The following is a 114,931-nucleotide window of genomic DNA, read 5'->3' on the forward strand; positions in this document are numbered from 1 at the left end:
ATAAACGTTAATTTAAAAAAGAAATAATACGATTAAAAATAGTATACAATTCGAACATGTAAGAAATAACGCTTGCTTTCTTACGTGTAATACAAAATATGCTATTACATAGGCTAAATACAGGAACACGAAAAAAAGAATAACTTTATAATGAAACTTATCACCATTCGATAATGTTAATACAGTGGAAAAGCCACTCCATAGTAGTAAATGATAAAATATAACATGTAATATTTTCATGGAACCTTCTCCTTTGACATGCCCTATTTTATTAATATATGGGGTTAAGTTTGAATCAATTACATATTATAGGATGATATATATTACCTTTGAAGTAAGTTACGCCTAAATCATTTGTTAAAGTATTATATATTCATTCGACAAGTACGTTTAAAGACCTTGCAAGTCATTTGATGAAAATAAAAATAGCCCATCTCTTACAATAAGAGATGGGCTATTTACATTACTTAAATTATTTTACAATGTGAATTGGCATTCCAAGAGCAACTTCAGCTGCTTCCATTGTGATTTCACCTAATGTTGGGTGAGCATGGATTGTTTGAGCGATATCTTCAGCTGTCATTCCAGCTTCGATAGCTAAACCAATCTCAGAGATAATATCAGAAGCACCTGCACCTGCAACTTGAGCACCTACAAGAAGACCATCTTCTTTACGTGTTACAAGTTGTAGGAAACCGTCAGTGCTGTTTAATGATAATGCACGACCGTTAGCAGCGAATGGGAACTTAGATACAGTTACAGTCATTCCAGCTTCTTCAGCTTGTTTCTTAGTGTAACCAACAGATGCTAATTCTGGATCAGTGAAGCATACTGCAGGAATTCCGATGTAATCGATAGCTGATGCATGGCCACTAATTGCTTCTACAGCTACTTTACCTTCGTAAGAAGCTTTGTGAGCTAATGGTGGTCCAGGAACGATATCACCGATTGCATAGATGTTTGGTACATTTGTACGACATTGCTCATCGATTTCGATGATGCCGCGGTCAGTCATTTTAACTCCAACTTGCTCAAGACCGATTTCTTGAGTGTTTGGACGACGACCTACAGTTACTAATACGTAATCTGCTTCTACAGTTTGGATTTCACCTTTAACTTCAAAGCTAACTTTTACGCCAGTTTCTGTTTCTTCAACGCCTTTAGCCATAGCTTTTGTATGGATATTTACGTTACCTTTTTTCTGTAGAGCACGTTTAACAACAGAGCTCATAGCTTTTTCGAAACCAGCTAAGATTTCGTCGCCAGCTTCTACTACAGTAACTTCTGTACCGAAGTTAGCATATGCAGTACCTAATTCCATACCGATGTAACCGCCGCCGATTACAACAAGTTTTTTAGGAATTTCAGGTAAGCTTAAAGCACCTGTAGAGTTGATAACACGTTTAGAGTATTTGAATCCTGGAATTTCGATTGGTGTAGAACCAGTTGCAAGAACAGCATTTTTAAACGTATAAGTTTGAGCTGCATCTTCAGTCATAACGCGTAATGTATTAGCATCTACAAAGTAAGCTTCACCGCGAATGATTTCAACTTTGTTACCTTTAAGAAGGCCTTCAACACCGCCAGTTAATTTCTTAACTACGCCGTTTTTCCATTCTTGAACTTTTGTAAAGTCAACTTTTACGTTCTCTGCAGTGATACCCATGTCATCAGAATGCATTGCATTCTCATAACGATGACCTGCATTGATTAACGCTTTTGAAGGAATACATCCAACGTTTAAGCATACGCCACCAAGGTTAGCTTTTTCAATGATTGCTACCTTTTGACCTAATTGTGCTGCACGAATTGCCGCAACGTATCCACCAGGACCTGCACCAACAACGACTGTATCTAATTCAATTGGGAAATCTCCTACTACCATTGTTATTACGCCTCCATTACTAATAATTGTGGGTCATTCAATAGACGTTTAATTTGGTTTAACGCTTTTTGAGCAGTTGCGCCGTCAATTAAACGATGGTCAAAGCTTAGAGATAATGCTAATACTGGAGCTGCAACGATCTCACCATTTTTCACAACTGGTTTTTCAGCGATACGGCCGATACCAAGGATTGCTACTTCTGGGTGATTGATAACTGGAGTGAACCATTGTCCACCTGCAGAACCAATGTTTGTAATTGTGCAAGAAGCACCTTTCATTTCAGTTGGAGCTAGACGACCTTCACGTGCTTTACCAGCAAGATCATTAATCTCGTTAGAAATAGTGAAGATAGACTTACGATCTGTATCTTTAACAACTGGTACTAATAGACCTTTGTCTGTATCAGCTGCGATACCGATGTTGAAGTAATGTTTATGAACTACTTCTTGAGATGCATCGTCTAAAGAAGTGTTTAACATTGGGTATTCACGTAATGCAGATGTTAAAGCTTTAACAACGTATGGAAGGTAAGTTAATTTAATACCTTTGTCAGCTGCTACTGCTTTGAACTTCTTACGGTGAGCAACAAGCTCAGTTACATCAACTTCATCCATTAATGTTACGTGAGGAGCTGTATGCTTAGAGTTAACCATTGCTTTCGCAATCGCTTTACGGATACCACTCATTTTCTCACGAGTTTCTGGATATTCACCAGCTGGAATTGGTTGTGCTTTTGGTGCTTCTTCTTTCGCTGCTGCTGGAGTAGCTTCTACTGCTGCTGGAGCCTCAGTTGCTGCTACAGTTTGTCCACCATTTGCAAATGCATCGATGTCAGCTTTTACGATACGGCCGTTCTTACCAGTACCAGCCACTTTATGAATGTCTACACCTTTTTCACGAGCGTATTTACGAACAGATGGCATAGCGATTACGCGCTCATTTACTACTTCTGCAGTTGCTGCTGGAGTAGCTTCCGCTGCTGGAGCTTCTACTGCTGCTTCTTCAGCTTTTGGAGCTTCATCATGATCGTCACCTTTAAATTTAAGGTTTTCGTATCCAGGAGCATCAAATTTAATTAATGTATCTCCTACGATTGCAACTGTTCCTTCTTCTACAAGTACTTCAAGTACTTTACCTTTAACAGGAGAAGGGATTTCTACTACTGCTTTATCATTTTGCACTTCAAGAAGTACATCGTCTTCATTTACTTCATCGCCTGGTTTAATAAACCATTTTACGATTTCACCTTCGTGGATACCTTCACCGATATCTGGTAGTTTAAATTCAAATGCCACGGAATTCAGCCCCCTGATTCATTTCATTATTATGGAATATGTACAAAAGAAACCAGCATGTGCTGATTTCTTTTGCACATGAAAAACTAAAAATTAGAAGTTCATTACTTTGTTTACAGCTTCAACAATATCCTTGTGGTTTGGTAACCATACGCTCTCTGCTTGAGAGAATGGGAATACTGTATCAGCAGCTGCAACACGTACAACTGGAGCTTCTAAGTTTAAGATTGCACGGTCGTTAATTTCCGCTACAACGTTAGCTGCAATACCAGCTTGTTTTTGAGCTTCTTGAACTACAACTACGCGACCTGTTTTTTCAACAGAAGCGATGATTGTTTCGATATCTAATGGTTGAACTGTACGTAAGTCAACAACCTCTAAAGAGATACCTTCTTTTTCAAGTTCTTCAGCAGCTTTTAATGCAGCGTGAACCATAGCACCGTAAGCGATAACAGATACATCTGTACCTTCACGTTTGATATCAGCTTTACCTAAATCAATTGTGTATTCGCCTTCTGGTACATCTTGACGGAATGAACGGTACAATTTCATATGCTCTAAGTAGATAACTGGATCGTTGTCACGAATCGCAGAGATTAAAAGACCTTTAGCATCGTATGGAGTAGATGGAATAACAACTTTTAGACCAGGTTGTTGAGCCACTAATCCTTCTAAGCTATCAGCATGTAGTTCAGGAGTATGAACACCACCACCGAATGGAGAACGAACTGTTACTGGAGCAGTCCAACGTCCACCAGAACGGTAACGCATACGAGCCAATTGACCAGAAATTGAATCCATTACTTCAAAAACGAAACCGAAGAATTGGATTTCTGGAACTGGACGGAATCCTTCAAGTGCAAGACCAACTGCAAGTCCACCAATACCAGACTCTGCAAGTGGAGTATCCATTACACGATCTTCACCAAATTCAGCTTGTAAACCTTCAGTAGCACGGAATACACCACCGTTTACACCAACGTCTTCACCAAATACAAGTACGTTAGGATCATTTTTCATTTCAACGCGTAAAGCATCAGTGATTGCTTGAATCATTGTCATTTGAGCCATGGCTTACTTCGACTCCTTTTCTTTGTAAATTTCATATTGTTCAGCTAAGTTGTAAGGCATTTTTTCGTACATGATTTCCATTAAATCAGTTACTTTTTGTTTTGGAGCTTGGTCAGCCTTAGCAATTGCTTGTTTGATATCTTCTTTTGCTTCTTCGATTACTGTCTCTTCAACTTCTTGAGACCATAGGCCTTTAGCTTCTAAGAACTTACGGAAGCGTACGATTGGGTCTTTTTGTTCCCATTCGTTTTCGATATCTTTTGTACGGTAACGAGTTGGGTCATCACCAGCCATTGTATGTGGACCGTAACGGAATGTTAAAGTCTCGATTAAAGTAGGGCCTTCGCCATTTACTGCGCGCTCACGAGCGAAAGCAGTTGCTGCGTATACAGCTAATGGATCCATACCGTCTACTTGAATTCCGTAAATACCTGCTGCTACTGCTTTTTGTGCTACAGTTTTAGCTGCAGATTGCTTTTCTACTGGAGTAGAAATTGCATAACGGTTGTTTTGAACAACGAAGATTGCTGGAGCTTTGAATGCACCTGCAAAGTTCATACCTTCGTAGAAGTCACCTTGTGAAGCACCACCGTCACCAGTGTAAGTAATTGCAACAGATTTTTTACCACGTAGTTTCATACCTAACGCAACACCAGCAGTTTGGATGATTTGCGCACCGATAATGATTTGTGGAGCTAATGCATTTACATTCTCAGGCATTTGGTTACCCATGAAGTGTCCACGAGAGAATAAGAATGCTTGGTATAATGGTAATCCGTGCCATACTAATTGTGGTACATCACGGTATCCTGGTAAGATGAAGTCTTCTGCTTCAAGTGCGAAATGACTCGCTAATTGAGAAGCTTCTTGTCCAGCTGTAGGTGCGTAGAAACCTAAACGTCCTTGACGGTTTAAAGAAATAGAACGTTGATCTAATACGCGTGTATACACCATACGACGCATTAATTCTTTTAATTGATCATCAGATAATTCAGGCATAGCTGCTTCATTCACAACTTCACCGTTTTCATTTAAAATTTGTAATGTTTCAAATTGAGCTGCGATAGCTTTCATTTGCTCATCAACATTAAATAGGGTCTTTTTTGTTTTAGTACCCATTCCGTTCACCTCTTCCTCTCTTGAACCATATTCTGAAACGCTTTCACTGGCTATTTTCCAGTTTAAAAAGCGCAACGATGTAAACCAACATGTTTGTCTGTCGGTTGAGAATAATTTTGTGTACCTAACAATCTGTACTAATGTTTTTTCAGAAACATATTAATACAATCTTGATCACGTTTTTTAGTTTACAACTATTCTAATTACGATGTCAATTACTTTGAATACGTTTTTTTATAAATAATATGCAGGTTTCTACTACACAAACGTGTTTTTATTTTTTACATCTGTATTAGTAAGCATTGACCTACTGTTATATTATTCCCTTTTTCACTTATTTTTTCTCTTAGAATAATATGTAAACGATTTAATTCTCTTTAGTTTTTCTCTCTTCGTAACAAAAATATACAAACTACTCTTCCTTTTTTAGGTAAATACCTATACATTTCCACCCTCTCTTCCATACATTATAGTAACCGCAGTATTAGCGGGAAATGATAAAGGAGGTCATCTCATGTACGGATACTCATATTGTTATCCAACTTGTTCATATCCTTCCTACGGTTATGGCGGTTCTTGTGGCGGGTCTGGACGCGGCTTCGCCTTAATCGTTGTGTTGTTTATTCTTTTAATTATCGTTGGTGCTGCTTGCATTCGCTAATGTAAAACGAAACAACTATGGAAAGAAAAAGACGGCTTTGCCGTCTTTTTCTGTTTATCACATACATAACTACTCTATAATAGAACGATTTCCAAAATGCCTACCCTTTCTTGCCGATGACTTTTTCCATCTCCTTTGGTAGACTAAAGAGGAAAGGAGAGATTACATATGCTTACAATGAAAGATGTTATTCGCGAAGGAGATCCTATTTTGCGCAACGTTGCAGAAGAGGTGTCATTACCGGCAAGCGAAGAAGATACAACTACCTTAAAAGAAATGATTGAATTCGTAATAAATAGCCAAGATCCTGAAATGGCTGAAAAATATAGTTTACGCCCTGGAATCGGATTAGCGGCTCCGCAAATCGGTGTTTCAAAAAAAATGATTGCAGTTCATGTAACCGATGCGGATGGTACATTATATAGCCATGCATTATTCAATCCAAAAATCATTAGCCATTCTGTTGAACGTACATATTTACAGGGTGGTGAAGGCTGTCTATCTGTAGACCGCGAAGTACCTGGTTATGTTCCTCGTTATACAAGAATTACAGTAAAAGCAACTTCTATTAACGGCGAAGAAGTAAAATTGCGTTTAAAAGGTTTACCAGCAATCGTATTCCAACACGAGATTGACCATTTAAATGGCGTTATGTTCTATGACCATATCAATAAAGAAAATCCTTTTGCCGCTCCTGATGATTCCAAACCTCTAGAGCGATAATAATAAAGAGGCGGAAGTTAATCTTCCGCCTCTTTATTATGAAATGGGTTCCATATTCACTTATAGCAATCCAGCCCACTTTAGTCCATGATATATACCGTCTTCACTAACATCCTTTGTCACATGATTTGCAAGTTTTTTCAAGTCTTCATGGCCATTTCCCATCACAATACCTGTGCCAACGGCTTCGATCATTTCTAAATCATTTAAACCATCTCCAAATGCATACACTTGATCACGATTAAAACCTAACTTTTCAATGTATTTCTCAATTCCTTTTGCCTTAGAACCACCATTCGGAATGATATCCATTGAATATGCATGCCAACGAATAAAATGAAAATCTGGATAATGATTAATAAACTTTTCCTCTTCATTTACTTCACAAAAAAGTAGTGTTTGATAAATATTACGTTCCTCATAAAAATTAGGCTCATATGGTGGATGCTCAAAGTTTAAGCTTCCAAAGCCTTCTTTCACATAATCATGATATTCCACTGATGCTCTCATATCTTGATGGTCAAGATATACAAGTGGATATCCTTCTTGTTTTGCAAACTGAGTAAACTTATGTAAAGCATCTGGATGTAACGGATTATTAAATATTATCTCATCTTCAAAGACAACGTATTGTCCATTAAAACTAACATAATTATGTATATCAAGTTCCTTACGAATATCTTCGAACATAAATGGCGCGCGCCCTGTCGCAATTGCTACATGTACACCTTTTTCTTGTAACTGTTTTACTGCATCTCGTGTAGATTGTGGAATTTTTTTATCATGATCTAATAATGTTCCATCAATATCAAAAAAGACAATTTTATCATTCATTTGTCAAAATCCTTTCTGGCACTCTATATTCCTATTTTGAATATCACTTTTCAAATTCTAAAAAAAAGTATAACATATTAAACATCTGTGAAGAAAGCGTTCCCTTTCTGACCTTATTTGTAAACTTTGCATATATATATTAGTAAAACATGTGGATACTTGTTCGGATGAATTTTCTTTTCCATTCTTCCTCATACTATACCTATAACTAACGGCTACTAATCGTTACTATAGAATAACTTTCACTGTATGGGAAAGGACAAGACTCACCATTCACTTTTGTCCTATCTCTTATATCAGAGATAGAATTTTCACTAGTAATATGCATGTTTAAAATAAGGAAAGGAAGGAGTAATCATGCTGAAGAAGCTGAAGAAAAAGCTCAAGCGTTATTTAAACGGTCTAGTCCGTAAAAAGACAATCGCTTAAATTGTGCCCATTTCGGGCTTTTTCTTCATTCTCATTCGAAAAAACATGAAAATCGTGACTGTTTGCTTTATAATAAGTAACAGATAATGCAAAACATAGACAAGGAGAGGTTTTCCAAATGATTTTTAAAGTATTTTATCAAGAAAAATTAACTGAGGTTCCAGTACGTGAAAATACAAAAGTTTTATATTTAGAGGCTACGTCTGAAAAGGATGTTCGTACAAAATTAAATAAGTTCGCATATAATATCGAGTTTGTTCAGTCTGTTACTGGCGCTCATCTTGAATATGAAAAAGAAAACGCTGATTTAACATTAGCGGAAATCGTATAGCGATATGAAATTTCTAAAAAACGACCAAGTTGCTGTATTTGCTCTCGGTGGGCTTGGTGAAATCGGTAAAAATACATACGCTGTTCAATTTCAAGATGAAATTATTATAATTGATGCTGGAATTAAATTTCCAGAGGACGAACTTCTCGGAATCGATTATGTAATACCAGACTACACTTATTTTGTGCGAAACGAAGATAAAATTAAAGGGTTATTCATTACACATGGTCACGAAGATCATATCGGCGGAATCCCTTACCTATTACGTCAAGTGAACATCCCGATTTACGGCGGAAAATTAGCAATTGCACTCATCAAAAACAAATTAGAAGAACACGGCTTACTTCGTAAAGCAAAACTTTACGAAATTCAAGAAGATGACGTTATTAAATTCAAAAAAACGTCTGTATCCTTCTTCCGTACAACTCACAGTATTCCAGATTCGTACGGCGTTGTTGTGAAAACACCTCAAGGTCAAGTTGTTCATACAGGTGATTTCAAATTTGATTTCACACCAGTTGGTGAACCAGCTGATTTAACAAAAATGGCTGAAATCGGTAAAGATGGCGTGCTATGTCTATTATCTGATAGTACGAACAGTGAAGTTCCAAACTTTACTATGTCTGAGCGTCGCGTTGGTGATAGCATTCAAGACATTTTCCGTAAAGTAGACGGACGGATTATATTCGCAACCTTTGCATCAAATATTCACCGCTTACAACAAGTTATTGAAGCTGCTGTTGAAAACAACCGTAAAGTAGCTGTGTTTGGTCGAAGTATGGAAGCAGCGATTGAAATCGGACAAAACCTTGGTTATATTCGTTGCCCGAAAGATACATTCATAGATGCATCTCAACTAAACCGCTTACCAGCTAATAAAGTTGTTATTTTATGTACAGGTAGTCAAGGTGAACCGATGGCAGCACTTTCACGTATTGCAAACGGTACACACCGCCAAATTCAAATTATTCCTGGAGATACAGTTGTTTTCTCTTCTTCACCAATTCCAGGAAATACAATTAGCGTAAGTCGTACAATTAACATGTTGTACCGCGCTGGCGCTGATGTAATTCACGGGAAACTTTCAAATATCCATACAAGTGGACACGGTGGACAAGAAGAACAAAAGTTAATGTTACGTCTAATTAAACCGAAGTACTTCATGCCAATTCATGGTGAATATCGTATGCAGCGTATGCACATGAACATAGCAAATGATTGTGGTATCCCTGAAGAAAATTGCTTCATTATGGATAATGGCGATGTTCTTGCTTTACGTTCTGATGAAGCTAGCGTAGCTGGAAAAATCCCATCTGGTTCGGTCTACATTGATGGAAACGGTATTGGGGATATCGGCAATATCGTATTACGAGATCGTCGTATCCTTTCTGAAGAAGGACTTGTAATTGTAGTTGTAAGCATTGATATGAAAGAATTTAAAGTTGCAGCAGGACCTGATATCATCTCACGCGGTTTCGTTTACATGCGTGAAAGCAGCGATTTAATCAATGATGCACAAACATTAATTACAACTCATTTAGAAAAAGTAATGGAGCGTAAAACAACACAATGGTCTGAAATTAAAAATGAAATTACAGACACATTAGCTCCATTCCTATATGAGAAAACGAAACGCCGTCCAATGATTTTACCAATCATTATGGAAATATAAGAAAAAGGACAATGCTATGAAGGCATTGTCCTTTTCTTTTCTCTTATCTTAAAAAGTGTTTAAATCGATCCACTTCATCGTCATGACCAATGACAATTAATATATCTCCTGCTTGAATATTCTCCGTAGCCCGAGGAGATACGATAACTTCTTTACCTCGTTTAATTGCTACAATATTCAATCCAAACTTCGCACGAATATCTAATTCAATTAAAGAGTGCCCATCAATTTTTTTATTCGCAATAATCTCTACAATACTATGCTCATCTGAAAGCTCAAGGTAGTCTAAAACATTGCTTGATGCAATATTATTAGCAATCCTTTTCCCCATATCACGTTCTGGATGCACAATATGATCTGCACCTATTTTACTTAACACTTTTTCATGATAATCATTTTGAGCTTTTACAGTAATATTTTTTACACCCAATTCTTTCAAAATCAAAGTAGTTAGAATACTTGAATTTAAATTATCTCCAATAGCAACGACTACGTGATCAAAATTTCGAATACCAAGGCTTTTTAATACCATCTCATCTGTTGAATCTGCAATTACAGCATGCGAAGCTATATTTGCAAATTCATTAATTTTATCCTCATCTGAGTCGATTGCCATTACTTCCATACCTAATTGAGCTAGTTCTCGGCAAATACTTCCACCAAAGCGACCAAGTCCAATGACAGCAAATTCTTTTTCTTTCTCACCCACAGGAATTCCTCCAATAACTTCAAGTACTATTTATTTTCAGTGTAACACACTTTATATGCGTCACAAAAACTGTAATTAGCTCTTATTTTTGTTTTTGTATATAAAAATATTGTTGCAAGTAAAAAGCGATACCAACAAGTAACATAGCAAATACAAATATATTTCCAAACGAACTAAATGTTTCAAAAACGAATAATAATGTTTCTTGACCAAAAAAGGCAAATAGAAGCTGTATGAATGCAAATAACAACGCCCATATGTAATGATGTTGATGGAATAAATAATGCGTTGCACCTAAAAAAGCAATAAACGAAAAGATAAAGATCCACCAATTTTCTAAAAATAGTTGCCAACTAGAAAATTGATATCCATTTACTAATATCGCAATAAGCGCGATAACTGCCATCGTCGGCACACTCCAAAATAATGCCCGTCCTCTAAAGAAACGAGTGCCTTTAACATCACCTTTTTCATGTGCAATATATGTTAGTACTACTGTGCTTATATACAAAACAGAAAGAATTGTTAAAACGATAATAAGCCAAAAATGTAATTGATAATATTCATGTTCTATATTTGTCACGATTGCAGCTAACATGCATGGAATTAACATTCCCGTCCAACCATCTACTTTTCTTTCATTCCAAAAGACCGTATTACCAATCCTTATTCCTAACAACATAAAAATAATGATACCCAATACAAATAACGTAGTTTTATTCCCTACTAAACTCGTTGAGAAAGCAATTAATCCAATAAATAAAAAGAGCACAAACCCATTCATAATTTCTAGTACAGGTGATAAATATCTCTTCACCCATTTGTATGTTTCGTCATATTCATTATTATCTACTAAACGATAGGCATAAAAACTTATCCCAAAATAAACCGCCGCAATAATAACATACGCATATAAGACGAAACATAAAATCGCACTGCTAATTTGCACGTAATTCCCCACCCTTTTTTCTATGTTTCACATTGATTTTACACACTTTTCATACTAAAAGTAAACATATATAAGTTAGTCAAATAATTAATAATGAGCAGTGGCTAAAAACCCCCTGCTCATTATTAAAACAGTCCAATTAACTTTATTCTTTCATTTGTATGTAAATGTCTAAAATCACTCTATACGAGCGTTACTTACACCTCATAACAAAAAGTTTTTTGGAACCTTCAATAAAGCGGAAGTTTTATTTTCTATTCCCTTTCCACTTTACATATTGGCCTAAAAATGTAATTGCCTTTTCAATCACTTCTTCGTCTGGTTTTAATTTTGCATGATGTAAACCATATTCTGAATTTACTCCAAGCCAAAACATAAATCCAGGGATTTCTCGAAGCATATAACCAAAATCTTCACCTGTCATTGCCTCAGTACATGTAATAACATTCATATCTGTTTGTTTATGTACAAATTGCATAAACTCTCTTGTTAACTCTTCATGGTTATATACTTGATGATACATTGCTCCGTAATCTATAATCGCCTCACACTGGAAAGAAGCTTCGATACCTGCAACAATTGCCTCAATTCTGCTTTTCACACGCTTCATTGATTCCACTGATAATGTTCGAATCGTTCCTTCTAAACGAGATTTTTCTGCAATAATATTTTGAACCGTACCACCTGTAATTTTCCCGATTGTAATTACTGCACTATCAAGAGGATTTACATTGCGACTAACAACGGATTGAAGCTGTGTAACAAGATGACTCGCTGCAACAATCATATCATTTGCAGTATGCGGATAGGCAGCATGGCCACCTTTCCCTTTTAAATCAATATATAATTCTGAAGTATTAGCAAATAACAGTCCTTCTTTCGTTGCAATTGTCCCTACAGCGTATTCTGGTGCAATATGAAGACCAAGAATTATATTTGGTTTCCATTCTTTTAACTCTTCACTTTCTAACATAGGAAGAGCACCGCCTGGTCCTTCTTCTGCTGGCTGGAATAGAAATACAAGGTCATCATCTATTCTTTCGCTCACAGCTTTCGTTAGAAGGCCTAAACCGATTGTTGTATGTACATCGTGGCCACATGCATGCATCATTCCTTCATGAATAGAAGCAAACTCATATCCAGTTTCCTCTGTAATTGGCAGACCATCTATATCTGCACGATAACCTATTATTTTTTCTGGATTTTTTCCATTTACTTTAACGATTACACCCGTTTTCCATGTCTTCACTTCCACAAATTCAAGAGAAAGTGTTCCTATATAATCTAAAATATACTGTTGTGTTTTCCATTCCTTAAATCCAATTTCTGGAATTCTATGTAGATCTCTACGAATTTGGACAAATTTGCTTACTGTCATTTTTGCACCTCTATCTATAAAAAGCGTAAGAGCCCATTTACGCTCTTACGCTTTTTTTACTTTTTATTTCTCTGGGTTTAATTGACGAAGCTCTTGTTTAATTTCTGTTTTTGCTTTTGTCTTCTCATCAATTTCTTTAATTACACGTGCTGGAGTACCTGCAACAACTGTGTATGGAGGCACATCTTCTGTTACAACAGCTCCTGCTGCTACAACTGCACCTTTACCAACTGTAACACCCTCTAAAACAACTACGTTTGCACCGATTACTACATCATCTTCAACGATAACTGGTTTTGCAGAAGGTGGCTCAATAACACCTGCAAGTACAGCACCTGCACCTACGTGACAGTTTTTACCGACTGTTGCACGTCCACCAAGTACTGCGTTCATGTCGATCATAGAACCTTCACCAATTACAGCACCAATGTTAATTGTTGCATTCATCATAATTACAGCGTTGTCACCAATTTCAACATGGTCACGAATAATAGCACCTGGCTCGATGCGAGCTTTAATACCTTTTAAATCAAGCATTGGAATTGCAGAATTACGACGATCGTTTTCTACAACGTAGTCAACGATGTGCTTATTATTCTCATCAAGAATTGTCTTAATTTCAGACCATTCTCCGAATAATACACCTGATTTTTTATTCACAAATGCTTGTACTGTTTCAGGGAATGTTACTTCTTTTAAATCCCCTTTTATGTATACCTTTACAGGAGTTTTCTTTTCACTTTTTTGAATAAACGAAATAATTTCGTTAGCGTCCATCATTTTCATTCTTGTTGCCTCCTAAATCCATTTATAATGTTACTCTACCAAACGAAAGAGCGAGTAGCAAGATAATAATCTTATTTTTCCCTTTGAATTTCTTCTATAATTTCTAAAAATGCTTGTACTTGCTTCAACTGCCTTGCCGAGTCACTTGTTAACAACCATGTTTCTCTCGTCAGTTGAACAGGTGTTTTATACATATTTTCCTGTACTTCCTTTAAAACAGTAGAAGGTAAAAGGGCGTAACCTATACCATTTAAAACAAGTTGTTTGCATGTTTCAATTTGGTCAACTACAATCGTTCGCTTAGGCGGATTAGAAAATAAACCATACCACCAATTTTGTATTTGTCCATAATAAGTTGAGTCACTTTTAAATTGAATGAACGGTCTATTTGTTTCTTTTAGCATCGAAATATCTTTTATTTCTTTATCAACTAAATACAGTTCATCTTCAAATAATTGTTGCTTTTGACCTTTATATTCTTGTGTTCCCCTCAGTATAGCAACATGAACGTCTCCTTCATAAAACTGCTTTTGCACTTCACTACTCCATCCAGTAAACAGCGATATCTTTACAGAAGGATATTTATGCACAAACTTTTTCAAAACAGGAGGGAGCCAATATTGACCAATAACTGATGCAACAGCTATTTTTAAAGTTCCATGAGTTTCCGTTCTAAAAACAGCTAGCTCACTTTTTATATCCTCTTCCTTTTGCAACATTTCTTTGGCATAATTTGCAACTTTTTCCCCTTCAGGTGTAATTGTCAATCCTTTTTGTGAGCGAATAAAAAACTTCATTCCCCATTGTTTCTCCATAGATTGTAATCGTTGACTCAGCGCAGGTTGTGAAACAAATAAACGTTCCGCCGCTTTTCTCATATTTGATTCCTGAGCTAACACAACCATCATTTGAAAATCATCAATTTGCAACTTTCTCCCTCTTTCCTTAGCTTCCATACACCTTATTCCATTAAGCTTTCATTCAGAAAATACAATTTTTCAGCGCAAACTTCCCTTATGTTTTATGTCTTTTTTAATATAATACATACACAAGTGATATGCACGAAAAAAAAGTGACTTCTTCGTTTCTATGAAGTCACTTTTCTCACGTTATCGATTATGTTGCCTTACTTTCTTATTCAACAATTTTAAAATAGCCCGACGTGTTAAAATCCCCTCAAAATAGCCTTCTTCATTAACAGCGCAAATAAAAGGATGATCAATTGTCATTTCTAAAGCTTTTGCAAATGAATCTTCTAATTTAAGAAAAGGTATATCTTCCTTCATCACCTGCTCTACTTTCATATCATCAAGTCTTTCAAACTCAATACGCTCTAATCCTAACATACCATCTAATATCATGGCCGTACTAATCAAACCATGTAATTTATACATTGGATCTAAGACAGGTATCGCCGAATATCCAGATTTCACAAGAACGAGTAAAGCATGTTCTAAACCATTTCCAATTTGGACATGAGCTACTTTTTCCGATGAAATCATTAAATCCTTCACAAGAATTTGTTGAAATTCGTCTTTCGGAATACTAATCATATTACATCCCCCATTTTCCCTTTTTCCTGCTTATGTTCACAACTCTATTCACATTTTATGACAGCGTTTTCATATTATTATTTTGTCCTAAATTTATTTCAATAAAAATACAATCACACAGCTATTTTAGCATACAGCACAAAAAAAAGACTACCATTCCGGTAGCGCTTAATACCCTTTATTTTTTAATCTGTAAAATAACCTTGTGATTTTTTTATATTGCATCACATCTGTCTGTTTCAAACCATTCTCAATATCTGTAAGTTCCACAGCTAAAATTTCACTTGCGTAATTTTGCTGAAATAAAATATCTAGTAGTAAACTTTCTTCTTCCTTCGTTAAAACAACTTCCCTTTGCATATACCCCTCTCCTTACACTCGCATCGTTACTCTTATTATATAAAAAATTCAACCTATTTAATAGATGTAATATTCAGTTTTTACTAAAAGATATGTAGCAATCGTACACATACAAAAAAATTATTTCGTATATCGATTTGCATAACTAAACGCCGCATAAGCATCCGGCTTAATTTTTGCAGTTAATCCCATCGCTCGAATTTTTTCTGTCATATCTAAAATAAATTCTTTTGTTAAGCCATCATTCCCAATGTCTAAATGAATTTCCATTATGAATCCAGCCCCATCTTGAGCATAAGGATGCAATAACTCCCATATTGTTTGTATATGCGTAGGCGTAAATAGACATGCGATTTCTTGACTAAACTGCGTTTCTAAATATATTTTCTCACGTAAGGTCGCTGGCTTATCTTTTACTGATCTATGGTGTAAACAACCCCAGGCACCTTTTCCAACACGATGAATATGGATTGCTGTAATAAACCTCGTATCCTTTTGATGCGCTTGCGAGTCTGTCCCAATGGATAATCGATACAAATTTCGCGGATCCTTTTCAATGAAACTACAAATACGGTTAAAGACCATATCAAAATTTAAATGTCTCTCTGAAACATTGTAAAATTTATGTGCACCGTCCACAGAGTCACGTCCTTTCAATTAGACAGACTTTTCGTATTCTCATTGTATGGGACAAAAACTAAAATTATAACTTCCTATCCTTTATTCGTTTCAATATTTCGAATTACAAAGTGACAAACTTGGCACGTATAAATTACATTTTGATTAGATTGAGCCGTTAATACATGAATAATCTCAGCAGAACTTTGACAATTAGGACAAATCACAACTGGTAAACGTTCCATACGATAACCTCCTAGTTATATTTCTCCCGCTATTTGCAAAACCCAGCGATAGTGAGAAGTTTAGCTTCACATATTCACCCGGTTGACGGGACTACTTATCCACATGGATAAGCAAACTTGCACGGATTAAATTTTCATTTTAATACCATTGTAGGAAAAATAAAAAACTTCTATACATTATGCTAGAAAGTAATAGAACTAAAAAAGGTACTGCCATGTGGCAGTACCTTTTTTATATGTATCAAGAAATGATATCGTAAATCTCAATTGCAACCATGTCGATATTATCGAATTGATATACTTGAGGTTTTTCACCTTGTTGATACACTTCTAACTCATACATTTCACTTTTATCGAAAAATTTCACGCTACATTTGCGCTCACCGTTCACTTCAAAATAGCGTTGTGCTACTTCACCGCTTTCAGCTTGTTCTTGTAGACTAACAAGTCGAGTTAAAATTCCTTGGAGTAGAGACATGAAATCTCTCCTTTCTCTGATCTTCCTACCAATAGGTTTTACAGCTATACTCATTCTATCCGTCATAACAGAAAAAATGTTCCACACTCTAGGATAAAGGTTATTGGCCAGAAACTCAACTAAAAATTTGTCGAAATGCGAAGGAAAAAACAGAAAGAACATATTTCTCCTTCATTATTGCGGTTTTTATACTGGAAGAATATAATAAAAAACAGAAAAAAGGAGGAATTACAATGAAAAAAATTGAGGTTTATACACAACCCGATTGTCCGCCATGTGTTATTGTAAAAGAATTTTTGAAGCATAATAACGTTGCATATGAAGAATTTGACGTAAAAAAAGACGCTGCTGCTCGCAATCGTCTTTTATACGACTATGATTCTTATTCAACTCCAACAGTCGTAATTGATAGCGAAGTAGTTGCAGGTTTTCAAATTGAAAAGTTACAACAACTACTCAATATAGAATAGGAATAGGTAAATACCTATTCCTATTCTTATCCCGCTATTTGTAGGTAGTAAAACTCCCACCCACTAATTAAAAGTTTCACTTTATAATTGTTGCAACCTTTTTATTTCAGTTAAAAGTTCCTGACTTTCATGATATCCTGCTAACTTCCATTTATCTTGATCCCTTTTCAATGTTACAATTTGATATTGTCCACTTTTTGTCCGCTCATATACATATAAATTTTTATGCTCTTGATCATACGACATTTTCGTTTCTGAATTAAAAGAAAACGGCGCTTCTTTTGCCGGAAGTAAATATTCACCACTTTGTTTATCACTTCTGCTATTTTCATCTGTAAATACTTGAAGGAAATTATCTGTAAAATACGGTGATAACGTCTCTATCATCTTATTCATCGGCAAATGCTTCCCACGAATTGAAAACTGGGTTTCATAGCCTTTTTGTATCGTTGTAAATACTTCTTTCCGATCCACTTCCACTTCCTCTTTCCCTAAAACAGTCGTAACACTATAACCAACTAGAAAGGCAACACATACAAATAGAACAAGCCATATTCCATATTTCCTCATTTTTTCACCTTCCTTTTAAAAGAACTTGTCTTTGTAGTATTCATTGTAACAATGATTATGCAAAGAAAGGACAGATTTCGTTCGTAAAATCTTTACAACGATAGACAGCATTTTCATCACCATTTTCACTATTACCAATTTATGATAAAAACAAACAAAAAATGCACGAATCTCTTCGTGCATTAAAATAAAACATCTTCTTCATATAAATATTCATATGATAAATCTATAAATAAAAAGTTGTCATCATCTATTGGGAAAGAAAATGTTCGTACCATTTCGCCCGTTTCGATATCTGCATATAAATCTGAAAGCCTTGCCTTATTCTCAAAACGCATTTTCATGATATTCTCAAGAAAATACGGGCGCCAACTCCAGTTCTTCATATAATAATCCGGCATCACAATCCATTCTCCATCTTTTTTCATAACATTTCCTGATTGTTGGAAACCATCTTCATTACAAATAAATATGCGAAAACTATACTGTGATACACTTTGACTAAATTGTAATAACCAATCATTGATATCTTCATTCTTTTTTTGTTTTGATAAAACATCGCCAATGCGATCGCGTAACATCTCTGTTAAATTATAAATTTTTTGTAACTTCTTCTTTTCATGTTGAATAAACTGATGACATTCATTACCAAGTCGCTCTTTCAAAACATTCGTTTCAATAAAATCAGGTAAACATTCTTTCAAATAATTACCTTGATAATATCTTCCGCCGTTCTTCCAAGCATATTGCAGTTGATAAAAAGCATCTATTTCTTCATATAACAAAGTTGCACCAATTCTTCTAGCAAGTAATGATAAAGAATATAAAATATCTTGATAAGATTGTAAAAGTGCTGTTTGCCTTAAGTTCGTTAAATCTACTTTTAAAATATCAGGTGCTAACACGCTAATACGCTCTAAATTACTTGTGCCCGTTCCGACCTTATTAATCGAAATTTGAATACCATATGTACGATAATACATAAGCAAATGATTAAATTGCTCTATATCTTCTTTACATTCATGCTCTGTAATCTCTAAAACAATTTGTTTTAAATTTAAACCTTGTTCTTCATACCTCAATAAAAGTTGAAGCAAGCTTTCATCATCATCATTCATTAATACATTAGCATTCCGATGTATAAATAATAATAATTTTTGATCGCTTTCTAAATAACGATTTAAAGCTTTTTCTACTATAATATTATCCGCTTCCAGTTGAAATTCACTTGGAATCGAATCATCGTGAAAGAAAGAAGCTAAACTTTGTATGCCCTCTTCTGTTTGAATACGTCCTACTACTTCATATCCAATTACAGTATGCTCATCAGCACTAAAAATAGCTTGATAATAAGGAAGGACTTTATCCAAGTTACTCATTACATCTAATGCATCTATCAACGTGCTTCCCTCCCTTTACTTTTCAAAAATTATAACATGATATTTACGGAAAAATAATAAAAAATCCCTTCAGTTTTCCTGAAGGGATTAGAGGGGTAAAATGCTAAGGGGAATTAGCAATTCTACTATGAAGAAAAAAGAGGTCTTAAATATAACGTATATATGACCTCTTGTAAACACTTTTCTTTCATATGTCACAATTCCGTCACATTTAACCATAAAAAATGAATCAAACATTCATTTTTTATCCCTTTTAAAATGGATATTGATGTAAATGTTGTCCTCCATCCATTGTCATGCAAGTTCCATTTATGTACGCCGCTTCATCTGAGCATAAATAATAAGCTAGACCAGCGATTTCTTCTGGCGTACCCAGCCTTCCAAGCGGAACACTTTGTATCGTACGCTTAGCCATTTCTTCTGAAATCCATAATTTATCAGCACCGCCCGTACGTTCAATTGGTCCTGGCGCGATAGCGTTAACTCGTATTCCATATTTACGCCCCCACTCAACAGCGAGCGTCTTCGTCATCGCTAATACCCCTGCCTTCGCTGCAGCCGAATGAATCACTCCTGGACCTGCATCCCATGCATACGTTGCTACCATGTTAATGATATTCCCTTTTATACCTTTTTCAATCCAATATTTTCCGACAGCATGACTACAGTAAAACGTACCGTTTAACACAATATTAATGACTGAATTCCAGCCATTCACAGATAAATCTTCTGCTGGACAAATAAAGTTTCCAGCTGCATTATTTATTAAAACATCAATTCTACCAAACTTCTCATCAATCTGTTCAATCATTTTCTGAATGTCATCCGTATTTCTTACATCCATTTGTACAGGTAATACTTGCCCTGGAAATTGTTCAATTTCCAACTTTGTTTCCTCTAGTTTTTCCTTTGTACGTCCGGTAATAACAACTCGTGCCCCTTCTTTTGCAAAACGAGTCGCCATTCCTTTTCCCATTCCACTCGATCCACCTGTTATAATAACTACCTTTTCTTTCACATACATCCCCTCCAAAAAATGAATACACATTCATTTTATCACTTTATTTAATAGAAATCTTTATATTTTTAAACTTTTCTGATATTTTAACGTAAAGAACTTTCTTTTTATTCATTTTTTTTCGTAATCTATACTACTTTTTTATTATGTAAAGTATATTTTAAATAAACTGAAAGGAGATTTGAGTAGCCTATAAATGGAATAAAAACATTGAGGTATACTCATATTTTTATGAAGCACATTACAAGAAGAAATTTTTTAAAAATTGGTATGCGTACTTGTCTCTATTCATTTATAACCAGTAGCATCGGATACTACTATGCTAAATATATAGAGCCCCATTTCATTTCTTTTACACAGCACACATTAAAATCACAACTCATCCCAAAAAGTTTTCATGGTATAAAAATTCTTCAATTCAGCGATTTACATCTCGGATACTATTTCTCGCTTCAACATTTATCTAAAGTTGTTTCTAAAATTAATGCTGTAAATCCAGATATTGTCCTTTTTACCGGAGATCTCATTGATAATTATCAAACGTATACTGACACTCCTTTCGTTGCATCCATTTTAAAAAATATACAAGCGCCCTTCGGTAAATTCGCTATTTATGGTAACCATGATCACGGTGGATATGGAACTGAATACTATGAGCACATCATGCGTGAATCTGGATTTGAACTATTGCTAAATAGTGAAAAAAGAATTCGTTTAATGGATAATAGTGAAATTTCTATTTTCGGTCTCGATGATATACTACTAGGCAGACCAAAAATAGAGAAAACATTAGAGCATGCACGGCAAAGTACTTATAACATTGTTCTTGTTCACGAACCAGATATCGCGCCCAAAGTTTCTAAATATCCAATCAACTTGCAACTTTCTGGTCATAGTCACGGCGGACAAGTACAAATTCCTTTTTTAGGACCTATTATTACACCATCACTCGCCAAAGACTATATTGAAGGCTTCTATACAATTCAGGATTTAACTCTCTATGTCAATCGAGGCCTCGGAAGAACACGTGTCCCATTCCGTTTTATGTCAAAACCTGAAATTACACTTTTTATACTTCAACATTCGTAATAATTCGCCTATTTTCTTGCATATCCTTTCTTGTACGCGCTCATCCATGTTTCATTTACCATATGATGAAAGTGAGTCCAATAAAGGAGGTATGTTCATGTATCCATATTATCAACCAATCCCAGTCCGTTCAGCACCTATTGGTCCAGTAGGCGACTCACGCTTCTTTCCGTTTTTTGGCGTTCCCTTTCTAGCTGGAATTGCTGGTGGATTGCTCGGCGGAGCATTAGCTTTCGGCCCTCGACCATTTTATCCACCTTATCCACCACCTTTCCCGCCGCCAGCACCTTATCCTTGTTACGGTGGACCATGTCAGCAACCATACTATTACTAGGTTAAAATAACGATTCTTTCAAATATTATTCTCTCAACGAGCCATCTCATTACACGCTTATAATAAAACTATTGTTTCTACTCATCCTTCCATTTTTGGAGCATATGAGTAGAAAAAAGTAAAAACCTCTTATGGGACATAAGAGGTTTTTACTTTTTTTCATTATTCAGCGTCTGTATTTTGATACGCCATCTTAAACAACTTCACTTGGCTATCAATTTCTTCTGTACTACCATTAATAACATAATAGTAATCACCATCTTTATTTTGTTCACGTGTTTTCACATTATCAGCTAATGTAAGCTGTAAAATCGCCTTAATTCGTGCCTTCATTTCAATATCTAATATCGGGAAAGATATTTCCACTCGCTTCTCCATATTTCGCGTCATCAAATCAGCTGAAGATAAATATATTTTCTCCTCCCCATTATGATGGAAATAATAAATACGGCTATGTTCTAAATATCTTCCAACAACACTAACTACACGAATATTTTCACTTACATTTGGAATACCAGGTCTTAGACAACATGTTCCTCGAACAATGAGCTCTACCTTTACTCCAGCTTGTGATGCTTCGTACATTTTTTTAATTAATGGTTTATCTGTTAATGAATTCATCTTAGCGATAATGTATCCATTTCCATATTGCCTATGATAACGGATTTCTTCATCTATTAAATCCATAAATTGCTCTCTTATATCAAATGGAGCAACCGATAAATGATGAAAATGTGGCTTTGTTGTATAACCACTTAAATAATTAAAGAAATTGGTTGCATCAACCCCAAAGTCTTTTCTTGATGTAATATACCCAAAATCAGTATATAACTTCGCTGTTGCATCATTATAGTTTCCAGTTCCGAGATGTACGAACCTTTCAATTTTTCCGTTTTTTCTTCTTACAACTAACGTAATTTTACTATGTGTTTTCAAGTGACTTACACCGTAAATAACATGACAGCCCGCCTGTTCCAATTCTTTAGCCCAATGAACATTGTTTTCTTCATCAAACCTTGCCTTTAATTCAACTAATACCGTCACTTGTTTTCCCTTTTCAGCCGCTATCTTTAACGCCTGAATAATCGGTGAATCACCACTTACACGATATAACGTTTGTTTAATCGCAAGTACATTCGGATCGTCTGCCGCATCACGGACAAAATCAACTACCGGCTGAAAGGATTCAAAAGGATGATGTAATAAAATATCATGCTCAATTGCTTTTTCAAATACATCTTCTTCATCACCTAAATCTTGAGGCGGTTGCGGAATAAGAGCCGGATATACAAGATGTTCATATAAAGGAGCTAGTTTTTTATATAAAGAAAACAAACATGTTAAATCTAATGGACCATCCATTATATATACATCTTCATCTTTTACTTCCAGAACCTCATATAATAACGCTAATACTCTTTCATCAATGTGTTCTTTCCCAACTTCTAAACGAACAGCAGCCCCCCACTTACGCTTTTTTAATTCTTTTTCAATTACCTTTAATAAATCTCTCGCACCTTCTTCATGAATCGTTAAATCTGCATTGCGTGTAATACGGAAACGAGTAACAGATGATACTGTATATCCCGTAAATAATTTATGAGTAAAGCTACTAATTACGTCTTCTAATAAAATAAATTTATGCTTTTGCCCTTCGCTCGGTAAAATTATAAAGCGCTCAAGTAATGAAGGAACTTGTACAATTCCTAACTTCGTCCTGTTTTCTTCTTCCGCTTGCTTCTCATCATATAAAAGAGTAGCTAAATTCAAACTTTTGTTTAATAACATTGGAAATGGGCGATATGCATCAATAGCTACAGGAGTTAACACCGGAAAAATTTGCTCATCAAAATACTCTTCTATAAATTCTCGCTGCTCTTTCGTCAAATCATTGAATGTTAAACGTCCAATTCCCTCTAATTCAAGCGCTGGTAATATATAATTTTTAAATGTATCATATTGTACTGTCATTAGTGCATGGGCTTTTATCGCAATTTTATTTAATTGCTTTTTTGGTGTTAAGCCAGCTTTATTTTCTGGCTGATTAAATCCAGCACTCACTTGATCCTTCAATCCCGCTACACGTACCATAAAGAATTCATCTAAATTCGAACTAAAAATACTAATGAATTTCAATCTTTCCAAAAGTGGATTATTTCCATCTTGCGCTTCTTGTAGTACACGTTCATTAAATGCTAGCCAGCTTAACTCTCGATTATTGTAATAAGCTGTATCATTTAAATCTACTGCATTCCCCTTCGATAATTCCATTCTCTTCACACTTCCCCTTGAAACTTTTTTACTATAATTTAGTTAATTTCATTTTATCAAATTACAATATTACAAAGTGTAAATTTTTCGTAAAGACATCCGTACAACCTAATGTTTTAGTTTAAATAATAAATTAATATTCGTTTTTAATACTCTTTCTAACTGTTTTTTTTGTTTTTCAGCTTGCACTTTTTCTGCTAAGGCTGACTGTTCACATAAAACTTTAAACGTTAATCCCTCTTCGCTTTCTGTTATAGATATGGTATCAACAAGCGATCGTTGCCTTACATTTAAAGCAGCTGAAAATTGTAAAACAGCTCCTAATAGGCGGATTTTTTTTTGTTCACTTTTATCAAACCAACCTTCAAATGGAGATAAATATTGTTTAAATAGCATTTTTGATTTATAAGATGCAATAAGTGCTAACCTCACTCTATCTTTATGCATCATGCCATCAATTGTCTTATTCGCTAATAAATAAAACGTATGTAAACGGCTCGCTTCTTCGTCTATATATTTGCCTATATTAAATACTTTCGCTGCTTGATGGAACACTTCCCAGTCTTTTACTGACATAGAAATAAGCCCTATTTCCTCAAGTTGTTTGCAAATTAGTCTTCCATGTTTAATAAGTTGAATAACAAATTCCATATCCATTTCGTATTCATGTGATAGTAAATGCAAACTTTCTTCAACTACGTTCGGATAATATGAAATCCCCAAATCTTTTGTCAACTCTTCATAGAAAACACCTTCTCTTAATCCTTTTCTACTTAATACAAAGGCCGGTGCCTCTATAACATTAACAAGTGTATGAAATACTTCAACCGCTGGAATTATCGTATCCGCTCGATCTTTTGCCAAGCCTTCCAATTTCTGAAGTTCTATGAACGACAATTTTTCCAATTCATCTTTTACATTTTCAATATCTTCTTCTTTCATCTTGTATAAATGTAATCCTGCTATAGGATAACATATTAAATTTTGATGGATTTTTACTAAGTTCCTCGCACTACCACCAATTGCAATAAGAGGCAATTTCTTATTGATTAACCATGGTAACGTTCGAAATTGAAACTCTAAATACTGTTGCATTCCCTCTAACTCATCTGTAGTAGGAATATCGCCTTTAATAAATTGTTGCTTTAAAGAAAGTGCCCCAAAAGGAAAACTATGGTACTCTAAAATCTCTCTATTTCTAAAGTATGTAACTTCCGTACTTCCCCCACCAATATCTACCGTTATTCCTTCTGGAAACGATGTAGAATTCATAACCGCCAAGTATCCGTAACGCGCTTCCTCATATTCTGATAATACTCTAAGAGTAAAATCCGTTTGTCCTTCAACAAGCTTTTTAATTTCCTCTTGATTCTCAGACTGTCTAATTGTTGCTGTTGCAACACAAAGTACATGATGCAACTGATGGAACCTTGTACTTTCTTGAAATTGAAATAATGTCTGTAATAATACTTCTATTCCCTCTTCATTCAACACACCATCAATTAAGTAATTCCTTAACCTAGCAACCACTTTTGTATTTTCAATCTCTTTATAAAAACCTCCATTTTTCTTTTCATAAATAACTAAACGCATTGTATTAGATCCAATATCTATAATGGCATACTGTTGTTTTAATATTTCTTTCAAACTTCTCACTCTTTCATTATCAAATTTCAAAAACATATTCTATTACTATTATACAAAATAGTTGTTTTTTGTAACAATATTGCTTTAATATTGAAAATATATACAATCACTTTTTGCATATAATAAAAACCTCTTTTATTTATGGTATAATAATGAAAAATTGAAAGGAGATTCAATATGAAACCTTCACAACCACAATCTCAATTACAAAACCAACATTCTATTAATCGACTAGCTCAATCTATTTTCGTTGTGAATCGTCATGCTAAAGCAGCTACTAATCCTAAATATTTATACTGGTTAAAAAAGACAGCTTTAGAACGTTTGATTGCTGAAAAAAAAGCAATTAAAGAAGGATTACATTTTTCTAGAAACCCACGTTTTAGCCAACAACAATCTGATGTCCTTATACGTTTAGGCGATTATTTTTTCCACATCCCTCCTACGAAAGAAGATTTTCGAATTCTACCGCATCTTGGTCATCTTGAATCCTCCTATCGAAATCCGAAAACAACCTTATCTTTAACAGTAGCAAAAAAAACACTTCAAGATTATATTGGTCCTGAAGCATTGAAACAAGAAAAAAAATTAAGTGAACCTGTTCCATGGTATAGTCGTACTTATACAAAAAAATAAAACAGTTTGGCCAAGTGTAGGCCAAACTGTTTTATTTTTTCTCTTCTTTAATTTTAATATTTGCTTGTTTATAAAAAGCTACTTTTTCTGTATTATAAGACTTTGTGAATTCATTAAATTTATCTTTTTCTGACTCAATATCCTTATAAGATTGATTTACTACTTTTACTTTTTCACTAATATCTTTTAATTTAGTACCTTTATCTTGTAACATTGTGTATAACTCTTTTTCTTGTTTTAAAGATTTATTATAGCTGTCATACATTTTATTAAATGAATCGTGTCGTTTCTCATAGGTGCTTTTCACTTTATCAGCTTGATCTTTCAACTTATTATCTTCAATTTTCTTCACATACTTATCAGCTGACTTCACTTCTTCTTGCGCTTTATTTAAAGCCTCTTTTTCTTTTGTAAGTACTTTTTCTCGTTCAGTTGTATTCTTTGCTGCTTGATTCAATTTTTCTTTAACAGTTTGATTATTATCTTTTCCTTCTTGCACAATCTGGTTATATAATTCTTGTCCTTCTTTCTCTAAAGCCTCAAGTTTTTTTGCATCTTCAAACATTGTTTTTTCTTGTTTAGCAGCGTTTTCAAACGCTACATATAATTCTTCTTCTGGTTTCGGTCCAAAACAACCGGCTAATAAAGTCATTGATAATGCAGTTATAATTGCTAATTTACTATATTTCAACATCTCTTCCTCCTATTTATAAACGACCATCGTGTAATATAAAAAAGTTATAAAATATGTAATTGTTCTATACACTCGCATCTTTTTTACGAAGATCATTAATATTGTTTGTACGAATTATTACCTAATATTACATTATTCTTTTTGACGTATTTAGCAGTTCCATATCCATCTTTAAGTATAGTTTTTCGTGTTTTTTAAAACCTGTTCACACTATGTATTACCTTAATGGCCACAGAATTTCACCTCAGTCTTAATAAGACTATAATAGTTCACCTGATAAAAGGTGATCGTTCCGCTCTCACGTCTACCATTCCCTTTCCAGCTTTCTATCAAATAATCTCTTTGTTCATTTTACACAGTACAATCGATATCTCGCAACAACTTACAAATATTCTTTTCATTTCCTAAAAAGGAAAAGTGTAGAGCTTGCTTTCCTCTACACTTTTAAAATAAAACACATTGTGCAAATTGTATTGGCACTACCATCATAATTATATGCTTATTTCATATATTTTTAAAGACTTTTATTACAAACGCAACGTTTTTTGTAATAAAAGTCAAAAAAATGTTACAAATAAAACTTCTTCCTATCATATATCTTCAAATCAAAGCTTCACTCATTTTCTTGCAAATTTCTATACTGATACAATTGATTTTGCGACTTTCTCAACAGTTCTTCAAACGTTTTCCCTTCTACTGGATAGCTAGCTGCTCCAAATAAAAGAGTGACACTGAGTAAATCACCTTCTATTTCACTTTCAATATTTTTCATTAATCTGTTTGTTATTGTTGATGTCTCATGACCATTATCAATTGCTACAATAACATACTTATTTTCATCCCACTTTGTAACAACATCTCCCTTCCGAATTGTCTTTACAATGGTACTCTCTAATTTTTGTACTAACACTCCCAATTTTTTTTCTTGCAACGTGTCTTTTAATCCTTCCCATTCTTTTACAGAAAGAATGTAAACCGTAATATTACGGGAATCTCTTTCAGATAAAGCGGCTACTTTCCCAAAAAAATCAACAACAAAATCGTTGCTTGCCATTCCTCCTACTTCCACATTCATACGCTTGTTCGCTCTTTTATCGTACCAATGTCCAAAATAATAACTTAGTATCATTTGCAATATATAAATAATAAAGACGGTATAAAATGATCGTGAATCCAGTTTTGCAATTACATCCTGAAGTGCAATCCATTCTGTAACTGCCACTGTATTTCCAAGTAATAATCCACTAATTTTCCCTTTATGTTTCATACTTCTCCCCCTTTTATACCAATATATGTTTCTATATCAATAATGTTTTTCTACAAAATAAAAAATGTACATATGCAATGTACATTTCTGCTTAAGCTTGTATACCTTTCCTACTCTATTTCATATATATAATATATAACTTTTATAGAAAGGAGTAATCTATATGCTACAAAAAGAAAATCTATCAGATGCTATGCGTTTACTAGCTGGTTTTCTATTATCATTAAAATTATTATTTACCTCTTTCGGCATACACTTTATTACAAACGATCAAATCGACGCTATTGTTAATGTTGTTTCATTTTTATTTATTCTATACTTTGGCTACAAAAATAACTATGTAGGAAAAAAAGGAATAGAGCAAAAGAAAATACTCAAAAAACACAACCTTCACTAAAAAAAGGAACCTTTTGTACAGGTTCCTTTTTTTCATTGACGCACAACAACTTCATTTGTTTGCAGTGGACCATATGATATCTCTTTATCTTGAAATGTATATGTAGCCTGAAAGAATGCTTGTTTAAGAGCTTTATCTTTATTAGCTTTTATTTTGCAACGTAGTTCCACCTTTTCATTCGGTAACAAATCATCAATTCGCCACCTTACAAGCTGGAATAAAAACTCACTTATCCCCTTATCAACTTTTAAAGAATTAGGAATATAAGCAAAGTAATCTCGAATCATATGACTTATAACAACTCTCGAAATCATTTCTACCCCTTTATTTTCCACTTCAATTCGCATAATAAGTATGTCGTTTACATCGTAGGTCAATTCATACGAAAATTGTTCTGTATACATACTACCAATTTGCAATGTAACGGCTACTTGAGGAAATTCATTTTCCTTTTTCGATCCGTCAATCCACAATACTGGTTGTAGCGGTATTGAATACTTTCCTGTATCCGAAATTCGTCCCCATATTTTCATAATATATATTCACCTCATTTCAGATGTACCATACACACAATGAATTCCCCAACTTACTAAAGCTTGCTACAAGTAATGTTTAATATTTCTCTTCCTTTTATCCTATTCGACAATATGAAGAAAAAACCATTTTTCATCTATTAACAGAAGGTGTTCTTTATGAAATTTTTTTACAATTTACTTCATTTCCTTTATAGCAATATTCGTATCGCTCACTCGTTCTCTACTCATATGAAAGAATATTTTGACGGAAGAAAAAATTTGCCTTATAGTCAAATTTGACTATAATATTCTTTATGGCATATTAGTGCACTTATGGAAAAGAAATTAAAATCAACTATACATTTAAATTTTTTATCCACTGCACTCAAAACTTAATATAGTTTACTTATTTCTAAAGGAGGGTTATATTTGGAAACTCAACCATTAAAAAAAGACACCAACAAGACAAAATTTGTTGTTGCTGGTTTGCTGCTTGGTATATTAATGGCCGCAATGGATAATACAATCGTTGCAACCGCAATGGCAACAATCGTTGGAGACCTAGGAGGCTTTGATAAGTTTGTTTGGGTCACATCAGCTTATATGGTAGCAACAATGGCAGGGATGCCTATCTTTGGGAAACTTTCTGATATGTACGGGCGGAAACGTTTTTATATTGGGGGCCTCATTCTTTTCTTATTCGGTTCTGCGCTTTGCGGAACAGCTTCAAGTATTGAGCAATTAAGTATTTATAGAGCTATTCAAGGTATCGGTGGTGGTGCCCTTATGCCTATCGCCTTTACAATTATGTATGATATCTTCCCACCAGAAAAACGCGGGAAGATGACAGGGCTATTCGGTGCTGTTTTCGGGACATCTAGTGTATTCGGTCCTTTATTAGGTGCTTATATTACAGACTATATAAGTTGGCATTGGGTCTTCTATATCAATATTCCATTAGGACTTATCTCCTTTTTCTTCATTACTAAATACTACAGTGAGTCTCTAGAATTTAGAAAACAAAAAATTGATTGGGCTGGTGCTATTACACTTGTCATAAGTATCGTTTGCTTAATGTTCGCATTAGAACTTGGTGGTAAGGAATATGCCTGGAATTCCACTGTAATTATTGGCTTATTTACAACAGTAGTTATTGCGCTTATTATTTTCTTCTTTGTAGAAAGAAAAGCAACCGAGCCTATTATTTCGTTCCATCTATTTAAAAAACCTTTATTCGCAGCTAGTCAAGGAGTTGCCTTTTTCTATGGTGCTGCTTTTATTATCTGTACAGTTTATATTCCAATCTTCATTCAAGGCGTTCTTGGAGGTTCGGCCTCTAATGCTGGATTAATTTTAACACCAATGATGGTTGGTTCTGTAATTGGAAGTCAAACAGGAGGACAATTAGCTTCTCGAACAAGCTATCGTAACATTATGATGGTATCTGGTGTCTTCTTCGTTCTTGGTATTTATTCATTAAGTACTTTAACAATGGACACACCTCGTTTACTCGTAACACTATTTATGATTCTCGCTGGGCTTGGTGTTGGCTTCTCATTCTCAGTATTAAGTATGTCTTCTATTCACAAGTTAGAAATGCGAGACCGCGGTTCGGCGACATCAACAAACTCATTCTTCCGATCACTCGGTATGACTCTTGGTGTAACGATTTTCGGTACAATTCAAAATCATATTTTTACAGATAAACTAAACTCTGTGTTCCCCCCTGAACTAGCAAAATTAGCTCCAAAAGGCGGAGACACAAGTTTCTTATTATCACCAGGCGCTACCGCAAAAATTCCTGCTGAAATATTAGCGGGTATTAAAGAAGCTCTCGCTACATCTATTGCGAACACATTCTTCTGGGCACTCATCCCGGCTGTACTAAGTGTTATTTGTATTTTACTAATGGGAAATGAACGCCTCTTTACAGGCCCTAAAAAGAAAGAAAAACAAAAGCAAGTCAGTTAATATAAAAAAGAAGCGGCATATCCCTTTATGAAAAAGGATATGCCGTTTATAATATGTATAAAGTTTTTATATACAGGAGTTGAGACAGCATGAGCATGAAATTAGTCATTCTCGGCTTGCTACTCGAAGGAGATAAACATCCATATGAAGTGCAGCATATTATGAAAGAACGACAAATGGATTGTTATATTAAATATGCTAAAGGATCACTTTATTACGCTTTCGAGCAATTAGAAAAGCAAGGCGCAATTCACATTACAAATGTAATTAGAGACACAAACCGACCTGACAAAACGATTTTTCATATAACAGAAGAAGGCAAAAAACTATTCCACACTTTACTATTAAAACAATTCGAAGCAAAAAACCAAATATATAAACCTATTTATTCAGCCTTATCTTTCGCTCACTTTAGCAATGATCACGAATTAGTTCCTATTTTAGAAAAAAAGAAAAACGACACTCTTCAATATTTACATACTATGCAAACGATATATGATTGTAATAAAGGAAAGGTTCCACGTGCACAACTATATATTTTGCAAAGTGTAATTGAGCATATTACAGTTGAATTACAATGGCTAAACACCCTCCTTAAAGATGCTATAGCAGGCCGACTTTCAGAAGTTGTTATAGATGAAAATTGAGCTATGAAAGAAGACATCTCTACTTCTTTCATAGCTCAATTTCTCTTTTTATACTGTAATATTATTAGTTACTTCAGAATAAAAAGTCAGAATAATAAGAAATAAAAACTTTGGAATTTTCTTATTTTAAAACAGTAGACAAAATTCCAAAAATTGTGTTAGAATTTGTTTCAATATCATATCGCTTGTTAAATTCCTTTCAAAAGGAAAATAGGTACACGAACATTTCGTTTCGTGTTTAAAAGGGAAGCTTGGTGAAACTCCAACACGGTCCCGCCACTGTAAATGCTGAGATTTCTTTTTGGTGCCACTGTGAAAACGGGAAGGTGAAAGAAATTATATGAAGCATAAGTCAGGAGACCTGCCTGTTTTAACAACACTGATAGATTCACGGATGATGATGAGGTGTTAAAACAAAAAGGAAGGCTTATTTTCTATGTCTTTGCACTTTTTGTTATAGGTATTTCCTAGTAAACGGAAATGCTTACTTTCAATTAGGGAGGAATTTAAAATGGCAATTCAAACAAGTAACTTAGGTTATCCACGTATCGGACTACAACGAGAGTGGAAAAAAACATTGGAAGCTTTTTGGTCCAATAAAATTGATGAAGAACAATTTTTAACAACAATGAAAGAAATTCGCCTTCAACACGTAAAAGTACAGCAAGAAAAAGGGATTGAACTCATTCCAATTGGCGACTTTACATATTATGATCACGTTTTGGATACTGCCTATATGCTAGGATTTATCCCATCACGTTTTTCTGAGTTTACATCTTACCTTGATGTATATTTCGCAATGGCGCGTGGCTCTAAAAATCACGTAGCTTCCGAAATGACAAAATGGTTTAACACAAACTATCACTATATCGTTCCTGAATATGAAGAGGGATTACAAATCTCTTTAAAAGATAATCGTCCACTCCGCTTATACGAAGAGGCAAAACAAGAATTAGGAGTAGATGGAAAGCCTGTTATTTTAGGTCCATATACTTTCTTAAAATTAGCTAAAGGCTATACACAAGAACAATTCCCTTCCATTTTAAAACAGTTAGTTGCACCTTACGTACAACTGCTTTCAGAACTACATGCAGCTGGTGCACAAGCCATTCAAGTTGATGAACCAATTTTCGCTTCTTTAACGAAAGAAGAAGTTCAACAAGCAAAAGAAATTTATGAAGCTATTCGTAAAGAAGTTCCAAATGCGACTCTTCTTTTACAAACATATTTTGATAGCGTGGAAGAAAACTATGAAGAAATTATTACATTCCCGGTATCCGGTATTGGATTAGATTTCATTCATGGTAAAGAAGGTAATTTAAATGCTATTTCAAAATATGGATTCCCAGCTGATAAAACTTTAGCTGTCGGTTGTATAGATGGCCGTAACATTTGGAGAGCTGACCTTGATGAAGTTCTTGAGTTATTTACAAGGTTACAAAAACAAGTCCAAACGAAAGATTTCATCGTTCAGCCTTCTTGTAGCTTATTGCATACACCGATCGATAAAACAGAAGAAACTCACTTATCGACTGAGCTATTTGATGCATTAGCATTTGCAAATCAAAAATTAGAAGAGTTAGTTCTTATTCATTCCGCTCTCACTCAAGGTACAGAAAGCATTAGTACTGAGCTGGAAACATATCGAAACGTACATCATACAATTCGCTCATCTGCTGCACGTAACCGAGAAGATGTCAAAGCAGCACGAACAGCACTAAAAGATGAAGATTTTTCACGTCCTCTTCCATTTGAAAAACGATACGAATTACAACAAGTTGCCCTGGAGTTACCACTATTACCAACAACGACTATTGGTAGCTTCCCGCAAACAACTGAAGTTCGTCAAACGCGAAAAGAATGGCGTAACGGTGTTATTTCAAATGAACAATATGAACAATTTATTGAAAAAGAGACAGAAAAATGGATTCGTTACCAAGAAGAAATTGGTCTTGACGTCCTTGTACATGGTGAATTTGAAAGAACTGACATGGTCGAATATTTTGGTGAGCGCCTTGCTGGTTTCTCATTCACTAAAAACGGTTGGGTCCAATCATACGGTTCCCGCTGCGTAAAACCGCCTGTTATTTATGGTGATGTAGCCTTTATTAACGGAATGACTATTAAGGAAACAGTTTATGCACAAAGCTTAACGGAGAAAGTTGTAAAAGGAATGTTAACTGGACCTGTTACGATTTTAAATTGGTCCTTCGTTCGAAATGACATTCCAAGAAAAGAAGTTTCGTATCAAATTGCACTAGCTCTTCGTCACGAAATTGTACTACTTGAATCTTCCGGAATTAGAGTAATTCAAGTCGATGAGCCAGCACTTCGTGAAGGAATGCCACTAAAAGAAAAAGATTGGGATGCTTATATTACATGGGCAGTACAATCCTTCCTTTTAGCAACTTCTTCTGTAGCAAATGAAACACAAATTCATACTCATATGTGTTACAGTAACTTCGAAGATATTGTTGACGCGATTCGCGCATTAGATGCAGATGTAATTTCTATCGAAACATCAAGAAGTCACGGAGAATTTATTGATACGTTGAAACATACAACATATGAAAAAGGCATCGGCCTAGGTGTATATGATATTCATAGCCCACGTGTACCGAGTAAAGATGAAATGTATAAAATCGTAGAACAATCTTTAGAAGTATGCGATCCTAAATATTTCTGGATTAATCCTGATTGTGGTTTAAAAACGAGAAGAACAGAAGAAGTTATTCCAGCTTTAGAACATATGGTGCAAGCAGCGAAAGATGCTCGTTCCCTTTTAAAAACAAACGCATAACAAAAATGGGTTATCCTTTTCTCAGGATAACCCATTTTTATTCTTTACTTTCAAAGAAGAATTCGTATTGTATTTTATATAATTCATCATCCGTTGGCTCTTCAAGAGGAATTGCTTGTAAGACAACTGTATACTCACCATTTGGAATAGGTATTTGAAATTTGTTTGAAAGAATACTCGTTATAACGATACTTTCATTTTCAACCGTAAATGGAACCGTAATCGTTCTAACCACTTCTTCTTTTTCAATATGTTTCCCTGGGGTCACTTTCACTTCACAAGTATAATCAGAAAGTGCTTCAAAAATAACAGTTCCCTCTGCCTTAGCATAACCTCTTTCAAAATCTTCATCCGTCCAGTCTACATAAGGCTGCTCACCGTCATAGTTCATCAACATTAATTGCGAATAAGAAATTGTTAACTCCATAGTTCCCCTTCTCCTTCATCATGAAATGTACAAATACTACTTCACTTCAAACTTCACACGCGTACCATCTGGATATTTATCTAACTTATTCCCTACCCAAGAGCCTGCTCCCCGGTTATCCGCCGGACTTATATATTCAATATGTGCTCCTTTTCCGCCTTCCTTGCACATCGCCATTGGCCATTCATCACGATCATACCCTTTTTTTGATGGATACGGTGCTAACGACAATTTCCTTCTATCTGCAGCACCACCACGATCGATTGTACAAACTTCTGAATGCCCTTCTTTTATAGCATCCGTAATATGTTTTCCTGTCTCTGGATAACGTTCTTTCGGAAATCCTAACACTTGATCATACGTATTCGTTTTCTTTACACTTGTTTCCTCTGGCACAAGTACTTCATAAACTGCTACTAAAATAGACAGAATTGCGATAATTGAAATGATAATACCTTTTAATTGCTTCATGTATACCTCCATGTTTCTACCAGTTTCTTTTCCTCAGTTATTATAACAAACTTCTCCTGTATATGTTTTCAGACATTATTTTAGTTATTCCTTGCCATTCCGCCAAAAAATTTCATTTTTTCACTAATGCTGTAGAAAACTAATAGCCTTCCGACATTCTTTTTCAAAGGAAGTCCTCATAAAAGATTGAAATGATATATACGATACTTTTTGGGGAGGAAATATCATGGAAGCTACCTATAAAACGAAAGATGTCACGAATAAAACAGGCATCCCAAAACATATAGTCCGCAAATATAGTCAACTGTTAGAGGAACATGGTTATATGATTTCTAAAACAGCTGATGCTCGTATTTATAAACTTGATGATTTAAAACTATTGAAATCTATACATGAAAGAGCTGCCACATTACAAGAAGATATTTCAGAAACGATACCGATTATTTTAAAAGAAAAAGAGGCCCCACCTGTACCAGTTATACAAGATAAGCAAGAGATACAACCGAAAGAAAAAGAAGATGGGCGTAACTTTGAGGAGTTCATGTTGAAACTTGAAATGCTAGCTCAATTAAATGAAGCAATTATTCATCAAAATTCTACTCTAATTACACAAAATCGTTTAAAGGATGAGAAACTAGATGAATTGATGCAACAAGTGTATGTAAAAGAAGGCTCTCAAGAAAAAATGCTTCAAGAGTTAGTCGAGCACGCCGCTCAAACAGATGCATTGCAAAAAGAAAAAATGGACTTATTAATGAATCATATGTATAAACGAGAATCCAAACAAGAAGAAAAAATGAATAAACTTGTTAGTCAAATTTATAACAAGGACAGTAAACGTGATGCACAGCTTATGCAAGTTATTCGAGAAATTCAAGAAACAAAAAGAATGGTCGCTGCCTCAAAAGAGCAAAGCTTCTTTCAATCATTTAAAAGTTTATTTAGTCGAGCAAAACAAGAAAAAACAAATGAATAAACAATATAAAATAAAAAGTTACCTTCCATCGGTAACTTTTATTCCTTATTTTGTACAGCTGGTAATATAATAATTGCTTCAGTGCCTTTTCCACTTTCACTCTTATATTCCAATGTACCATTATGCGCTTGTAAAATACTAAATGTTACCATAAGCCCTAATCCTGTCCCTTTTTCTTTTAAAGAATAATATGGTTGCCCCAGCCTTGCTAACTGTTCTTTCGTCATACCAACACCACTATCTTTAACTCTTATTATGATTGTTTCGTCTTTTTGAATAGCTGTTACTTTTAAATATCCTTTATTTCCTTGAATTGCTTCAATACCATTTTTAACAACATTCATAATAGCTTGCTTCAATTTTGTCTTATCACCAATTGTATAAAGACTTTCTGAAATTTCAACTTGTAAATATACACCTTGCATCGCTGCAAATGACGACATAAGAGTGGTCATTTCTATTAATTGGGCTGATAAACAAATGTGTTCTTTTTTCTCAATTTGCGGCCTTGCTAAATTCAAGTAATCTGAAATAATTTGTTCCGCCCGATCCAATTCAGCTAATACGAGACGCATATAATCCTTATTCTTCACATCTTCCGTACTTTCTAGCAATTGGATAAATCCACGAACAACAGTAAGTGGATTTCGAACTTCATGTGCCACACTTGCTGCTAACTCACTTACAATATTAAGCTTTTCTGATTTTTGCATCTCTGTACGTAGTAATGCATTTTCGTTTAAATATTCAGTTAAATACACCTGAAATACCATTGTCATGACCATGATAAGCGAGGCAAATATAAATCCGCTATATATTTGCGAAATATACGGTGTAAATCCTGTTTCCAAAAGAACATTAATCATGCCTAATGCTAAAGAAACAAGCACATAAAATGATGAAATCATAAATGCTAAAATTAATTTCTTATCTCTTGAAAAAAGAGACCATTTCTTTGATAAAAATAGCGGAACTATCAATAGAAATGTTACTTCTAAAACTGGAAGAAAGCTCATTCCCTTTAGTAACCATTCATATGCAACAAAAATAACCGCTGGGATTAAACCAACAATCCCACCATATAAAAAACCACTGACAATTGGAATTGGGTGAAAGTTATACCCACACACATTGCCAAAACAAATAGAGTATGTCATGGAGAGAACGAGCGTAACGCTAGATAAAAACATAATAAAGTAACGATTTGGCTTCGGAGGCATTTCTTGATAGCGATTTAAACGAATCGCTTCATATAAAAATAGTGGTAAAATTATGATGGCAATTTGAATCAACAAATCACGGATAAGCTCCATAACCTCTCATCCCCTATATGTATTTTGATATGATTATATCATTTTATAGGTTTATTTGTTTTAAAATTTTGATTTTTCTTAACATATTTGTTAATTCTTTGTTAACAACTCATAATAATTGTTACAGATTTTCGAAATGATTGTAAACCCTGTACCAAATTTCCTTCGTGCAGTATACAATGAATACGGATTACAAAGAAAATGTAAAAATACTTTTTTAGACGGACAACTATAGCAAAATACAGCATATAATCCATACTATCTATGTTTACAAATAAGTGATCATTACTTTAGTAGGAGGAAGATAAATATGGCGGGTACTACGCTTGTTTTAAAAGAAGAAAATTTGGTTGTTCTAGAAAATGTTGAAAAATCAGTATATGAAGAGTTACAGCATAAAGCAGGAGATGAAGATTGCACATGTGCTGTGAACGAATCAGTTGTTCACCTTGGCAAGGTATCCTCTGTACTCTGGAATGAAGATGAAATAGATTGGGAATACGGATATTAAAAAGTCGCTTATAGCGGCTTTTTTTCTCTTTTCTCTCTCTTTCTAAATTACATATACAAAGCGCAATCATAGAAAATATGATAAAATGAACTTAATTTTCAAACGGAAGAAAGGGAGATACAATGGAACAATTCATTAACCCTAGAGTGAAGGATATCCAAATTTCTGGAATCCGTCAATTCTCTAACATGATTCAACACTATGATAATTTGATTTCTTTAACAATCGGACAACCCGATTTCCCTACACCTTCTCTCGTAAAAGAAGCGGCAAAACGGGCTATTACAGAAAACTATACAAGCTATACACATAACGCTGGTTTACTAGAATTACGTAAGGCAGCTTGTAACTTCGTAAAAGATAACTACGATTTACATTACTCACCTGAAAACGAAACCATCGTTACAATTGGTGCTAGCGAAGCAATTGATGTTGCATTCCGAACGATTTTAGAGCCAGGAACAGAAGTAATTTTACCTGCTCCTATTTATCCAGGTTACGAACCTATTATTCGATTATGCGGTGCAACGCCCATTTTTGTAGATGTTCGTGAAACTGGATTCCGTTTAACAGCTGACGCGCTAAAAAATGCTATTACAGAAAAAACAAGATGTATCGTACTACCATATCCTTCTAACCCAACTGGTGTAACTTTATCCACAGAAGAATTAAAAGATATTGTAGATGTTTTAAAAGATAAAAATATTTTCGTCCTTTCAGATGAAATTTATAGCGAGCTTGTGTATGAACAAAAGCATACATCTATCGCTCATTTCCCAGAAATGCGTGAAAAGACAATTGTCATTAACGGTTTATCTAAATCACATTCTATGACTGGCTGGCGTGTTGGACTTTTATTCGCACCAAGCTATTTAGCAGGACACATATTAAAAGTTCATCAATACAATGTAACGTGTGCTACTTCAATCGCTCAATACGCTGCGATTGAAGCATTAACAGCTGCTAAAGACGCACCCAAAATGATGCGCCACCAATATAAAAAACGCCGTGATTACGTATATAATAGACTCACTCAAATGGGATTAGCAGTTGAAAAGCCAACAGGTGCATTTTACTTATTCCCATATGTTGGTCATTTGACATCTTCATCATTTGATTTTGCACTTGATCTTGTCAAAGAAGCTGGACTAGCTGTAGTTCCTGGAACAGCATTCTCTGAATACGGTGAAGGCTACCTTCGCTTGTCCTATGCATATAGTATCGAAACTTTAAAAGAAGGCTGCGACCGATTAGAAGCCTTTCTAAAGAAAAAAGCTAAGAGTTAAACTCTTAGCTTTTTTCTGCATAATGATCACAAGTTTGACGTTTTAGTAATTTATGAGGAATAATGATACACTTTGCAGTGGATTCTGCATTCTCTACTTTATCAACTAAAGCTTTCGCTGCCTCATATCCTAGCTGATAAATATTCACATCAACTGTCGAAAGTGGAGGGCTCGCAATTTCTGATAATAAAGCATTATTAAAGCTTACAATAGAAACATCCTTCGGTACAACGAATCCTTTTTTAGAAAGAGCACTTAACACACCAAGTCCAATTAAGTCATCCGTTGCCATAATTGCCGTCGGCGGTTGCTGCAGTCCCATTAATTCCTCAACGGCTTGTTGACCACTTTCCCTCGAAAAATCAAAATGTAAAATATATTCTTTTGGTAATACAATGTCTGCTAATTTCAAGGCATCACTCATACCAGCTAAACGATCTCTCGTTACAAGTAAATCTGATCCACCACCAATGAACGCGATTTGCTTATGCCCTAATAAAATTAAATATTCTGCCACTTCTCTTGCAGCTGTATAATTGTCATTATCTACATATGTAATTTCATCTTTTCGATCATATGGTTTTCCTATTAAAACAAACGGGAAATTCTGTTCATGTAAATATTGAATAATCCGATCATTCTCCCTTGAATATAAAAGAATAATGCCACCAATTTGGCGTCCCTGTACCATCTTTACGACACCATTAAAAATTTCTTCTTCCGTTTCACCTGTCGACATGTAAAGCGCATAACCTTCTACGTGTGCAAATGAACTAATCCCTCTTATAACTTCTGGGAAAAATGGATTTTGAAAAGCTTTACTTGCAGAACTTGGCATAACAAGACCAAGTGTTTTCGTCGTTTGGTTCGCAAGATTTCTCGCATTTAAATTGGGATGATACCCTAATTCACTCATCACTTTCCTAACACGGCGCTTTGTCTTTTCACTTATACTTGGATTATCAGCAATTACACGAGAAACTGTTGATGGTGCAACATTCGCTTGCTTCGCCACATCTTTAATTGTAACTGTCATAAAAATCCCCCTCCTCTCATTTCTCTGTCATTTTTCATATATTTTATCTCGCATTCATTGCAAGTCATAAACTTTCATTTCTTATATCTTGCAAAACTAATCCTATTCTCCCTCTTCATGTATTGTAAGGGATATAGCTATTTTTTCCTATACTATAATATACTATTTATTTCACTTCTTTTCACATGTGATGTCAAATCTCTTTTCATCTCCCTATAAAGTTATTTATAGGGAGATGAAAAGAAAAATGGGACGTAATGTCCCATTTTTCATCCTTTTGTACCTCCAGCTGTTAAACCGGAAACAAAATATTTTTGTAGTGATAGGAATAAAATTGAAATCGGGATCGCAATTAACACTGAACCCGCTGCAAACGTTGTAAATTCATTACCGAATTTTTTCGCAACCATTTCATATAATCCAACTGCTAAAGTATAATTTTCTGGTGTTCGCAAAATAATACTCGCTAAAATGAAATCTGTAAATGGACCAATGAAAGTAAATAATGCTACAACCGCTACGATTGGCTTTGCAAGTGGCATAATGATTTGCCAGAAAATACGGAAATGCCCTGCTCCATCCATTCGAGCTGATTCATCCAACTCTTTCGGAATCGTATCAAAATACCCTTTCATAAGCCATGTATTCATCGGAATTGCTCCGCCCACATAAATTAAAATTAATGCAAGGTGTGTATCAAGTAATCCTGTTAACTGAGCTAATATATATAGTGCGATTAACGCTGCAAAATTCGGGATCATTTGCAGAATTAAAAATGTTAATAAACCATTCTTTCTTCCAACAAAACGATATCTCGAAAATGCATAAGCAGTAAAACTAATGGCTAGTACAGAGAAAATCATCGTCATTACGCTAACTTTCAAAGTATTTTTATACCAAAGTAAGTAATTACTTGAATCGAGATCAAGTAGCTTGCGATAATGATCTAATGTGGCATTTTTCGGAATAATACTTGACCCAGATAAACTATCACCTGGATTAAACGATGAGCCAATTATCCATAGTAATGGATAGAAAACAATCGCACACATTATGAAGATAACTAAATAACTTAATGAAAGACGTAGCATCTTTTGTCGTTTAATATTCATTTACATCATATCCTCTTCTTGGAATGATTTTGTTCTCTTAAATTGCCATAACGCAACTGTAATAACGATTAACGATAAAATCATTGTAAGAGCTGCTGCTTTGCCGTATTGAGCCGAAGTCATCGTTAACTTATAGATCCATGAAATTAAAATATCCGTTCCACCTGCATTTTGTCCAGACACAGCAGGTCCCCCGTTATTAAATAGATAAATAATACTAAAATTATTAAAGTTAAACGTATATTGCGTAATTAATATTGGCGCTGTTGCATATAACACAAGTGGCAATGTAATTTTGCGGAACTGTTGCCAAGCAGTTGCTCCGTCTACTGTAGCCGCTTCATATAATTCTCCTGGAATCGATTGCAGTATACCTGTTGTCATCGCAAAGACGAACGGGAAACCAAGCCACGTTTGAATCATAATTAAAGCAATCTTTGACCAAAACGGGTCTGTCATCCAAGCAATCTTTTCAATCCCGAATAAAGCTAATACTTGGTTATTAATTGCTCCAAATGTTTCATTAAACATACCAGCAAATACAAGAATAGATACGAATGCTGGAACAGCCCACGGTAAAATAAAGATTGTTCGAATAATTGCCTTACCTTTAATACCAGGCTGATTTACGATAATCGCTAAAAAAATACCAAGTGCAACTTGTAATGTTGTTGCAACGAATGTCCAAATGACAGTCCAAGAAAATACACTTAAAAATGTATCTCTCCACATCGGTAATGTGAAAATATCAATAAAGTTTTTAAAGCCCACCCAATCTACTAATTTAGCTGGAGGAGAATGATATAAATCATAGTTTGTAAATCCAATTAAAATTACGAAGATGATTGGAAATACGACAACAAAGATAAGTAGTAGAAAACCTGGTGAAACCATTAAATAAGGAAAGCCTTGATCTAACAAATTACGGTATTGCTCTTTTACAGAATTTAACGGTGTTCCAATATCACGTTTCTTCCCATTTTGATATGCATCATATAAGTTAAATGCATATATGCCAAGCCCAAAAGCGATAACGATAAGTGCCAAGATCCCTTCTACTAATAGAAAGACGGAATGGTCACGTGGAACTTCTGTACCGAGCGTTACAATGCCCCATAATCCCATATTTAATAAATCAGCAAAGGCTACAATAAATGAACCTGTTAATACTAGAAAAATAAGACCTTTTACAAATTGTTTATTATACATTTGGCCCACGCCTGGAATGATTGATAACATGGTTGCCACTTTCCTATGCTTTGAATCATTTAACCCCTTTGCAGGTTCCATAGATGTTTGCATGTTCCTTCCCCCTTTTTTCTTCCTACATGGAAGGGAGAGAATTCGTGCCCCTCATATTAGAGGCACGAATTTCACCTTATTTTTTCTTACTATGATTTGCCTCAATATTACCTTTAATTTGTTTCACTGCACTATCAAGTGCGGATTTTGGTGCTTCTTTATCTGATACAACTAATTGAAGCGCATCTCCAGCTGGTTTCCAAACTTCTTGCATTTCTGGAATATTTGGCATTGGAATTCCATTTTCAGATTGTGTCGCAACCGCTTTTGCAGCCTCATTTTCTTTAATGATTGGATCTTCCATTACTGATTTTACTGGTGGAATTTCTTTCGTTTTCTCAAAGCGAATTTTAGCATTTTCTTCATTTGTAACCCACTCAGTAAATTTTGTAGCTAAATCATTTTGTTTAGAGAAGCTTGTTACATGCCATCCTTTTACGCCAACGAACGTTTTCATCGGTTGACCATTTGGTAATTTCGGCATTGGAGCAACACCATAGTCTATTCCAGCCTTTTCCATCGCTTGGAATGCCCATGGACCATTCATAATAGATGCTGCTTTTCCTTCATTAAATAATCCATCTGCAGCTGAACCACCAGATTCACCGATAATACCTTTCGGGAATAACTTTTCTTTATACCATTTTTGAATATATTCAGCACCTTGTACCGCACCGCTATTATTTAATCCAATATCATTTGCATTTGGCTTTCCATCTTTTTCACCAAATACATAACCACCCATACCTGCCATAAATGCATTAGCAAAGTAGAAGTTATCTCCTAGTGCTAAAAATCCGTATTTTCCATCTTTCGTAAAGTCTTTTGAGAAGTTAAACAGTTCATCCATCGTTTCCGGCGCTTTTTGCATCATTTTTTTATTATAAATAAAGATTGGTGTTTCAATCGCTTTTGGTAAACCATATATTTTTCCGTTATATGTTTGTGCTTCTATTGATAAATCTGTAAATTTACTTTTTACTGTATCATCTACTTTCACTTCTGAAAGTAGCCCTTCTGTTACCGCATTACCAATATGATCATGTGGCAATGTTACAACATCTGGCCCTGTGCCAGCTGGACCGTCGAGACGAAGTTTTTCTATTTGTTTCGTCATCTGAACCTCTTCAACTTTTACTTTCACATTATATTTCTTTTCAAAACTTTTCACCGCTGGCTCTAGACCCACACCTTTTTTCTCATCTTCCCAAACAAGAAGATCATAGTCTTTTTTCGCTTTACTTTCCTCTTTTTTCCCTGAATCTTTCGGTCCACATGCAGATAACATACCAATAGATAATGCTGAAACCGTTAATAATGATAATGCTTTCTTCATCCCAAAAACCTCCCTAAATTGTCTATGTACCTCAGTAACTGAAAACGTTTGCATTTAATAGTTTAATTGAAGCGCAAACAATATCTCAAGTCTATGAAAACGTTTGCGCTATTTGTCTATCATTATACATTCTTTTATTCATTTTGCAAATATTAATTTAAAAATTATGTCATTATACTCTTTATACATTGACTTTATATGAAATGAATACTACTCTTATAAGCAATATTAAAGCTATAAGAAAGGCAATCGTTTGCAATCTAGGCTTTATTATTACACTTCAGGGAATACTATGTATAGAGATATTGAAGGGGGATTTTCTATATGTTTAAAGAAGCCATTTATCATAGGCCGAAAGATAATTATGCATACGCTTACGATGAACAAACTATTCACATCCGAATACGTACTAAGAGAGATGATGTTCAAAGCGCCGATCTTATTTACGGTGATCCTTACGAATGGAAAGACGGGAAATGGATATCAGCAAGTACACCAATGAAAAAAACGGGTTCTACTGCATTATTTGATTATTGGTCCATTGCAATCGAACCAAAATTTAAGCGCTTACGTTATGGTTTTGAATTAAAATCTGAAACAGACACTCTTATTTATACAGAGCGAGGATTCTTTTCTAACATTCCAAATGATGATGTTGGTAACTTTTTTTGTTTTCCATTTATTCATGCAGATGATGTATTCAAAGCACCATCTTGGATTAAAGACACCATTTGGTATCAGATTTTCCCTGAACGATTCGCTAATGGCGATAGTACGCTGAATCCAGAAAACACCCTTCCTTGGGGAAGTGCGAATCCTACGCCAACTAATTTTTTCGGCGGGGATTTTGCTGGTGTTATTCAAAACCTTGATTACCTTGTTAAGCTTGGCATTTCCGGAATATATTTCACACCTATTTTCAAAGCTTATTCAAACCATAAATATGACACAATTGACTATATGGAAATTGATCCACAATTTGGGACGAAAGAAACTTTTAAAGAGCTCATTGAAGAATGTCATAAGCACGGTATAAAAGTCATGCTCGATGCTGTGTTTAATCATAGTGGATACTTTTTCGAGAAATTTCAAGACGTACTAGAGAATGGTGAGAAGTCCGCATATAAAGAGTGGTTCCACATTCATGATTTCCCGATTATAACCGAACCACTTCCAAATTATGATACTTTCGCCTTTACACCGTATATGCCTAAATTAAATACAGCTCATCCAGATGTAAAAGAGTACTTACTTGAAGTAGGACGTTATTGGGTACGAGAATTCAATATAGATGGCTGGCGCCTTGATGTCGCAAATGAAGTCGATCACAACTTTTGGAGAGAATTCCGAACTGAAATAAAAACATTAAATCCTGAAGTATATATTTTGGGAGAAATTTGGCACGATGCCCTTCCGTGGCTACAAGGCGATCAATTTGATGCTGTCATGAGCTATCCTGTTACAAACGCTCTACTTTCTTACTTTGCTAACGATTCCATTAAAGCAAGTGAATTCATGAAGCAAATTACAGAATCTCTACATTCCTACTCTATGAATGTAAATGAAGCAGCCTTTCATTTATTAGATAGCCATGATACTCCAAGAATTTTAACAACATGCAATGGAGATAAAAATAAGTTGAAATTGCTCTATGTATTCCATCTTTCTTTCATCGGCTCTCCATGTATTTATTACGGAGATGAAATCGGCATGGATGGTGGTATGGACCCCGATTGCCGTAAATGTATGATTTGGGATACTAAAGAACAAGATCATGCATTATTTACACATATACAAACATTGATTTCATTACGAAAACAACATGCAGCTTTTGGAGGACATGGTACTTTTCAATTCATCGAAGCAAATGATGAACATAATTATATTTCTTATACGAAAACATATGAGGATGAAACTATCTTTTTCGTTTTAAACCCCACTAATAGTGAAGTTACAGTTTCACTCCCTCTTCATGTTACTGGTAAGAAAATAATTAACATTTATACAAATGAAGAATTTTCAGCAGAAGCAAGTGTATTACAAGTTACACTTCCTCCATATGGATTCTCCATATTAAAATGGTAACCCAAAAAATCCTTATGCCAAGGTGGCATAAGGATTTTTCTTATTTCAATTTGAATACCATCGCTTCATACGGACGTAATGTAATGTTATCTATCGATCCGATTTCTACATCGTAATTGTGTATGAATAATTCTGATTCACTATAACTAATATCCTCAGGCATTTCAAATACACTTTCATCCGCAGTAAAGTTTGCAATAACAATTAGTTTTTCGTCTCCATATGTTCTTACATAAGCAAAAATAGAAGGATTATTCTCTAATATTAAATCATATGATCCATATACAACTATTTCATTATTTTTGCGTAGCTCAATTAATTTCTTATAGTAATAAAAAATTGAACCTTCATCTTGGATTGCTTGTTTCACATTAATCTCTTTATAGTTAGGATTTACAGTAATCCAAGGTTCACCTGTTGTAAATCCAGCGTGATTCTGATCATCCCACTGCATCGGAGTTCTAGCATTATCACGACCCTTTATATAAATAGATTCCATTACTTTTTCTATATCTTCACCATGGTCTATCACTTTTTCTTTATACATATTTAACGTTTCAATATCTCGATATTCATCAATTGATTGGAATCGAACGTTCGTCATTCCGATTTCTTCACCTTGATAAATATATGGCGTTCCTTTCATCATATGAAGAACAGTCGCCAACATTTTTGCAGATTCGATGCGATACATTCCATCGTTACCAAAACGAGATACAACGCGAGGCTGATCATGGTTATTCCAATAAAGGCTATTCCATCCGGTATGCTCTAATGCTTTTTGCCACTTTGTTAAATTCTCTTTTAAAGTAAGAAGTGAGCATGGTTTTACATCCCACTTTCCACCTTCTCCTGAATCTAAATCCATATGTTCAAATTGGAATACCATTTGCAACTCTTTTCGTTCTTCTCCAGTATACAATTTGGCTTCTTCTGTCGTTACACCTGGCATTTCACCAACCGTCATAATATCATAATTCGATAATACTTCCTCATTCATTTCATGCAAATATTTATGAATGTTTGGACCATTCATAAAATGTTTATGACCTGAAACATAACCATCTTCATCTGTTTCAACTGTTGGTAACCCTTCTTCTTTAGAAATAAAATTGATAACATCCATGCGGAATCCATCAATTCCTTTTTCTAACCAAAACTTCATCATCTCATAAACATCTTGTCTTACCTTTTCATTATCCCAGTTTAAATCCGGTTGTTTTTTAGAAAACAGATGTAAATAATATTCATCCGTCATTTCATCATACTTCCATGCAGATCCACTAAAAGCAGCTCCCCAGTTGTTCGGTTCTTTCCCTTCTTTTCCAGGACGCCATATATAGTAATCTCGATATTTATTATCTTTTGATTTACGTGATTCAATAAACCAATTATGTTCATCAGATGTATGATTAACAACTAAATCCATCATCAATTTCATATTACGTTCATGCATTTCATGTAATAGTTCATCCCAATCTTCCATTGTTCCGAACTCGTTCATAATTTTACAATAATCACTTATATCGTAACCATTATCATCATTTGGAGATTCATAGACAGGTGATAACCAAATCACATCAATCCCTAACTCTTTTAAGTAATCTAGCTTTGAAATAATCCCTTGAAGATCTCCTATACCATCACTGTTACTATCCATAAAGCTACGAGGATAAATTTGATATACTACGCTTTCTTTCCACCATTGTTTTTCCATTATGCTACCCCATTTCATTCATAATTCATTTTTCTTTTTTTAAGGCGCAAACGTTTTCATTAATGAATGATAACAGATTCTATCTCAATTTAAAATAGCGCTTACAATTTTTATTGTTCTTTTTCTAAGAAAACATGCGAAAATCACTAATAACTCTCCAATATATGAAAACGTTTTATTTTTTTATTTATTTTTTGAATCTATTCGTTTATAATGAACTCAAAGAAAACGTTTGCATAATTATTTCTAGGGGGAAATACCATGGCAGAACTTAAATTAGAAAACATTTATAAGATATATGATAATAACGTAACAGCTGTAACTGATTTTAATTTACACATTCAAGATAAAGAATTTATCGTATTTGTCGGTCCTTCTGGATGCGGAAAATCTACAACATTACGAATGGTAGCTGGACTCGAAGATATTTCAAAAGGCGAGTTTTCAATTGATGGTAAACTAATGAATGATGTTCCTCCAAAAGATCGAGATATCGCAATGGTCTTCCAAAACTACGCTCTTTATCCACATATGAGTGTATATGATAATATGGCATTTGGATTAAAACTTCGAAAAATACCAAAAGATGAAATCGATCGTCGTGTAAAAGATGCAGCAAAAATTTTAGGACTTGAACAATATTTAGATAGAAAACCGAAAGCATTATCAGGGGGACAGCGCCAACGTGTTGCGTTAGGTAGAGCAATCGTTCGAGATGCAAAAGTTTTCTTAATGGACGAGCCATTATCAAACTTAGATGCTAAACTCCGTGTTGCAATGCGCTCAGAAATTTCTAAGCTACATCATCGCCTTGGAACAACAACAATTTATGTAACACATGACCAAACAGAAGCAATGACTATGGCTTCGCGTCTTGTCGTTATGAAGGATGGAAAGATTCAACAAATTGGAACACCAAAAGAAGTATATGAAACACCAGAAAACATTTTCGTGGGTGGATTTATCGGGTCACCAGCGATGAACTTCTTCCGTGGTAAATTGACTGAAACCGATTTCGTTATAGACAATACTATAAAAATCAAAGTATCTGAAGGAAAAATGAAGATGCTACGTGAACAAGGCTATGTAAATAAGGAAATTGTTTTAGGTATTCGCCCGGAGGACATTCATGATGAACTACTATTTTTAGAAGCTTCACAATCTACTACTTTCACAACAAAAATTGAAGTTGCTGAATTGTTAGGTGCTGAATCTATTTTATATATGAAACTTGGAAATCAAGATTTTGCAGCACGTGTTGATGCAAGACATATATTCTCACCTGGAGACCAAATTAAATTGGCATTTGATTTAAATAAAGCGCATTTCTTTGACAGCCAAACAGAACAACGTATTCGCTAAAAAAATTTCCTTCTATATAACATACAAAAAAACCGTCCACATATATTGAGGGCGGTTTTCATTATTATACTAGGGCTTCTACTGTATGAAATGATTGTCCTTTCGTGCCAATAATACCGAAAATCGGTAAATCACTAAGCACCACTTCTTCTTGCTGTTTCATAAAAGATGACGTTAATTGTTTTATCTCTATCCAAACGTCATTAATACAAAGTACATTGGAATCGTTCTCTTGTTGGCGAGAAAAAATAGAATCTATTTTATATAAACCAGCATTTTGAAAAAGCATGTCAATGCGACTGAATGCATTCAAAGTAATGCTAATAACGCGTTGCCAATCTCCTTGCTTTTCCATATCATAGAATACAAAAAGGGCTTCTCCGCCTAGATTCGTAATTTCCTCCACTGTTGCTTGTCCACTTTCTTGATCAATGTCCGTCACAATTACTTTTGCGCCTTGTTTAGCCAACAAAAGAGCTGTATTACGTCCAATACCGATGCCACCGCCAGTTACGATAGCAACTTTTCCTGCAAGCTTCATTTTCATTACCCCTTCTATAAGTCTTACCGTCATTCAGTATACTCCTTTATGAGATTATTCTGCAAGCAAGAAAAATTGCTATTCGATTTGTAAACGTTTACTTTTTATCCTTCTTTTTTCTTACTCTTACGCTGATCAAGAACTAGACCGATAAAAATGAGAATGCCCCAAAAAATTATGCTACCTCCTGTCATCTCAACTTCCCCCTTATTATATAAAGTAAAACTTTAATCAGCCCCAAATGGTGAGATAAAGATATTATTTTTAATCATTATACCATTATCTTAATTTTCAATCTATTATAAATAGAAATGACACATTTTAGCTTTTCCTCACTGTGAATATTCACAATATACTTATAAAATAAAAAAAGACCCTTATATATATAAAAAGGTTTTTTTTTATTTTATTATACAAGACTTATTATTTTCGTCTTTGTAATTAAGTCCTGAAAACCGCAATTGTCTTTGCGGAACAACATCATATATACGTTACATATTAATGGAATTCCTAATAGCAATACGTTCGGTAATAACACTACAAAAAATCTTATAATTAATGTTTGCAACGTTAGCTTTTCACTCTTCAATGAAATTAATTTTATTCTCGTTACCTTTTTGCCAAGTGTAACACCGTTCCAAATAAAGGGTAATACAATAAAATATATCGCCATTAATATGAAAACTACTGCGAAATCATATCTAAAATCACCTAAGCTTATATTAAAGCGCTTAAACATAGCACTATAGTTTCCGGTCATAATAGCTACTACTGCACCATACATAACCGAGATTAAAAACATGTCAATTAGGGAAGCACCTATGCGATTCATTACAAGCGCTGGACGATGCATCTTTAACTTCATTTTATGTCGACTCCTTCATATCCTTCTTTACCCGTCTCATCGTACCACTTCTAAAAAACATTGTAAACTAGCGTTTCTCTTACTTTTCTTGTACAATTTGTTACAATAGCATTATAAAGGAGGTTCCCATATTGAAAAAATGGATAATCCTATTCATCGCCTTCCTATTAACTGGTTGTGCAGGAAACACAAGTCACTTAACTTATACGGTTAACGATGAATACGAACTCATACGTACTTCTGGAAATGCATTTGAACTTTTCCCCTCGCAAGATGCTGTATATGCCACACAATACATCCCTGCAAAAATTACAGACATTGCTTGGGATGATAAATACATTATTGCAAAACAAACTGAGGAAAAATCAGATCCAAATAACCCTGACGCAGCAATTGCAAATAAAAAAAGTGAACATTATTGGATTATTGACGTAAAGCACAATAAACGTTTCGGTCCCTACAATGAAAAGCAATTTAACGAACAAAAAGATGCGTTTAAAATTAAGGTGCCTTTTCAAAATGTAGATTCATACATAAAAGAAATAAAAAAACAGTCAGCATAATATTTGAGTGCTGACTGTTTTTCTTACATTATTTTAAAAACACCTTACTCCGAAAGTGAGATATTAAACGTTTGTGACTCTTTTACAACATCTTGTGTTTCAGAATCTCCTGCAAGTAAATCATCAGTTGTAAACTGAATATCCTTTACTTTGTCTTTTCCATCGTCAAGTATTAAACCAATAATACCATCTCTTGTTTCACCAGGCTTATAGTCTTCTCTTGACACATTTTTTGTACCAACTAACGTATCTTCATCATATAAAAAGTTTTGAGTCGCTACTTTAAAATGTTGCTTACCATTAATCATAACATCATTCATAGAGAAAAATTGCATATTTTTATTCCCGCTATTCTCCACTTTATATGTAATCTCAACATAACGAATTGTATTACTAATCTCTGTTCCACTTAGCGATGCATATAATTCTGCATCTTCTTGGCTTACTTTATCCCCTAATCTACGTTTTACTTCTTCAGGAGTTAGTGCCGTGTATACTTTCAATGTATTTTTTGCTTTTTCACTCATCTGTGATAAAGAGATTACTTTCACATCTTGTACGTGAATTTTCATTGGCGCTACTTCAAATGTTTGATTCACAGAGTGCATCTGCTCTAACTTGAAAGTACCCCATCCTGTTTCTTTCACTTTTTGTCCTACTTTTTTCAGCTCACGCCCACCATATTCTTTCGTTTCAGGAATAGATTCTTTCTTCTTCGGTTCAGCTTTCTTTTCTTCTTGATGGAAGCAACCACTTAACATAAGAAGAAAACTACATAAAACAAAAATACTTTTCCATGCTTTCATCATTTCATTTCTCCTAACACTATCATTCATGAATATAAAATTAGTCCCTTGCCTTGTAAACTATAGAAACAATGAAAAGTCCACAAAATGAACTTGTCAGTCCAGATACTATTATACCTCCAATTTGGAAAATATGAAAATAGGGATCTAGGAACGCATGCACGATAAATATAATAGTTGCCACAACAATTACTGAAATCCAATACTTTCTTTTTTCCGAAGCTAAAATAAGATCTTTACCCATTCCATTTCTATACTTCCATAAAACGTATACTAATAATAGAAAACCAATACATGTACTTCCATGTTGCATATATTTATAAACAGGGATACCGTACCATTCTCTTTGCAATAATGGTATTTTCATAACAAAATAGCCTGTCTTATGAGTGAATGCATCCCAAACAACATGCGTTAACATACCGAATAATGCTGAATAACAAAATACAAAAAGATCCTCCCATGTATGAAGCCCCCATCTCTTGTCTATTGCATATGTATAGTAGCCAGCAAATGGTTTAGGTAAATGTGTTATAAAAGGCTTTTTTAAAACGTAATGATATATACATGCTAATAAGAAGACAAGTGGTAAATTTAAATATAAGAACCCAAGCCACGTATGCCCAATAACACCATACGGTCTAAAGTGTAAAAAATATTCAAAGTCAGGCGCCATACTACCTAATATAAGAGCCGTTACGGAAATATGTTTAGAATGCTTTTTAGCCAAAGGAAGAACCGCTGCTGGATGTGCAAATGTAAACGGCATGTTTTAACTCCTTCTCACATTTTCAATAGAATACCATCTATCATAACGAGAGAATAGATCTTCATGCAATATTTATTTTCACATTGGAATATGATAGTTTAAATGATATAATCCACATAAAATATTCAGAAAATAAGGAAGGGATTCAGGTGTCATTAACACTTGTATTTGCTGCCTTTTTAGATTCAAAATCCGTTATGAATTGAGGTTTATATATTGATTGACGTACCCTTTTTACAAAATGTCACATTAAAAAAAGAAAATATCCCTAGTTTTTCCGCATATCCTTACTGCTTACCCGCTATCCGAACATTACAATCACTAGCTTTCCATCCAAATGTAACATTCATTATTGGAGAAAACGGAACGGGTAAATCAACATTACTTGAAGGAATTGCAATTGCGTTAGGTTTTAATGCAGAAGGTGGAACGAAGAATTTCCGCTTTAGCACAAACGATTCACATTCATCTTTACATGAATATCTACGAATTTCCAAAAGTTTCAATACACCAAGCGACGGTTTCTTTCTTCGCGCTGAATCATTTTATAACGTCGCTTCTTATATTGATGAAATAGATGCTATAAAATCTTATGGCGGCGTTTCACTTCACGAGCAATCACATGGTGAATCATTCTTTTCCTTATTTATGAACCGTTTTTCAGGACAAGGTTTATACATTTTAGATGAGCCTGAGGCCGCTCTATCACCTATGAGACAACTTTCCATGCTCATTCGAATGCATGAACTAGCGGAACAAGGTTCACAATTTGTTATTGCGACGCATTCTCCTATTTTAATGGCTTACCCTGAATCTACTATATACTCTTTAACACAAGAGGGGATTCACGAATCCACATTAGAAGAAACCGAGCATTATCAAACGACGAAACTTTTCTTTGAAAATCGTGATCGATTATTTCATCATCTATTTGAGTCATAAAAAAAGAAGCAGCAATAGCTGCTTCTTTTTTATAGTGCTTCTATAAATAAGGCAACCCCGATACCGCCACCGACGCATAAAGAGGCAATTCCTTTTTCTAACCCACGTCTTTTTAATTCGTGAATTAAACTTACCGTAATACGAGCCCCTGTACAACCAATTGGATGCCCAAGTCCTACGCCACTACCGTTTACGTTCACTTTTTCACGGTCTAAGCCTAACTCTTTCTCTACGGCTAAATATTGAGCCGCGAAAGCTTCATTAATTTCAAGTAAATCTGCATCTTCCAATGACCAATCTACTTTTTCTAAACCTTTACGAATTGCTGGTGCTGGTCCAATACCCATAATTTTTGGATCTACTCCAGCTACTGAATATCCAACAATTCTAGCTAACGGTTGTAAACCTTTTTCTTTCGCTTTTTCTTCGCTCATTAATACTAGAACTGCACTCCCGTCATTAAGGCCAGATGCATTTCCCGCAGTCACTGATCCATCTTTACGGAATGCCGGCTTCAATCCAGCTAATTTTTCAGCTGTAATATCTGCACGTGGATGTTCATCCTTCGAAAATACAACTTCTTTTCTACGCTCTTTTATTGTAATAGGAACAATTTGATCGTCAAAGTATCCAGACTCGATTGCCTTCAGTGCCAATGTATGACTGCGAAGAGCAACTTCATCTTGTTCCTCTCTTGTAATTTCATATTGTTCAACTAAATTTTCCGCTGTTTCACCCATCATAATATGGTGAATCGGATCTTCTAACACTTCCCACACCGTGTCACGAATTTCTCCGTGCTGTAGACGTTGTCCCCATCGGTGCTGTTTCAATGCATAAGGGCTCGAACTCATCGCTTCTACTCCACCTGCAACAACAACATCACTTACACCTAACTGGATTTGCATTGCAGCTGACATAATTGCTTGCATACCTGAAGAACATTGACGTTGGATTGTATATCCCGTAACTGTGTCAGGAAATCCTGCCGCTAATGCAGCTGTTCTCGCCGTATTTGCTTCATCAGTTCTTTGAATACAATGACCTAAAATTACTTCATCAACTTCATGTGGTTCTACCCCGCCTCGTTTTACAGCTTCCTGAAGTACAGGAACAGCTAATTCTACTGGCGTTACATTTTTTAGCGCTCCTCCAAAAGTTCCAATTGGCGAACGAACTGCAGCTGTAATAACAACATTATGCATTTTGTACTTGCCCCTCTCTTATGTACCCTAGTAAGTTTTTAGGTGAAATTCCATAAGATGTATATCTATAACTATCATACTATAAACATACTAAAAAATCAAAATATTTAATATAATAAAAATAGAAGGAATTAACCTTCTATTCTGTCAGTGCATATAAAAACTTTTGTAAAATTTTCTCTGTCGTTTCATTCAATTTTGGCAACTTATCTACTGGAAAATATTGAAGTTTCAACCCTTCATGATCGAGCTTTAATTCCCCACTCACATGATGTGCCTGATACAGATGAATGACATTGAAAATTTCATCGCCATTCGGATAACGGAAATATACTTCTTTTCCTGATAGAACACCAAGAAATTGCATTATTTTTGCAGTTAACCCCGTTTCCTCAAATAACTCTCTACGTGCCGTTTCTTCTGTCGTTTCACCCAGTTCCATCGCCCCGCCAGGTACACCCCAATCATATGTATCTGAACGATATTGAAGCAATACTTCTTGATTATCATTTAATATAATGATTGCTGATCCTACGAGAATAAGCGGTCTTGTACCAACGACTTTTCGTAACTCTTCAATATACCCCATATGTAAATTCCCCTTTCCCTAACCTCCCTTATCATAACAAAATTTCTCTCTTTTTGTTCATGTAATTTTAAAGAAAAAAAGGAAGCTTTCGCCTCCATTTTTTCACCTTTATTTCTTAAAACTTTCATATTTTACAGCTTCAAAAGCTTCCTCAATTTCATCATTACGATAATGGACATATGTAAAACGGCCCAATTCTACTAACCTTGCTATTTCCTGTAACGCTTTATGCTGCTCATATGTTTCTTTCAGCTTAATATGTACATAAAACTTCATTAAAGGATGTTCATATAAAGGTTCTCCCACCTCTACATATACATCTTCAACCCCTTGTACAACTCTTACATAACTCGCAAATTGATAAAGTGCTTCTCTGTCTGAAACGATTTTTAATGTATACATATATTCTCCCCCTTTCCTTTACTATATCAAAAAGACGACCACACAATGTTATAGAACTATGAAATTTTTTCGACTTGTCATCTATATATTCAATAAAGAAGGCGTTTATCCATACATGACATCTTTTTCCCACATATATTATAGGAAGAACTTTTTTCATTTGAGGTGTTCCTTATGGATCCATACGTCAATATATGTATTTGTATTACTCCCGGTGCCGATATTTCTGATGACCGCATCGCAAAAGATTTAGCTGTTGCAGAATCAATTTGGCACCCCATTACATTTCAAATTCAAGAAGTAATTGTATTAAATGAACTTTTCCGTTTTTTTGACCGTGAAATCAGTTATAAAAATTCCATTCAAAGTCAAGAAAAGTTGGCATCCTTTTTCCAAACATGTGTAAATGAAGCTCCTGAATGCGACCTTTATATTTGTTATATTGGCAGTGATTATTTCAAAGAAACAGCAGTAATTGCCTGCGCTTATTCTTTAGCAAAACAACAGCAACTTACTGGCTATATCGTTTTAACAAATTCGGCTGCCCCTATGAAAAATATATATACGCTCGCTCACGAAATCGGTCATATTTTATTTACAAGACGTATTCATGGAAAACTTACTCATGCAGATCCTCATTCTCCAACCGGCTCGGAGCACCACCCTTCTCCAACAAATCTTATGTATCCGATAGTCCCTCGTCCAGAAAACGTTCATATTCATTCCTTATTAACAACAGAACAAAAAGCGCTCTCTTTACAAAGCTCTTTACTACAAAGAAAAAAACAGTAACCCTCATGTTACTGTTTAAAACAACTTGTTCCAATCAACAAACCAAATCCCGGCTGCTAGAAATAAAAATAGACAACTAAATGTAAATGTAATCCCTCTAAAAATCCCTATATAATATTTCTTTGGAAATAATTTTTTGTATATCCAGAGCAGCCGCTTTTTATTGAATTTCTAGTTCCCAATTTTTCTTTCTTCAATTTTTAAAGACCATCTCATTAATCCATATATACTTCCATACATAAGTAAGATCTTTGCAATTCCCCAAAATACATTTCTTTCTTCTAAGTCTTTAAATAAGAACATAATCGCAAGAGGAACAATCAGTACCACAACACCCATCCAACCAAGAACATATACTTCACCAATAAGAAGTAATAAAAATATAGTTACTGCTAATATATATGTCTGTATTGTCGACAATTGTAAAATTGGCGTCCCATACCATTTATTCATAAATATTAATAACACTAATAATAAAATTGGTATCATCACTACTACATAAATAATTCCAAACTCTACTAATTTACTTTTAAAAGAAGACATTCTAAACGCAACAATCGTTCCAATAATCGTAATGATTAAAACGATAGGATAACCGATTAACTGTACATTCGTTAACGTAAATTGTTGATTCGGATTTCCAAATAAAATATTTGTAAGTAACCAATATCCTCCTATTCCAATTATCATTCCTAAAATAGTCTTTATACTCCCGCTTTTATCCTTCTCCATCTCTTTCGCTAATTCTTCCGCATACTCTTTTGGTGAGTCACCAAATATGTCCCTTACCGTCTTCCCCTTTTTTTCACCTTCTATTAAATGAAGCTCTGCATCTTCTAGAAAGGCGTCCACCTCTTCTTCTTTAATCCCTGTTGTTATTAAATATACTTTCGTATCGATTAAAAACTTTTCTCCTTCTTTAGAAACATTCATTATAACCCCTCCCTTATTTAACCATTTCTCTTCTATTCGTCTTCATCATAATTTCAAGGAAAATTAAAATAAACAAACTTCCGTATAAACATATAATTTGAAATAACATTGGCATGAGATCTTCAGATGTAAATGTTTTAAACATTAACATAATAGAAAGCGGAATGATTAAATATAAGTTTTTAAACCATCCTTCAAAATATATATTTATAGCTACTGTGATCATAAAAATCCCACCAGCTACTATATAACTTTGGACTTCGGTGAATGTGAGCATTTTTGTAGGATATATCACATCTAATATCGTAACAGCTCCTAATAAAAACAATGGAGCAATCATAACTAAAGACCACATGGAAAACCATGTTTTTGTAAAGCTTGTGACGAAGGTCATTTTGCGAAGTAGAAAATTAGGACCCATAACAACTAAAATCAATGAAAAACTGTAACCGATACACTGAATAAGTGAAATCTGTAACATTCCATTACTCACTATTAAGATAGAAGCAATAATCCAAAAAGATACGATATTCATTACTGTAAAACCAATTTGCTTCCACGTTTCCTGTCTATCTCTTTCCATCACTTTTACAAGTTCATTTGCATATTCTTTCGGTGAGCTTCCGAAAATATCTTCTACACTCTTCCCCTCACTCTCACCTTCTATTAAATGAAGTTCTGCGTCTTCTAAAAAGTTTTCAATATCACTTTCTTTCACACTCTTTGCCGTCAAAAATAATCTCATATCTAACAAAAACTTTCGTGCTTCACTTGATAACATTATTTTCTCCTTCCCTTCCCTTCAAGTAGACGTTCTACACTACTTTGCATCGCTTCCCAGCGATCCATAAATTCATCAAGTGCTTCCTCGCCTTTTTCTGTTAATGTGTAATATTTTCTCTTTGGACCAGATGGAGATTCCTTCATTACGCTTGTTATTAATCCTTCTTTTTGCATTCGTATTAATAACGGATAAATACTTCCCTCACTCGCCATTGTAAAACCATACTTTGCTAGCTTCTCACTCATTTCATAACCGTATATTTCGCCTTCAGAAATAATAGCAAGTAAGCATCCTTCTAAGATCCCTTTCAGCATTTGACTTGTCGACATAATTCAAATCCTCCTACTATCTTGTTTTACAAGATAGACAAGCGTAAGTATCTTGCTTTACAAAATAGTATAGCAAAGACTATTTTGCAAAACAAGATAGCTAACGATATTTTTTCCAAATGTTTGCAGGATTTTCATTATAACCTCTCTAAATAGAGCACTATGAAAACTTTATTATGAAGGGATGTTTTTCATCATGGTTACAAATCGAGTTGTCTTTTTAACAGGTGCTGCGAGTGGTATTGGATATGAAATGGGAAGTGCTTTTGCAAAAGAAGGTGCAAAAGTTGTGATTACTGATCGTCTTGAAGAACGTGCGAAAGAAGCAGCTGAACAATTACAAAATGAAGGTTTTCAAGCTATCGGTTTAAAATGTGACGTTACATCTGAAGAGGAAATTACAGCATCAATTTCTCAAACAGTTAGTCATTTCGGTTCATTAGATATATTAATTAACAACGCAGGAATGCAACACGTTTCACCCATTGAAGACTTTCCAACGGAAAAGTTTGAGCTACTAATTCAAATTATGCAAATTGCTCCGTTTATCGCAATTAAGTATGCCTTTCCGATTATGAAACAACAAAAATATGGTCGTATTATTAATGTCGCTTCTATTAACGGCCTTGTCGGGTTTGCTGGAAAAGCTGCCTACAATAGTGCAAAACATGGCGTAATTGGATTAACAAAAGTTGCCGCTTTAGAAGGTGCTACGCATGGTATTACTGTTAATGCCCTTTGCCCTGGTTATGTCGATACCCCTCTTGTACGTAATCAACTACAAGACTTAGCTACTACACGAAATGTACCACTTGAAAATGTTTTAGAAGATGTTATTTATCCACTCGTCCCACAAAAGCGCTTATTACAAGTACAAGAAATCGCTGATTATGCTATGTTTTTAGCGAGTGAAAAAGCTAAAGGTATAACTGGTCAAGCTGTCGTTATCGATGGTGGCTATACTGCTCAATAAAAAATAAAGTTTGCTCAAGAAGAGCAAACTTTATTTTTTATTACGAGGATCTTCGTACTTTAGTAATTGCCGCGGGAGCTTCTCAATTGCAACAATTACCCCCTCTAATTTACTTTCAATACGGTGGAGTAAATATAATGTTACAACAATTGGAAACCCTACATTACCTATCATCTTGATCCACTCTTCCATCCTCTTCTCCCCCTTTCATTATATAAGTAAGAGAAAACAATGCATTTAGGCATAAAAAAACAAGCTATTATGTATTAGCCTGTTTTTCAAATAATGATGCAATTTCTCTTTTATAATCCCCGCTTATAATACCTTTCTCAGTAATAATTCCTGTAATTAATTCGTTCGGTGCTACGTCAAATGCAGGGTTATAAACACTCGTTCCAATTGGTGCTACTTGTTTTCCAAAGATTTTCGTAACTTCTGTTTCATCTCTTTCTTCAATAATTATTTCGGCTCCAGTTTCTTTCGTAACATCAAATGTTGACAGTGGCGCAGCAACATAAAATGGGATATCAAAGTGCTTTGCTAAAATAGCTAAATTCATTGTCCCTATTTTATTTGCCGTATCTCCATTTGCGACAATTCGATCCGCCCCTACAATAATTGCATTTATTTCTTTCGTTTGAATAGCATGAGCTGCAGTATTATCTGTAATAAGGGTCACATCAATATTTGCTTGCTTCAATTCCCAGGTCGTTAAGCGACCACCTTGTAAAACTGGTCTCGTTTCACACGCATATGCATGTAAACGCACACCTTTCTCTTTTCCAATATAAAAGGGAGCTAATGCAGTTCCATATCTGGCAGTTGCGATACTTCCAGCGTTACAGATTGTTAAAATATTATCGCCATCTTTAAAACATGTTAACGCATATTCCCCAATATTTCGGCACACCTCTTCATCTTCCTGCTGAATGCGAAGCGCTTCTTCTTCTAATGTTTTTTGTGCTTCTTTTATTGTAGTAATCTCTCGAATAGATTCTCTCATACGATCAATTGCCCAAAATAAATTGACTGCTGTCGGGCGTGACGTTCCTAAATAATTACAATCTCTATTAAACTTCTTTTGAAATTCTTCAATATGTACAGTGTTATATTTTTTTGATGCAAACGCCAAGCCAAATGCAGCTACAATTCCAATTGCAGGCGCTCCTCGTACTTCTAACATTACGATGCTTTTCCAAACCTCTTCAATAGTCGTCAATGTTTTGTATTCTGTGCTATGCGGCAATTTCGTTTGATTTAATACCGCAATTGCATCACCTTTCCAGCTTACAGATCTCGGAACAGTAACAATTGTACTCACGCTTTTACGCCCCCTGAAACTGTCTGTTGAAATAATGTTCGAAACAGTTGAATATCAGCACTTTTAGATTCATATTTTATTAGTTCTTTACCTAAGGATAGCGCTTGTTTCTTAGCTTGAATTCTTGTTTCTTTATTTTCTATTTCATCTAAATCTGCTACATGAGCTAAACCAATTGTTCTACGAATCAGTTCACATCCGGCAAATCCAACTGCATCAGTAAAGATATTTTGCAAAATAATTGGTAACCATTGTTTTTCTTTCGTATATGCTTCTACACCTTCTCCAATCCATAACTTTGTAAAAGTTTCTACAAAATAACTCCACGTCTTTTCTATATGGAAAAATAGTACACTTCTTTTTTCTTCTTCTCTAGATAAAGCATTTAATAATAGATTTGCAATAAATTGACCTATGTCAAATCCAAATGGGCCATATGTCGCAAATTCTGGATCAATCACTTTCGTTTCAGAAGGTGACGAAAAAATACTACCAGTATGTAAATCACCATGAATAAGAGTTTCTTTTCTTGTTAAGAACTTATATTTATATTGTGCTACTTTTAGTTTTAAAGTTTTATCACTCCAAAGTTCATCAACCACGAGCTGTAAATCTGGCTCATAATCATTTGTATCATAATATCCAAACGGATCTGTAAAAACTAAATCCTCTGTAATTTTACAAAGGTCCGGATTTACAAAGGTACCTTCTAGTACCCTCTTCTCTTCTGACTGTAAACCAAAATCTGAAGTGTAAAATAAAACATGTGCTAGAAAACGGCCGATATGCTGGGATAAAAGCGGATATTCTTCTCCGTCTATTAATCCTTTTCTTGTAATTGTTAGTCTTGATAAGTCTTCTATTACCGTTATCGCTAACTCTTCATCATGACTGTACACTACTGGAACATAATCCGGTACATACTGTGCAAAAATTTGTAATGCCTTGCTTTCAATCGTTGCTCTTTTTATAGACAATGGCCAGCTTTCACCAACTACTTTCGCATAAGGCAGTGCTTGTTTTATTATAATTGATTTCTCTCCATCATCTAATTTGAACACGTAATTTAAGTTTCCGTCTCCAATTTCATGACAAACGACATTTGCCTTCGCTTCAAAATAGCCATGATCTTTCGCATATTGTACAGCCGTTATTTCTGTTAATGAATAATATCCCATCGTCTTCTCCCCCTTTTTAAATTCAGAGGTTTTTCTAACATAGAAAAACCTCTTTCCACTAAGAAAGAGGTTTGAAGTTTATCTTCTCCCCTCTTATCTGCCAGAAAGTTTTACTTTCTGCTGGAATTAGCACCGTGCCTTTTGGCGTAATAAACGCCCCATTTCACAATGGTATTACGGTCGGTTGCTGGGCTTCATCGGGCCAAATCCCTCCACCTGCTCTTGATAAGAGTTGTATAATTTTTTGAATTTTTAACTTTATGTTGAAGACTATACCAAGAATAAAAATCACTTGTCAACATTTTATTTGTATAATTCTGGACGGCGATCCGCAAAAACTGGAATTCCTTTACGTACTTCTTTAATTTTCTCGAATTCAAGCTCTCCAAATAAAATTGATTCCTCTTCATTCGCCTCTACTACAACTTCACCCCAAGGGTCCACAATTAAAGAATGACCCGCAAATACATTATTTGGATCCTTTCCTGCTCTATTACATGCAACAACATAACACTGATTTTCAACTGCTCTTGCTTGCAATAGCAAACGCCAATGTGCTAAACGAACTAATGGCCATTCAGCTACAACAAATAATACTTTTGCCCCTTTAGCAGTATGGACACGCATCCACTCTGGAAAACGAATATCATAACAAATTGTTCCAGCGCATTCAACATCATCCAGCTTAAATTCGCCCGTACCATTACCGGCTATTAAATATTTATGTTCATCCATAAGCTGAAATAAATGTACTTTACTATATTCGTTGACTAGCTGTCCTTCATTATTTACAACATACATCGTATTTGTAACGCCTTGCTCTGTTTGCTTTGCTATAGAACCACCAACAATATGTACATCATATTGCTTCGCCCATTCTATTAACTTTTCTTTCGTTTCCACTCCATCCCTATCTGCAATTTCAGAAAGTCTCGTTAAATCATATCCTGTTGTCCATAGTTCTGGTAAGACGATAACATCTGGCCTTTCCTTCATAGCTTCGCTTGTTTTATTTTTAGCATTCTCAATATTTTTTTCTACATCTCCAAAAACAATATCCATTTGAATACATGCGACTTTCATTTTTTCAGCCCCATTCTTATTTTTTTCTTTACAAAATACTGGAAAGATTATATCATTTGTCACTAGAATTGTAACAACTTTCAAAAGAGGTGGAAAGTATGAAATTATTTCAACCTTCTGAGATAGTAACATCATTGCCAACACAATTTTTCGCTTCACTTGTTGCAAAAGTTAACAAAGTCGTTGCAGCTGGTCATGATGTTATTAATCTAGGTCAAGGTAATCCAGATCAACCAACACCGCAGCATATCGTAAAAGCTTTACAAGATGCTGCCGAAAAGACCATTCATCATAAATATCCGCCATTTCGCGGACATGAAAGTTTAAAAGAAGCCGTGGCAACATTCTATCAACGTGAATATGATGTAGTAGTAAATCCGAAAACTGAAGTTGCTATATTGTTTGGTGGAAAGGCTGGATTAGTAGAATTACCAATTTGTTTTACAAACCCTGGTGATACGATTCTCGTTCCAGATCCAGGCTATCCAGATTATTTATCTGGGGTTGCCTTAGCAAAGGCACACTTTGAAACCATGCCGCTTATTGCAGAAAATCATTTTTTACCGGATTATAAAAAAATTGACGACTCTATCGCTGAACGGGCAAAGTTAATGTTTTTAAACTATCCAAATAACCCTACAGGTGCTACTGCATCAAAAGATTTTTTTGATGCAACTATTCATTTTGCTAATAAACATAATATATTAGTCGTTCATGATTTTGCTTACGGCGCTATCGGATTTGATGGTCAAAAACCTGTTAGTTTCTTGCAAGCAGACGGTGCTAAAAATACAGGTATTGAAATTTACACTCTATCGAAAACTTTCAATATGGCTGGATGGCGTATTGCTTTTGCAGTAGGGAATGAAAGTGTCATTGAAACCATTAACTTATTACAAGATCATATGTATGTTAGTATTTTTGGTGCAGTTCAAGATGCTGCCCGCGAAGCACTATTAAGTTCACAGTCTTGCGTAATAGACCTTGTAAATAGTTACGAATCTCGACGAAACGCTCTTATTTCGGCTTGTCAATCAATTGGTTGGAATGTAGACATTCCAACAGGGTCATTCTTTGCATGGCTTCCTGTTCCAAAAGGATATACCTCTGAGCAATTTGCTGATATTTTACTAGAAAAAGCACATGTTGCAGTTGCTCCTGGTGTTGGATTTGGTGAACATGGCGAAGGGTATGTCCGTGTTGGTCTCTTGCATACAGAAGATAGATTACGAGAAGCCATTAATCGAATTGATAAATTAAATTTTTTCAAAAAGTAATTGACAACATGAAAAATATCTGACAAAATTCAGTTATCTTAAAAATTTAAACATTTCTAAATACTTCTTATCAAGAGCAGGTGGAGGGACGAGCCCGACGAAACCCGGCAACCGATCTACAATCGTAGACACGGTGCTAATTCTCGCAGCATTATGCTGACAGATAAGGAGCTGGTTGTAAAAAAACCTCTCCTTAGCTGAGAGGTTTTTTTATTTAACTAGGAGGTTATAACAATGAGCGGAATTATAGCGACGTATTTAATCCATGATGATTCACATAACTTAGAAAAAAAGGCTGAGCAAATTGCACTTGGTTTAACAATTGGCTCTTGGACTCATTTGCCACAATTATTGCAAGAACAATTAAAGCAACATAAAGGCAACGTCATTCATATTGAGGAATTAGCTGAACATGAACATACGAATTCATATTTACGTAAAAAAGTAAAACGCGGAATTATTAAAATCGAATATCCGTTATTAAACTTCAGTCCAGATTTACCAGCAATTTTAACGACTACATTTGGAAAGCTATCCCTTGATGGCGAAGTAAAATTAATTGACTTAACTTTTTCAGAAGAATTGAAAGAACATTTTCCTGGTCCAAAATTCGGGATAGATGGGATTCGAAACCTTTTACAAGTGCATGATCGTCCCCTTTTAATGAGTATTTTTAAAGGAATGATTGGACGAAATATTGGGTATTTAAAAACGCAATTACGTGATCAAGCAAGTGGTGGTGTAGATATAGTAAAAGATGATGAAATATTATTTGAAAATGCATTAACACCACTTACGAAACGCATTGTATCTGGAAAAGAAGTTTTACAATCCGTATATGAAACATACGGACATAAAACGTTATATGCCGTAAATTTAACAGGACGAACTTTTGATTTAAAAGAAAATGCGAAACGTGCAGTGCAAGCTGGAGCTGATATTCTATTATTTAACGTATTTGCTTACGGACTAGATGTACTGCAATCACTTGCAGAAGATGATGAAATCCCAGTTCCTATTATGGCACACCCTGCTGTAAGTGGTGCTTATTCAGCATCTAAGTTATATGGAATTTCATCTCCATTATTACTCGGAAAGCTACTACGCTATGCTGGGGCTGACTTTTCATTATTCCCATCTCCATACGGAAGTGTTGCGCTAGAAAAAGAGGAAGCTCTTGCTATCTCAAAATATTTAACTGAAGACGATGCATTTTTCAAGAAGAGCTTTTCTGTTCCATCTGCTGGTATTCACCCTGGTTTCGTTCCCTTTATTGTACGAGATTTCGGTAAAGATGTTGTTATTAATGCTGGCGGCGGGATACATGGACATCCAAATGGAGCGCAAGGCGGTGGTAAAGCTTTCCGTACTGCAATTGATGCTACTTTGCAAAATAAACCACTCCATGAAGTAGATGACATAAATTTGCATAGTGCACTACAAATATGGGGAAATCCCTCTCATGAGGTGAAATTATGAGTATTCAAGTATTTTGTGATTTCGATGGCACGATTACAAATAATGATAACATTATGTCCATTATGGAAAAATTCGCACCACCAGAAGCTGAAGAAGTAAAGAATAGAATTTTATCACAAGAGCTATCTATTCAAGAAGGTGTTTCTCAATTATTTCGATTAATACCTACTCATCTGCACGATGAAATTATTCAATTTTTAATAGAAACTGCTGAAATTCGTAATGGTTTTCATGAATTTATACAATTTGTAAATGAAAATAACATTTCTTTTTACGTTATATCAGGTGGAATGGATTTCTTCGTCTATCCACTCTTACAAGGACTCATTCCAAAAGAGCAAATTTACTGTAATGAAACAGATTTTTCAAATGAATACATTACGGTGAATTGGCCTCATCCTTGTGATCATCATTGTCAAAATCATTGCGGATTATGTAAATCATCACTCATCCGAAAATTAAGTGATACGAATGACTTCCATATTGTGATTGGAGATTCAATTACTGATTTACAAGCTGCGAAACAAGCAGATAAAGTATTTGCTCGTGACTTCCTTATTACAAAGTGTGAAGAGAATTATATTGCTTATACACCGTTTGAAACATTCCATGATATTCAAAATGAATTAAAACATTTGTTGGAGGTGAAATCATGAAACAACTTTTTCGTCAATGGTATGACTTAAGCGAGATAAAAAAAGAATTAACAACTCGAAATTGGTTCCCAGCAACAAGTGGTAATATTTCTATAAAAGTTAGTCATGAGCCACTTACTTTTCTCATTACAGCAAGCGGTAAAGATAAAACAAAAACCACTCCAGATGATTTTCTATTAGTAGATCATGTAGGAGTTCCCGTTTTAGAGACTGAATTACGCCCTTCAGCAGAAACAATATTGCATACACATATTTATAACAATACGAATGCCGGGTGCGTACTTCATGTTCATACAACTGATAATAATGTCATCACAAATTTATATAGTGATGCAGTTACCCTTCAAAATCAAGAAATTATTAAAGCTCTCGATATTTGGGAAGAAGGTGCAACAATTCACATTCCTATTATCGAAAACCATGCCCATATCCCAACGCTTGGAGAAAACTTCCGAAAGCATATACAAGGTGATTCGGGAGCGGTATTAATCCGTAACCACGGTATTACCGTATGGGGCCGAGATAGCTTTGATGCAAAGAAGAGATTAGAAGCTTATGAGTTTTTATTCCAATTTCATATAAAACTATTATCAATTCAAGGAGGCGTTTCTAATGGCGCAAATTCGTATTCATGAAGTAAATACTCGTATTGAAAATGAAGTGGAAGTATCTAAATTTCTACAAGAGGAAGGCGTTTTATATGAGAAATGGAATATTTCTAAACTTCCTACTCATTTAAATGAAAATTATTCTTTAACAGATGAAAACAAAGCTGAAATATTAGCTGTTTTTTCAAAAGAAATCGCTGATGTTTCAGCACGTCGAGGTTATAAAGCACATGATGTAATTTCACTTTCAAATAGCACACCTAACCTTGACGAATTATTAATTAATTTCCAAAAAGAACATCATCATACAGACGACGAAGTCCGCTTTATCGTCAGTGGTCATGGCATTTTCGCTATTGAAGGCAAAGATGGGAAATTCTTTGATGTTGAACTTGAGCCAGGCGATCTAATATCTGTTCCAGAAAATGCAAGACATTATTTTACCTTGCAAGATGATCGTCAAGTTGTAGCTATTCGTATTTTTGTGACAACTGAAGGCTGGGTTCCAATCTATTAAGGTAGTTAGTTGAATAAAAGGACTTGGATCCCCTTTTCCAAACTTTTATTCACTCTACATATATACATCCTCCTATGGAACAGGCTTATTTCACTTTTGAAATAAGCCTGATTTTTTATTTACTCAAAAGTACCATTTCATCACAAATTTAACGTCTTGATTTTTCAAGTGTATTTTTCGAACATTTATTGAAATTTTTCTGAAAATTCTGTTTTACATGTGATATACTACAATTAACTAAGAAGGAAAATAATATCGCAAACAGAGGGGGATAATCATGAGCTTACTTATCGCACTTATACTTGGAGTTACATGTGGAGCATTTCCTGTTATTTTAGGAGCTATTATGGAAGAGTTAGAAATTGGTGTTTTAGGATTTGTTGCATCTTGTGTAAGCGCTTTATTATTTGGTTTATTCGGCGCTATTCCTGTTTCAATTCTGTGTGCTTTTTATATAATACGCCATGCTCGTACAAAACAATTTGGTCCTAATCACATCGCACAAATTATCCCATTCCCGGTTGAACGATGTCGCCGCGCTTCTAACTTATAATGACTAAATAAATAAAAGTCCTCAAATGAGGACTTTTATTTATTTTCTTCTAGAAATTGAAACAATTCTTGTAGATGTAGGGCATCTTCACCATAGCTAACAGATACATGAAATATACCGTCAATCTCAGCTTGCATATAAAGATCCACTCCATCACGATCATATTTCAATGCCAAATAAAACTCCATTTCTTCTAACATCTTTTTAGAGGTTCGAATTACATAATGCCCCTTCTCATCTCTTCCATATTCAAAGTCTGGTTCAAAATCATATTTTTGTTTAAAAGCTTCTTTTTGTTTTTCATTAATTTGCATACAAGTAGCTCGCTGTACAGTATCAATCATCTCATCAAACTTTTGAAGGTCCACCTCGTTTACCCCCTTATATATTTTTTATATAATACTTGTGTTCCACTATTTTCTTCGCCATCCTTAATTAACTCTTCATACAATTCTTTCGCCAAACTTAAGCCTGGGACTGGTAATTGTAATTTTTCTGCTTCCTCTAAAGCAATTTTCATATCTTTCATAAAATGCTTTACATAAAATCCTGGCTCAAAGTCTCCTTTTAACATTCGAGGAGCTAAATTACTTAATGACCAACTACCTGCTGCCCCTGTTGAAATACTCTCTAACACTTTATCTGGATTCAATCCAGCCTTCTTCGCGTAAGCAACAGCCTCACATACTCCAATCATATTGGAAGCAATCGCAATTTGATTGCACATTTTTGTATGTTGTCCACTCCCAGCTGGTCCTTGTAATTGAATGTTTGTTCCTAACTTTTCAAGTAAAGGTAAGCATCTATCATATATTTCTTTCTCTCCACCTACCATAATTGCGAGTTTTGCTTCTTTCGCACCAACATCTCCTCCTGAGACAGGTGCATCTAACGTATATATATTTTTGCTTTTTGCAACTTCATTAATACGTTTTGCTAAAGTAGGTGTAGATGTCGTAAAGTCAATTGCTATCGTACCTTCTTTTGCATGTTCTATAATTCCTTCTATACCAAAATACACTTCTTCTACATCATGTGGATATCCAACCATTGTCATTACAATATCAACTTGCTTCACTAACTCTTTTGGCGTATCACACCATTGTGCACCATCTTGCACTAAAGAATCTGTTTTTGCTTTCGTTCTATTATATACATATACTTTATGACCATCTTGCATTAAGTGATAAACCATACTTTTTCCCATTACGCCAATACCAATGAAACCTATTGATAAAGTTTTATGTTCCATTTTCTCATCCCCTTTGTTCTAATAAATCATTTACCATCTTTCGGAACTCTTTATTAAAGTCATCATCCATACTATTTTTTACATTTGAAAATAACATAACAAAAATTCCTTTTTCTTTATTAAAATTATTGAAAGTGTTCCAACCAGATAATACACCATGATTATGAAAATAATCTGGATATATATAAAAACTAAATGCATATTTCCGTTCTGCTGAAGGCGAAAACATTGCTTGTATACTTTGTTCAGAAAGAAGTTTTCCATTTATAATTGCTTCGTCTAACTTCTTCATATCTCCAACTGTCGTATACATCTCACCACAACCATATAGCCAATCCATGCCTAACTTCTGCGCTGGTACAAGCTCTTGATTTTTTTTCACATAACCCTTTGTAAAATTTTTATCCCCAGGTACCATATTTCCCATACCGGATTCATGCATATCTGCTTTTACAAATATGTTTTCTTTTATGTAATCTCCTAAAGGTTTTTTCGAGATATGTTCTATTATATAAGCAAGAACCATATAATTATAATCTGTATATCTCCAACCTGTTCCTGCAGGAAATTCTAAATTTTGACGTCCAATCCAATTAATTAACTGTAAACGGGAAGCAGCATTCACATTTCCTTTCGCATGTTCAGGTAAACCAGAGGTATGGGTTAATAAATGATATAGTGTAATATTTTTATTCTCCGGAAATGAAGGAATATATTTATTTACATTATCTTGAATATTCAATTTACCTTGTTCTTGCAACTGTAAAATAGATGTGGCAACAACTGTTTTCGTAATAGAACCAATACGATATTTTGTTTGAGGCGTATTTTCTATTTTATTTTGAACATCAGCATACCCATATCCTTTATTCAATATAACACGCTCTTTATCTGTTACCAAAACTGTTCCATTAAATTGCTTTCCGACTAAATATTGATCTAATTTTTGAGATATGCTAGCATAATCAATTTGTTGCTCTTCTTTTTCTTCTATATTCCCTTGTACTTCTGATTCAATAGTAGGATTCACTTTAGTTGTTAATACAGTGTTTTCCTTTATATTGGGGCTAACAAGAAAATAGTATACTCCGCCGCCAACTATAGCAGACAGTGAAGCCATCACCATTACTTTTTTTATCATATTGATCCTCCATAATTCCTTCGCTAAAAATTGTCCCCCTATTCTATTATCAAACAATAAAAAAAAATCGCAACAATTTGTTGCGAAAAATTACATTTTTTCTTTTCTATACACACATACTTGATTCTTCCCATTTTTTTTCGCTTCATATAATGCAATGTCCGCTCGTTGCATTAATTCTTCTCTTGTAGTTCCTTGTTCATATAACGCAACTCCAAAGCTAGCTGTTAGCTTCGAAATTCCAGTGAATTGCTTTGTTTCAATGAAGAATCGTAATGACTCCGCAACTTGAAATGCTTCCTTTTCTACTGTATTTGTCACTAATATAATGAATTCTTCTCCTCCCCATCTTGCAAATACATGTTGTTGCTCCACTTTAGATTTCATAAGCTCTGCAAGTTGTATTAATGCCAAATCACCAAAATCATGACCATATGTGTCATTAACCGTTTTAAAATTATCTATATCAAATAAAATGATAGCTATTTTCTCATCACTACGTATTACCTTTTCCCACTCTACCTCTAGTATTTGTTGAAACTTTAAACGATTATAAATCTCTGTCAATGAATCTACCATAGCAAGTCTTTCTTGCTCTTGATAGATTTCATCTAATTCTGTAATTTCCGTGCACTTTACAATAAATCTTGATAAATCTTCTGGCAATGGTGTCGCACGTAATAAAAAAGTGGATACTACCCCTTCATAATTTAGCATCTTAATTCTTCTACCACTTGATAAAGTATCGTCTAACCATGTTATATCATGCGTCGTCGAATAGTATCCACTTTCTCTAATAAAATGTTCAGCAAATACTAAATGTTGCTCACGATAGGCAAACAAATTTTCATATCCAAAAAAAGCTAAAAAATTTGTATTACAATCAACAATCTCATCATCTTCTACTATAAATAATAGATCATTTTGAAAATCAAACATCGTTTGAAGCAATTCCTGCTGCAAACCGACTTGCCTTACTAAAGAAAGTTGATACAAACTCTTATTCACTTCCTCTAACACTGCTTGCGGAGTTACAGGAGCTATTACAATATTACGTATTCCTAATGCAAGTACATCTGTGAATTCTTTTGTTATTTGTTGATCCCAAATGACAATGAATGTACTGTGCGGAGTATACATATTCTTTATATATTTTATTTGAGAATAATCTGTTACATACGTAATGATAATGTGTGGTTTCGTTCTTTGAAATAATAGTTCGCCCTCTTCAAAACTATTTGCTATAAACATACATTTTGGATGGATATTTTCTACCGTTTGTTGATGCTTACATCCATTTTCTATATAAAGGACATTTAACTGCAGATCTTGTAACACATTTTGGAAAACCGTATTCTCTAATAAAAAATGTAGTATGTTCATCACTAGTCTTCACTCACTTCATATATCTTGTTCTACTGAATTCCTCACAAACTTTTTTAAAAGACTGTTCTCCAATAAACTTTAATTTGTGAGAGATACATATTAACAAGCTAATTGAGAATGTTATCTTCGCTTTTCACTCTATAAATTCCTTTTTTAGTGTATGATTGTAGGAATTGTATCGTTTGTATGAATGCCCTAGCTTATTTTTAAAACTTGACAATTAAAATAAAGATATTATATTCTTAAATTCGATAACTTACAAAATGTAAGTAGTGTATATTATTTTTTTGAAAATAATTCGATATACAATTTGGAGGATATACAATGACAAACGACAACTTTTTTAACGTTCTATATGAACGCACATCTACACGTGCATTCAACCCAAATAAAGAAATCTCATCTACAGAATTACATGAGATTTTAAAAGCCGCAGCACAAGCACCTTCCGCTTGGAACTTGCAACACTGGAAATTCCTTGTTTTTCAAGGTGAAGATGTACAAAAACGATTACACCCAATAGCTTATAACCAACAACAAATTCTTGATGCTTCTGCAGTAGTCGCTATTTTAGGTGATTTAGAAGCTTATAAAAATGTTGAGCCAGTATATGGTCCAATTGTAGAACAAGGATTTATGAAAGAAGAAGCAAAAGAACGCTTAGCTAAAAATATTGAATCTGCATATGCTCGTGAACAATTCCCAAGAGATGCTGCCTTTTCAAATGCATCTTTAGCAGCAATGCAACTTATGCTTGCAGCTAAAGCAACTGGTTGGGATACTTGTGCTATTGGTGGCTTCAATCCACAAGCACTGACAGACGAATTTAACGTTTCATCTCGTTACGTTCCAATTATGCTTATTACAATTGGTGAATCAACTTTAAAAGGCCACCCCGCACCTCGTATGAGCGTAGAGCAAGTGAGTGAGTGGGCAAAATAATAAAAAACGAAGGTAACTACATTGCCTTCGTTTTTTTATTCCCTGTCATACTTTTGTAATATTACTACAAATCATTCGACATTTATACTTATGGAAAACTATATTCTATTCCCTTATCATAAATAAACTTGACGTTTTGTGTCGAATTTTGTTTAGGTGTTGAAATATACCCGTGTGTTTTTGTTACAATTGTGATACAATGATAACAAATAGATAACAAGAGAGGGATTTTCATTGAGTTCATACGGAAGCTTTATCGCACTTTTATGTTACATAGTAACTGTACTGCTTCTATATTTTATTGGTGATGCCGCAAACATCTCCATTTTACAATTCCCAAAAGAAGAAGCATTCCAATTAGAATCAGAAAAACATACTGCACGATCCATTGTACCACTACTCCTAGCTCTTCCTGTATATATCATCGTTTTATATAAAAGTAAAAAAGTGTAAAGGCTACCTATTTCATTTATTTTGGTGGTTTTTACATTTTTTGTTATATTTCCCCTATTTTAAACATCATTCCATACTAAACACCCAGCTAGTCATTTAAAATGAGAAAATCCCCTAGAAAAAATTCCACTCTCTGTCCAGTCACTCACTACCGAACTTACATAGATTATAAGTGTGAAGGGGGTGATGAGGATTATGTTTGGATCATTTGGATGCTGTGATAACTTTAGAGACTGTCATCATCATGAAAGAGAGTGCAGACATCATGAGAAAGAGAAAGAGAGAGAAGTAGTTAGACCACAACAACCAGCTGTATGTAACGTACTTGCTAGCATTTCAGTTGGAACAGAACTTTCTCTTTTAAGCATTAAAGGTATCGGATCTTTCAACAATGTAATTTTTGAAGGTTTCGCTAACGGTGTTGCTCTTTTCTCTGCTTTAGCTCGTAACAATAATGATAAAGATAATAAAGACGACAACAAAGATGATAAGAACCGTCAACGTAATACTTTTAATGGCATTTTACGTGTATGCCCAACTGATATCGTTGCAATCGCTATCTAATTCTGTCTCTTATCCTCGATAGTAAGCAAATAAGATTTACTTTTCTCATAGAAAAAACCTGAGACCGATTTCAAATCGACTCAGGTTTTTTTATTGATTATATGCTTTTAACTAGTTCAACAACTTCTTCAGCAGTTGACATCATTAATGCTTTTTCTGCTAATGTTTCCATTTCTGCTTTTGACAACTTGCTTAGCTGTGTTCTTGCAGGAAGAATAGATGTTGCACTCATACTGAACTCATCTAAACCTAATCCTAATAATAATGGGATAGCAAGTGAATCGCCTGCCATCTCACCACACATACCAGCCCATTTGCCTTCTTTATGAGCAGCATCGATAACCATTTTTACAAGACGTAAAATAGATGGGTTATATGGTTGGTATAAGTATGATACTTGTTCGTTCATACGGTCTGCAGCCATTGTGTATTGGATTAAATCATTTGTTCCGATAGAGAAGAAGTCAACTTCTTTCGCGAATTGATCTGCTAATACAGCTGAAGCTGGGATTTCAACCATCATACCAACTTCAATAGAATCAGAAACAGTTGTACCCGCTTCTACAAGTTTCGCTTTCTCTTCTAATAAAATTGCTTTTGCTTGACGGAACTCATCAAGAGTTGCAATCATTGGGAACATAATTTTTAAGTTACCGTATACGCTAGCACGAAGTAATGCACGAAGTTGTGTACGGAACACATCTTGCTCATCAAGACATAAGCGAATTGCACGGTATCCTAAGAATGGGTTCATTTCTTTTGGTAAATGTAAGTATGGAAGCTCTTTATCTCCACCGATGTCAAGTGTACGAACAACGACTGGTTGACCTTCTTTTACACCTTCAAGAACTGCTTTATACGCTTCGAACTGCTCTTCTTCTGTTGGAAGATTGTCACGACCCATGTATAAGAATTCTGTACGGTATAAGCCAACGCCTTCTCCGCCATTATCGATAATACCTTGTACATCATTTGGTGTTCCGATATTTGCAACAAGCTCAACGTGATGTCCATCACTTGTTACAGTAGCTTGGTCTTTTAATTTTGCCCATTCAGTTTTTTGCTCTTCAAATTTCGCTTTCTTTTCTTCAAACGAACGAAGAGTTTCTTCTGATGGGTTTACAATTACTTCTCCATCTAAACCGTCAATGATAACGATATCGCCGTTTTGGATTTTCTCCATAACAACTTTCGTACCAACAACAGCTGGAATTTCCATAGAACGAGCCATAATTGCAGAGTGAGATGTACGTCCACCGATATCAGTAGTGAAACCTTTTGCATACTTACGGTTTAACTGAGCTGTATCAGATGGTGTTAAATCTTCAGCAATAATGATTACCTCTTCAGAAATTGTACCAGGATTTGAGAAGTTAATTCCTAGTAAATGTGCAAGAACGCGTTTTGTTACGTCACGAATGTCCGCAGCACGTTCTTTCATATATTCATTATCCATGTTTTCAAACATAGAAATAAACATTGATGCAACTTCATCCATTGCAAATTCAGCATTTACTTTTTCGCTATTTACTTTATCTTTTACTGGGTTTACTAGTTCTGGATCATTTAACACTAATAAATGTGCTTCAAAGATCGCAGCTTTGTCAGCACCTAGCTCAGCAAATGCGTGGTCCTTAATAGCTTCTAATTCAGTTTTTGCTTTCTCAAGCGCAGCGTCTAAGCGTGCAATTTCTGCAGCTTCGTTTGTAATTGATTTCTTTTCGATGTTAAATTCAGGATTTTCAAGTCTGAAAGCCTTTGCAATAGCAATCCCACTTGATGCAGCGATCCCTTGAATGTTAAGAGTCATTATTCTCCTAATCCTTCGTTTTTCATAGTTTCTTCGATAGCTGCTAGTGCTTGAGCTGCATCATCACCATTTGCAGTGATTTTAATTTCTGCGTTTTGTTGAATGCCTAAAGACATAACGCCCATGATTGATTTTAAGTTAACGTTCTTTCCGTTATACTCTAAGTTAATGTCAGAACCGAATTTGCTTGCAGTGTTTACAAGTAGAGTTGCTGGACGAGCATGAATTCCTGAGTCGCTAGTTACTTTAAAGATTTTTTCCATGATTATTTATCTCCTTTAAATTACAGTTTTTTTAGTTGTATAGACGTGAGTACTACATCATCTATTATAATTATAAACATTTTGCGTCAAATTCCTACTGAATGTCAATAATAGCGGTTTCGCCCTTCTTAACATTTCCATCTTTTTTCAATTCGACTTGTTGCCCTTGTTGTAAGTTTGTAAATACAATTGGTGTAATGATAGATGGTGCATTTTCTTTTACAAATGCAAGATCTACTTTTAATAATGGTTGGCCTTGCTTCACTTTATCACCTTGTGCTACAAGTGCCTCGAATCCTTCACCATTTAATTTTACAGTATCAATACCAAAGTGGATTAAAATTTCTTTTCCGCCTTCAGATTGAATACCAATCGCATGTTTTGTAGGGAATACATTGACAATTTCACCGTTAACTGGAGAAACTACTGTTCCTTCAGTTGGCTCAATTGCAAATCCGTCTCCCATCATTTTTCCTGAGAATACTTGGTCAGGCACTTCTGTAATTGGTAAGATTTTCCCTTCGATTGGTGATACAATTGTTTCATTTTCATCAACTTTTTGAGGAGTTTCTTCCACTTTTACAGGTTCTTCTTTTTCAACATGAGGTGTACGACCTGACATTATATCATGAATTTGTGATTTTAACGTGTCAGATTTCGGTCCGAAAATAGCTTGAATGTTATTTCCAACTTCAAGTACACCAGCTGCTCCAAGTTCTTTTAAGCGGTCTTTGTTTACATTCTTTTGTTCGTTAACTTGAACACGTAAACGAGTAATACAAGCATCTAAAGAAGCAATGTTTTCTTTACCACCAAGTGCTACTAATACTTCACGAGGAAGTTCGCCTGCTTCTGTTTTTCCTGCACCGTCATTCGCATTTGCCTCTTCACGACCAGGTGTTTTTAGATTCCATTTACGGATTGCAAAGCGGAATCCGAAGTAGTAAATAACTGCTAGTACAAGACCAACAATAATTACCCACCACCATGCTGTACGGCCTGGTAATACACCGAATAATAGGAAGTCAATTAAACCACCAGAGAATGTCATACCAATTTTAACACCTAAAATTTGCATTGTCATAAATGATAGACCAGCAAATACAGCGTGAATTCCGAATAATACTGGCGCTACGAATAAGAATGAAAATTCAAGTGGCTCTGTAATACCTGTTAAGAAAGATGTTAATGCTGCAGAACCTAAAATACCTGCTGCTAATTTTTTATTTTCTGGACGTGCTTCATGGTACATTGCTAAAGCTGCTGCTGGAAGACCGAACATCATGAACGGATACTTACCAGTTGTAAATGTACCTGCTGTTAATTCTACACCGTCTTTTAACTGTGCCATAAAGATTTTTTGGTCACCACGGATTAATTCGCCAGCTGCATTTGTATACTGACCGAATTCGAACCAGAACGGTGAATAGAAAATGTGATGTAGTCCAAATGGAATTAATGAACGTTCAATTAAACCGAATATAAATGCTGCGATTGTTCTATTTGCATCAATCATTTGATGTGAGAACGTGTTTAAGCCACCTTGAATGTATGGCCAAACGAAGCACATGATAATACCTACTATTAAAGAGAATGTTGCAGTTGCGATCGGTACGAAACGCTTACCTGCAAAGAAACCTAAGTATGATGGTAATTCAATGTTGAAGTATTTATTATAGCAATATGCCGCTACTATACCGACGATAATACCACCAAATACCCCTGTTTGTAGCGTTGGAATACCTAATACGTTTGCATACGCTGGATCTGCAAATCCAATTTTTACTGGGTCTGCTCCAGAACTTGTTACTTTCACTAGCTTATCTACTTCTAAGAACACACTCATCGTTTTGTTCATAATTAAGTAGCCGACGAATGCTGCTAAACCAGCTACTCCATCTCCACCAGCTAAACCAATTGCTACCCCAACTGCGAATAATAATGCAAGGTTAGCGAAAATAATATCACCAGATTGTTCCATAATTTTTGCAACCATTACGAACCAATCTGCTTTTAAAGCAGGAATAACATTTGTTAACTGTGGATTTTGAAATGCATTACCAAATCCAAGTAAAATACCTGCTGCCGGTAAAATCGCTACTGGAAGCATTAACGCTTTTCCGACTTTTTGAAGAACACCAAAGATCTTCTTAAACATGGAAACCCTTCCTCTCTTATCTATATTGATACCTTCCGACAAACGCCAAAAAGACATGAGGAAAAAAAGATAGAACGATAGCTATACAAAGGGTAGTATATCCCTTTCTCTAGCTTACATTCCTTACTTTTCTCCACTCATGCCTGATCGAATCAGTAACACGTGTCAAAAATAGGTTTACGTATAAGTTCACTATAATTAAGGCAAACGTTTTCGTTACTCACCTTAATGTGTTTGTCGAAATTTGTATAACTTTGCAATAGTTATTATACATAACTATTGTAAGCGATTCAATCATTTTTTTTAACGTTTTCATTTTAGACAAAAATATATGACTTATTACACATGCTCTGCCTTGACTAAGCGTTGCAAGTGCATCGTTAAATAAATACTTTCAGCTTCATATACAGGTAGTTGCAACTCTTTTTGCATGACCTTAACTAGCTTCCAAGCTACGTTATAGCAAACTGGATACTCCGCCTTTAATAAATCAGCAAAACTTTGCGATTCTTCTACTTTTTCTCCTTTTTTCACCCTCTCAATAGCATATTGAAGATGACGAATAAGGCGTAAATAATGAATGCTCTCTTGATCTAATGTAATTTCTAAGTTTGTCTCAATTAAAGATACAAGTTGTGCAATCAGACGGGAGTTTTGATTAACTGAAGATAAATCAGAATTTGTAAGCGAACTGTAAATGTGAAGTGCAATAAAACCAATTTCTCCTTCTGGCAATGTAATTTGCAAACGAGAATTTAAAAGTTCTACAACACCTTCCGCAATTTCATATTCCTCTGGATAGAGCATTTTTGTTTCAACTAAAAAAGGATTATCAATTGTAAGTCCTTGTTTTAACCTTTTAATTGCAAATGAAATATGATCTGTTAACGCAATATGAATATGTTCATTTAGTGGAGATTTCGCTTTTTCTTGAATGTACAGCATAATATCGTTCATCAATTCAATTAATTTTTCACTAACATGCGGCACTAATAATTTATATTGTTCACGATCACGTTCATTTTTTAAGACAAACATTTTTTCGATTTGTTCTTGCTCCAATACATCTTTCGCTTTTTTCCCAAATCCAATTCCTTTACCAATCACTACTACTTCCTCGTGTTCAGGATGGCTAGCAATGATGACATTATTATTTAAAACTTTTTTAATTTCTAGATAATTATTCATATAACACCACCCTCGTACTTAAATAGCCTACTTTTATGTTACAGAATATTCTTCTTTGTCGTCAATGTAAAACATCTGCCATTTAATAAAAATTCATTTTTTAGACATGTTTATATATGATGCGTATAATGTAAGAGCAACTGTACATAGAAAGGAGATAACAGCATGATTAAAATGTTTGTAAGTGATATCGATGGTACAATGATGCAACACGGAGGTCTTATTGATGAACAAGATGTTGCGGCACTACGCAGCCTCGCCGAGCAAAATGTTATTCTTTGCTTCGCTTCCGGAAGACTTGATAATGAAATTGCAGACTTAATGAAAGCTGTAAATACAAATTTTCATCGTATTAGTGTAAATGGTGTTTTTGTATATACACATGAAAATAAACAACTATTATCTGCAACTTTCGATTCCAGCATACTTCCCGATTTGTTAGCTATGACGAATGAAAATCCTTATTTCCGTTATGTAAGTGATGAGCATAATTATTACATTGAAGAGAAAACACCTTTTATTCAAGAACTTGAACAACAAGTAACAATGACTTCTGTTGAAGAACCAAACTTACTACAGAAGATTGATGATACAATTTTCCCAAATAAAATTTCTGTCGGTGGAACAAAGGAGAGCTTACAACTCCTTCAAAAAAAAATTGATGAAAAATTCCACGGGAAAGTTAGTACTTTCATCTCAGCAGAACAATGTTTAGATGTAATGCCACCGAATGTTAGTAAAGGCTCTGCCATTTCTGTTTTATTAAATGAGTTTCAAATAAAACCTGAGGAAATTGCTTGTATAGGGGATTCTTACAATGATATTCCTATGTTTTCTTTAACTCCTCACAGTTTTGCTATGTCGCAAGCCGATGATGCAGTGAAAAAACACGCTCACTATGTAGTAAATCACGTCAAAGATGCTGTTAACCACGTAATTGCTCATAATAAAAATACGACTCATTCCTTATAAGGATGAGTCGTATTTTTATTTCTTTACATGTTATCCATTTTCATTTCCACTGTACTTCACAAACTGAAATATACTATTTGTTACGTGCAATATTCGTAATAAATTTATAACGATCTCCACGATAAATACATTTCACGTACTCTAGCGGTATCTCACCTTCTGAATATGACCATTGACGCATTACAAGTACAGGCGCCTTTTTAGGAATATGCAGATGTTCAGCTTCATTTTCCGTTGCAACAGAAGCTTCAATTGACTGAGTAGCGCTAACAAGTTTAAAGCCCAGTTTTTTCTCTAAATGTTCATATAAAGATTGTTGCAATATCTCTTCGTTAATATCTTTTACAAGAGCTGGCGACAAATATGTCGTCTCAAAAGCAATCGGTTCATCATCAGCTAAGCGAATACGCCTCACTTCATAAACCGATTCCCCCTCCTGTATTCTCAACCGGTCTGCTATTTTAGCAGTAGCTGGAACTAGGCGGAAACTAAGTAATTGACTACTTGGGTTCATCCCACGAGAAATCATGTCTTCTGTGAATCCCGTCATCCCTTGCAATTTTTGTTCCACTTTCGGAAGTTGGACAAATGTTCCAATTCCACGCTTCCGATATAAATAGCCTTGTTCCACTAAATTATTAATCGCCTGTCTGATTGTCATACGACTCACTTCGAACTTATCACAAAGTTCATTCTCAGATGGGATTTTATCTCCCGGCTTCCATTCGCCGTCCTCAATTAGCTGTTTCACCCACTCTTGAATCTGATAATAGATCGGAAATGGTGAATACTTGTCGATGTTCATCAGCAATCGCCTCACTGCATAAAGATAGAGCTTCTTGGTCTGCGATTACGGTTACATTCGGATGACGTTGTAAAACTGTAGCCGGACACTCTTCACTATATTCACCTTGCAATAATTCTTTAACAGCTTCTGCCTTTTTAGCACCCATAGCTACAAGTAGAACTTGTTTCGCTTTCATAATGCTTCCAATTCCCATTGTAATCGCATGAGTTGGCACATCTTCTTCTTTTTCGAAGAAGCGAAGGTTTGCTTGGCGTGTAGATTCTGTTAATTCAACAATGTTCGTTGGAGAATTAAACGGTGTTCCTGGCTCGTTAAATCCGATGTGACCGTTTTCACCGATTCCAAGAATCTGTAGGTCAACTGGGTTAGCAGCTAGAATGCCCTCGTAACGTTTGCACTCTTCCTCTAAATCACTTGCCATCCCGTTTGGTACATAAGTTTGTTTAAATGGAAGATGATCAAACAACTGTTCTTGCATGAAATAGTGATAGCTGTTTTTATCTTCATGTGGTAAATTTACGTACTCATCTAAGTTTACAGTGGTTACACGGCTTGTATCAAGTTTATTTTTTCGCATTTCTGCATAAATACCTAATGGAGAGCTTCCTGTAGCCATTCCTAATGTTGGATTTTCTTTTGTTTTTACAACTTCTTCAATTAATTTATAACCTGCTTCTGCTAGTTCTTCTGGAGTTTTTACAACAAGAATATTCATTTAATTACTTCCCTTCCTTCATATGAATTCCTAAACGAACCGTATCATATACTTGTAAATCTTCATTCATCACAACAAAGTCTGCATCTTTTCCTACTGCTAATGCACCTTTATTATTTAATCCAAACTCTTCTGCTTGGTTAACTGATGTCATCAGTACTGCATCTTCGATTGAACAACCCGTAAATTCAATTACATTTCGGAAAGCTTGATCCATTTTTAGAATACTACCAGCTAACGTTCCATCTTCTAATCGAGCACTACCATCTTTTACATGTACTGGCTGTCCGCCAAGCTCATATAATCCATCTTCAAGACCTTTTGCGCGCATTGCGTCAGTAATAACACTTACTTTTTTCGGTCCTTTTAACTTATATGCTAATTTCACCATATCAGGGTGAATATGAATACCATCTGTAATTACTTCAACCATTACATCTGGATTTAATAACACATGACCAACAACTCCTGGTTCACGGTGATGTAATCCACGCATTTGATTGTATAAATGTGTCGCATGTGTAATCTTTCTATTTTTTAGTTGCGCATCAATTGCATCTGTATGCCCCATTGTGCCCACTACACCAGTTTCAGCAAGATATTGTTCAAACTCTAATGCTCCCTCTTCTTCTGGTGCATATGTTACTAATTTAATTAAATTCCCACTTGCTTCTTGCCATTGTTTAAATTGCTCAATATTTGCAGGAACGATATGTTCAAGTGGTTGTGCACCTGCACGTTTCTTTGAAACATAAGGTCCTTCTAAGTGAATATATTCGAAATGCGCTCCTTTTTCTTTTGCTTCTTTCGCAGCAGTTAGCGCTGCTTCAATTGCCTCTGGAGCTTGTGTCATTGTTGTCGGGAAGTAAGTTGTAACCCCTTCTTTTAACATTTCTTTACCTAGAGTTACTAACCCATCGCTATTTGCATCCATCGCATCAATATCGTATCCACCATGAATATGAACATCGATCATACCTGGAATTACAATCTTCCCTGTAGCATCAAAAACAGTTTCATTTTCTTGTGGTACATATTGAGCCATCAAACCAATTTCTTTAATGGTTTCTGCGTAACGGATAAATCCGTTTTCCACTATTTCTTGACCTGTGTAAATTTTGGCATTGATGACAATTTGCGTTTTCATTTTCATCGATCCTTTCCCATGAAATACCTACTTGTTATTATTACCTTATTCGCCTAGTTCCATCTTAATATATGCACGAGTAGTTGTCTATACATTCTAATGAAATTTCCTTTTTATTCAACAAAAAAGGAAATTTCTTACGTCCCTTATAATTATAATATATATTATTCATTTTTCCAAAAAGGGACAGTATCCACCCCTAATATAGAAATCACTTCAACAATGGCATTAACCCGCTAGACTCTAACATAACATGTTCACCATCTGTTTCTATTTCTACTGTACGTTTATTCGTTCTATATACCATTATACCGTGCCTTTTTAAGCGTTTTACTACACTTTGATGAGGATGTCCATACGGATTACTACTCCCGTAAGACAGAATAGCAAACTGCGGTTCCACTTTTTTTATAAACGTTTCACTTGTTGAAGTATACGAGCCGTGATGCCCCACTTTTAAAACATCTGCATGTACATCAAATTGTTTTAATATTTCATGTTCTGTCCGTACATCCGCGTCACCCATTAATAAAAAATCCGCTTTTCCATATCGCACCTTTAAAACAATTGAGGATTCATTATTTTCATCTTTTGATTTCCCATTGTTTAATACTTGTATAGAAACATGTGGATCCAGCGGTATATATTGTCCTTCCTTTACTGAAACGAAAGGTATCCCTCTTTTTTTAATATTATTCCGATATGTATGATAAGTAAGAGAACTATATGTTTTTCCGCTATCTAATATAAGCGATACCGGCATTTGCTCTACAATTGGAATTAGCCCTCCTATATGATCCATATCAGGATGGGTACTGACAATTACATCTAAATGATTAATCCCTTTCTCAATTAATTTCTGAATAATAACCTCTCCTGCTTCATAAGGTCCTCCATCAATTAACATTGTTTGTCCGTTTGGCATTATGATAAGTGTTGCATCACCTTGCCCCACTTTTAAAAAGCTCACTTTCATTTTACTAAGATGTTGCCGATGCATATGTAAAGGAGACGTAGTATGAATAGACATCATATACCTTTTAGCTGATGCGCTATTTAAAGAAAAACATAATAAAACAGAAACTAATAATAGAATAATCCGCATACCTCTCATAACTCGTCTCCTTTTTTCATTTAGTATGGCACTGTAAATAATTGATATACAAAAAAAAGCTTAGCAAAATGCTAAGCTTTTATTTCGATATCTCTTGTAAGGAACCGAAGAATAAATCCGCTTCATTCATTTGTTCATTCTCTTCAGAAAGCGGCGGTAAATCATCTAATGTTTTCAATCCAAATGTGTCCAAAAATTCTTTTGTTGTTCCGTATAAAATAGGACGCCCTGGTCCTTCTGCTCTTCCCATTTCTTTTATAAGTAAATGTGAAACCAACGTTTGTAACGCCTTATCGGTTTTAACTCCTCTAATCTCTTCCATTTCAGTCCTTGTGATTGGTTGACGATATGCAACAATCGCTAACGTTTCAAGGGCAGCTTGTGAGAGTGAAGCAGCTGTTGGTGTATCTATTAATTTTTGATAATATGAAGCATGTTCTTTCTTTGTAGCAAAACGATATACTTTTGCATACTGTACAATTTGCAAACCACGGTTTGCACCTTCACATTCTTGTTGCATTTCTTCTAAAATATTAATTACTTCATTCATTTCAATTTCAAGAACTTTCGCTATTTGTTCTGGATAAATCCCTTCATCACCAGAAACAAATAAAAGGCCTTCAATAATTGACTTTTGTTCTTTCCTATCCATTTCACGAGCTCCTTCCTTCTATTTTCCCATAAAAATACACATCAAAAAACCGAATCACAATCAATGCGTTCGGTTCAATATTTTTTCTCTTGCTCCAAACGATACATTAAAACATAGCATGAGATAAAGTGTTTCTATCCCAATTTCATATACTTGCTCTATGCAGATTTATTAGAGCTTGATACGAAAATTTCATCAAAATTATGTTCTTGCTCAATTATGATTTGTTGATTTTTCATAAGTTCCAGAACTGCTAAAAATGTCACAACCATTATTTCACGTTCATCATCAACAAACAAATCATGAAAACTTTGGCGACCACCCTTTATTTTTAATTGCTTTAAAATATCAGTCATTCGCTGTTCAATTGGTATTTCTTGACGAGTAATACGTGTTGTTACAGGTTTTTTTGCCTTTTTACGGCGCATTAATTTTTGAAATGCCGCTAACATATCATATAACGTAACATCAAGAGGCAAGCTTGTCTCTTCTTCTTGTTGCAACGATGTAAAGTCAATTGGTGGACGTGTATATAGCTGTGCTCTTTCTTGTTCTCTTTCTTTTAACTCAGTAGCAACTTGCTTATATTTCTTATATTCAATTAACCTCTCCATCAATTCTTGACGAGGATCATCTATAAAATCATCACCGTTATCAAGTACATCTTCTTCATGTTTCGGCAACAACATTTTACTTTTAATTTGTAATAACGTTGCGGCCATTACTAAATACTCACTTGCAACATCTAATTGCAGTTCTTTCATCGTATGCACATAAGATAAATATTGCTCTGTAATATCTGCTACAGGAATATTATATATATCAATTTCATAACGATGTATTAAATGTAACAATAGATCTAAAGGCCCTTCAAAAGCCTCTACTTTAAAATTATATTGCACAAAGCATCCCACCACATTTTTTCTATAACAACATAAGTATAGAGCATACTCATGTTCTATCCAACCTTTTTAAGAAATTTAATTAAAAATAGACCGATGCCTATGTCATCATGCCCACCACTTCATATGATAACAGTGTAGTAAGAACAATGTAGGAGGTCAAAAAACTATGGGTCACGTTGATTGTGGTTTTAGCGGTGGGTTCGCATTACTTGTTGTACTGTTTATTTTGCTAATTATTGTAGGAGCAGCTTGCTTCTGCTAATATGAACAATAACGGCTAGGGGGAAATCTCCTAGTCGTTTATTGTTCATATTTCTATGATACACTTATATGTATAACCGTTAGATAGGGGCGAGAAAACATGTATCCTACCGAATACATACAATTTTTAATTCATTTCCAAGGAGATTACGACTATTTTGAATGCCACGAAATACTAGAAGAGTACTGGAAGACAAAACCAAGAGGAAATCGTGATCATTACTTAGTTGGTCTCATTCAAATTGCCGTTTCTTTATACCACCAAAGACGTGCTAACTGGAATGGTTCCACAAAAATGATGAAAAGCGCAATCACAATTTTAGAAAAAAGCGGTGTGTCTTTACAACGTTTAGGAATTAATCAAGTACAACTTCTTTCCTTGCTCAATGAAAGATTGCAATCTATCCATAAAAAAGAACGTTTTGTACCTTTATTTTTACCCTTATCAGATCCATTGTTAGAGAAGCAGTGCATAGAGTTATGCAAAAAACAAAACCTCTCTTGGAAAAACTTGCATGCTATTCCAAGTGAATATATTATACACAAGCACACTTTGCGTGATCGCACAGAGGTCATTACTGAACGAAACGAACAATTACAAAAAAGAAAGCAGAGATAATAAACTACTTATCCCTGCTTTCACGAATGTATATTTTGTTCTAGCCCTTTACATTTTTCGCAAAAACTTGCTGTTTGCTCATTTCCGCAAATTGTAAACTCAAGAAATTTACTCTTTAACTCTTGAACCATCTTCGTTCCAATCCCCACATGACGGTGAGACGGATTTACACTTAAATGCTGAATTTCTAATACTTGATTCTCTTTTTTTACAATCCCCATTATTCCAACAAAATCTTCATTTTCTTTCCACAAATACAATTGCCAATCATCTTTTGCTTCATATTCTTTCATTGTCAATTGTAATGTTTTCACATCTTTTTCAGTTGGCATAAACGAAAGAAGCCCCATTGCAATTTTTTCATAACTTTTTTTAAAACGAATTAACATAACCCTTATCCCTTCTCACAAAAGTTACAAACTAGTAATCCCCTCAATCACTCTTTTCATATCACATTCATTTTACAATATTTTCAACAGAGTGAGAAGAGTCTAAAACAACTTGATAATCATACAAAGCGAAAAGAAGAAAGTCAAATCTATGTTTCAGCACTATTCCTTTAATAAATAGAGTGAAAAAAAGAAAATTTTATATAGAATGAAAAGAAACATATCATTCAACATCACTTCATTCATAGTTACCCTAAAGCAGCACAATTCTAGCAAAATTAATATAACAAAAAATATTTGTTGAAACATATAATGTAATGTATTCTATGTAATTTGTTAAAGGTTTGTTCTCACAAGCAATATATTTTAGCAACAATACTACTTGTATGATGAGCTATAGAAGAAGTACTCAATCTCATTAAAAATAAAAAAGAGAGCAAAAGCTCTCTTTTTCCTTACCTTATTCTTCCCAAACTTTAACTTCTTTCATTACATCGCCTTGACGCATTTTTAATACTGTTTCAATACCGCTTGTTGCTTTACCAAATACAGTATGAACGCCATCTAAATGTGGCTGTGGCTCATGAACAACAAAGAATTGGCTACCGCCTGTGTTACGGCCAGCGTGAGCCATAGAAAGTGAGCCTACAAGGTGTTTATGAGGGTTTCCATCAGTTTCACATGGAATAGAGTAACCTGGACCACCAGCACCTGTACCTGTTGGGTCTCCACCTTGGCTTACGAAGCCAGGAATAACACGGTGGAATGTAACACCGTCATAAAATCCTTGCTCTGCTAATTTTTTAAAGTTTTCTACTGTTTTTGGCGCTTCTTCTGGGAAAAATTCCAATTCGATTTTTTCACCGTTTTCCATTAATATATATCCTAAAGTTTTCATATGTATATGTCTCCTTTCAACTATCTCAGCACTATATTACCACATTCATGACTAGAAACAAAAAGAATCCGACAATCTAGATACTTCTTTTTTGAAATGTGGAAAAAGCTAGGTGACAAATAAGAAATATATACTATAATAACTTTGTTGCCCGAAAATTTTAGAAAGAGAAAGGGAGCGGTTTTTCGTGAAAACGAAATTATTAGCTCTGCTATTAGCTGTAACGGTATTTATGATGCCAACAGCTTCATTTGCAGACATCATCGAGGGAGAATCAATTGTTACACTAGGAGAGAACTTATCCGAACAACAAAAACAAGATTTGTTAAAAGAAATGAAAGCACCGAAAGATGCTACAATTATTACTGTATCTAATGCGGAAGAACATAAATTTCTAGAAGGCATTGTTCCAAAAGCACAAATTGGTACGAGAGCAATTTCTTCTTCTATGATTACATACACAAAACCAGGATCTGGTCTTATTGTACGATCAAAGAACATTAACTGGGTAACAGATGCAATGTACACTAACGCTTTGATTACAGCAGGTGTAAAAGATGCAGAAATTCAAATTACTGCACCTTTTAAAGTTTCAGGAACTGCAGCTTTAACTGGATTAATGAAAGCATATGAAACTGCGTCCAATAAACCAATTCCGGAAGAAGTTAAAAAAGTAGCGAATGAAGAAATGGTACAAACAGCCCAGCTTGGTGATAAAATTGGTGAAGAAAAAGCAGTTCAACTTGTTGCAAAAATTAAAGAAGAAATTGCAAAAGAACAGCCAAAAACAACAGAAGATTTACGTTCATTAATTAAAAAAATTGCTGATCAACTCGGCATTACATTAACAGATGAACAGTTAGATAACCTAGTAGCGTTATTTGATAAAATGAAGAATCTTAATATCGATTGGAATCAAGTTGGTAGTCAATTAAACAAAGCAAAAGAACACGTTTCTGCCTTTTTAGGATCTGAAGAAGGACAAAGTTTTCTAGATAAAGTGAAAGATTTCTTCTCAAGTATCATTGATTTTGTTAAATCTTTATTCAAGTAAAAAAGAAGCCCGCCAGTGACGGGCTTCTTTTTTATACAAGTAACGGTAATTTCATAACAGCCTCTTCAACCGAACGCACTATATGATTTGCTTTCTCCTTTACATATGGATGGGCATGATGAAGAGTAAATGAATGCGGGGTTACTTCAAACATAGAAATATCATTGAAAGAATCTCCAATACAAGCAACTTCATTTGCTTCAATTTGCAAATGGTCCATTAGTCGCTTTAGAGCACTCCCCTTACTCACGCCTCTTGGCATAATATCAACATAGCGTTTACCTGATATAAAAACTTCCGCTTCGCCTTGAAACGTATCTCGTAGCTCTTGATCTAACGTCACAATTTTCTCTTCTTCTCCAAAAACAAACAATTTTGCAGGGTGTACAGTCTTACCAAACTCTTCTTCTAACGCTTCAATTTCGGCGATATGCACGCCCATATACGTTTCAAAATTATGGTGATGTTCATTTTTCCTTTTTGTATATCGTTGCTCATTTGCACAAACAATATCCGCTAGTCCTTTTTTATGTATATATCGATATATTTCCTGGGCAACCGTATTTTCAAAACTCGATTCATGAAATAAATTCCCATCTGGAAGTAACATTGTCGCTCCATTTAAGCCAGTTGTGTAATATGGGAATGAAAACCTTTTTACAACTTCATCAATTCTGTGTGTAAAGCGTCCAGAGGCAAAACAAATATTTGTCCCTTTCTCAGCTAACCAACACAGCGCACGTTCATCTTCTTTTTGCATATGGTTCACATCGTAAACGAGCGTGTCATCTAAATCACTTACAAATAATTTAATCATGTCCTCTTCCCCTTCCATACACAATATCTACTCTAAGTGTACACAAAAAATGTTTGATTTTTGTTAAAAAATAATAAATTTTTGCTAAAAAAAATAAACGGGTGTATAATCCCGTTTATTTTTGTCTTTTTACATTTTGAGGTCTTACAATACTTGGTCGTACTTTTAAACTAGACATCGTTGGACGGAGTAAAATTTTTGTTAACGCGCCCCAATCAAATGGTAAAAACGGCCATAAATAAGGTGTTTGTAAACTTTTTATAGACGTTAAAAATAAAATTAATATCGTCATACCAATTATAAATCCCATCTCATGGAAGAGACCTGTTAAAATAATAACAAACAATTTCCCAACCTTATTCCCTAATCCTAATTCATAACTCGGTGTTGCATATGCACCAATCATCGAAACCGCTACATACAAAATTACTTCTGGCACAAACAAACCTACATCAATTGCAATTTGACCAATTAATATGGCGGAAATCAACCCTGCTGCAGACGATAATGGGGTTGGAGTATGAATAGCAGCCATCCTTAAAAACTCAAGTCCGACCTCTGCCATTAACACCTGTAATAGGATTGGTAAATGCGTCATCTTAGTCGGTCCAATAAAAGCAAGATTTGCTGGTAAAAGAGTTGGATCAAATACAAACACTAACCAAAATGGTAATAAAAATAACGAGAATATAACACCTAAAAAGCGCACCCAGCGTAAAAATGTACCGACAGCTGGATTTTGTCTAAACTCTTCTGCATGCTGTAAATGGTGAAAATATGTTGTCGGTGTAATCATAGCACTTGGCGATGTGTCAACAAGTACTAACACATGTCCTTCTAGTAGATGATTTGCTGCTACATCTGGCCTTTCTGTATATCGAATAAGCGGGAATGGGTTATAGCTTTGCTTTACAACAAATTCTTCTACTGTTTTATCCGCCATCGTAATTCCATCTACATCGATGTTATTTAATTCTTGTTTTATAATCTTTACTAAATCTGGATTTGCAACATCTTGAACGTATGTAATACAAATATCCGTTTGTGATCTATCTCCTACTCGAACCATTTCATTTCGAAGTCGTGGATCTCGAATTCTCCTACGAATTAACGCTGTATTTACAACGATATTTTCAACAAATCCATCCCTCGCACCGCGTACTACCTTTTCGGTATCTGGTTCTGTCGGTGTTCGCCCTGGATAACTACGAACATCGATCGCGAACGCTTCCGTTTCACCTTCCACAAATATCACAATGAGCCCTGATAATACTTGGAGCATTACCTCATCCATCGTTTTCACTTTGCTTACTTGTTGATGGATTAAGCGATTCTCTAAAAGCTTCACTGTATCTTCTTCTACATCCCTTATCTCATTTGTATCCACCGCTTCTTCTAAAATAGGGATAATATAATTTGTATCACAAAGTCCGTTTACAAATAACACACCGATTTCTTTATTCAAAATTTGAAATTTACGAATGCCAACATCGTATGTAACGCCTAGTCCAACTGTCTGCTTTAAATAATTTTCATTATCACTTATGAAAGTTGATATAGGGATATCCACTTTTTTAGGCTTCGTCATAAAAACCACTCCTTTCCAAAATTAATTGAATCGCTTTTCTAGTAATAGGTGATCCCCTCTCACATTCATCATTCCCGCACATCTTACCAATGTCACCGACTCCAACGATGACAGGAACATTCAAGTCATCTAAACAATAAATTGTATCTCCGCTAATTCTGCCAATTTCACCATCTGGAAGTCCAAATTTATCAACACCGTATTCGGTTAAATTTCCGTTCCGATCTACACTTACATCTACACGTGCCCATTCCCAATGATGCGTATTAGACGCTACCGCTAAAATACCGAGCACATCAATTTGTTTATGGGTAGCTACATATTTTAAAGCCTTTTCACCAGATCCTTCTCCAATAAATCCACTGTCATCAAACATGACAAATACAGGGTCATATGGCGTTTGCATAATAAGCTCAACAACTTTTTTCCCTGTCAATTTGGTTGGATTACTTTGTGATGCTGAAATACACCTTCCTCCAAATTCCTTTGTTAAAAGCTCAATTGTCCGCTTTGCATATTCATCTCCATCTGTGACCAAAACAACCCTTCGTCTCATTTGATTTATCCTTTCGGTTTACATATAAGTGCTATAAAAAACGAAAACAATATCGCTGCGGAAATGCCCGCAGACGTTAAACTAAACATGCCAATACCAATTCCTAAATATCCATGTTTTTCTGCTGCATGCATTGCTCCGTGCAATAGTGAATGTCCAAAACTTGTAATAGGGACTGTTGCTCCAGCACCTGCAAACTTTATTAGTTTATCGTACAATCCAAATCCATCTAAAATTGCTCCGATGACTACAAAAGTTGCCATTAAATGAGCTGGTGTTAACTTTGCGAAATCTAACAATAGTTGCCCAATTACACAAATAGCTCCACCTACAAGAAATGCATATATAAAATCCACAATTCACTCTCCTTTAACTCTCTCAAATACGACACCATGTGCAATTGTTGGAATCGTTTCTTTCTGTTGCATCATTATCGGGCTTAATAATGCGCCAGTGGCAACGACAAAAATTCGTTGTAAATTCCCTTTTTGCATCTCGTGTAATAAATGGCCATATGTGACAACTGCTGAACAAGCGCAACCACTACCACCTGCAAACACTTCTTCTTGACTTGATTCATAAATCATTAATCCACAATCATTGTATATATGTCCAAGATCGTAACCTTCCTCAAGTAAAAGTTGTTTTGCAATCGGTGTCCCAACAGCTGATAAATCACCCGTAACAATCAAATCATAGTCATCGGCACTTCTTCTTAAATCTTCAAAATGCTGTTGAATTGTATGAGCTGCTGCTGGAGCCATCGCTGCCCCCATATCCAAAGGATTTGTGATTCCTAAATCTTGCACTTTTCCGATTGTAGCCGCCGTAATTTTAATTGCACTTTTTTCATTGCTAATTAATATAGATCCTGCACCAGTCACAGTTGAATTTGCTGTCCCTGGTTTTTGCCCACCGTACTCTGTTGGATAGCGAAATTGTCTTTCAGCCGTTGCATTATGACTACTTACTGTAGCTAAGACACGATTTGCAAATCCACCGTCTATAAAAGCTGAGCCAACTGCTAAAGTCTCCATAGACGTCGCACAGGCGCTAAACATTCCTAAAAAAGGAATGCCCCACTGACGCGCAACATAATTTGCTGTCACTGTTTGATTTAATAAATCTCCCGCTAAAAAGAAATCAATTTGCGATGTTTTTATATTCCCTTTTTGCACTGCTTGTTGAATTGAGTCTGACATTAATCTTCGTTCGGCGAGCTCCCAATTTTCCTCTCCACAATGCAAGTCATCATATGAAATATCAAAATCTTTTCCAAGAGGGCCCTCAGCTTCTTTCGGACCGACAGCAGTACCCGTTGCATTCACATATATGTCGTTTTGAAATACCCACGTTTGTTTTCCGGTCAACCTCATACTAGCCCCTCCTTTAAGACATAAAAATTTTAAAGGTATACCTTATTAACCCAATGATATATGCACCAACAACCCCAAATACAATCACACTTCCTGCCAGTTTAAACATATTTGTCGCAATCCCTAGAACAATCCCTTCACTCTTATGTTCTAAAGCAGCGCTTGCCATAGAATTTGCAAATCCTGTTACCGGTACCGCTGATCCTGCTCCAGCAAATTGACCGATTTTATCATATACACCACACCCCGTTAAAATCGCGGATAATAAAACAAGCGTTGCAACAGTTGGGTTTCCTGCCTCTTGTTCACTGAAGTGAAAATAATGTATATAAAATTTCATCAATACTTCTCCAACTGTACAAATGAGTCCACCTACAAGAAATGCTTTGATACAATTTAGTAAATAGTTTGGCTTTGGATGATACTCCTTCACTTTATTTATGTAATCATCCTTCAATTTCTGACTTGTCATTTATATACTGCCTCCTACTTTACGAAATAAATCCAGTGAAACAACGATCCTATTACTTTCCCAAGCACAAGAGCAACGAGTAAAACAATAATCTTCCCCTCTACCCCTACTCGTTTCGCTAAAATAGGTAGAACATTTAACACCTCTGTTAATGCTGCAGCGAGCATTCCAATGAACGTACCACAAAATAGCCCTAATATAACGAGCCAATATTGCGACGTTTGAAATGTAATGTTTTTCAAACTGCACCAAGCCCCTGTTAAAGTACCTGCAATGACTGCCCACTCAAAATATTGAATATGCTTTCCACTTCTCGTTAATTGAGCTAAACGGGGGATTATACCAAGTACAGCTAAAAATGCGACATATCCGCTACCTACCGCTATCCCTCCAGATAAACCAATTAAAATAACAAATCCAGACTCAATCATCGGCAAGTTGTTTCATATTATCCTTGTTTTCATTAACGATTACATATTGATCAAGCGACTGTTGGTATTGAAACATCTCAACTTCTAACGGACTCGGCTCTTCATTAATTCGTTTTTGAAATACATGATTAAAGAATAGAACCATCCCTAAGCCAAGACCTACAGAATAAGGAATTTGAAATAAAAGTGGCTGTGCATTAAATTCTCCAGTAATCATGTAATATAACCGTTGATGTACTTGTTGCATACTTACATCCTCATGGAAATAAATGATTGCAAGAGCTGCTCCAATAAAAAGTAATAACCATACAAGTCCAAAGAAAACTGGGTGCACTTTCTTTTTTTCATAAATAATTTCAACAAGAGTTTGTCCGGAACCGAGTAAATTAATTTGTACGTGAGATGCTTTCTGTTGAATAATCTCAATTACTTTCATAACATCAATTACAACATGCGTCTTATCATGCGCTGTTATTTTGTAAACTATCTCATTTTGTAACAACTCAACTACGGAAGAATCTCCGGCAAGTTGAGCAACATCACCCAGCTTTACTTCATAAGTAGGAGAAACTTTTAAACGATTGCGCATTTTAATATAAATCGTTTGTTCCAACTTTCATTCACCCCTTCACTCTTCCTCGTAGTTGTAGTATGGTTATTGAATTTTTTTCTAATACAATTTTTTCATAAAAAAACATCTGCACCATTTTGGTACAGATGTTTTTTACTTATGCCTTTTTCTTAAATAAGTTTGCAATACTTAATGCAAGCCCTCCCCAAATAACTACTATTCCAATAACCATCATCATAATCGCTGATCCACTCATTATGAAACACCTCGATCTTTCCATTCTTTTTCAAGCTTGGCAGAATCCGAATGAATTTGTGCATCCCATTTTTTCAGGCCAATGATTATTGCAACTATGAGGAATGCTGCTGCTATCGACCAACCATACGTTACAACAAACTCAGTCGGATAATCTCCGTAGTTCTTTTTAATATTTTGGATTGTACCATCAATTAGCATATACCCTAACATAAGCGGAGTAATAACGAGTAAACTCACTCTCCAAAACGTTCCTAATTTAATATCAGATACAAAGTTTGCATGATTTTGATAAACTGGTAAACGGCGTAAAATGAGCCCTATCGTAACTACTTCCGCAAGTGCAATTGTAATTAATCCGAAATTATTAGCGAAATAGTCGACAACATCTAAGAACATAAGTCCACCACGTGTTGCAAAAACAAGAGAAACTAACACGAGAAGGGTTCCCATAATTCCAATAGTTTTTTCCCGACTTAAACTGAATTTTTCAGATACAGCGGCAAAGCATACTTCCGCGAGTGAAATAAGTGATGTAATTCCAGCAACCGTTAACGATAAGAAAAATAAAACACCAAACAACGGTGACATCGGCAATTCATTAATAATTTGGGGAAATACTACGAACGCAAGCCCAACGCCAGCACTTGCTACTTTATCAACCGGTACTCCCATATTATTTGCCATAAATCCAAGAGCTGCAAAGACCCCAATACCTGCTAATAATTCAAATCCTGAATTTGCAAATCCAGTAATAAAGGCATTATTTGTTGTATCCGAGTTTTTCGGTAAATAACTAGAATACGTAATCATAATTCCAAATGCTAAAGATAAACTAAAGAATATTTGACCATAAGCTGCAAGCCATACTTTCCCATCAAAAATACGACTCCAATCTGGTTTAAAGAATGCATCTAGTCCTTGCATAGCACCTTCCATCGTCACTGCACGAACGACGATAATAAGGAACATAACAACTAATAAAGGAATAAATATACGGTTAACAACTTCGATTCCTTTTTTAACTCCTTTAAATGCAACGCCAAGCACAATAATCCAAACGAGAGCTAACGGAATTAATACTTCCGGTACAAGTCCTCCAAATTGTCCTGGCTTATCTGCAACATGTAAGTACTCTTTAAATAAAAATGATTGCGTGTCTTTTCCCCACGCTCCAGTAATTGCAAAGTATGTATAGGATATAGACCAAGCAATAATCACTGCATAATATGTTGAAACGATAAATGTTACGCACATTTGCCACCATCCAATAAATTCGGCACGCGGGCTAATACGGAAAAATGTAAGTGGTGCTGAACCACGATGACGATGACCAAGGGCAAACTCAAACGCTAACAATGAAATACCAGTCGTTAATAATGCAAATAAGTACGGTAAAAAGAATGCTCCTCCTCCATTTTCATACGCTGTATAAGGAAAACGCCATATGTTTCCTAATCCAACGGCAGATCCGACCGCTGCGAAAATAAATCCAGCTCTCGTTCCCCATTGTTGCCTCGTTTCCATATTTCCTTCCCCCTTTATGACAAGTTCATACTTGGATTATATTTTAAATTGACTAAATTATCAATAAATTCTGTTAATTTTTGCGAAAATTAACATTTCTCTCCTATTAACGGCACAAAAAAATCGAATAGACAATTATTCGTCTATTCGATCTTTCATCTGTTTTAATATTTTCTTTTCAAGTCTTGAAACTTGTACTTGCGAAATGCCTATGCGCTCGGCTACTTCTGACTGTGTTTGATCTTTATAGTAACGCAAGTATACAATTAAGCGCTCTCGTTCATCTAGTTCTCTAATCGCTTCTTTTAAAGCAATTTTATCGAACCATTTCGTTTCAGATTGATCTGCAATTTGATCTAAAATAGTGATTGGATCTCCATCGTTTTCATATACAGTTTCATGTATAGATGAAGGGGCCCGGCTCGCTTCTTGTGCTAGAACAACTTCCTCTGGCGTTAGTTCTAGTGCCTCTGCCACTTCATTAATCGTTGGAGCCCTTCCGAATTCTTTCGAAAGCTCATCTCTCATCTTTCGAATTTTGTTTCCTGTTTCTTTTAAAGACCTACTAACTTTCACTGATCCATCATCGCGTAAGAAACGTTGTATTTCACCAATAATCATTGGAACTGCATATGTTGAAAATTTCACGTCGAAAGATAAATCAAATTTATCTACCGATTTCAAGAGCCCAATACATCCAATTTGAAATAGGTCGTCTGGTTCGTATCCTCGATTAAGAAACCGCTGTACAACCGACCAAACGAGGCGCATATTACTTTGAACGATTGTATCTCTCGCTTGTTGATCTCCATCTTGACTTTTTTGAATTAACGCTTTTAGCTCGTGGTCCTTTAACTGAGGTTTCTTCTTCTCATTTTTGACCTCTATGTCCATAGGCTATTCTCCTTAATTGCATAGAGCGTTACTATTTGATAAGTATTTTGTCAAATGGATTGTTGTCCCGAAAGATTCGTTTGAAATAACTTCTACTTCATCCATAAAATTTTCCATGATAGTAAATCCCATTCCGGAACGCTCTAATTCAGGTTTAGTTGTAAAAAGGGGTTGTCTCGCTTCATCTAAGTTAAAGATTCCAATCCCTTCATCTCGAATCGTGAGTTTCACCATTGCTTCTTCCAAAATTACAGAAATATAAACAATACCTTCTGCATTTCCTTCGTATCCATGAATAATTGCATTTGTAACCGCTTCTGACACAACTGTTTTAATCTCCGTTAATTCTTCCATCGTTGGATCTAGTTGTGCAATGAAAGCCGCCACTGTAACGCGAGCGAATGATTCATTTTGACTTAATGCTGAAAATTGAAGGTTCATTTCATTTCTCATCTATGCCACCCCCAACGTCGCGAGCGCGTGCGCTTCACTTTCTTCTAAGCGAACGATTTTGAATAAGCCCGACATTTCAAATAAACGCTTAACAGGCGGTGAAATTGCACAAACAACCATTTCTCCACCTAATCCCTTTACGTGTTTATATCGGCCTAATATAACACCTAGACCAGAACTATCCATAAACGATAAGTTCTCTAGGCTCAAAACAATATGATGAACACCATGTGTCTCAATCATATCTGTTACTTTCGTTCGCAACTCTTCAGCCGTATGATGATCTAATTCACCCTCTAGTCTCACACATAGGACGTCACGTTTTACTTCTAATTGCATGGAAAGACTCACACGATTTCCTCCTTATGCTCAAACTTTACTTATTCACATACATAAAGATTTTCGTGATATAAAATAAGAATCCTTCCTGCTGACAAAAGAAGAACTATTTCGTCATAAAGTGAAACCTTTCAGCATTATTCACTTACATACGAATAGAAAAGCGGCAAAATATTTGCCGCTATTTTGATGTTGAAAACATCCCAAAACTTCTTTTAAATAACTCCCACCAGCTCGCTGCAGCAACATCTTCTTTTGCTATAATTGTTTGTTTTAATAAAACATCTTTATCTTTTTTTATAACAAGGGTGCCAAGCGCGTCACCTTTTTTAATCGGTGCTTTTACTTTCTTTTCAGCAATTACTTCTTGTTTTACCTTGTCCATATTCTCGCCCTTCTTCATAAGAAGAGACACATTATCTGACGCAACTAAATCTACTTTTTCTTTTTTCCCTTTTCCTACTTGAACTGTCTTAATTTTTTCGCCGCGCGTATACAATTTCTTTGTCATATATTGTCCAAATGCATAGTCAAGAAGCTTTGTCACTTGGTTGTTCCGTTCTTTTGATGTTGGTGCTCCCATGACAACTGAAATGACACGCATACCATTTTTTTCAGCCGATGCTGTTAAACAATATTTCGCTTCTGTCGTAAAACCTGTTTTTACTCCATCTACGCCAGGATAAAAACGTACTAGTTTATTCGTATTAACGAGCCAAAACTTTTTATCCGTATCTTCACGTAAATAATCTTCGTACTTACCTGTGTATTTACGAATAAGTGGATACTTCATCAATTCTCTCGCCATTATAGCCATATCATTTGCTGTCGAATAATGGTCTTTGGCCGGAAGACCTGTTGGATTTTGAAAATGTGTATTTTTCAGCCCTAAATCTTTCGCCTTTTTGTTCATCATATTTACAAATCCTTCTTCTGAACCTGCGATGTGCTCGGCTACTGCAACAGATGCGTCATTTCCAGATGCAATTGCAATACCCTTTAACATCTCATTTACAGTCATCTCTTCCCCAGGTTCTAAAAAGATTTGCGATCCACCCATTGAAGCTGCATGTTCGCTTGCTCTAACTTTATCGGTCAGTTTTAGTTTTCCTTTTTCAACTTGTTCCATAATTAAAAGCATTGTCATAATCTTTGTCATACTAGCAGGTGGTAATTTTTCATTTGGGTTTTTATCAAATAAAACTTTACCTGTATCTTGCTCAATTACGATTGCTGACGACGCTTGTTCCGCTAACTTCGGCGTTGTTTCTTCTGTTTTCTCCTGCTTCGTTTTTTCAGATTGCGCAAAACTCACTGAAGTTCCAGAAAGCAATAACATGAAACAAACAAGTATTCCAAAAACTCGCTTCATGACTAACCCTCCATTCTATATCAGACCTATTTTTTCCAATTCTCCTTTTTTTAATACCAATTTTTTCTATTATTTTCAGTTGACAAATACATTCGTCCCCTATATTGTATTAAGTGTATTACACATAGTAGTACACTTAATACATATGAGGAAGGAGACATTGCTCTTGCATATTCAACTTGACCCAAGAAGCAACACTCCGATATGGGAACAAATTGTTCAAAATATAAAAGAACTCGTATTGAAAAACATGTTGGCTCCAAGTGATAAACTTCCTTCTGTACGCGAACTCGCTTCTTTACTCGTTATAAATCCAAATACAGTGAGTAAAGCGTATCAAGAGTTAGAGCGACAAGGAATTATTGAAACGTTACGAGGAAAAGGAACATTTGTATCTCAATCGATTACCCCAACATTAGACGAAAGGAAAATCGCTATGGTTGAAAAGCAATTTCATCAATTACTATTAGAAGCCTCTTATCTTGGTGTTACAAAAGATAAAATTCATGATTGGATAGATTCATACTATAAAGAGATTGGAGGAAATACAGATGCTGAAAGTGACAAGCCTGAAGAAAACAATTGATAATCAAACGATTTTAGACGATGTTTCTTTCACATTGCAAAGAGGGAGTATCATCGGATTACTTGGAAGAAACGGCGCGGGAAAAACAACTTTATTACGAACGATGGTCGGCATTTTAGACCCAGACGAGGGAACTGTTACATATGAGGATATCGACATCCATAAAAATCCTGAAACGAAACAAAAAATCGTATATGTTCCGGATTCTACTAACATACTGAACGGTTATACAGTAAAAGAAATCGTAAAGTTTTATAAAGAAGTTTATACCGCATTTGATGAAACACATTTCTATGAACTATTAGAACGTTTTAACTTACCAAACAAACGAATTCGTAGCTATTCAAAAGGCATGAAAGCACTGCTCGCCATCATTTTAGCTGTTTCTACAAAAGCAGAATATATTATTTTAGATGAACCGACAAATGGACTTGATCCTATCGTAAAAAGGAAAATTTTACAGTTTCTCGTTGGAGAAGTTGCAGAAAAAGAGATTACCATTTTCATATCTACCCATCATTTAGATGAAGTGGAACAAATTGCAGATACAATCATTATATTAAAAGGCCATACTATCTCGTCTATTACATCACTAGACGATGCAAAATCACGATTTGCAAAAATACAAGTAGCTTACGAGCGTTCATTACCTCAAAAACTAGAAAACTTAAGCAATATTAAAATATTAAATCAAACGGGAAAAGTATATACAATCTTAATTGAGGGAAATGTGGCTACAACACTCGAGAAGTTTTATAAAGAACAACCACTGCTCATTGAGGAATTAGCCATGTCGCTCGAAGATATTTTTATCACAACGTTTGAGGAGGATTCACATGTTTCATAAAGCTTTATGGATAAGGCAATGGAAGCAAGGAAAATATATAATTCTATTATTTTGGTTAATTAGTTTATATCAACTACCTTATAAATATTATCAAGAAGCGCAAATGCAGCTAAAACAATCAAAAATGAAGTTTGATGACTATGCATATTACTACTCCTACTATTTTCACGCATCTGATGGTGCCGTCCTCTTTCAAGGAGTTACTCTTATTGCACTTGCTTGTCTTTTAATTGGGTGGGAACGTAACAATCAATCAACTGATTTTCTCTTCTCGATGCCTTTTAAACGAAAAGATATTTTTTTAACAAAATGGTGGCTTGGTGTTTTGAATATTATTACAGTGCAAATTGTTTGCTGGATTAGCATGTACGGAATAAAGAACATGTCGTTTCACAATGAGTATCAAATCTTTACTCCGTTCTATAGTTACTTTCTATATGCTACCGTTGTACTTATCGCTATTTATACATTCACCTTATTTATCGGAACCATTACTGGACATATATTCTCTCAAAGTAGTTTAACTATCATTCTATTATTTTTACCATACGGTTTTGGATTGTTAATTTCCGGATTCATTTATTCCCATACACAATGGTCTTTAGATGCAATGGGAGAAATAGAGCAACGTACTCATGAGTACTTACAACATATAGATATCATTTCACCATTAGAATCTTTTTCTATTACTTATGATTATCACCCGATAGAAACATTTGATGACTATGGCAATAAACTTTCTAGTGTACCACAGGACAATCCAATGGAGCATACTTCTGTACCTTCTCCTTGGACACTATTAACACCATTTGCTTACATCATTATCTTTTTATCAATGGCAACCTTTCTATACACACGTACACCAAACGAACAAAACGGAAAAATACTATTGTTTCCTAACTTGCAAAAATGGTTCATGATTTGCACTGTTCTATGCTTCGGACTGCTTGGCGGTAGAATATTAGGCGGACGAGATGCACTTCTGTCTTATTATGTTGGATTTTTCCTATTCGCTATCATAAGTTACTTCATTTTTACACGTCTATTAAAATTGAAGTTTGCTTTTGGAGGGAAATAAACATACATTAAGGTAATGAATACATGTTTCAAAAAGCATTATAGATGTGAAACTATAAACACGTAACAATGGCATTAATAGAAGCTGACAAAAAAAGTCATACAATGACAAAAGAAAGATGTTATGAATTATTTAACTCTTATATGAACTAAATAAAAAGGCATTGCACAAGAGCAATGCTTTTTATTATATATCCCTATCTAAATAAAGAGGTTATTTCACATTCTCTCTCCTATCCCCATACACCATCTCTTCTTTCATCCCAAATCCATCACCATTTTGCACAATTTGCTCTGTCGGTGCAACTACACTTTCGGCAATTTTCCATTCCCCACGCTCTTTTACGAATACTTGTAGAAAATAGTTCATGCCATCTAATTGATATGCATTTTCTTTTTTCACATTATAGTGAATCGCAATGTAGTACACTTGAATGTTTTCTTTCCCTATTTTTGATACGTATTGCGATAGTCTCGGTATATAAAGTGCTGCTTTCTGAAAAGATAGTTGCTTCGCTTTAACAAGCGATGAACTTGTTACATTACGTAATGTGTCCCGATTACGAATATTATCGCTATGGTGGAATAATACTGCGTTTTGCATAGAACGAACCCATAATTTCGAATATAAGACTGTATTATCGTTTTCGATGTACTTCACTTCTTTTCGCACCACTTGGATAGGCGTATCTGCGTACGTGAATGTTTGAAAACAGAAAAAACTACCAAATAAAATGGTAAGTGCAGCAATATATTTCATAATCTTTCCTCCGATCTTTTAATTAAAGTATCGGAGTTTCAAAATATTTTTATTCAAAAGAAAAAGGATAGGAGTGCTTTCGCTTCCTATCCTCATTTATTATAATACGCGGCCAAATAGTTCTAAGACCATTTCTATTTCTTGGTCGCTCCAACCTTTAAATCTCTCTTTATAATATTCTTTACGCACAGCTTCAAGTTTTTCAGTTACTTCTCTTCCGTGCTCTGTAATTTCTAAGTACACGATTCGACGATCTGAATTAGAACGTTTTCTTTCTACTAATCCTTTTCGTACGAGACGATCTGTAACAGCTGTAATATGACTGGAGGTTACGTTTACTTCACTCGCAATTTGCGAAGCCATCTGTGGACTGTTTAAAAATAACGCACGTAATACAGAAAATTCATTATATGGCATATGTTCTGCAAAACGTGTATTAATATCATTTTGTAATAAACGTATCATTTTTCGAAATGATGCAGATAAATCTAAAATCAGCGTTTCTCTTTTTTCGTTCAATAGCCTCGTCCCTTTTTTATCATATTTACACATATTATAATCTATAAATACCTATGTTGTATATGCTTTCTTTCCTCAACATTCTCATTTATGTAACTTTTTTCATATAAATTTCTTTTTTGTTCACACATATACATATAAAAAGGATGGTGATGGAAAATGCAGGGTGGAATGAATCCTTATTTACACAACGTACGCACTGCTAATACTGGTAAAGAAGCTACTATTACTGTACAAGGAGAAGGTGTTGTAAAAGCAAAACCGAATGTTGTTATATTAACACTCGGCATTCGAACAGATGACAAAAATGTAAAACAGGCTCAAGAAGAAAATGCAGTGCAATCCAAACAATTGCTGGATGCACTTAAACAGCTTGGTATTGCCGATAAAGATATAGAGACGATTTCTTATACAATTACTCCTCAATACGAATATGTAAATGATAAAGCATTGCTACAAGGATACCGTGTAGAGCATTTGTATGAAATTACCGTTTTAAATGTACAAAAAGCTGGGGAAGTATATGATATAGCCGTTTCAAATGGCGCAAATGTAGCAAAAGGGTTACGTTTCCGAGTATCTCATCCAAATAAATATTATGAGCAAGCTCTCATTCAAGCTCTGCACCAGGCAGTAGAAAAAGCTCGTGCTATTGCGAGTACATATAATTTAAATATTAATCCTGTTCCCCTCTCATTCGTTGAAGAATCTGCCCAATTACCAAGGGAGGTTACGTCTTATGCTACTTTACATGCGCAAGCAGCTCCACCTATTCAATCGGGAGAATTAGAAATTATTTCAACAATACGGGCAATTTTTACGTATTTATAAATAATTTCATTTATAAGTAAACGTTATCATTTTCCTTGTTGTAAAAACATGATGTTCTGATATAATAAAGGACGGTGAGCTCTTACGAAAGAGATATCACGGGTGGGAGAGGGATATGAAAAAGAAGGTTTAACATGAAAGGAATACTTGAAAGAACATTTAAATTAGGTTTACACGAAACATCACCAAAACAAGAAGTTTTAGCTGGAGTTACGTCATTTTTCACGATCGTATATATTATGATTGTAAATGCGTCAATTTTATCCGATGCTGGCATTCCTCTTGAAGCTGGAATTTTAGCAACTGTTTTCAGTTCATTTGTCGGATGTCTACTCATGGCATTTTGGGCAAATGCACCTGCTATTCTTGTCCCTGGTATGGGTGTAAATGCATTCTTCACGTACACAGCTGTGCATACGCTTGGACTAACTTGGCAAGAAGCATTAGCTGCTGTCTTTATCTCTGGTATTATTTTTGCAATTGCCGCTTTTACACCAATCGCTCGCGTGCTATCAGTATCAATTCCAAAGTCATTAAAAGAAGCAATTACTGTCGGCATCGGATTATTTTTAGCGTTTATCGGATTGCAAAAAGGTGGTTTAGTCGTTTCGAACCCAAATACTGCTGTTGCAATGGGTAAATTAAGTAACCCTGTCGTTCTTGCGACCGTGCTTACTCTTATCGTTGCACTTGTACTATTTATTCGTAACGTACGTGGAAACTTTTTATGGACGATTGCAATAGGAACTGGTATTGCATGGCTATTTGGCCTTGTTGATACAAGTCAAATCGGAAATAGTTCATTCTCATTCGCTAATTACGGCGATGTGTTTGGAGCTATGTCATTTGGCAAACTTTCTTCCTTACCGTTTTGGATTGCAACATTCTCCTTAAGCATGGTGCTTATTTTTGAGAACATGGGACTTCTGCACGGTTTATTAGAAGATGACCGTAAATTCCCACGTGCTTACCAAGCCAATGCAATTTCAGCAATGACATGTGGTCTATTTGGCACAAGCCCTACCGTATCAACAGTAGAGAGTGCCGCAGGTATTACTGCAGGCGGAAAGACAGGTCTGACGTCTATCGTTACGGGGTTGTTATTCTTTGCATCATTGTTTGCACTTCCGTTTGTCAAACTAATTCCTGATAGTGCCATTGCACCAATCTTAATTATTATTGGCGGCCTGATGATTACAAGCATTCAGCAAATTCCTCTGAACGATTTTTCAGAAGGATTTCCAGCGTTCTTAATTATCGTCATGATCCCGCTCACATATAGTATCGCTGATGGCATTGCGTTCGGATTTATTGCTTACCCTATCTTAAAAGTTGCTCTTGGAAAGCGTAAAGAAGTCGCACCATCTATGTATATCATTACATGCTTATTCTTAGCTATGTTTGTATTACATGCTATTGGTTAAGAAAAAACACCGGGGAAATCCTCGGTGTTTTTTTACTTAAACCATCCTTTTTTATAAAACCAGGCCATCATTCCGCCGCCAATTAATGCCATTAGAAGAAGACAAATAAAATAACTATATTGTCCACCAAGCTCTGGCATATGCGTAAAGTTCATTCCATATACTCCCGCAATAAATGTTAATGGCATGAAAATAGTCGAGAATACAGTTAATGTTTTCATAATGTTATTCATATGATGTGAGTTTAATGAAAAATAACTATCCCGAATATCCGCCGTTAACTCTCGACTTGCCTCAATCATTTCCGTAAGTTTAAGTAAATGATCATGTATATCTTTAAAATAAATCTCATGATCACTTATACCGTAAAAACGAGTGGAATTCAAAATACGATACAATAAATCACGCATTGGAATAATTGTACGTCTTAACTTAGATAAATCTGCCCTAATATCAAATACTTCTTCTAGTACGGCTCCTGCTGTCTCACCTGTTAAATTATCATCAATCGCATTTAAATGATCTTCAATGTAATATACAGGTGCGAAATAATCATCTACAATTTGATCAGTGATCGTATGTGCTACATGTAAAGGTCCTTTCTTAATCCGCCTCTTCTCACCAAGTGTTTTCCATACTCTTTCAATTGCATTATTATGAGAAAAATGGAAAGAAACAATATAGCGATCACTAACAAACAAATCAATTTCATGTGGTTCTAGCCCATCTTCTCCAAACGCGTGAAGAACTAAAAAGTTATATCCATCATAAAAATCAACTTTTGGCCTCTGTACATATTCTAGACAGTCTTCAATTGCAAGGGGATGGAACTTAAAATGGTCTTGCAGAATATATGTATACTCTTCTTTCGTTGGCTTATATAAATCTAGCCAATACCATACAATATGGTCTTTCTTTGTTTCTTCTAGAGAAACATCATATAATACTTCATCTGTTTTTGTTACTGCACAAATTCTAATCATAATTTCACCCATTATTATTATAAACAAAAAATAGTAAAAAAAGCCAAGGAGAAATCTCCTCAGCTTTTTTTTATTATTTCGTTACGATACCGTGTACTAAAGTTGGTGCATCTACGTGTTCTTTAGAGATCTTCATGTTCTCATAAATTTTCGCTTTTACATCTTCAACATTTTCGCGGTTTGCGTAAATTGTAACAAGGGATTCACCTTGCTTCACGCTATCGCCTACTTTTTTGCGCAGCATTAGACCAACTGCTAAATCAATTTCAGACTCTTTCGTTGCACGTCCTGCTCCTAAAAGCATTGCTGCTGTTCCGATTTCGTCTGCAACGATTTCTGATACATATCCGTCTTCTTTCGCTTCCACTTCAATTTTAAATTGTGCTTGTGGCAATTTAGAAGGGTCATCAACAACAGATGCGTCGCCGCCTTGCGCTGATAAGAACGTTTTAAATGATTCTAGCGCTTTTCCGTTGTTCATTACTTCAATTAGCTTTTCACGTGCATCTTCTAAAGATGAAGCTTGTCCAGCAAGGTACACCATTTGACTTCCAAGTGTTAAACATAGCTCTTCTAAATCTTTCGGCCCTTTACCTTGTAATGTATCAATTGCTTCTTGTACTTCTAATGCGTTACCGATAGCTTCACCGAGTGGTTGACTCATATCAGAAATAACTGCCATCGTATTACGACCAACGTTATTACCGATGCGTACCATTGCTTCTGCTAAACGTTTTGCATCTTCATCCGTTTTCATAAATGCACCTGCTCCAGTTTTTACATCAAGAACAATTGCATCTGCACCAGCAGCAATTTTTTTACTCATAATCGAACTTGCAATAAGCGGAATTGAGTTTACTGTTGCTGTTACATCACGAAGTGCATATAACTTTTTATCAGCAGGTGTTAAGTTACCACTTTGGCCGATAACAGCGATTTTGTTTTCATTTACAAGACGCATGAATTCATCGTTTTCAATTTCCACATGGAATCCTGGAACTGCTTCTAATTTATCAATTGTACCACCAGTATGTCCTAAACCGCGTCCAGACATTTTCGCTACTGGTACACCTAAAGCAGCTACCAATGGACCTAATACAAGTGTCGTTGTATCACCAACACCACCTGTCGAATGCTTATCTACTTTTACACCTTCAATAGCTGATAAGTCGATTGTATCACCGCTATTTACCATTGCCATCGTTAAATCAGCACGCTCTTGATCGTTCATATCTTGGAAGAAAATTGCCATTGCAAGTGAACTTACTTGATAATCAGGAATATCACCATTTGTATATCCTTCAACAATAAAGTTAATTTCTTCTGTCGTTAATGCATGTCCGTCACGTTTTTTTGCAATTAGGTCCACCATTCTCATTGTGAAGTCACCCCTTCATTTGTTTTACGATTGCTTTTACTAATGCTAAGAAGTTAGCTTTAACACGTTCTGTCGTTTCAATTACTTCATCGTGGTGAAGTGGCTGATCTAAAATACCAGCTGCCATATTTGAAATACAAGAAATACCTAATACTTTCATACCAGCATGACGCGCTACAATTACTTCAGGTACTGTTGACATACCAACTGCATCTCCGCCAAGTGTACGAAGCATACGAATTTCAGCAGGTGTTTCATATACAGGACCTGTCATTCCTACGTATACACCTTCTTGTACTTTAATATTTAAGTCTGCTGCAACTTGTTTCGCCATTTCGCGAAGTTCTACTGTATATGATGTAGACATATCAGGGAAACGTACGCCCATTTCAGAATCATTCGGTCCGATTAATGGATTCGTACCCATGAAGTTAATGTGGTCTGAAATTAACATAAGATCGCCTGGCTCAAATGATGTATTTACACCACCAGCTGCGTTTGTTACAACTACTGTTTCTACACCTAGTTCTTTCATAACACGAACTGGGAATGTTACTTTTTGCATGTCGTATCCTTCATAGAAGTGGAAACGTCCTTGCATTGCTACTACTGTTACACCTTGAAGTGTACCAAATACTAGTTGACCTGCATGGCCTTCTACAGTTGATACTGGGAATTCAGGGATTTCACTGTAAGGTACTGTTACTGCGTTCTCAATTTCGTCTGCTAATACACCTAGTCCTGATCCAAGGATTAGTCCTACTTGTGGTGTCTCTTGAAATTTCTCTTTTAAGTATGAAGCTGATTTTGTAATAAGTTCACGATTCATTTGTTTATCCCCCTATTTCTTTAGCTCGTTTAAGAAGCTTGTTCCGTATTCTGGCATTTTCACACCGAAGTTTTCTGCTACTGTTGCACCAATATCAGCAAATGTTTGACGAAGTGGTAACTCTTGTCCGCCTTCTTTCATGCTTGGGCTATATGCTAATAATGGTACATATTCACGTGTATGGTCAGTACCAGGGTGAATTGGATCATTACCGTGGTCTGCTGTAATTAATAATAGATCATCTTCTTTTAGTTTTGCGAATACTTCTGGAAGACGTGCATCATATTCTTGCAGAGCTTCTCCGTATCCTTGTGGATCACGGCGGTGGCCGAATAATGCATCAAAGTCAACTAAGTTTAAAAAGCTAAGACCTGTAAAGTCCATATTTAATGTATCTACAAGCTTATCCATTCCATCCATGTTAGACTTCGTACGAAGTGATTCAGTTACCCCTTCGCCATCATAAATATCAGAGATTTTACCGATAGCAATTACATCGTAGTCACTATCTTTTAATTCATTCATTACTGTACGACCGAATGGTTTTAATGCATAGTCATGACGGTTTGGTGTACGTGTAAAGTTTCCAGGTTCACCAACGAATGGACGAGCAATAACACGACCTACCATGTATTTCTCATCTAATGTTAATTCACGTGCAATTTTACAAATTTTATATAATTCATCAAGTGGCACTACTTCTTCGTGTGCTGCAATTTGCAATACGCTATCAGCAGAAGTATAAACGATTAAAGAGCCTGTTTCCATTTGCTCTTGACCAAGTTCATCAAGAATCTCAGTTCCAGAAGCTGGCTTATTACCGATAATTTTACGGCCTGTTTTTTCTTCTAATTCATCAAGTAATTCTTTCGGGAATCCTTCTGGGAACACTTGGAATGGTGTATCAATGTAAAGGCCCATGATTTCCCAGTGACCTGTCATTGTATCTTTACCAGTAGATTTCTCTTGCATTTTTGTGTAATATCCAAGTGGTTTCTCTACTTTAGAGATACCTTTCATTTCTCGAATGTTACCAAGACCTAATTTCACCATGTTAGGCATTTGTAACCCATTCATATGTTCAGCAATGTGACCAATTGTGTCAGATCCTAGATCACCAAATTGCTCAGCATCTGGTGCTTCACCGATTCCCACAGAGTCCATTACGACTAGGAATATACGTTTATATTTATTCATAACTGCGACCTCCTATAAGTTCAGTTCTACTTCTTGTAGTATGTTCAAAACGCTATAAAGTGAAACTGTTATCCAAAAGAATTCTCATTGTCAAACAGTACTTCTTTAAATCATTTTCTAACCTATTTCGTTTACTTGAAACGATTCAAAAACATTTCTAGTTTTTTCTAAGTCGGATGTCAGACATCTGATACTGATATCATAACATGTTTACGCTTTCTTTTTAATACATTTTCGTAGAATTTCTCATTTTCTTCACACTTCTATTGTAATCCATTCTGCAACGAAGTGCTAATTTTTTTATGATTTATTTCTTCATATTAAAAATAAAAAGTAGCTCTAAAGAGCTACTTTTTATTTTACTTCTATTGTTTCTTCTTTATGTTCATGCAATTCGCCTTTTCTTACATGTACTTTCACTTTGTAAGCACCGTTCTCTTTGAAAGTATGTTTCGTTTCATACTCTCCTTTATTCCCTTCTTTCGCTGGGATAAATTCGTGTTTTTCAACACCATCTTTCCAAATCTCTAGTTGTACTTCAGCATCAGTTAATGCTTCTTCTTTTTGCTTTAAATGAACTTTCATTGTAGATTCAGCATTTGCCTTTATGTCTCCAGCCATAAGATGGATCATTGTGTCACTTTTATGATCTCCATGTCCTGCACTGTGATCACTATTTTCTTTTTTCGCATCTTCTACTTTCGCATTTCCTACAGCAACTTTCACTTCTGGCATAACGTGCATTTCACGTGCATTTGTGTGAGCAATAATATGGTATACTCCATCCGTTTCGAATGTTTTCTCTACTGCATAAACACCTTTTCCTTTATGCTTACCATCTAACATCTCATGCTTTTCGTCGCCATCTTTCCAAATTTCAAACTTTACATCATCGGCATCCGTTACTTTTTCTTTCCCTTGTGTAACAAGTGCTTGTACTTCTGTTTTTTCACCTGGTTTAATTTCTTTCGGATTTGTTTGGACTGCTACTTTTACAGCTTCAAGTTTCTGTTCTTTTTTCGGTTCTTCTTTGTTTGTATTACAGCCAGCCAACGCTAGCATCGCGATAAATAAAGTTATAATCAGTTTTTTCATCATCATTTCCTCCTTTATACTTTATTTAGTATAGAGGAAATACATTGTAATATTCCAGTCTTCTGCTGAAAACAATATACGAAATGTTTGTGAAGTTTCTGTGAAACGGTCTTCCCCTCTTAATCTATGAAAAAAAGAGCATAGTAACTATGCTCTCGGATGAAACTGTTTATATACATCTTTTAATCTAGTTTTTGAAACGTGCGTATAGATTTGCGTAGTTGAAATATCTGCATGTCCAAGCATTTCTTGTACAGCACGTAAATCTGCTCCATTTTCTAATAAGTGCGTAGCAAACGAGTGACGCAACGTATGAGGTGTAAGTTCTTTTTCAATATTTGCCTCTTTCGCTAATCGTTTTAATATTTTCCAAAATCCTTGTCTTGATAATCGATTACCATGATGGTTTAAAAAGAGTGCATCTACTACTTTTTTCCCCATTAATTCTCTTCTTCCTTTTTCAATATACTTTTGAATCGCTTCCGTTGCTAAACTTCCTAGTGGAATAATTCTTTCTTTATTCCCTTTCCCTATGCAACGAACAAATCCCATCGTTAAATGTACATCTTCTAAATTGAGTGCAATCAATTCTGAAACACGAAGTCCTGTCGCATACAGTAACTCTAGCATCGCCTTATCACGAATCCCAAAAGCACTTGTCATTTTTGGTGTTTGAAGTAACGCCTCTACTTCATCAACTGATAATACCTTTGGTAATTTCCGTTCCCCTTGTGGCGTTTCAATATGTACGGATGGATCGTGTTCTACCGCTCGTTCACGAAGTAAAAATTGGTGGAACGAACGAATTGATGCGATATGACGCGCCAATGTTTTCGAAGATTTTCCGTTCTCTTTTAAATACTGCAAAAAGTTAACAATGTGTAAACGGGTCACTTCATGAAAAGTTTTCGTCTGTTCCACATTTTGCAAATACTTTACGTAGCTTTTTAAATCCCGTTCATAAGATACTACTGTATTCTTTGCTAATCCTTTTTCGACAACCATATAATGAATAAAATCTTTTAATTGATCTTCCACTCTACACTACTCCCCATTTTCATAGAAAAACATCATTCTATTTACGAAAGCATCCTTTGCCGGTTCTTCATTCCCTGATACTTTTTCTACAGTCTCTTCTTTAGGTTTTTCATAACGATGATAGCTTTCATATTCTTCATTTATCCATAGTATAGCGAAATAAAACAAAATCGTACAACTTGTAAATAATAAAAATACTTTTATTCCATCAAAAGTTAATTTTAAAGCTCGGCGCATTGTAAATTCCTCCAAAATATAAGTTATTACAACATATGCCAAGCTTTCACCAATTTATACCTTATTCAAATAAAAAACCTCTTCCTAGATAAATAGGAAAAGGTTATTTTTCATCCGTTTCATTTTCTTGACAATTTTTACAAATCCCATGGAATGTTAAACGATGATCTTTCACCTTAAAGCTCCAGTCTCGTTCTACTTTCCTTTCCACTTCACCAAGTAAATCTTCTTGTATTTCTTGTACAGCACCACATTGTGTACAAATCAAATGATGGTGGAAACGCTGCGCACCTTCTTGGCGTAAGTCATAGCGTGAAACACCGTCTCCGAAGTTAATCTTATCGACAACTTTTAACTCAGATAATAGTTCTAAAGTTCGATAGACGGTTGCTAATCCGATCTCTGGCGACTTTTCTTTTACAAGGAGGTAAACATCTTCTGCGCTTAAATGATCTTCTTCATTTTCTAGCAGCACACGAACTGTTGCTTCACGTTGCGGTGTTAATTTGTAGCTCGCTGCATGTAATTGCTTCTTAATTCGTTCAATTCTTTCTTCCATTCGGTACTACTCCCTCCTCGCCACTCTTACACCATTATATCAGAAGAAGGGCTTCTGTCAAAAGAAAAAACAATAAAAACAAATTGATAATTATTCTCAAAAAGTATTTATTTTTTATTAATAGCCTCAACGACTTCTTTCATTAAAACTGGTGATGCGTAAGCCTCCACACTAGAAGCAAGTGCTAACACCACTCCAATTACGAGAAAGAAGCATGTATAACGGATTAATAATGGTAATAGTGGCTCGGTTATTTTTCTAATAAATTGATGCCTAATCATCCGTAAAGAAAAACTTGCAGCAATAGTTGTCATAACGAGAAAGACTGGAATGATAATTAAATTTTGTGGCAAAACAGATACAAATGCTAATAATAGTCCATTCCATCCATGCTGACTTACTAAAAAACCAACTGTAAATCCAACGACAACTCCTTTTACAAATAATAAAATAAAAATAAGTGGTAATCCAATAATTGAAATCCCTAAAATCCAAATAAATCCGATGTATTTTAATTGCGAAAAGTAACTTTCTCGAAACATTTCGCCCGCAATGGCAAATTCTCCTTTAGAGACTTGTCCAAAAAAACGTTGTAAATAAAATGATAAATCTTGTTTTTGATTGATTTGTAAACTATTCACCAGAATGGCTCCGAATATTACTCCCATCAATAATAAAACAGCGTTAAATATATATAATGAAGAGTTTTCCTGTATGTGAGACATTACACGGTCTTGCCAATTTTTTCGCCACATTTTTCTTCCCTCCGTTCACACTCTTATTAAAAATGTATGAAAGAAAGAAAAAAGTATGACGAATTAACATTGAAATTCCGCTCTACTTTGCTAAACTAAAAAGTAGAGAATAGGAGGGATTTCTCTTGAAACCATTATTATTAGATTTTCCAACATTATTTCAAACTGAACGCTTGCAAGTTCGTAAACCATTTCCAGGTGATGGTGCAGAAGTATATGAAGCAATCCAAGCTTCTCTAGAAGACTTAGTACCGTGGATACCAATTAACGCTGAAACAGAAGAGAGTGCTGAAGAAATTGTTCGCGAAGCTCACGGACAGTTTTTACTTCGTGAAACACTTGATTTTCACTTATACGATAAAGTATCTGGTACATTCATCGGAGCAATTACACTAAAGCCTGAAAACTGGGATATTCCAAAGTTTTCACTTCACTTCTGGCTACATAGTGCCTATACAAAACAAGGCTATATGACCGAAGCTGTTAAAGGTGCAATTCAGTTCGCCTTTGATAAACTAGGCGCTAGAAGGATTGAAATTCGTACTGATGCAAC

The 114,931-nt window shown here is 35.1% G+C and carries 129 protein-coding genes, 1 pseudogene and 3 riboswitches (2 of these 133 only partly in view); of the genes and pseudogenes, 41 read left to right on the top strand and 89 right to left on the bottom strand.

The genetic code is table 11. The annotated features are described in order from the left end of the window. Nucleotides 1-11: the final stretch of a DUF1885 family protein gene (locus ACS2FK_RS01435; protein ID WP_063548515.1), read on the top strand. Its footprint begins 382 nt before the window's first position; the window shows 11 of its 393 coding nt (coding positions 383-393); the start codon falls outside the window, past its left edge; the stop codon is at nt 9-11. A 1-nt stretch (nt 12) separates the two neighbouring features. Here ACS2FK_RS01435 and ACS2FK_RS01440 read toward each other — a convergent pair whose 3' ends face one another. The 5 genes from ACS2FK_RS01440 to pdhA form a co-directional block, all read right to left on the bottom strand. Beyond that, the gene (locus ACS2FK_RS01440) at nt 13-240 is read right to left on the bottom strand and encodes a hypothetical protein (protein ID WP_000697471.1); all 228 of its coding nucleotides are present in this window, start codon (nt 238-240) and stop codon (nt 13-15) included. 232 nt (nt 241-472) lie between these two features. Further along, nucleotides 473-1,885 (bottom strand): dihydrolipoyl dehydrogenase, encoded by a 1,413-nt coding sequence (gene lpdA / locus ACS2FK_RS01445; RefSeq protein ID WP_000260104.1) that lies wholly within the window; start codon nt 1,883-1,885, stop codon nt 473-475. Nucleotides 1,886-1,890: 5 nt separating this feature from the next. Further along, nucleotides 1,891-3,180: a pyruvate dehydrogenase complex dihydrolipoyllysine-residue acetyltransferase gene (gene pdhC / locus ACS2FK_RS01450; protein WP_000863420.1), complete on the bottom strand. Its 1,290-nt coding sequence runs from the start codon at nt 3,178-3,180 to the stop codon at nt 1,891-1,893. 93 nt (nt 3,181-3,273) lie between these two features. After that, nucleotides 3,274-4,251, bottom strand: a complete 978-nt coding sequence (gene pdhB / locus ACS2FK_RS01455; RefSeq protein WP_000068163.1) for a pyruvate dehydrogenase complex E1 component subunit beta — start codon at nt 4,249-4,251, stop codon at nt 3,274-3,276. A 3-nt stretch (nt 4,252-4,254) separates the two neighbouring features. Next, a complete protein-coding gene (pdhA, locus tag ACS2FK_RS01460) occupies nt 4,255-5,370 on the bottom strand; it encodes a pyruvate dehydrogenase E1 component subunit alpha (RefSeq protein ID WP_000536895.1) in 1,116 nt (371 codons plus the stop codon). A 514-nt stretch (nt 5,371-5,884) separates the two neighbouring features. Here pdhA and ACS2FK_RS01465 point away from each other — a divergent pair. Continuing rightward, nucleotides 5,885-6,031 (top strand): YjcZ family sporulation protein, encoded by a 147-nt coding sequence (locus tag ACS2FK_RS01465; RefSeq protein ID WP_000274562.1) that lies wholly within the window; start codon nt 5,885-5,887, stop codon nt 6,029-6,031. 168 nt (nt 6,032-6,199) lie between these two features. Next, on the top strand, nt 6,200-6,754 hold the full coding sequence (def, locus tag ACS2FK_RS01470) for a peptide deformylase (protein ID WP_000957048.1): 555 nt from the start codon (nt 6,200-6,202) through the stop codon (nt 6,752-6,754). A 60-nt stretch (nt 6,755-6,814) separates the two neighbouring features. Here def and ACS2FK_RS01475 read toward each other — a convergent pair whose 3' ends face one another. Then, a complete protein-coding gene (locus ACS2FK_RS01475; protein WP_000998265.1) occupies nt 6,815-7,588 on the bottom strand; it encodes a Cof-type HAD-IIB family hydrolase in 774 nt (257 codons plus the stop codon). A gap of 547 nt (nt 7,589-8,135) precedes the next feature. On the opposite strand from ACS2FK_RS01475, the gene ACS2FK_RS01480 reads away from it, so the two are divergent. Continuing rightward, on the top strand, nt 8,136-8,348 hold the full coding sequence (locus tag ACS2FK_RS01480) for a DNA-dependent RNA polymerase subunit epsilon (RefSeq protein ID WP_000576435.1): 213 nt from the start codon (nt 8,136-8,138) through the stop codon (nt 8,346-8,348). A 4-nt stretch (nt 8,349-8,352) separates the two neighbouring features. After that, nucleotides 8,353-10,020, top strand: a complete 1,668-nt coding sequence (gene rnjA, locus ACS2FK_RS01485; RefSeq protein ID WP_000670375.1) for a ribonuclease J1 — start codon at nt 8,353-8,355, stop codon at nt 10,018-10,020. A gap of 43 nt (nt 10,021-10,063) precedes the next feature. Here rnjA and ACS2FK_RS01490 read toward each other — a convergent pair whose 3' ends face one another. The 10 genes from ACS2FK_RS01490 to ACS2FK_RS01535 form a co-directional block, all read right to left on the bottom strand. After that, nucleotides 10,064-10,729 (bottom strand): potassium channel family protein, encoded by a 666-nt coding sequence (locus ACS2FK_RS01490; protein ID WP_000504032.1) that lies wholly within the window; start codon nt 10,727-10,729, stop codon nt 10,064-10,066. Between the two features lie 82 nt (nt 10,730-10,811). Further along, nucleotides 10,812-11,678 carry a hypothetical protein gene (locus tag ACS2FK_RS01495; RefSeq protein ID WP_001167322.1) on the bottom strand — a complete coding sequence of 289 codons (867 nt, stop codon included), beginning with the start codon at nt 11,676-11,678 and terminating at the stop codon, nt 10,812-10,814. 247 nt (nt 11,679-11,925) lie between these two features. Continuing rightward, nucleotides 11,926-13,056, bottom strand: coding sequence for an N-acetyldiaminopimelate deacetylase (locus ACS2FK_RS01500; protein ID WP_000218678.1), 1,131 nt, complete (start codon nt 13,054-13,056; stop codon nt 11,926-11,928). A gap of 63 nt (nt 13,057-13,119) precedes the next feature. Beyond that, nucleotides 13,120-13,842: a 2,3,4,5-tetrahydropyridine-2,6-dicarboxylate N-acetyltransferase gene (gene dapD, locus ACS2FK_RS01505; protein WP_000783241.1), complete on the bottom strand. Its 723-nt coding sequence runs from the start codon at nt 13,840-13,842 to the stop codon at nt 13,120-13,122. A gap of 71 nt (nt 13,843-13,913) precedes the next feature. Further along, nucleotides 13,914-14,798 carry a LysR family transcriptional regulator gene (locus ACS2FK_RS01510; protein ID WP_002094125.1) on the bottom strand — a complete coding sequence of 295 codons (885 nt, stop codon included), beginning with the start codon at nt 14,796-14,798 and terminating at the stop codon, nt 13,914-13,916. 153 nt (nt 14,799-14,951) lie between these two features. Then, entirely contained in the window at nt 14,952-15,395 is a 444-nt protein-coding gene (gene cbpB, locus ACS2FK_RS01515; RefSeq protein ID WP_000623573.1) for a cyclic-di-AMP-binding protein CbpB, read from the bottom strand. 168 nt (nt 15,396-15,563) lie between these two features. Continuing rightward, complete coding sequence (gene abbA / locus ACS2FK_RS01520) at nt 15,564-15,755, bottom strand: antirepressor AbbA (RefSeq protein ID WP_001188692.1); 192 nt, start codon at nt 15,753-15,755, stop codon at nt 15,564-15,566. A 120-nt stretch (nt 15,756-15,875) separates the two neighbouring features. After that, complete coding sequence (locus tag ACS2FK_RS01525) at nt 15,876-16,394, bottom strand: ribonuclease H-like YkuK family protein (protein ID WP_000348489.1); 519 nt, start codon at nt 16,392-16,394, stop codon at nt 15,876-15,878. 74 nt (nt 16,395-16,468) lie between these two features. Continuing rightward, entirely contained in the window at nt 16,469-16,618 is a 150-nt protein-coding gene (locus tag ACS2FK_RS01530; RefSeq protein WP_000440540.1) for a hypothetical protein, read from the bottom strand. Between the two features lie 241 nt (nt 16,619-16,859). Then, nucleotides 16,860-17,096, bottom strand: a complete 237-nt coding sequence (locus tag ACS2FK_RS01535; RefSeq protein WP_000055151.1) for a YkuJ family protein — start codon at nt 17,094-17,096, stop codon at nt 16,860-16,862. A 233-nt stretch (nt 17,097-17,329) separates the two neighbouring features. Here ACS2FK_RS01535 and ACS2FK_RS01540 point away from each other — a divergent pair, with 233 nt between their 5' ends. Further along, nucleotides 17,330-17,566 carry a glutaredoxin family protein gene (locus ACS2FK_RS01540; RefSeq protein ID WP_063548517.1) on the top strand — a complete coding sequence of 79 codons (237 nt, stop codon included), beginning with the start codon at nt 17,330-17,332 and terminating at the stop codon, nt 17,564-17,566. A gap of 81 nt (nt 17,567-17,647) precedes the next feature. Here the strand turns inward: ACS2FK_RS01540 and ACS2FK_RS01545 are convergent, their stop codons facing one another. From ACS2FK_RS01545 to fadH, 3 genes are all read right to left on the bottom strand, one after another. Then, nucleotides 17,648-18,136 (bottom strand): DUF3993 domain-containing protein, encoded by a 489-nt coding sequence (locus ACS2FK_RS01545; protein ID WP_001233805.1) that lies wholly within the window; start codon nt 18,134-18,136, stop codon nt 17,648-17,650. 182 nt (nt 18,137-18,318) lie between these two features. After that, entirely contained in the window at nt 18,319-19,536 is a 1,218-nt protein-coding gene (locus tag ACS2FK_RS01550) for an EAL domain-containing protein (protein WP_000564307.1), read from the bottom strand. A gap of 253 nt (nt 19,537-19,789) precedes the next feature. Beyond that, nucleotides 19,790-20,554 carry a 2,4-dienoyl-CoA reductase gene (gene fadH / locus ACS2FK_RS01555; protein ID WP_000660913.1) on the bottom strand — a complete coding sequence of 255 codons (765 nt, stop codon included), beginning with the start codon at nt 20,552-20,554 and terminating at the stop codon, nt 19,790-19,792. Nucleotides 20,555-20,785: 231 nt separating this feature from the next. Here fadH and ACS2FK_RS01560 point away from each other — a divergent pair, with 231 nt between their 5' ends. Continuing rightward, the gene (locus ACS2FK_RS01560) at nt 20,786-21,643 is read left to right on the top strand and encodes a metallophosphoesterase (protein WP_063549364.1); all 858 of its coding nucleotides are present in this window, start codon (nt 20,786-20,788) and stop codon (nt 21,641-21,643) included. Nucleotides 21,644-21,740: 97 nt separating this feature from the next. Further along, nucleotides 21,741-21,977, top strand: a complete 237-nt coding sequence (locus tag ACS2FK_RS01565) for a hypothetical protein (RefSeq protein ID WP_000283738.1) — start codon at nt 21,741-21,743, stop codon at nt 21,975-21,977. A gap of 162 nt (nt 21,978-22,139) precedes the next feature. Here the strand turns inward: ACS2FK_RS01565 and ACS2FK_RS01570 are convergent, their stop codons facing one another. Together ACS2FK_RS01570 and ACS2FK_RS01575 are read right to left on the bottom strand one after the other, a co-directional pair. Then, nucleotides 22,140-24,248 carry a polyphosphate kinase gene (locus ACS2FK_RS01570; RefSeq protein WP_063548519.1) on the bottom strand — a complete coding sequence of 703 codons (2,109 nt, stop codon included), beginning with the start codon at nt 24,246-24,248 and terminating at the stop codon, nt 22,140-22,142. 108 nt (nt 24,249-24,356) lie between these two features. Beyond that, a complete protein-coding gene (locus tag ACS2FK_RS01575) occupies nt 24,357-25,931 on the bottom strand; it encodes a Ppx/GppA family phosphatase (protein ID WP_063548521.1) in 1,575 nt (524 codons plus the stop codon). A gap of 141 nt (nt 25,932-26,072) precedes the next feature. Between ACS2FK_RS01575 and ACS2FK_RS01580 the strand changes: the two genes are divergently transcribed. Then, nucleotides 26,073-26,531, top strand: a complete 459-nt coding sequence (locus ACS2FK_RS01580; RefSeq protein WP_000804864.1) for a YkyB family protein — start codon at nt 26,073-26,075, stop codon at nt 26,529-26,531. Nucleotides 26,532-26,562: 31 nt separating this feature from the next. Here the strand turns inward: ACS2FK_RS01580 and ACS2FK_RS01585 are convergent, their stop codons facing one another. After that, a complete protein-coding gene (locus tag ACS2FK_RS01585) occupies nt 26,563-27,225 on the bottom strand; it encodes a YkyA family protein (RefSeq protein ID WP_000922465.1) in 663 nt (220 codons plus the stop codon). Between the two features lie 613 nt (nt 27,226-27,838). Beyond that, nucleotides 27,839-28,492, bottom strand: coding sequence for a diguanylate cyclase domain-containing protein (locus ACS2FK_RS01590; RefSeq protein WP_053563727.1), 654 nt, complete (start codon nt 28,490-28,492; stop codon nt 27,839-27,841). Between the two features lie 163 nt (nt 28,493-28,655). On the opposite strand from ACS2FK_RS01590, the gene ACS2FK_RS01595 reads away from it, so the two are divergent. Beyond that, nucleotides 28,656-28,889, top strand: a complete 234-nt coding sequence (locus ACS2FK_RS01595) for an SPP1 phage holin family protein (RefSeq protein WP_000939446.1) — start codon at nt 28,656-28,658, stop codon at nt 28,887-28,889. A 32-nt stretch (nt 28,890-28,921) separates the two neighbouring features. Here the strand turns inward: ACS2FK_RS01595 and ACS2FK_RS01600 are convergent, their stop codons facing one another. Further along, nucleotides 28,922-29,422 (bottom strand): hypothetical protein, encoded by a 501-nt coding sequence (locus tag ACS2FK_RS01600; protein ID WP_063548523.1) that lies wholly within the window; start codon nt 29,420-29,422, stop codon nt 28,922-28,924. A 411-nt stretch (nt 29,423-29,833) separates the two neighbouring features. On the opposite strand from ACS2FK_RS01600, the gene ACS2FK_RS01605 reads away from it, so the two are divergent. From ACS2FK_RS01605 to metE, 3 genes are all read left to right on the top strand, one after another. Continuing rightward, nucleotides 29,834-31,375, top strand: coding sequence for an MDR family MFS transporter (locus ACS2FK_RS01605; protein WP_053563725.1), 1,542 nt, complete (start codon nt 29,834-29,836; stop codon nt 31,373-31,375). Nucleotides 31,376-31,464: 89 nt separating this feature from the next. After that, nucleotides 31,465-32,022: a PadR family transcriptional regulator gene (locus ACS2FK_RS01610; RefSeq protein ID WP_063548525.1), complete on the top strand. Its 558-nt coding sequence runs from the start codon at nt 31,465-31,467 to the stop codon at nt 32,020-32,022. A gap of 195 nt (nt 32,023-32,217) precedes the next feature. After that, nucleotides 32,218-32,405, top strand: a riboswitch (cobalamin riboswitch). 128 nt (nt 32,406-32,533) lie between these two features. Then, complete coding sequence (gene metE / locus ACS2FK_RS01615) at nt 32,534-34,822, top strand: 5-methyltetrahydropteroyltriglutamate--homocysteine S-methyltransferase (protein WP_063548527.1); 2,289 nt, start codon at nt 32,534-32,536, stop codon at nt 34,820-34,822. A 37-nt stretch (nt 34,823-34,859) separates the two neighbouring features. Here the strand turns inward: metE and comJ are convergent, their stop codons facing one another. Both comJ and nucA read right to left on the bottom strand, forming a co-directional pair. Beyond that, entirely contained in the window at nt 34,860-35,249 is a 390-nt protein-coding gene (comJ, locus tag ACS2FK_RS01620) for a competence protein ComJ (protein WP_063548529.1), read from the bottom strand. 36 nt (nt 35,250-35,285) lie between these two features. Further along, entirely contained in the window at nt 35,286-35,720 is a 435-nt protein-coding gene (gene nucA, locus ACS2FK_RS01625; protein ID WP_063548531.1) for a DNA-entry nuclease, read from the bottom strand. A 226-nt stretch (nt 35,721-35,946) separates the two neighbouring features. Between nucA and ACS2FK_RS01630 the strand changes: the two genes are divergently transcribed. Further along, nucleotides 35,947-36,696, top strand: a complete 750-nt coding sequence (locus ACS2FK_RS01630) for a DUF3967 domain-containing protein (RefSeq protein ID WP_063548533.1) — start codon at nt 35,947-35,949, stop codon at nt 36,694-36,696. Nucleotides 36,697-36,734: 38 nt separating this feature from the next. Here ACS2FK_RS01630 and kinB read toward each other — a convergent pair whose 3' ends face one another. Further along, entirely contained in the window at nt 36,735-38,009 is a 1,275-nt protein-coding gene (gene kinB, locus ACS2FK_RS01635) for a sporulation sensor histidine kinase KinB (protein WP_063548535.1), read from the bottom strand. 310 nt (nt 38,010-38,319) lie between these two features. Here kinB and ACS2FK_RS01640 point away from each other — a divergent pair, with 310 nt between their 5' ends. Further along, nucleotides 38,320-38,520, top strand: a complete 201-nt coding sequence (locus ACS2FK_RS01640; RefSeq protein WP_000929276.1) for a hypothetical protein — start codon at nt 38,320-38,322, stop codon at nt 38,518-38,520. A 122-nt stretch (nt 38,521-38,642) separates the two neighbouring features. After that, the gene (locus ACS2FK_RS01645) at nt 38,643-39,806 is read left to right on the top strand and encodes an aminotransferase A (RefSeq protein WP_000434552.1); all 1,164 of its coding nucleotides are present in this window, start codon (nt 38,643-38,645) and stop codon (nt 39,804-39,806) included. Between the two features lie 4 nt (nt 39,807-39,810). Here ACS2FK_RS01645 and malR read toward each other — a convergent pair whose 3' ends face one another. The 4 genes from malR to ACS2FK_RS01665 form a co-directional block, all read right to left on the bottom strand. Continuing rightward, complete coding sequence (gene malR, locus ACS2FK_RS01650) at nt 39,811-40,842, bottom strand: maltose operon transcriptional repressor MalR (protein ID WP_063548537.1); 1,032 nt, start codon at nt 40,840-40,842, stop codon at nt 39,811-39,813. Between the two features lie 269 nt (nt 40,843-41,111). Then, on the bottom strand, nt 41,112-41,954 hold the full coding sequence (malD, locus tag ACS2FK_RS01655) for a maltosaccharide ABC transporter permease MalD (RefSeq protein WP_001022603.1): 843 nt from the start codon (nt 41,952-41,954) through the stop codon (nt 41,112-41,114). After that, a complete protein-coding gene (malC, locus tag ACS2FK_RS01660; protein WP_001194982.1) occupies nt 41,955-43,256 on the bottom strand; it encodes a maltosaccharide ABC transporter permease MalC in 1,302 nt (433 codons plus the stop codon). Between the two features lie 76 nt (nt 43,257-43,332). Further along, the gene (locus ACS2FK_RS01665; RefSeq protein WP_000709931.1) at nt 43,333-44,592 is read right to left on the bottom strand and encodes an extracellular solute-binding protein; all 1,260 of its coding nucleotides are present in this window, start codon (nt 44,590-44,592) and stop codon (nt 43,333-43,335) included. A 324-nt stretch (nt 44,593-44,916) separates the two neighbouring features. On the opposite strand from ACS2FK_RS01665, the gene ACS2FK_RS01670 reads away from it, so the two are divergent. Beyond that, nucleotides 44,917-46,677 carry an alpha-glycosidase gene (locus ACS2FK_RS01670; RefSeq protein ID WP_063548539.1) on the top strand — a complete coding sequence of 587 codons (1,761 nt, stop codon included), beginning with the start codon at nt 44,917-44,919 and terminating at the stop codon, nt 46,675-46,677. Between the two features lie 40 nt (nt 46,678-46,717). On the opposite strand, the gene malL is transcribed toward ACS2FK_RS01670, so the two are convergent. Then, complete coding sequence (gene malL, locus ACS2FK_RS01675; protein WP_063548541.1) at nt 46,718-48,394, bottom strand: oligo-1,6-glucosidase; 1,677 nt, start codon at nt 48,392-48,394, stop codon at nt 46,718-46,720. Nucleotides 48,395-48,655: 261 nt separating this feature from the next. Between malL and ACS2FK_RS01680 the strand changes: the two genes are divergently transcribed. After that, nucleotides 48,656-49,756 (top strand): ABC transporter ATP-binding protein, encoded by a 1,101-nt coding sequence (locus ACS2FK_RS01680; RefSeq protein ID WP_000818934.1) that lies wholly within the window; start codon nt 48,656-48,658, stop codon nt 49,754-49,756. Nucleotides 49,757-49,820: 64 nt separating this feature from the next. On the opposite strand, the gene ACS2FK_RS01685 is transcribed toward ACS2FK_RS01680, so the two are convergent. The 3 genes from ACS2FK_RS01685 to ACS2FK_RS01695 all read right to left on the bottom strand — a co-directional run bounded on the left by ACS2FK_RS01685 (nt 49,821) and on the right by ACS2FK_RS01695 (nt 51,162). Continuing rightward, complete coding sequence (locus tag ACS2FK_RS01685; RefSeq protein WP_000218413.1) at nt 49,821-50,330, bottom strand: SDR family NAD(P)-dependent oxidoreductase; 510 nt, start codon at nt 50,328-50,330, stop codon at nt 49,821-49,823. Nucleotides 50,331-50,401: 71 nt separating this feature from the next. Next, on the bottom strand, nt 50,402-50,491 hold the full coding sequence (locus ACS2FK_RS01690; protein WP_000145638.1) for a hypothetical protein: 90 nt from the start codon (nt 50,489-50,491) through the stop codon (nt 50,402-50,404). Nucleotides 50,492-50,706: 215 nt separating this feature from the next. Next, nucleotides 50,707-51,162, bottom strand: a complete 456-nt coding sequence (locus ACS2FK_RS01695) for an RDD family protein (RefSeq protein ID WP_000769080.1) — start codon at nt 51,160-51,162, stop codon at nt 50,707-50,709. Between the two features lie 131 nt (nt 51,163-51,293). Between ACS2FK_RS01695 and ACS2FK_RS01700 the strand changes: the two genes are divergently transcribed. Then, nucleotides 51,294-51,725 (top strand): DUF3997 domain-containing protein, encoded by a 432-nt coding sequence (locus ACS2FK_RS01700; RefSeq protein WP_063548543.1) that lies wholly within the window; start codon nt 51,294-51,296, stop codon nt 51,723-51,725. A gap of 44 nt (nt 51,726-51,769) precedes the next feature. Here the strand turns inward: ACS2FK_RS01700 and ACS2FK_RS01705 are convergent, their stop codons facing one another. Both ACS2FK_RS01705 and ACS2FK_RS01710 read right to left on the bottom strand, forming a co-directional pair. Next, complete coding sequence (locus tag ACS2FK_RS01705) at nt 51,770-52,534, bottom strand: hypothetical protein (RefSeq protein WP_000973900.1); 765 nt, start codon at nt 52,532-52,534, stop codon at nt 51,770-51,772. 37 nt (nt 52,535-52,571) lie between these two features. Further along, nucleotides 52,572-53,300 carry a DUF4184 family protein gene (locus tag ACS2FK_RS01710; protein ID WP_001116896.1) on the bottom strand — a complete coding sequence of 243 codons (729 nt, stop codon included), beginning with the start codon at nt 53,298-53,300 and terminating at the stop codon, nt 52,572-52,574. A 216-nt stretch (nt 53,301-53,516) separates the two neighbouring features. Between ACS2FK_RS01710 and ACS2FK_RS01715 the strand changes: the two genes are divergently transcribed. Beyond that, nucleotides 53,517-54,242: an AAA family ATPase gene (locus ACS2FK_RS01715; RefSeq protein ID WP_000568005.1), complete on the top strand. Its 726-nt coding sequence runs from the start codon at nt 53,517-53,519 to the stop codon at nt 54,240-54,242. 29 nt (nt 54,243-54,271) lie between these two features. Here the strand turns inward: ACS2FK_RS01715 and ACS2FK_RS01720 are convergent, their stop codons facing one another. The 3 genes from ACS2FK_RS01720 to ACS2FK_RS01730 all read right to left on the bottom strand — a co-directional run bounded on the left by ACS2FK_RS01720 (nt 54,272) and on the right by ACS2FK_RS01730 (nt 56,438). Further along, complete coding sequence (locus tag ACS2FK_RS01720; protein ID WP_000552078.1) at nt 54,272-55,447, bottom strand: acetyl-CoA C-acetyltransferase; 1,176 nt, start codon at nt 55,445-55,447, stop codon at nt 54,272-54,274. Between the two features lie 139 nt (nt 55,448-55,586). After that, nucleotides 55,587-56,036: an NUDIX hydrolase gene (locus ACS2FK_RS01725; protein WP_000540529.1), complete on the bottom strand. Its 450-nt coding sequence runs from the start codon at nt 56,034-56,036 to the stop codon at nt 55,587-55,589. 108 nt (nt 56,037-56,144) lie between these two features. After that, the gene (locus tag ACS2FK_RS01730) at nt 56,145-56,438 is read right to left on the bottom strand and encodes a DUF3928 family protein (protein WP_000288330.1); all 294 of its coding nucleotides are present in this window, start codon (nt 56,436-56,438) and stop codon (nt 56,145-56,147) included. A 174-nt stretch (nt 56,439-56,612) separates the two neighbouring features. Between ACS2FK_RS01730 and ACS2FK_RS01735 the strand changes: the two genes are divergently transcribed. Then, on the top strand, nt 56,613-57,230 hold the full coding sequence (locus ACS2FK_RS01735) for an ImmA/IrrE family metallo-endopeptidase (protein ID WP_000371606.1): 618 nt from the start codon (nt 56,613-56,615) through the stop codon (nt 57,228-57,230). A 15-nt stretch (nt 57,231-57,245) separates the two neighbouring features. Here the strand turns inward: ACS2FK_RS01735 and ACS2FK_RS01740 are convergent. The 4 genes and pseudogenes from ACS2FK_RS01740 to ACS2FK_RS01755 all read right to left on the bottom strand — a co-directional run. After that, nucleotides 57,246-57,389 (bottom strand): annotated as a pseudogene (locus ACS2FK_RS01740) (DNA-binding protein); the annotation flags it as partial. A 12-nt stretch (nt 57,390-57,401) separates the two neighbouring features. Beyond that, nucleotides 57,402-58,163, bottom strand: a complete 762-nt coding sequence (locus ACS2FK_RS01745; RefSeq protein WP_063548545.1) for a DUF1129 domain-containing protein — start codon at nt 58,161-58,163, stop codon at nt 57,402-57,404. A 13-nt stretch (nt 58,164-58,176) separates the two neighbouring features. Next, on the bottom strand, nt 58,177-58,944 hold the full coding sequence (locus ACS2FK_RS01750) for a DUF1129 domain-containing protein (RefSeq protein WP_063548547.1): 768 nt from the start codon (nt 58,942-58,944) through the stop codon (nt 58,177-58,179). After that, nucleotides 58,944-59,276 carry a PadR family transcriptional regulator gene (locus ACS2FK_RS01755; protein ID WP_000107977.1) on the bottom strand — a complete coding sequence of 111 codons (333 nt, stop codon included), beginning with the start codon at nt 59,274-59,276 and terminating at the stop codon, nt 58,944-58,946. The genes ACS2FK_RS01750 and ACS2FK_RS01755 overlap by 1 nt, the downstream gene beginning before the upstream one ends. Nucleotides 59,277-59,472: 196 nt before the next feature. On the opposite strand from ACS2FK_RS01755, the gene ACS2FK_RS01760 reads away from it, so the two are divergent. Then, a complete protein-coding gene (locus tag ACS2FK_RS01760; protein ID WP_063548549.1) occupies nt 59,473-60,249 on the top strand; it encodes a 3-hydroxybutyrate dehydrogenase in 777 nt (258 codons plus the stop codon). A gap of 30 nt (nt 60,250-60,279) precedes the next feature. Here ACS2FK_RS01760 and ACS2FK_RS01765 read toward each other — a convergent pair whose 3' ends face one another. The 4 genes from ACS2FK_RS01765 to ACS2FK_RS01780 all read right to left on the bottom strand — a co-directional run bounded on the left by ACS2FK_RS01765 (nt 60,280) and on the right by ACS2FK_RS01780 (nt 63,915). Then, nucleotides 60,280-60,441, bottom strand: a complete 162-nt coding sequence (locus ACS2FK_RS01765) for a YvrJ family protein (protein WP_000393338.1) — start codon at nt 60,439-60,441, stop codon at nt 60,280-60,282. 67 nt (nt 60,442-60,508) lie between these two features. Continuing rightward, nucleotides 60,509-61,570: an S-methyl-5-thioribose-1-phosphate isomerase gene (mtnA, locus tag ACS2FK_RS01770; protein WP_063548551.1), complete on the bottom strand. Its 1,062-nt coding sequence runs from the start codon at nt 61,568-61,570 to the stop codon at nt 60,509-60,511. Continuing rightward, nucleotides 61,567-62,748: an S-methyl-5-thioribose kinase gene (gene mtnK / locus ACS2FK_RS01775; RefSeq protein WP_063548553.1), complete on the bottom strand. Its 1,182-nt coding sequence runs from the start codon at nt 62,746-62,748 to the stop codon at nt 61,567-61,569. The genes mtnA and mtnK overlap by 4 nt, the downstream gene beginning before the upstream one ends. 90 nt (nt 62,749-62,838) lie before the next feature. Beyond that, a riboswitch (SAM riboswitch) is annotated at nt 62,839-62,980 on the bottom strand. 71 nt (nt 62,981-63,051) lie between these two features. Beyond that, on the bottom strand, nt 63,052-63,915 hold the full coding sequence (locus ACS2FK_RS01780; RefSeq protein ID WP_063549366.1) for a carbon-nitrogen family hydrolase: 864 nt from the start codon (nt 63,913-63,915) through the stop codon (nt 63,052-63,054). Nucleotides 63,916-63,929: 14 nt separating this feature from the next. Here ACS2FK_RS01780 and ACS2FK_RS01785 point away from each other — a divergent pair, with 14 nt between their 5' ends. The 6 genes from ACS2FK_RS01785 (at nt 63,930) to ACS2FK_RS01810 (ending at nt 68,921) form a co-directional block, all read left to right on the top strand. Further along, on the top strand, nt 63,930-65,108 hold the full coding sequence (locus ACS2FK_RS01785; RefSeq protein WP_063548555.1) for a pyridoxal phosphate-dependent aminotransferase: 1,179 nt from the start codon (nt 63,930-63,932) through the stop codon (nt 65,106-65,108). A 64-nt stretch (nt 65,109-65,172) separates the two neighbouring features. Beyond that, a riboswitch (SAM riboswitch) is annotated at nt 65,173-65,278 on the top strand. Nucleotides 65,279-65,342: 64 nt separating this feature from the next. Beyond that, nucleotides 65,343-66,587 (top strand): 2,3-diketo-5-methylthiopentyl-1-phosphate enolase, encoded by a 1,245-nt coding sequence (gene mtnW, locus ACS2FK_RS01790; RefSeq protein WP_000014203.1) that lies wholly within the window; start codon nt 65,343-65,345, stop codon nt 66,585-66,587. Beyond that, the gene (gene mtnX, locus ACS2FK_RS01795) at nt 66,584-67,243 is read left to right on the top strand and encodes a 2-hydroxy-3-keto-5-methylthiopentenyl-1-phosphate phosphatase (RefSeq protein ID WP_000027487.1); all 660 of its coding nucleotides are present in this window, start codon (nt 66,584-66,586) and stop codon (nt 67,241-67,243) included. The genes mtnW and mtnX overlap by 4 nt, the downstream gene beginning before the upstream one ends. Beyond that, nucleotides 67,240-67,878, top strand: a complete 639-nt coding sequence (locus ACS2FK_RS01800; protein ID WP_000811341.1) for a methylthioribulose 1-phosphate dehydratase — start codon at nt 67,240-67,242, stop codon at nt 67,876-67,878. The genes mtnX and ACS2FK_RS01800 overlap by 4 nt, the downstream gene beginning before the upstream one ends. Further along, nucleotides 67,856-68,368 (top strand): 1,2-dihydroxy-3-keto-5-methylthiopentene dioxygenase, encoded by a 513-nt coding sequence (locus ACS2FK_RS01805; protein WP_000057317.1) that lies wholly within the window; start codon nt 67,856-67,858, stop codon nt 68,366-68,368. Before ACS2FK_RS01800 ends, ACS2FK_RS01805 begins: the two co-directional genes overlap by 23 nt. 277 nt (nt 68,369-68,645) lie before the next feature. Beyond that, nucleotides 68,646-68,921, top strand: coding sequence for a hypothetical protein (locus ACS2FK_RS01810; RefSeq protein ID WP_000054659.1), 276 nt, complete (start codon nt 68,646-68,648; stop codon nt 68,919-68,921). A gap of 35 nt (nt 68,922-68,956) precedes the next feature. On the opposite strand, the gene ACS2FK_RS01815 is transcribed toward ACS2FK_RS01810, so the two are convergent. From ACS2FK_RS01815 to ACS2FK_RS01830, 4 genes are all read right to left on the bottom strand, one after another. Next, complete coding sequence (locus tag ACS2FK_RS01815) at nt 68,957-69,289, bottom strand: DUF3909 family protein (RefSeq protein WP_000365617.1); 333 nt, start codon at nt 69,287-69,289, stop codon at nt 68,957-68,959. A gap of 5 nt (nt 69,290-69,294) precedes the next feature. Beyond that, the gene (locus ACS2FK_RS01820; RefSeq protein WP_000400437.1) at nt 69,295-70,173 is read right to left on the bottom strand and encodes an NAD(P)-dependent oxidoreductase; all 879 of its coding nucleotides are present in this window, start codon (nt 70,171-70,173) and stop codon (nt 69,295-69,297) included. A 4-nt stretch (nt 70,174-70,177) separates the two neighbouring features. Next, nucleotides 70,178-71,314, bottom strand: coding sequence for a serine hydrolase (locus ACS2FK_RS01825; RefSeq protein ID WP_000592902.1), 1,137 nt, complete (start codon nt 71,312-71,314; stop codon nt 70,178-70,180). A 90-nt stretch (nt 71,315-71,404) separates the two neighbouring features. Continuing rightward, the gene (locus ACS2FK_RS01830; protein WP_001023187.1) at nt 71,405-72,697 is read right to left on the bottom strand and encodes a GGDEF domain-containing protein; all 1,293 of its coding nucleotides are present in this window, start codon (nt 72,695-72,697) and stop codon (nt 71,405-71,407) included. A 327-nt stretch (nt 72,698-73,024) separates the two neighbouring features. Here ACS2FK_RS01830 and ACS2FK_RS01835 point away from each other — a divergent pair, with 327 nt between their 5' ends. The 3 genes from ACS2FK_RS01835 to ACS2FK_RS01845 all read left to right on the top strand — a co-directional run bounded on the left by ACS2FK_RS01835 (nt 73,025) and on the right by ACS2FK_RS01845 (nt 74,659). Next, nucleotides 73,025-73,642 (top strand): nitroreductase family protein, encoded by a 618-nt coding sequence (locus tag ACS2FK_RS01835; protein WP_000180387.1) that lies wholly within the window; start codon nt 73,025-73,027, stop codon nt 73,640-73,642. A gap of 234 nt (nt 73,643-73,876) precedes the next feature. Then, complete coding sequence (locus tag ACS2FK_RS01840) at nt 73,877-74,095, top strand: hypothetical protein (protein ID WP_000100485.1); 219 nt, start codon at nt 73,877-73,879, stop codon at nt 74,093-74,095. Nucleotides 74,096-74,290: 195 nt separating this feature from the next. After that, complete coding sequence (locus tag ACS2FK_RS01845; protein ID WP_063548558.1) at nt 74,291-74,659, top strand: DUF3915 family protein; 369 nt, start codon at nt 74,291-74,293, stop codon at nt 74,657-74,659. Nucleotides 74,660-74,756: 97 nt separating this feature from the next. Here ACS2FK_RS01845 and ptsP read toward each other — a convergent pair whose 3' ends face one another. The 4 genes from ptsP to glcT form a co-directional block, all read right to left on the bottom strand. Next, the gene (gene ptsP / locus ACS2FK_RS01850) at nt 74,757-76,469 is read right to left on the bottom strand and encodes a phosphoenolpyruvate--protein phosphotransferase (RefSeq protein WP_000174216.1); all 1,713 of its coding nucleotides are present in this window, start codon (nt 76,467-76,469) and stop codon (nt 74,757-74,759) included. Further along, a complete protein-coding gene (gene ptsH, locus ACS2FK_RS01855; protein WP_000411080.1) occupies nt 76,469-76,732 on the bottom strand; it encodes a phosphocarrier protein HPr in 264 nt (87 codons plus the stop codon). The genes ptsP and ptsH overlap by 1 nt, the downstream gene beginning before the upstream one ends. A gap of 94 nt (nt 76,733-76,826) precedes the next feature. Beyond that, nucleotides 76,827-78,890: a PTS glucose transporter subunit IIABC gene (gene ptsG, locus ACS2FK_RS01860; protein ID WP_061659903.1), complete on the bottom strand. Its 2,064-nt coding sequence runs from the start codon at nt 78,888-78,890 to the stop codon at nt 76,827-76,829. Between the two features lie 339 nt (nt 78,891-79,229). Beyond that, nucleotides 79,230-80,078, bottom strand: coding sequence for a glucose PTS transporter transcription antiterminator GlcT (glcT, locus tag ACS2FK_RS01865; protein ID WP_001067322.1), 849 nt, complete (start codon nt 80,076-80,078; stop codon nt 79,230-79,232). Nucleotides 80,079-80,243: 165 nt separating this feature from the next. Between glcT and ACS2FK_RS01870 the strand changes: the two genes are divergently transcribed. Further along, on the top strand, nt 80,244-81,050 hold the full coding sequence (locus tag ACS2FK_RS01870; RefSeq protein WP_000594250.1) for a Cof-type HAD-IIB family hydrolase: 807 nt from the start codon (nt 80,244-80,246) through the stop codon (nt 81,048-81,050). A gap of 73 nt (nt 81,051-81,123) precedes the next feature. On the opposite strand, the gene ACS2FK_RS01875 is transcribed toward ACS2FK_RS01870, so the two are convergent. The 6 genes from ACS2FK_RS01875 to scpA form a co-directional block, all read right to left on the bottom strand. Then, the gene (locus tag ACS2FK_RS01875) at nt 81,124-81,855 is read right to left on the bottom strand and encodes a GntR family transcriptional regulator (RefSeq protein ID WP_014894892.1); all 732 of its coding nucleotides are present in this window, start codon (nt 81,853-81,855) and stop codon (nt 81,124-81,126) included. Then, nucleotides 81,785-82,573, bottom strand: a complete 789-nt coding sequence (gene nagB, locus ACS2FK_RS01880) for a glucosamine-6-phosphate deaminase (protein ID WP_016077280.1) — start codon at nt 82,571-82,573, stop codon at nt 81,785-81,787. The genes ACS2FK_RS01875 and nagB overlap by 71 nt, the downstream gene beginning before the upstream one ends. 4 nt (nt 82,574-82,577) lie before the next feature. Further along, nucleotides 82,578-83,720, bottom strand: a complete 1,143-nt coding sequence (gene nagA / locus ACS2FK_RS01885) for an N-acetylglucosamine-6-phosphate deacetylase (protein ID WP_063549368.1) — start codon at nt 83,718-83,720, stop codon at nt 82,578-82,580. A gap of 211 nt (nt 83,721-83,931) precedes the next feature. Next, complete coding sequence (locus tag ACS2FK_RS01890; RefSeq protein WP_001214828.1) at nt 83,932-84,834, bottom strand: ComEC/Rec2 family competence protein; 903 nt, start codon at nt 84,832-84,834, stop codon at nt 83,932-83,934. 79 nt (nt 84,835-84,913) lie between these two features. Further along, a complete protein-coding gene (gene scpB, locus ACS2FK_RS01895; protein ID WP_000375171.1) occupies nt 84,914-85,486 on the bottom strand; it encodes a segregation/condensation protein ScpB in 573 nt (190 codons plus the stop codon). A gap of 158 nt (nt 85,487-85,644) precedes the next feature. Then, nucleotides 85,645-86,388, bottom strand: a complete 744-nt coding sequence (scpA, locus tag ACS2FK_RS01900; protein ID WP_001199751.1) for a segregation/condensation protein A — start codon at nt 86,386-86,388, stop codon at nt 85,645-85,647. Nucleotides 86,389-86,557: 169 nt separating this feature from the next. Here scpA and ACS2FK_RS01905 point away from each other — a divergent pair, with 169 nt between their 5' ends. Next, nucleotides 86,558-86,653 carry a YjcZ family sporulation protein gene (locus tag ACS2FK_RS01905; RefSeq protein WP_000510194.1) on the top strand — a complete coding sequence of 32 codons (96 nt, stop codon included), beginning with the start codon at nt 86,558-86,560 and terminating at the stop codon, nt 86,651-86,653. A gap of 99 nt (nt 86,654-86,752) precedes the next feature. Further along, nucleotides 86,753-87,271, top strand: coding sequence for a DUF309 domain-containing protein (locus ACS2FK_RS01910; RefSeq protein ID WP_063548560.1), 519 nt, complete (start codon nt 86,753-86,755; stop codon nt 87,269-87,271). A gap of 20 nt (nt 87,272-87,291) precedes the next feature. Here ACS2FK_RS01910 and ribT read toward each other — a convergent pair whose 3' ends face one another. Continuing rightward, on the bottom strand, nt 87,292-87,660 hold the full coding sequence (gene ribT, locus ACS2FK_RS01915) for a GNAT family N-acetyltransferase RibT (RefSeq protein ID WP_000908401.1): 369 nt from the start codon (nt 87,658-87,660) through the stop codon (nt 87,292-87,294). A gap of 460 nt (nt 87,661-88,120) precedes the next feature. Continuing rightward, nucleotides 88,121-88,558: a peptidylprolyl isomerase gene (locus ACS2FK_RS01920; protein WP_000853788.1), complete on the bottom strand. Its 438-nt coding sequence runs from the start codon at nt 88,556-88,558 to the stop codon at nt 88,121-88,123. A 187-nt stretch (nt 88,559-88,745) separates the two neighbouring features. Here ACS2FK_RS01920 and ACS2FK_RS01925 point away from each other — a divergent pair, with 187 nt between their 5' ends. Next, nucleotides 88,746-89,612, top strand: a complete 867-nt coding sequence (locus ACS2FK_RS01925; RefSeq protein WP_000850513.1) for a DUF1002 domain-containing protein — start codon at nt 88,746-88,748, stop codon at nt 89,610-89,612. A gap of 31 nt (nt 89,613-89,643) precedes the next feature. On the opposite strand, the gene ACS2FK_RS01930 is transcribed toward ACS2FK_RS01925, so the two are convergent. The 14 genes from ACS2FK_RS01930 to dacF all read right to left on the bottom strand — a co-directional run bounded on the left by ACS2FK_RS01930 (nt 89,644) and on the right by dacF (nt 100,263). Next, nucleotides 89,644-90,447 (bottom strand): Cof-type HAD-IIB family hydrolase, encoded by an 804-nt coding sequence (locus ACS2FK_RS01930; RefSeq protein ID WP_063548562.1) that lies wholly within the window; start codon nt 90,445-90,447, stop codon nt 89,644-89,646. A 97-nt stretch (nt 90,448-90,544) separates the two neighbouring features. Continuing rightward, the gene (gene spoVAF, locus ACS2FK_RS01935) at nt 90,545-92,017 is read right to left on the bottom strand and encodes a spore germination protein SpoVAF (RefSeq protein WP_063548564.1); all 1,473 of its coding nucleotides are present in this window, start codon (nt 92,015-92,017) and stop codon (nt 90,545-90,547) included. Further along, nucleotides 92,004-92,573, bottom strand: a complete 570-nt coding sequence (locus ACS2FK_RS01940) for a stage V sporulation protein AE (protein ID WP_063548566.1) — start codon at nt 92,571-92,573, stop codon at nt 92,004-92,006. The genes spoVAF and ACS2FK_RS01940 overlap by 14 nt, the downstream gene beginning before the upstream one ends. A gap of 5 nt (nt 92,574-92,578) precedes the next feature. Next, nucleotides 92,579-92,929, bottom strand: coding sequence for a stage V sporulation protein AE (gene spoVAE, locus ACS2FK_RS01945; RefSeq protein WP_000345907.1), 351 nt, complete (start codon nt 92,927-92,929; stop codon nt 92,579-92,581). A 3-nt stretch (nt 92,930-92,932) separates the two neighbouring features. Then, nucleotides 92,933-93,949, bottom strand: coding sequence for a stage V sporulation protein AD (gene spoVAD, locus ACS2FK_RS01950; protein ID WP_001241140.1), 1,017 nt, complete (start codon nt 93,947-93,949; stop codon nt 92,933-92,935). Between the two features lie 13 nt (nt 93,950-93,962). Next, on the bottom strand, nt 93,963-94,421 hold the full coding sequence (gene spoVAC, locus ACS2FK_RS01955) for a stage V sporulation protein AC (protein WP_000203808.1): 459 nt from the start codon (nt 94,419-94,421) through the stop codon (nt 93,963-93,965). A 14-nt stretch (nt 94,422-94,435) separates the two neighbouring features. Next, the gene (gene spoVAB, locus ACS2FK_RS01960; protein ID WP_063548568.1) at nt 94,436-94,852 is read right to left on the bottom strand and encodes a stage V sporulation protein SpoVAB; all 417 of its coding nucleotides are present in this window, start codon (nt 94,850-94,852) and stop codon (nt 94,436-94,438) included. Then, a complete protein-coding gene (locus ACS2FK_RS01965; protein WP_063548570.1) occupies nt 94,845-95,465 on the bottom strand; it encodes a stage V sporulation protein AA in 621 nt (206 codons plus the stop codon). The genes spoVAB and ACS2FK_RS01965 overlap by 8 nt, the downstream gene beginning before the upstream one ends. Nucleotides 95,466-95,580: 115 nt before the next feature. Beyond that, on the bottom strand, nt 95,581-95,679 hold the full coding sequence (locus tag ACS2FK_RS01970; RefSeq protein ID WP_000016826.1) for a methionine/alanine import family NSS transporter small subunit: 99 nt from the start codon (nt 95,677-95,679) through the stop codon (nt 95,581-95,583). Next, nucleotides 95,679-97,205, bottom strand: a complete 1,527-nt coding sequence (locus ACS2FK_RS01975) for a sodium-dependent transporter (protein ID WP_000450088.1) — start codon at nt 97,203-97,205, stop codon at nt 95,679-95,681. Before ACS2FK_RS01975 ends, ACS2FK_RS01970 begins: the two co-directional genes overlap by 1 nt. 135 nt (nt 97,206-97,340) lie before the next feature. After that, complete coding sequence (gene sigF, locus ACS2FK_RS01980; RefSeq protein WP_000350729.1) at nt 97,341-98,099, bottom strand: RNA polymerase sporulation sigma factor SigF; 759 nt, start codon at nt 98,097-98,099, stop codon at nt 97,341-97,343. A gap of 12 nt (nt 98,100-98,111) precedes the next feature. After that, the gene (gene spoIIAB / locus ACS2FK_RS01985; RefSeq protein WP_001243398.1) at nt 98,112-98,552 is read right to left on the bottom strand and encodes an anti-sigma F factor; all 441 of its coding nucleotides are present in this window, start codon (nt 98,550-98,552) and stop codon (nt 98,112-98,114) included. Further along, nucleotides 98,553-98,903: an anti-sigma F factor antagonist gene (spoIIAA, locus tag ACS2FK_RS01990; protein ID WP_000059135.1), complete on the bottom strand. Its 351-nt coding sequence runs from the start codon at nt 98,901-98,903 to the stop codon at nt 98,553-98,555. 169 nt (nt 98,904-99,072) lie between these two features. Then, complete coding sequence (gene dacF, locus ACS2FK_RS01995) at nt 99,073-100,263, bottom strand: serine-type D-Ala-D-Ala carboxypeptidase DacF (protein WP_000831997.1); 1,191 nt, start codon at nt 100,261-100,263, stop codon at nt 99,073-99,075. A gap of 166 nt (nt 100,264-100,429) precedes the next feature. Here dacF and ACS2FK_RS02000 point away from each other — a divergent pair, with 166 nt between their 5' ends. Genes ACS2FK_RS02000 through ACS2FK_RS02010 form a run of 3 tightly spaced genes read left to right on the top strand, consistent with a single transcriptional unit; the run spans nt 100,430 to nt 102,774 of the window. Then, entirely contained in the window at nt 100,430-100,849 is a 420-nt protein-coding gene (locus ACS2FK_RS02000; protein ID WP_017673592.1) for a GntR family transcriptional regulator, read from the top strand. Next, nucleotides 100,815-101,696, top strand: coding sequence for an ABC transporter ATP-binding protein (locus ACS2FK_RS02005; protein ID WP_063548572.1), 882 nt, complete (start codon nt 100,815-100,817; stop codon nt 101,694-101,696). Before ACS2FK_RS02000 ends, ACS2FK_RS02005 begins: the two co-directional genes overlap by 35 nt. After that, the gene (locus tag ACS2FK_RS02010; protein WP_048655586.1) at nt 101,686-102,774 is read left to right on the top strand and encodes an ABC transporter permease subunit; all 1,089 of its coding nucleotides are present in this window, start codon (nt 101,686-101,688) and stop codon (nt 102,772-102,774) included. The genes ACS2FK_RS02005 and ACS2FK_RS02010 overlap by 11 nt, the downstream gene beginning before the upstream one ends. Nucleotides 102,775-102,987: 213 nt before the next feature. Here the strand turns inward: ACS2FK_RS02010 and ACS2FK_RS02015 are convergent, their stop codons facing one another. Together ACS2FK_RS02015 and ACS2FK_RS02020 are read right to left on the bottom strand one after the other, a co-directional pair. After that, a complete protein-coding gene (locus ACS2FK_RS02015; RefSeq protein ID WP_000873787.1) occupies nt 102,988-103,533 on the bottom strand; it encodes a hypothetical protein in 546 nt (181 codons plus the stop codon). Between the two features lie 99 nt (nt 103,534-103,632). Continuing rightward, entirely contained in the window at nt 103,633-104,052 is a 420-nt protein-coding gene (locus tag ACS2FK_RS02020) for a MarR family winged helix-turn-helix transcriptional regulator (protein WP_001003307.1), read from the bottom strand. A gap of 159 nt (nt 104,053-104,211) precedes the next feature. Between ACS2FK_RS02020 and ACS2FK_RS02025 the strand changes: the two genes are divergently transcribed. Continuing rightward, nucleotides 104,212-104,883, top strand: coding sequence for an SIMPL domain-containing protein (locus ACS2FK_RS02025; RefSeq protein ID WP_001161449.1), 672 nt, complete (start codon nt 104,212-104,214; stop codon nt 104,881-104,883). A gap of 134 nt (nt 104,884-105,017) precedes the next feature. Continuing rightward, a complete protein-coding gene (locus tag ACS2FK_RS02030) occupies nt 105,018-106,307 on the top strand; it encodes an NCS2 family permease (RefSeq protein ID WP_000676248.1) in 1,290 nt (429 codons plus the stop codon). Between the two features lie 32 nt (nt 106,308-106,339). Here ACS2FK_RS02030 and corA read toward each other — a convergent pair whose 3' ends face one another. The 9 genes from corA to spoIIM all read right to left on the bottom strand — a co-directional run bounded on the left by corA (nt 106,340) and on the right by spoIIM (nt 114,348). Continuing rightward, a complete protein-coding gene (gene corA, locus ACS2FK_RS02035; RefSeq protein WP_002026281.1) occupies nt 106,340-107,302 on the bottom strand; it encodes a magnesium/cobalt transporter CorA in 963 nt (320 codons plus the stop codon). A gap of 61 nt (nt 107,303-107,363) precedes the next feature. Then, nucleotides 107,364-108,668, bottom strand: a complete 1,305-nt coding sequence (locus ACS2FK_RS02040) for a pyrimidine-nucleoside phosphorylase (RefSeq protein WP_001243080.1) — start codon at nt 108,666-108,668, stop codon at nt 107,364-107,366. Between the two features lie 7 nt (nt 108,669-108,675). Beyond that, entirely contained in the window at nt 108,676-109,497 is an 822-nt protein-coding gene (locus ACS2FK_RS02045; protein WP_001078446.1) for a purine-nucleoside phosphorylase, read from the bottom strand. Between the two features lie 12 nt (nt 109,498-109,509). Then, on the bottom strand, nt 109,510-110,694 hold the full coding sequence (gene deoB / locus ACS2FK_RS02050; protein WP_001046079.1) for a phosphopentomutase: 1,185 nt from the start codon (nt 110,692-110,694) through the stop codon (nt 109,510-109,512). A gap of 354 nt (nt 110,695-111,048) precedes the next feature. Further along, a complete protein-coding gene (locus ACS2FK_RS02055) occupies nt 111,049-111,789 on the bottom strand; it encodes a FixH family protein (RefSeq protein WP_080469872.1) in 741 nt (246 codons plus the stop codon). A gap of 147 nt (nt 111,790-111,936) precedes the next feature. Beyond that, on the bottom strand, nt 111,937-112,827 hold the full coding sequence (gene xerD / locus ACS2FK_RS02060; RefSeq protein WP_000390088.1) for a site-specific tyrosine recombinase XerD: 891 nt from the start codon (nt 112,825-112,827) through the stop codon (nt 111,937-111,939). Between the two features lie 6 nt (nt 112,828-112,833). Next, complete coding sequence (locus ACS2FK_RS02065; protein ID WP_001250432.1) at nt 112,834-113,064, bottom strand: YqzK family protein; 231 nt, start codon at nt 113,062-113,064, stop codon at nt 112,834-112,836. A gap of 103 nt (nt 113,065-113,167) precedes the next feature. After that, complete coding sequence (gene fur / locus ACS2FK_RS02070; protein ID WP_000392657.1) at nt 113,168-113,623, bottom strand: ferric iron uptake transcriptional regulator; 456 nt, start codon at nt 113,621-113,623, stop codon at nt 113,168-113,170. Nucleotides 113,624-113,730: 107 nt separating this feature from the next. After that, entirely contained in the window at nt 113,731-114,348 is a 618-nt protein-coding gene (gene spoIIM, locus ACS2FK_RS02075) for a stage II sporulation protein M (protein WP_013142149.1), read from the bottom strand. Between the two features lie 155 nt (nt 114,349-114,503). On the opposite strand from spoIIM, the gene ACS2FK_RS02080 reads away from it, so the two are divergent. Next, nucleotides 114,504-114,931, top strand: the 5' portion of a protein-coding gene (locus tag ACS2FK_RS02080; protein ID WP_000803479.1) for a GNAT family N-acetyltransferase. 124 nt of this gene lie beyond the right edge of the window; 428 of the gene's 552 nt are visible here — the first part of the coding sequence; its start codon is at nt 114,504-114,506; the stop codon falls past the right edge of the window.

Source organism: Bacillus cereus group sp. BceL220, from assembly GCF_051776965.1.
GTDB lineage: Bacteria > Bacillota > Bacilli > Bacillales > Bacillaceae_G > Bacillus_A > Bacillus_A cereus.

Bases quoted from the DNA above. Each gene is read 5' to 3' on its own strand.
- ACS2FK_RS01440 (WP_000697471.1), bottom strand. From the start codon at position 240: ATGAAAATATTACATGTTATATTTTATCATTTACTACTATGGAGTGGC.
- lpdA (WP_000260104.1), bottom strand. From the start codon at position 1,885: ATGGTAGTAGGAGATTTCCCAATTGAATTAGATACAGTCGTTGTTGGT.
- pdhB (WP_000068163.1), bottom strand. From the start codon at position 4,251: ATGGCTCAAATGACAATGATTCAAGCAATCACTGATGCTTTACGCGTT.
- pdhA (WP_000536895.1), bottom strand. From the start codon at position 5,370: ATGGGTACTAAAACAAAAAAGACCCTATTTAATGTTGATGAGCAAATG.
- ACS2FK_RS01465 (WP_000274562.1), top strand. From the start codon at position 5,885: ATGTACGGATACTCATATTGTTATCCAACTTGTTCATATCCTTCCTAC.
- def (WP_000957048.1), top strand. From the start codon at position 6,200: ATGCTTACAATGAAAGATGTTATTCGCGAAGGAGATCCTATTTTGCGC.
- ACS2FK_RS01475 (WP_000998265.1), bottom strand. From the start codon at position 7,588: ATGAATGATAAAATTGTCTTTTTTGATATTGATGGAACATTATTAGAT.
- ACS2FK_RS01480 (WP_000576435.1), top strand. From the start codon at position 8,136: ATGATTTTTAAAGTATTTTATCAAGAAAAATTAACTGAGGTTCCAGTA.
- rnjA (WP_000670375.1), top strand. From the start codon at position 8,353: ATGAAATTTCTAAAAAACGACCAAGTTGCTGTATTTGCTCTCGGTGGG.
- ACS2FK_RS01500 (WP_000218678.1), bottom strand. From the start codon at position 13,056: ATGACAGTAAGCAAATTTGTCCAAATTCGTAGAGATCTACATAGAATT.
- dapD (WP_000783241.1), bottom strand. From the start codon at position 13,842: ATGAAAATGATGGACGCTAACGAAATTATTTCGTTTATTCAAAAAAGT.
- ACS2FK_RS01510 (WP_002094125.1), bottom strand. From the start codon at position 14,798: ATGGAAGCTAAGGAAAGAGGGAGAAAGTTGCAAATTGATGATTTTCAA.
- cbpB (WP_000623573.1), bottom strand. From the start codon at position 15,395: ATGATTAGTATTCCGAAAGACGAATTTCAACAAATTCTTGTGAAGGAT.
- abbA (WP_001188692.1), bottom strand. From the start codon at position 15,755: ATGCAAAGGGAAGTTGTTTTAACGAAGGAAGAAGAAAGTTTACTACTA.
- ACS2FK_RS01530 (WP_000440540.1), bottom strand. From the start codon at position 16,618: ATGGAACGTTTACCAGTTGTGATTTGTCCTAATTGTCAAAGTTCTGCT.
- ACS2FK_RS01535 (WP_000055151.1), bottom strand. From the start codon at position 17,096: ATGTCTCTACTCCAAGGAATTTTAACTCGACTTGTTAGTCTACAAGAA.
- ACS2FK_RS01540 (WP_063548517.1), top strand. From the start codon at position 17,330: ATGAAAAAAATTGAGGTTTATACACAACCCGATTGTCCGCCATGTGTT.
- ACS2FK_RS01545 (WP_001233805.1), bottom strand. From the start codon at position 18,136: ATGAGGAAATATGGAATATGGCTTGTTCTATTTGTATGTGTTGCCTTT.
- ACS2FK_RS01560 (WP_063549364.1), top strand. From the start codon at position 20,786: ATGAAGCACATTACAAGAAGAAATTTTTTAAAAATTGGTATGCGTACT.
- ACS2FK_RS01565 (WP_000283738.1), top strand. From the start codon at position 21,741: ATGTATCCATATTATCAACCAATCCCAGTCCGTTCAGCACCTATTGGT.
- ACS2FK_RS01570 (WP_063548519.1), bottom strand. From the start codon at position 24,248: ATGGAATTATCGAAGGGGAATGCAGTAGATTTAAATGATACAGCTTAT.
- ACS2FK_RS01575 (WP_063548521.1), bottom strand. From the start codon at position 25,931: ATGTTTTTGAAATTTGATAATGAAAGAGTGAGAAGTTTGAAAGAAATA.
- ACS2FK_RS01580 (WP_000804864.1), top strand. From the start codon at position 26,073: ATGAAACCTTCACAACCACAATCTCAATTACAAAACCAACATTCTATT.
- ACS2FK_RS01585 (WP_000922465.1), bottom strand. From the start codon at position 27,225: ATGTTGAAATATAGTAAATTAGCAATTATAACTGCATTATCAATGACT.
- ACS2FK_RS01590 (WP_053563727.1), bottom strand. From the start codon at position 28,492: ATGAAACATAAAGGGAAAATTAGTGGATTATTACTTGGAAATACAGTG.
- ACS2FK_RS01595 (WP_000939446.1), top strand. From the start codon at position 28,656: ATGCTACAAAAAGAAAATCTATCAGATGCTATGCGTTTACTAGCTGGT.
- ACS2FK_RS01600 (WP_063548523.1), bottom strand. From the start codon at position 29,422: ATGAAAATATGGGGACGAATTTCGGATACAGGAAAGTATTCAATACCG.
- ACS2FK_RS01610 (WP_063548525.1), top strand. From the start codon at position 31,465: ATGAGCATGAAATTAGTCATTCTCGGCTTGCTACTCGAAGGAGATAAA.
- metE (WP_063548527.1), top strand. From the start codon at position 32,534: ATGGCAATTCAAACAAGTAACTTAGGTTATCCACGTATCGGACTACAA.
- comJ (WP_063548529.1), bottom strand. From the start codon at position 35,249: ATGGAGTTAACAATTTCTTATTCGCAATTAATGTTGATGAACTATGAC.
- nucA (WP_063548531.1), bottom strand. From the start codon at position 35,720: ATGAAGCAATTAAAAGGTATTATCATTTCAATTATCGCAATTCTGTCT.
- ACS2FK_RS01630 (WP_063548533.1), top strand. From the start codon at position 35,947: ATGGAAGCTACCTATAAAACGAAAGATGTCACGAATAAAACAGGCATC.
- kinB (WP_063548535.1), bottom strand. From the start codon at position 38,009: ATGGAGCTTATCCGTGATTTGTTGATTCAAATTGCCATCATAATTTTA.
- ACS2FK_RS01640 (WP_000929276.1), top strand. From the start codon at position 38,320: ATGGCGGGTACTACGCTTGTTTTAAAAGAAGAAAATTTGGTTGTTCTA.
- ACS2FK_RS01645 (WP_000434552.1), top strand. From the start codon at position 38,643: ATGGAACAATTCATTAACCCTAGAGTGAAGGATATCCAAATTTCTGGA.
- malR (WP_063548537.1), bottom strand. From the start codon at position 40,842: ATGACAGTTACAATTAAAGATGTGGCGAAGCAAGCGAATGTTGCACCA.
- malD (WP_001022603.1), bottom strand. From the start codon at position 41,954: ATGAATATTAAACGACAAAAGATGCTACGTCTTTCATTAAGTTATTTA.
- malC (WP_001194982.1), bottom strand. From the start codon at position 43,256: ATGCAAACATCTATGGAACCTGCAAAGGGGTTAAATGATTCAAAGCAT.
- ACS2FK_RS01665 (WP_000709931.1), bottom strand. From the start codon at position 44,592: ATGAAGAAAGCATTATCATTATTAACGGTTTCAGCATTATCTATTGGT.
- ACS2FK_RS01670 (WP_063548539.1), top strand. From the start codon at position 44,917: ATGTTTAAAGAAGCCATTTATCATAGGCCGAAAGATAATTATGCATAC.
- malL (WP_063548541.1), bottom strand. From the start codon at position 48,394: ATGGAAAAACAATGGTGGAAAGAAAGCGTAGTATATCAAATTTATCCT.
- ACS2FK_RS01680 (WP_000818934.1), top strand. From the start codon at position 48,656: ATGGCAGAACTTAAATTAGAAAACATTTATAAGATATATGATAATAAC.
- ACS2FK_RS01685 (WP_000218413.1), bottom strand. From the start codon at position 50,330: ATGACGGTAAGACTTATAGAAGGGGTAATGAAAATGAAGCTTGCAGGA.
- ACS2FK_RS01690 (WP_000145638.1), bottom strand. From the start codon at position 50,491: ATGACAGGAGGTAGCATAATTTTTTGGGGCATTCTCATTTTTATCGGT.
- ACS2FK_RS01695 (WP_000769080.1), bottom strand. From the start codon at position 51,162: ATGAAGTTAAAGATGCATCGTCCAGCGCTTGTAATGAATCGCATAGGT.
- ACS2FK_RS01705 (WP_000973900.1), bottom strand. From the start codon at position 52,534: ATGATGAAAGCATGGAAAAGTATTTTTGTTTTATGTAGTTTTCTTCTT.
- ACS2FK_RS01710 (WP_001116896.1), bottom strand. From the start codon at position 53,300: ATGCCGTTTACATTTGCACATCCAGCAGCGGTTCTTCCTTTGGCTAAA.
- ACS2FK_RS01720 (WP_000552078.1), bottom strand. From the start codon at position 55,447: ATGCATAATGTTGTTATTACAGCTGCAGTTCGTTCGCCAATTGGAACT.
- ACS2FK_RS01725 (WP_000540529.1), bottom strand. From the start codon at position 56,036: ATGGGGTATATTGAAGAGTTACGAAAAGTCGTTGGTACAAGACCGCTT.
- ACS2FK_RS01730 (WP_000288330.1), bottom strand. From the start codon at position 56,438: ATGTATACATTAAAAATCGTTTCAGACAGAGAAGCACTTTATCAATTT.
- ACS2FK_RS01735 (WP_000371606.1), top strand. From the start codon at position 56,613: ATGGATCCATACGTCAATATATGTATTTGTATTACTCCCGGTGCCGAT.
- ACS2FK_RS01745 (WP_063548545.1), bottom strand. From the start codon at position 58,163: ATGAATGTTTCTAAAGAAGGAGAAAAGTTTTTAATCGATACGAAAGTA.
- ACS2FK_RS01750 (WP_063548547.1), bottom strand. From the start codon at position 58,944: ATGTTATCAAGTGAAGCACGAAAGTTTTTGTTAGATATGAGATTATTT.
- ACS2FK_RS01755 (WP_000107977.1), bottom strand. From the start codon at position 59,276: ATGTCGACAAGTCAAATGCTGAAAGGGATCTTAGAAGGATGCTTACTT.
- ACS2FK_RS01760 (WP_063548549.1), top strand. From the start codon at position 59,473: ATGGTTACAAATCGAGTTGTCTTTTTAACAGGTGCTGCGAGTGGTATT.
- ACS2FK_RS01765 (WP_000393338.1), bottom strand. From the start codon at position 60,441: ATGGAAGAGTGGATCAAGATGATAGGTAATGTAGGGTTTCCAATTGTT.
- mtnK (WP_063548553.1), bottom strand. From the start codon at position 62,748: ATGGGATATTATTCATTAACAGAAATAACGGCTGTACAATATGCGAAA.
- ACS2FK_RS01785 (WP_063548555.1), top strand. From the start codon at position 63,930: ATGAAATTATTTCAACCTTCTGAGATAGTAACATCATTGCCAACACAA.
- mtnW (WP_000014203.1), top strand. From the start codon at position 65,343: ATGAGCGGAATTATAGCGACGTATTTAATCCATGATGATTCACATAAC.
- mtnX (WP_000027487.1), top strand. From the start codon at position 66,584: ATGAGTATTCAAGTATTTTGTGATTTCGATGGCACGATTACAAATAAT.
- ACS2FK_RS01800 (WP_000811341.1), top strand. From the start codon at position 67,240: ATGAAACAACTTTTTCGTCAATGGTATGACTTAAGCGAGATAAAAAAA.
- ACS2FK_RS01805 (WP_000057317.1), top strand. From the start codon at position 67,856: ATGGCGCAAATTCGTATTCATGAAGTAAATACTCGTATTGAAAATGAA.
- ACS2FK_RS01810 (WP_000054659.1), top strand. From the start codon at position 68,646: ATGAGCTTACTTATCGCACTTATACTTGGAGTTACATGTGGAGCATTT.
- ACS2FK_RS01820 (WP_000400437.1), bottom strand. From the start codon at position 70,173: ATGGAACATAAAACTTTATCAATAGGTTTCATTGGTATTGGCGTAATG.
- ACS2FK_RS01825 (WP_000592902.1), bottom strand. From the start codon at position 71,314: ATGATAAAAAAAGTAATGGTGATGGCTTCACTGTCTGCTATAGTTGGC.
- ACS2FK_RS01830 (WP_001023187.1), bottom strand. From the start codon at position 72,697: ATGAACATACTACATTTTTTATTAGAGAATACGGTTTTCCAAAATGTG.
- ACS2FK_RS01835 (WP_000180387.1), top strand. From the start codon at position 73,025: ATGACAAACGACAACTTTTTTAACGTTCTATATGAACGCACATCTACA.
- ACS2FK_RS01845 (WP_063548558.1), top strand. From the start codon at position 74,291: ATGTTTGGATCATTTGGATGCTGTGATAACTTTAGAGACTGTCATCAT.
- ptsP (WP_000174216.1), bottom strand. From the start codon at position 76,469: ATGACTCTTAACATTCAAGGGATCGCTGCATCAAGTGGGATTGCTATT.
- ptsH (WP_000411080.1), bottom strand. From the start codon at position 76,732: ATGGAAAAAATCTTTAAAGTAACTAGCGACTCAGGAATTCATGCTCGT.
- ptsG (WP_061659903.1), bottom strand. From the start codon at position 78,890: ATGTTTAAGAAGATCTTTGGTGTTCTTCAAAAAGTCGGAAAAGCGTTA.
- glcT (WP_001067322.1), bottom strand. From the start codon at position 80,078: ATGAATAATTATCTAGAAATTAAAAAAGTTTTAAATAATAATGTCATC.
- ACS2FK_RS01870 (WP_000594250.1), top strand. From the start codon at position 80,244: ATGATTAAAATGTTTGTAAGTGATATCGATGGTACAATGATGCAACAC.
- ACS2FK_RS01875 (WP_014894892.1), bottom strand. From the start codon at position 81,855: ATGAACATCGACAAGTATTCACCATTTCCGATCTATTATCAGATTCAA.
- nagB (WP_016077280.1), bottom strand. From the start codon at position 82,573: ATGAATATTCTTGTTGTAAAAACTCCAGAAGAACTAGCAGAAGCAGGT.
- nagA (WP_063549368.1), bottom strand. From the start codon at position 83,720: ATGAAAACGCAAATTGTCATCAATGCCAAAATTTACACAGGTCAAGAA.
- ACS2FK_RS01890 (WP_001214828.1), bottom strand. From the start codon at position 84,834: ATGAGAGGTATGCGGATTATTCTATTATTAGTTTCTGTTTTATTATGT.
- scpB (WP_000375171.1), bottom strand. From the start codon at position 85,486: ATGGATAGGAAAGAACAAAAGTCAATTATTGAAGGCCTTTTATTTGTT.
- ACS2FK_RS01905 (WP_000510194.1), top strand. From the start codon at position 86,558: ATGGGTCACGTTGATTGTGGTTTTAGCGGTGGGTTCGCATTACTTGTT.
- ACS2FK_RS01910 (WP_063548560.1), top strand. From the start codon at position 86,753: ATGTATCCTACCGAATACATACAATTTTTAATTCATTTCCAAGGAGAT.
- ribT (WP_000908401.1), bottom strand. From the start codon at position 87,660: ATGTTAATTCGTTTTAAAAAAAGTTATGAAAAAATTGCAATGGGGCTT.
- ACS2FK_RS01920 (WP_000853788.1), bottom strand. From the start codon at position 88,558: ATGAAAACTTTAGGATATATATTAATGGAAAACGGTGAAAAAATCGAA.
- ACS2FK_RS01930 (WP_063548562.1), bottom strand. From the start codon at position 90,447: ATGGAAGGGGAAGAGGACATGATTAAATTATTTGTAAGTGATTTAGAT.
- spoVAF (WP_063548564.1), bottom strand. From the start codon at position 92,017: ATGACGAAGCCTAAAAAAGTGGATATCCCTATATCAACTTTCATAAGT.
- ACS2FK_RS01940 (WP_063548566.1), bottom strand. From the start codon at position 92,573: ATGAGACGAAGGGTTGTTTTGGTCACAGATGGAGATGAATATGCAAAG.
- spoVAD (WP_001241140.1), bottom strand. From the start codon at position 93,949: ATGAGGTTGACCGGAAAACAAACGTGGGTATTTCAAAACGACATATAT.
- spoVAC (WP_000203808.1), bottom strand. From the start codon at position 94,421: ATGACAAGTCAGAAATTGAAGGATGATTACATAAATAAAGTGAAGGAG.
- spoVAB (WP_063548568.1), bottom strand. From the start codon at position 94,852: ATGATTGAGTCTGGATTTGTTATTTTAATTGGTTTATCTGGAGGGATA.
- ACS2FK_RS01970 (WP_000016826.1), bottom strand. From the start codon at position 95,679: ATGAGTGGATCAGCGATTATGATGATGGTTATTGGAATAGTAGTTATT.
- ACS2FK_RS01975 (WP_000450088.1), bottom strand. From the start codon at position 97,205: ATGGAAACGAGGCAACAATGGGGAACGAGAGCTGGATTTATTTTCGCA.
- sigF (WP_000350729.1), bottom strand. From the start codon at position 98,099: ATGGACATAGAGGTCAAAAATGAGAAGAAGAAACCTCAGTTAAAGGAC.
- spoIIAB (WP_001243398.1), bottom strand. From the start codon at position 98,552: ATGAGAAATGAAATGAACCTTCAATTTTCAGCATTAAGTCAAAATGAA.
- dacF (WP_000831997.1), bottom strand. From the start codon at position 100,263: ATGAAGCGAGTTTTTGGAATACTTGTTTGTTTCATGTTATTGCTTTCT.
- ACS2FK_RS02005 (WP_063548572.1), top strand. From the start codon at position 100,815: ATGCTGAAAGTGACAAGCCTGAAGAAAACAATTGATAATCAAACGATT.
- ACS2FK_RS02010 (WP_048655586.1), top strand. From the start codon at position 101,686: ATGTTTCATAAAGCTTTATGGATAAGGCAATGGAAGCAAGGAAAATAT.
- ACS2FK_RS02015 (WP_000873787.1), bottom strand. From the start codon at position 103,533: ATGAAATATATTGCTGCACTTACCATTTTATTTGGTAGTTTTTTCTGT.
- ACS2FK_RS02025 (WP_001161449.1), top strand. From the start codon at position 104,212: ATGCAGGGTGGAATGAATCCTTATTTACACAACGTACGCACTGCTAAT.
- ACS2FK_RS02030 (WP_000676248.1), top strand. From the start codon at position 105,018: ATGAAAGGAATACTTGAAAGAACATTTAAATTAGGTTTACACGAAACA.
- corA (WP_002026281.1), bottom strand. From the start codon at position 107,302: ATGGGTGAAATTATGATTAGAATTTGTGCAGTAACAAAAACAGATGAA.
- ACS2FK_RS02040 (WP_001243080.1), bottom strand. From the start codon at position 108,668: ATGAGAATGGTGGACCTAATTGCAAAAAAACGTGACGGACATGCATTA.
- ACS2FK_RS02045 (WP_001078446.1), bottom strand. From the start codon at position 109,497: ATGAATCGTGAACTTATTACAAAATCAGCTTCATACTTAAAAGAGAAA.
- deoB (WP_001046079.1), bottom strand. From the start codon at position 110,694: ATGAATAAATATAAACGTATATTCCTAGTCGTAATGGACTCTGTGGGA.
- ACS2FK_RS02055 (WP_080469872.1), bottom strand. From the start codon at position 111,789: ATGAAAAAACTGATTATAACTTTATTTATCGCGATGCTAGCGTTGGCT.
- ACS2FK_RS02065 (WP_001250432.1), bottom strand. From the start codon at position 113,064: ATGCGCCGAGCTTTAAAATTAACTTTTGATGGAATAAAAGTATTTTTA.
- fur (WP_000392657.1), bottom strand. From the start codon at position 113,623: ATGGAAGAAAGAATTGAACGAATTAAGAAGCAATTACATGCAGCGAGC.
- spoIIM (WP_013142149.1), bottom strand. From the start codon at position 114,348: ATGTCTCACATACAGGAAAACTCTTCATTATATATATTTAACGCTGTT.